At 68.1% G+C, this 112,273-nt stretch carries 103 protein-coding genes, 1 pseudogene and 1 riboswitch (1 of these 105 cut by a window edge); of the genes and pseudogenes, 59 read left to right on the forward strand and 45 right to left on the reverse strand.

The features are described 5' to 3' along the window. Positions 1-340: 340 nt before the first annotated feature. Complete coding sequence (locus tag ASD35_RS16980) at positions 341-1,471, reverse strand: hypothetical protein (RefSeq protein WP_056876151.1); 1,131 nt, start codon at positions 1,469-1,471, stop codon at positions 341-343. 90 nt (positions 1,472-1,561) lie between these two features. On the opposite strand from ASD35_RS16980, the gene ASD35_RS16985 reads away from it, so the two are divergent. After that, positions 1,562-2,035 (forward strand): LexA family transcriptional regulator, encoded by a 474-nt coding sequence (locus ASD35_RS16985; protein WP_056876152.1) that lies wholly within the window; start codon positions 1,562-1,564, stop codon positions 2,033-2,035. Here the strand turns inward: ASD35_RS16985 and ASD35_RS28600 are convergent. Beyond that, the gene (locus ASD35_RS28600) at positions 2,032-2,292 is read right to left on the reverse strand and encodes a BPSL0761 family protein (protein WP_369819223.1); all 261 of its coding nucleotides are present in this window, start codon (positions 2,290-2,292) and stop codon (positions 2,032-2,034) included. The two genes, ASD35_RS16985 and ASD35_RS28600, sit on opposite strands and share 4 nt — an antisense overlap. Positions 2,293-2,383: 91 nt before the next feature. Here ASD35_RS28600 and ASD35_RS16995 point away from each other — a divergent pair, with 91 nt between their 5' ends. From ASD35_RS16995 to ASD35_RS17020, 6 genes are all read left to right on the forward strand, one after another. Then, a complete protein-coding gene (locus ASD35_RS16995) occupies positions 2,384-2,992 on the forward strand; it encodes a LexA family transcriptional regulator (protein ID WP_082580238.1) in 609 nt (202 codons plus the stop codon). Positions 2,993-3,147: 155 nt separating this feature from the next. Next, a complete protein-coding gene (locus ASD35_RS17000; protein ID WP_056876155.1) occupies positions 3,148-3,789 on the forward strand; it encodes a hypothetical protein in 642 nt (213 codons plus the stop codon). Beyond that, entirely contained in the window at positions 3,786-4,361 is a 576-nt protein-coding gene (locus ASD35_RS27325; protein WP_157275625.1) for a hypothetical protein, read from the forward strand. The genes ASD35_RS17000 and ASD35_RS27325 overlap by 4 nt, the downstream gene beginning before the upstream one ends. Continuing rightward, on the forward strand, positions 4,270-5,910 hold the full coding sequence (locus tag ASD35_RS17010) for a hypothetical protein (protein ID WP_056876157.1): 1,641 nt from the start codon (positions 4,270-4,272) through the stop codon (positions 5,908-5,910). The genes ASD35_RS27325 and ASD35_RS17010 overlap by 92 nt, the downstream gene beginning before the upstream one ends. 8 nt (positions 5,911-5,918) lie before the next feature. Then, positions 5,919-6,953, forward strand: a complete 1,035-nt coding sequence (locus ASD35_RS17015) for an AAA family ATPase (protein ID WP_056876158.1) — start codon at positions 5,919-5,921, stop codon at positions 6,951-6,953. A 391-nt stretch (positions 6,954-7,344) separates the two neighbouring features. Next, complete coding sequence (locus ASD35_RS17020) at positions 7,345-8,103, forward strand: hypothetical protein (RefSeq protein ID WP_056876159.1); 759 nt, start codon at positions 7,345-7,347, stop codon at positions 8,101-8,103. A 513-nt stretch (positions 8,104-8,616) separates the two neighbouring features. Here ASD35_RS17020 and ASD35_RS17025 read toward each other — a convergent pair. The 10 genes from ASD35_RS17025 to ASD35_RS17070 all read right to left on the reverse strand — a co-directional run bounded on the left by ASD35_RS17025 (position 8,617) and on the right by ASD35_RS17070 (position 28,270). Next, entirely contained in the window at positions 8,617-11,373 is a 2,757-nt protein-coding gene (locus ASD35_RS17025; protein WP_056876160.1) for a TonB-dependent receptor, read from the reverse strand. A gap of 314 nt (positions 11,374-11,687) precedes the next feature. Further along, complete coding sequence (locus ASD35_RS17030; protein ID WP_056876161.1) at positions 11,688-12,656, reverse strand: LysR family transcriptional regulator; 969 nt, start codon at positions 12,654-12,656, stop codon at positions 11,688-11,690. A gap of 14 nt (positions 12,657-12,670) precedes the next feature. After that, positions 12,671-15,901 carry a glycoside hydrolase family 2 TIM barrel-domain containing protein gene (locus ASD35_RS17035; protein ID WP_235538381.1) on the reverse strand — a complete coding sequence of 1,077 codons (3,231 nt, stop codon included), beginning with the start codon at positions 15,899-15,901 and terminating at the stop codon, positions 12,671-12,673. Between the two features lie 35 nt (positions 15,902-15,936). After that, positions 15,937-17,277, reverse strand: coding sequence for an MFS transporter (locus ASD35_RS17040; RefSeq protein WP_056876163.1), 1,341 nt, complete (start codon positions 17,275-17,277; stop codon positions 15,937-15,939). 13 nt (positions 17,278-17,290) lie between these two features. Further along, positions 17,291-19,654, reverse strand: a complete 2,364-nt coding sequence (locus ASD35_RS17045; RefSeq protein ID WP_056876164.1) for a beta-galactosidase — start codon at positions 19,652-19,654, stop codon at positions 17,291-17,293. A 106-nt stretch (positions 19,655-19,760) separates the two neighbouring features. Further along, positions 19,761-21,071, reverse strand: coding sequence for a BNR repeat-containing protein (locus tag ASD35_RS17050; protein WP_056876318.1), 1,311 nt, complete (start codon positions 21,069-21,071; stop codon positions 19,761-19,763). Positions 21,072-21,132: 61 nt separating this feature from the next. After that, a complete protein-coding gene (locus ASD35_RS17055; RefSeq protein ID WP_056876165.1) occupies positions 21,133-24,000 on the reverse strand; it encodes a TonB-dependent receptor in 2,868 nt (955 codons plus the stop codon). A 645-nt stretch (positions 24,001-24,645) separates the two neighbouring features. Then, entirely contained in the window at positions 24,646-25,848 is a 1,203-nt protein-coding gene (locus tag ASD35_RS17060) for a DUF4861 family protein (protein WP_056876166.1), read from the reverse strand. After that, the gene (locus tag ASD35_RS17065; RefSeq protein ID WP_056876167.1) at positions 25,848-27,110 is read right to left on the reverse strand and encodes a DUF2264 domain-containing protein; all 1,263 of its coding nucleotides are present in this window, start codon (positions 27,108-27,110) and stop codon (positions 25,848-25,850) included. Before ASD35_RS17065 ends, ASD35_RS17060 begins: the two co-directional genes overlap by 1 nt. 20 nt (positions 27,111-27,130) lie before the next feature. Beyond that, the gene (locus tag ASD35_RS17070; protein WP_235538382.1) at positions 27,131-28,270 is read right to left on the reverse strand and encodes a glycoside hydrolase family 88 protein; all 1,140 of its coding nucleotides are present in this window, start codon (positions 28,268-28,270) and stop codon (positions 27,131-27,133) included. A gap of 205 nt (positions 28,271-28,475) precedes the next feature. Here ASD35_RS17070 and ASD35_RS17075 point away from each other — a divergent pair, with 205 nt between their 5' ends. Together ASD35_RS17075 and ASD35_RS17080 are read left to right on the forward strand one after the other, a co-directional pair. After that, positions 28,476-29,495: a LacI family DNA-binding transcriptional regulator gene (locus tag ASD35_RS17075; RefSeq protein ID WP_056876169.1), complete on the forward strand. Its 1,020-nt coding sequence runs from the start codon at positions 28,476-28,478 to the stop codon at positions 29,493-29,495. Positions 29,496-29,497: 2 nt separating this feature from the next. Then, positions 29,498-30,829, forward strand: coding sequence for an MFS transporter (locus ASD35_RS17080; protein ID WP_056876170.1), 1,332 nt, complete (start codon positions 29,498-29,500; stop codon positions 30,827-30,829). Here ASD35_RS17080 and ASD35_RS17085 read toward each other — a convergent pair. Then, entirely contained in the window at positions 30,822-31,718 is an 897-nt protein-coding gene (locus ASD35_RS17085; RefSeq protein WP_056876171.1) for a helix-turn-helix domain-containing protein, read from the reverse strand. The two genes, ASD35_RS17080 and ASD35_RS17085, sit on opposite strands and share 8 nt — an antisense overlap. Before the next feature lie 106 nt (positions 31,719-31,824). Between ASD35_RS17085 and pobA the strand changes: the two genes are divergently transcribed. Continuing rightward, positions 31,825-32,997 (forward strand): 4-hydroxybenzoate 3-monooxygenase, encoded by a 1,173-nt coding sequence (gene pobA, locus ASD35_RS17090; RefSeq protein ID WP_056876319.1) that lies wholly within the window; start codon positions 31,825-31,827, stop codon positions 32,995-32,997. On the opposite strand, the gene ASD35_RS17095 is transcribed toward pobA, so the two are convergent. Beyond that, complete coding sequence (locus ASD35_RS17095) at positions 32,976-33,881, reverse strand: LysR family transcriptional regulator (RefSeq protein ID WP_056876172.1); 906 nt, start codon at positions 33,879-33,881, stop codon at positions 32,976-32,978. The two genes, pobA and ASD35_RS17095, sit on opposite strands and share 22 nt — an antisense overlap. A 119-nt stretch (positions 33,882-34,000) precedes the next feature. On the opposite strand from ASD35_RS17095, the gene ASD35_RS17100 reads away from it, so the two are divergent. From ASD35_RS17100 to ASD35_RS17125, 6 genes and pseudogenes are all read left to right on the forward strand, one after another. Continuing rightward, a complete protein-coding gene (locus ASD35_RS17100) occupies positions 34,001-34,939 on the forward strand; it encodes an amidohydrolase family protein (RefSeq protein ID WP_056876173.1) in 939 nt (312 codons plus the stop codon). Next, positions 34,936-36,609: a tannase/feruloyl esterase family alpha/beta hydrolase gene (locus tag ASD35_RS17105; RefSeq protein ID WP_056876174.1), complete on the forward strand. Its 1,674-nt coding sequence runs from the start codon at positions 34,936-34,938 to the stop codon at positions 36,607-36,609. The genes ASD35_RS17100 and ASD35_RS17105 overlap by 4 nt, the downstream gene beginning before the upstream one ends. A gap of 23 nt (positions 36,610-36,632) precedes the next feature. Then, positions 36,633-37,073 (forward strand): protocatechuate 4,5-dioxygenase subunit alpha, encoded by a 441-nt coding sequence (gene ligA, locus ASD35_RS17110; protein WP_056876175.1) that lies wholly within the window; start codon positions 36,633-36,635, stop codon positions 37,071-37,073. 1 nt (position 37,074) lies between these two features. Continuing rightward, a complete protein-coding gene (locus tag ASD35_RS17115; protein ID WP_056876176.1) occupies positions 37,075-37,929 on the forward strand; it encodes a class III extradiol dioxygenase subunit beta in 855 nt (284 codons plus the stop codon). After that, the gene (locus ASD35_RS17120) at positions 37,926-38,879 is read left to right on the forward strand and encodes a Gfo/Idh/MocA family oxidoreductase (protein ID WP_056876177.1); all 954 of its coding nucleotides are present in this window, start codon (positions 37,926-37,928) and stop codon (positions 38,877-38,879) included. Before ASD35_RS17115 ends, ASD35_RS17120 begins: the two co-directional genes overlap by 4 nt. Further along, positions 38,876-39,034: pseudogene (locus tag ASD35_RS17125) on the forward strand (aldo/keto reductase); the annotation flags it as partial. The gene ASD35_RS17120 and the pseudogene ASD35_RS17125, both read left to right, overlap by 4 nt. Before the next feature lie 256 nt (positions 39,035-39,290). Here ASD35_RS17125 and ASD35_RS17130 read toward each other — a convergent pair. Next, positions 39,291-41,288 (reverse strand): alpha-L-arabinofuranosidase C-terminal domain-containing protein, encoded by a 1,998-nt coding sequence (locus ASD35_RS17130; RefSeq protein ID WP_056876179.1) that lies wholly within the window; start codon positions 41,286-41,288, stop codon positions 39,291-39,293. Between the two features lie 345 nt (positions 41,289-41,633). On the opposite strand from ASD35_RS17130, the gene ASD35_RS28315 reads away from it, so the two are divergent. From ASD35_RS28315 to ASD35_RS17140, 3 genes are all read left to right on the forward strand, one after another. Continuing rightward, positions 41,634-41,759: a hypothetical protein gene (locus tag ASD35_RS28315; RefSeq protein WP_255354531.1), complete on the forward strand. Its 126-nt coding sequence runs from the start codon at positions 41,634-41,636 to the stop codon at positions 41,757-41,759. A 163-nt stretch (positions 41,760-41,922) separates the two neighbouring features. After that, complete coding sequence (locus ASD35_RS27820; protein WP_200956064.1) at positions 41,923-42,423, forward strand: hypothetical protein; 501 nt, start codon at positions 41,923-41,925, stop codon at positions 42,421-42,423. A 41-nt stretch (positions 42,424-42,464) separates the two neighbouring features. Beyond that, positions 42,465-42,917 (forward strand): MarR family winged helix-turn-helix transcriptional regulator, encoded by a 453-nt coding sequence (locus ASD35_RS17140; protein ID WP_056876181.1) that lies wholly within the window; start codon positions 42,465-42,467, stop codon positions 42,915-42,917. 156 nt (positions 42,918-43,073) lie between these two features. Here ASD35_RS17140 and ASD35_RS17145 read toward each other — a convergent pair whose 3' ends face one another. From ASD35_RS17145 to ASD35_RS17180, 8 genes are all read right to left on the reverse strand, one after another. Beyond that, positions 43,074-44,423, reverse strand: coding sequence for a glycoside hydrolase family 27 protein (locus ASD35_RS17145; protein WP_056876182.1), 1,350 nt, complete (start codon positions 44,421-44,423; stop codon positions 43,074-43,076). Positions 44,424-44,543: 120 nt separating this feature from the next. After that, entirely contained in the window at positions 44,544-45,476 is a 933-nt protein-coding gene (locus tag ASD35_RS17150; RefSeq protein ID WP_056876183.1) for an alpha/beta hydrolase, read from the reverse strand. Positions 45,477-45,498: 22 nt separating this feature from the next. Next, positions 45,499-47,943 carry an RND family transporter gene (locus ASD35_RS17155; RefSeq protein ID WP_056876184.1) on the reverse strand — a complete coding sequence of 815 codons (2,445 nt, stop codon included), beginning with the start codon at positions 47,941-47,943 and terminating at the stop codon, positions 45,499-45,501. Positions 47,944-47,960: 17 nt separating this feature from the next. After that, positions 47,961-48,983 carry a YCF48-related protein gene (locus tag ASD35_RS17160; RefSeq protein WP_056876185.1) on the reverse strand — a complete coding sequence of 341 codons (1,023 nt, stop codon included), beginning with the start codon at positions 48,981-48,983 and terminating at the stop codon, positions 47,961-47,963. Beyond that, positions 48,983-50,329, reverse strand: a complete 1,347-nt coding sequence (locus ASD35_RS17165) for a DUF1329 domain-containing protein (RefSeq protein ID WP_056876186.1) — start codon at positions 50,327-50,329, stop codon at positions 48,983-48,985. Before ASD35_RS17165 ends, ASD35_RS17160 begins: the two co-directional genes overlap by 1 nt. A 17-nt stretch (positions 50,330-50,346) precedes the next feature. Further along, positions 50,347-52,086, reverse strand: a complete 1,740-nt coding sequence (locus ASD35_RS17170) for a DUF1302 domain-containing protein (protein ID WP_056876187.1) — start codon at positions 52,084-52,086, stop codon at positions 50,347-50,349. Between the two features lie 50 nt (positions 52,087-52,136). Next, the gene (locus ASD35_RS17175; protein WP_056876188.1) at positions 52,137-52,904 is read right to left on the reverse strand and encodes a coniferyl-alcohol dehydrogenase; all 768 of its coding nucleotides are present in this window, start codon (positions 52,902-52,904) and stop codon (positions 52,137-52,139) included. A gap of 29 nt (positions 52,905-52,933) precedes the next feature. After that, a complete protein-coding gene (locus tag ASD35_RS17180) occupies positions 52,934-54,400 on the reverse strand; it encodes a benzaldehyde dehydrogenase (RefSeq protein WP_056876189.1) in 1,467 nt (488 codons plus the stop codon). 283 nt (positions 54,401-54,683) lie between these two features. Here ASD35_RS17180 and ASD35_RS17185 point away from each other — a divergent pair, with 283 nt between their 5' ends. The 8 genes from ASD35_RS17185 (at position 54,684) to ASD35_RS17220 (ending at position 64,946) form a co-directional block, all read left to right on the forward strand. Beyond that, the gene (locus ASD35_RS17185; RefSeq protein WP_056876190.1) at positions 54,684-56,483 is read left to right on the forward strand and encodes a sigma-54-dependent Fis family transcriptional regulator; all 1,800 of its coding nucleotides are present in this window, start codon (positions 54,684-54,686) and stop codon (positions 56,481-56,483) included. 241 nt (positions 56,484-56,724) lie between these two features. Then, the gene (locus ASD35_RS17190) at positions 56,725-57,966 is read left to right on the forward strand and encodes a thiolase family protein (protein WP_056876191.1); all 1,242 of its coding nucleotides are present in this window, start codon (positions 56,725-56,727) and stop codon (positions 57,964-57,966) included. Further along, positions 57,963-59,531: an acyl CoA:acetate/3-ketoacid CoA transferase gene (locus ASD35_RS17195; RefSeq protein ID WP_056876192.1), complete on the forward strand. Its 1,569-nt coding sequence runs from the start codon at positions 57,963-57,965 to the stop codon at positions 59,529-59,531. Before ASD35_RS17190 ends, ASD35_RS17195 begins: the two co-directional genes overlap by 4 nt. Then, on the forward strand, positions 59,528-60,343 hold the full coding sequence (locus tag ASD35_RS17200) for a crotonase/enoyl-CoA hydratase family protein (RefSeq protein ID WP_056876193.1): 816 nt from the start codon (positions 59,528-59,530) through the stop codon (positions 60,341-60,343). Before ASD35_RS17195 ends, ASD35_RS17200 begins: the two co-directional genes overlap by 4 nt. Next, positions 60,340-62,190, forward strand: a complete 1,851-nt coding sequence (locus ASD35_RS17205) for a feruloyl-CoA synthase (protein WP_056876194.1) — start codon at positions 60,340-60,342, stop codon at positions 62,188-62,190. Before ASD35_RS17200 ends, ASD35_RS17205 begins: the two co-directional genes overlap by 4 nt. Before the next feature lie 5 nt (positions 62,191-62,195). Further along, entirely contained in the window at positions 62,196-62,969 is a 774-nt protein-coding gene (locus ASD35_RS17210) for an SDR family NAD(P)-dependent oxidoreductase (protein WP_056876195.1), read from the forward strand. A 10-nt stretch (positions 62,970-62,979) separates the two neighbouring features. Continuing rightward, the gene (locus ASD35_RS17215) at positions 62,980-64,008 is read left to right on the forward strand and encodes an aromatic ring-hydroxylating dioxygenase subunit alpha (RefSeq protein ID WP_056876196.1); all 1,029 of its coding nucleotides are present in this window, start codon (positions 62,980-62,982) and stop codon (positions 64,006-64,008) included. Continuing rightward, positions 64,005-64,946, forward strand: coding sequence for a PDR/VanB family oxidoreductase (locus ASD35_RS17220; RefSeq protein WP_056876197.1), 942 nt, complete (start codon positions 64,005-64,007; stop codon positions 64,944-64,946). The genes ASD35_RS17215 and ASD35_RS17220 overlap by 4 nt, the downstream gene beginning before the upstream one ends. Here ASD35_RS17220 and ASD35_RS17225 read toward each other — a convergent pair. Both ASD35_RS17225 and ASD35_RS17230 read right to left on the reverse strand, forming a co-directional pair. Further along, complete coding sequence (locus ASD35_RS17225; protein WP_056876198.1) at positions 64,943-66,382, reverse strand: sensor histidine kinase; 1,440 nt, start codon at positions 66,380-66,382, stop codon at positions 64,943-64,945. The genes ASD35_RS17220 and ASD35_RS17225 overlap by 4 nt on opposite strands. Next, positions 66,375-67,061, reverse strand: coding sequence for a response regulator transcription factor (locus tag ASD35_RS17230; RefSeq protein WP_056876199.1), 687 nt, complete (start codon positions 67,059-67,061; stop codon positions 66,375-66,377). The genes ASD35_RS17225 and ASD35_RS17230 overlap by 8 nt, the downstream gene beginning before the upstream one ends. A 125-nt stretch (positions 67,062-67,186) precedes the next feature. Between ASD35_RS17230 and ASD35_RS17235 the strand changes: the two genes are divergently transcribed. The 5 genes from ASD35_RS17235 (at position 67,187) to xth (ending at position 72,183) form a co-directional block, all read left to right on the forward strand. After that, entirely contained in the window at positions 67,187-68,206 is a 1,020-nt protein-coding gene (locus ASD35_RS17235; protein ID WP_056876200.1) for a porin, read from the forward strand. Positions 68,207-68,231: 25 nt separating this feature from the next. Beyond that, on the forward strand, positions 68,232-69,194 hold the full coding sequence (locus ASD35_RS17240; RefSeq protein WP_056876201.1) for a tripartite tricarboxylate transporter substrate binding protein: 963 nt from the start codon (positions 68,232-68,234) through the stop codon (positions 69,192-69,194). 168 nt (positions 69,195-69,362) lie between these two features. Then, positions 69,363-69,872: a tripartite tricarboxylate transporter TctB family protein gene (locus ASD35_RS17245; protein ID WP_056876202.1), complete on the forward strand. Its 510-nt coding sequence runs from the start codon at positions 69,363-69,365 to the stop codon at positions 69,870-69,872. Between the two features lie 16 nt (positions 69,873-69,888). Beyond that, complete coding sequence (locus ASD35_RS17250; protein WP_056876320.1) at positions 69,889-71,376, forward strand: tripartite tricarboxylate transporter permease; 1,488 nt, start codon at positions 69,889-69,891, stop codon at positions 71,374-71,376. Positions 71,377-71,412: 36 nt separating this feature from the next. Then, positions 71,413-72,183 (forward strand): exodeoxyribonuclease III, encoded by a 771-nt coding sequence (gene xth / locus ASD35_RS17255; RefSeq protein WP_056876203.1) that lies wholly within the window; start codon positions 71,413-71,415, stop codon positions 72,181-72,183. Here xth and ASD35_RS17260 read toward each other — a convergent pair. After that, complete coding sequence (locus ASD35_RS17260) at positions 72,180-72,392, reverse strand: DUF4287 domain-containing protein (RefSeq protein ID WP_056876204.1); 213 nt, start codon at positions 72,390-72,392, stop codon at positions 72,180-72,182. The genes xth and ASD35_RS17260 overlap by 4 nt on opposite strands. A 122-nt stretch (positions 72,393-72,514) precedes the next feature. Continuing rightward, entirely contained in the window at positions 72,515-74,074 is a 1,560-nt protein-coding gene (locus ASD35_RS17265) for an alpha-L-fucosidase (RefSeq protein WP_056876205.1), read from the reverse strand. Positions 74,075-74,256: 182 nt separating this feature from the next. Between ASD35_RS17265 and ASD35_RS17270 the strand changes: the two genes are divergently transcribed. Then, on the forward strand, positions 74,257-75,162 hold the full coding sequence (locus ASD35_RS17270; RefSeq protein WP_056876206.1) for an SDR family oxidoreductase: 906 nt from the start codon (positions 74,257-74,259) through the stop codon (positions 75,160-75,162). Here ASD35_RS17270 and ASD35_RS17275 read toward each other — a convergent pair. After that, positions 75,153-75,569, reverse strand: coding sequence for a GFA family protein (locus tag ASD35_RS17275; RefSeq protein ID WP_056876207.1), 417 nt, complete (start codon positions 75,567-75,569; stop codon positions 75,153-75,155). The two genes, ASD35_RS17270 and ASD35_RS17275, sit on opposite strands and share 10 nt — an antisense overlap. Before the next feature lie 15 nt (positions 75,570-75,584). Then, positions 75,585-76,232, reverse strand: coding sequence for a CatA-like O-acetyltransferase (locus ASD35_RS17280; RefSeq protein ID WP_056876208.1), 648 nt, complete (start codon positions 76,230-76,232; stop codon positions 75,585-75,587). Between the two features lie 90 nt (positions 76,233-76,322). Between ASD35_RS17280 and ASD35_RS17285 the strand changes: the two genes are divergently transcribed. Next, positions 76,323-77,924 carry a PAS domain-containing methyl-accepting chemotaxis protein gene (locus ASD35_RS17285; protein ID WP_056876321.1) on the forward strand — a complete coding sequence of 534 codons (1,602 nt, stop codon included), beginning with the start codon at positions 76,323-76,325 and terminating at the stop codon, positions 77,922-77,924. Here ASD35_RS17285 and ASD35_RS17290 read toward each other — a convergent pair. Both ASD35_RS17290 and ASD35_RS17295 read right to left on the reverse strand, forming a co-directional pair. Further along, the gene (locus ASD35_RS17290; protein ID WP_056876209.1) at positions 77,921-78,289 is read right to left on the reverse strand and encodes a hypothetical protein; all 369 of its coding nucleotides are present in this window, start codon (positions 78,287-78,289) and stop codon (positions 77,921-77,923) included. The two genes, ASD35_RS17285 and ASD35_RS17290, sit on opposite strands and share 4 nt — an antisense overlap. 193 nt (positions 78,290-78,482) lie before the next feature. After that, positions 78,483-79,211 (reverse strand): helix-turn-helix transcriptional regulator, encoded by a 729-nt coding sequence (locus tag ASD35_RS17295; RefSeq protein ID WP_056876210.1) that lies wholly within the window; start codon positions 79,209-79,211, stop codon positions 78,483-78,485. 86 nt (positions 79,212-79,297) lie between these two features. Here ASD35_RS17295 and ASD35_RS17300 point away from each other — a divergent pair, with 86 nt between their 5' ends. Next, positions 79,298-79,714 carry a DUF4902 domain-containing protein gene (locus ASD35_RS17300; protein ID WP_056876211.1) on the forward strand — a complete coding sequence of 139 codons (417 nt, stop codon included), beginning with the start codon at positions 79,298-79,300 and terminating at the stop codon, positions 79,712-79,714. A gap of 66 nt (positions 79,715-79,780) precedes the next feature. Next, on the forward strand, positions 79,781-80,317 hold the full coding sequence (locus ASD35_RS17305) for a PaaI family thioesterase (RefSeq protein WP_056876212.1): 537 nt from the start codon (positions 79,781-79,783) through the stop codon (positions 80,315-80,317). Here the strand turns inward: ASD35_RS17305 and ASD35_RS17310 are convergent. From ASD35_RS17310 to edd, 3 genes are read right to left on the reverse strand one after another with little or no spacing between them, the layout of a single operon-like run. Beyond that, entirely contained in the window at positions 80,314-80,859 is a 546-nt protein-coding gene (locus ASD35_RS17310; protein WP_056876213.1) for an MOSC domain-containing protein, read from the reverse strand. The two genes, ASD35_RS17305 and ASD35_RS17310, sit on opposite strands and share 4 nt — an antisense overlap. After that, positions 80,856-81,479, reverse strand: coding sequence for a bifunctional 4-hydroxy-2-oxoglutarate aldolase/2-dehydro-3-deoxy-phosphogluconate aldolase (eda, locus tag ASD35_RS17315; RefSeq protein WP_056876214.1), 624 nt, complete (start codon positions 81,477-81,479; stop codon positions 80,856-80,858). The genes ASD35_RS17310 and eda overlap by 4 nt, the downstream gene beginning before the upstream one ends. Before the next feature lie 37 nt (positions 81,480-81,516). Next, positions 81,517-83,346: a phosphogluconate dehydratase gene (gene edd / locus ASD35_RS17320; RefSeq protein ID WP_056876215.1), complete on the reverse strand. Its 1,830-nt coding sequence runs from the start codon at positions 83,344-83,346 to the stop codon at positions 81,517-81,519. Positions 83,347-83,460: 114 nt separating this feature from the next. Between edd and ASD35_RS17325 the strand changes: the two genes are divergently transcribed. Then, positions 83,461-84,084 (forward strand): gamma-glutamylcyclotransferase, encoded by a 624-nt coding sequence (locus ASD35_RS17325; protein WP_157275627.1) that lies wholly within the window; start codon positions 83,461-83,463, stop codon positions 84,082-84,084. Positions 84,085-84,100: 16 nt separating this feature from the next. Here ASD35_RS17325 and ASD35_RS17330 read toward each other — a convergent pair whose 3' ends face one another. After that, a complete protein-coding gene (locus ASD35_RS17330) occupies positions 84,101-84,709 on the reverse strand; it encodes an NTP transferase domain-containing protein (RefSeq protein ID WP_056876217.1) in 609 nt (202 codons plus the stop codon). A gap of 105 nt (positions 84,710-84,814) precedes the next feature. Here ASD35_RS17330 and pdxH point away from each other — a divergent pair, with 105 nt between their 5' ends. Further along, a complete protein-coding gene (gene pdxH / locus ASD35_RS17335; RefSeq protein WP_056876218.1) occupies positions 84,815-85,450 on the forward strand; it encodes a pyridoxamine 5'-phosphate oxidase in 636 nt (211 codons plus the stop codon). Here the strand turns inward: pdxH and ASD35_RS17340 are convergent. The 5 genes from ASD35_RS17340 to ASD35_RS17360 are packed head-to-tail and all read right to left on the reverse strand — an operon-like array spanning position 85,447 to position 91,827. After that, positions 85,447-85,932 carry a DUF3299 domain-containing protein gene (locus tag ASD35_RS17340; protein WP_056876219.1) on the reverse strand — a complete coding sequence of 162 codons (486 nt, stop codon included), beginning with the start codon at positions 85,930-85,932 and terminating at the stop codon, positions 85,447-85,449. The two genes, pdxH and ASD35_RS17340, sit on opposite strands and share 4 nt — an antisense overlap. 20 nt (positions 85,933-85,952) lie before the next feature. Continuing rightward, positions 85,953-87,158, reverse strand: a complete 1,206-nt coding sequence (locus ASD35_RS17345; RefSeq protein WP_056876220.1) for an ABC transporter permease — start codon at positions 87,156-87,158, stop codon at positions 85,953-85,955. Next, positions 87,155-87,796 carry an ABC transporter ATP-binding protein gene (locus ASD35_RS17350; RefSeq protein WP_056876221.1) on the reverse strand — a complete coding sequence of 214 codons (642 nt, stop codon included), beginning with the start codon at positions 87,794-87,796 and terminating at the stop codon, positions 87,155-87,157. The genes ASD35_RS17345 and ASD35_RS17350 overlap by 4 nt, the downstream gene beginning before the upstream one ends. Continuing rightward, positions 87,796-88,332, reverse strand: coding sequence for a peptide-methionine (S)-S-oxide reductase MsrA (gene msrA, locus ASD35_RS17355; RefSeq protein ID WP_056876222.1), 537 nt, complete (start codon positions 88,330-88,332; stop codon positions 87,796-87,798). The genes ASD35_RS17350 and msrA overlap by 1 nt, the downstream gene beginning before the upstream one ends. Before the next feature lie 9 nt (positions 88,333-88,341). Beyond that, entirely contained in the window at positions 88,342-91,827 is a 3,486-nt protein-coding gene (locus tag ASD35_RS17360; protein ID WP_056876223.1) for a DUF748 domain-containing protein, read from the reverse strand. Between the two features lie 40 nt (positions 91,828-91,867). On the opposite strand from ASD35_RS17360, the gene ASD35_RS17365 reads away from it, so the two are divergent. Further along, entirely contained in the window at positions 91,868-92,659 is a 792-nt protein-coding gene (locus ASD35_RS17365) for a YdcF family protein (protein ID WP_162254484.1), read from the forward strand. 170 nt (positions 92,660-92,829) lie between these two features. Here the strand turns inward: ASD35_RS17365 and ubiD are convergent, their stop codons facing one another. After that, positions 92,830-94,368 carry a 4-hydroxy-3-polyprenylbenzoate decarboxylase gene (gene ubiD / locus ASD35_RS17370; protein ID WP_056876225.1) on the reverse strand — a complete coding sequence of 513 codons (1,539 nt, stop codon included), beginning with the start codon at positions 94,366-94,368 and terminating at the stop codon, positions 92,830-92,832. A gap of 205 nt (positions 94,369-94,573) precedes the next feature. Between ubiD and ASD35_RS17375 the strand changes: the two genes are divergently transcribed. From ASD35_RS17375 to tolA, 18 genes are all read left to right on the forward strand, one after another. Then, a complete protein-coding gene (locus ASD35_RS17375; protein WP_056876226.1) occupies positions 94,574-95,425 on the forward strand; it encodes a lytic transglycosylase domain-containing protein in 852 nt (283 codons plus the stop codon). 8 nt (positions 95,426-95,433) lie between these two features. Further along, positions 95,434-95,545, forward strand: a riboswitch (ZMP/ZTP riboswitch). 56 nt (positions 95,546-95,601) lie between these two features. Continuing rightward, on the forward strand, positions 95,602-96,855 hold the full coding sequence (gene glyA / locus ASD35_RS17380) for a serine hydroxymethyltransferase (RefSeq protein WP_056876227.1): 1,254 nt from the start codon (positions 95,602-95,604) through the stop codon (positions 96,853-96,855). Between the two features lie 8 nt (positions 96,856-96,863). Continuing rightward, positions 96,864-97,307 carry a transcriptional regulator NrdR gene (gene nrdR, locus ASD35_RS17385; RefSeq protein WP_056876228.1) on the forward strand — a complete coding sequence of 148 codons (444 nt, stop codon included), beginning with the start codon at positions 96,864-96,866 and terminating at the stop codon, positions 97,305-97,307. Between the two features lie 146 nt (positions 97,308-97,453). After that, positions 97,454-98,002 carry a GspH/FimT family pseudopilin gene (locus ASD35_RS17390; RefSeq protein ID WP_056876229.1) on the forward strand — a complete coding sequence of 183 codons (549 nt, stop codon included), beginning with the start codon at positions 97,454-97,456 and terminating at the stop codon, positions 98,000-98,002. A gap of 105 nt (positions 98,003-98,107) precedes the next feature. Beyond that, positions 98,108-98,566, forward strand: coding sequence for a type IV pilin protein (locus tag ASD35_RS17395; protein WP_056876230.1), 459 nt, complete (start codon positions 98,108-98,110; stop codon positions 98,564-98,566). A gap of 1 nt (position 98,567) precedes the next feature. Beyond that, positions 98,568-99,170 (forward strand): prepilin-type N-terminal cleavage/methylation domain-containing protein, encoded by a 603-nt coding sequence (locus tag ASD35_RS17400; RefSeq protein WP_082580242.1) that lies wholly within the window; start codon positions 98,568-98,570, stop codon positions 99,168-99,170. Continuing rightward, positions 99,161-99,904: a PilW family protein gene (locus tag ASD35_RS17405; protein ID WP_056876232.1), complete on the forward strand. Its 744-nt coding sequence runs from the start codon at positions 99,161-99,163 to the stop codon at positions 99,902-99,904. Before ASD35_RS17400 ends, ASD35_RS17405 begins: the two co-directional genes overlap by 10 nt. Beyond that, positions 99,901-101,190, forward strand: coding sequence for a hypothetical protein (locus ASD35_RS17410; protein ID WP_157275629.1), 1,290 nt, complete (start codon positions 99,901-99,903; stop codon positions 101,188-101,190). Before ASD35_RS17405 ends, ASD35_RS17410 begins: the two co-directional genes overlap by 4 nt. Beyond that, complete coding sequence (locus ASD35_RS17415; RefSeq protein WP_082580243.1) at positions 101,187-102,512, forward strand: prepilin-type N-terminal cleavage/methylation domain-containing protein; 1,326 nt, start codon at positions 101,187-101,189, stop codon at positions 102,510-102,512. The genes ASD35_RS17410 and ASD35_RS17415 overlap by 4 nt, the downstream gene beginning before the upstream one ends. A 21-nt stretch (positions 102,513-102,533) precedes the next feature. Beyond that, positions 102,534-103,565 (forward strand): bifunctional diaminohydroxyphosphoribosylaminopyrimidine deaminase/5-amino-6-(5-phosphoribosylamino)uracil reductase RibD, encoded by a 1,032-nt coding sequence (gene ribD / locus ASD35_RS17420; protein WP_056876235.1) that lies wholly within the window; start codon positions 102,534-102,536, stop codon positions 103,563-103,565. A 49-nt stretch (positions 103,566-103,614) separates the two neighbouring features. Then, the gene (gene ribBA / locus ASD35_RS17425) at positions 103,615-104,712 is read left to right on the forward strand and encodes a bifunctional 3,4-dihydroxy-2-butanone-4-phosphate synthase/GTP cyclohydrolase II (protein ID WP_056876236.1); all 1,098 of its coding nucleotides are present in this window, start codon (positions 103,615-103,617) and stop codon (positions 104,710-104,712) included. A gap of 16 nt (positions 104,713-104,728) precedes the next feature. Beyond that, positions 104,729-105,202, forward strand: a complete 474-nt coding sequence (gene ribH, locus ASD35_RS17430) for a 6,7-dimethyl-8-ribityllumazine synthase (protein ID WP_056876237.1) — start codon at positions 104,729-104,731, stop codon at positions 105,200-105,202. Then, positions 105,199-105,690, forward strand: a complete 492-nt coding sequence (nusB, locus tag ASD35_RS17435) for a transcription antitermination factor NusB (RefSeq protein WP_056876238.1) — start codon at positions 105,199-105,201, stop codon at positions 105,688-105,690. The genes ribH and nusB overlap by 4 nt, the downstream gene beginning before the upstream one ends. A 10-nt stretch (positions 105,691-105,700) precedes the next feature. Further along, positions 105,701-106,879 carry a pyridoxal phosphate-dependent aminotransferase gene (locus ASD35_RS17440; protein ID WP_056876239.1) on the forward strand — a complete coding sequence of 393 codons (1,179 nt, stop codon included), beginning with the start codon at positions 105,701-105,703 and terminating at the stop codon, positions 106,877-106,879. Then, positions 106,876-107,271, forward strand: coding sequence for a tol-pal system-associated acyl-CoA thioesterase (gene ybgC, locus ASD35_RS17445; RefSeq protein ID WP_056876240.1), 396 nt, complete (start codon positions 106,876-106,878; stop codon positions 107,269-107,271). Before ASD35_RS17440 ends, ybgC begins: the two co-directional genes overlap by 4 nt. Further along, on the forward strand, positions 107,268-107,942 hold the full coding sequence (tolQ, locus tag ASD35_RS17450; protein ID WP_056876241.1) for a protein TolQ: 675 nt from the start codon (positions 107,268-107,270) through the stop codon (positions 107,940-107,942). The genes ybgC and tolQ overlap by 4 nt, the downstream gene beginning before the upstream one ends. Further along, positions 107,942-108,376: a protein TolR gene (gene tolR / locus ASD35_RS17455; RefSeq protein ID WP_056876242.1), complete on the forward strand. Its 435-nt coding sequence runs from the start codon at positions 107,942-107,944 to the stop codon at positions 108,374-108,376. The genes tolQ and tolR overlap by 1 nt, the downstream gene beginning before the upstream one ends. Continuing rightward, complete coding sequence (gene tolA / locus ASD35_RS17460) at positions 108,376-109,242, forward strand: cell envelope integrity protein TolA (RefSeq protein ID WP_056876243.1); 867 nt, start codon at positions 108,376-108,378, stop codon at positions 109,240-109,242. Before tolR ends, tolA begins: the two co-directional genes overlap by 1 nt. Here the strand turns inward: tolA and ASD35_RS17465 are convergent. From ASD35_RS17465 to ASD35_RS17480, 4 genes are read right to left on the reverse strand one after another with little or no spacing between them, the layout of a single operon-like run. Then, complete coding sequence (locus tag ASD35_RS17465) at positions 109,220-109,726, reverse strand: DoxX family protein (RefSeq protein WP_082580244.1); 507 nt, start codon at positions 109,724-109,726, stop codon at positions 109,220-109,222. The genes tolA and ASD35_RS17465 overlap by 23 nt on opposite strands. Next, positions 109,723-110,424, reverse strand: coding sequence for a DNA-binding domain-containing protein (locus ASD35_RS17470; protein WP_056876244.1), 702 nt, complete (start codon positions 110,422-110,424; stop codon positions 109,723-109,725). Before ASD35_RS17470 ends, ASD35_RS17465 begins: the two co-directional genes overlap by 4 nt. Next, positions 110,421-111,275 (reverse strand): DUF692 domain-containing protein, encoded by an 855-nt coding sequence (locus ASD35_RS17475; RefSeq protein WP_056876245.1) that lies wholly within the window; start codon positions 111,273-111,275, stop codon positions 110,421-110,423. Before ASD35_RS17475 ends, ASD35_RS17470 begins: the two co-directional genes overlap by 4 nt. A 3-nt stretch (positions 111,276-111,278) precedes the next feature. Next, on the reverse strand, positions 111,279-111,557 hold the full coding sequence (locus ASD35_RS17480) for a DUF2282 domain-containing protein (protein ID WP_056876246.1): 279 nt from the start codon (positions 111,555-111,557) through the stop codon (positions 111,279-111,281). A 99-nt stretch (positions 111,558-111,656) separates the two neighbouring features. On the opposite strand from ASD35_RS17480, the gene ASD35_RS17485 reads away from it, so the two are divergent. Both ASD35_RS17485 and ASD35_RS17490 read left to right on the forward strand, forming a co-directional pair. Further along, positions 111,657-112,232 (forward strand): sigma-70 family RNA polymerase sigma factor, encoded by a 576-nt coding sequence (locus ASD35_RS17485; RefSeq protein WP_056876247.1) that lies wholly within the window; start codon positions 111,657-111,659, stop codon positions 112,230-112,232. Then, a protein-coding gene (locus ASD35_RS17490) for a zf-HC2 domain-containing protein (RefSeq protein WP_235538383.1) crosses the window boundary here: on the forward strand, positions 112,229-112,273 show its beginning. Its footprint extends 150 nt past the window's final position; 45 of the gene's 195 nt are visible here — the first part of the coding sequence; it begins with the start codon at positions 112,229-112,231; its stop codon lies off the right edge, out of view. Before ASD35_RS17485 ends, ASD35_RS17490 begins: the two co-directional genes overlap by 4 nt.

Consider the following 112,273-nt stretch of genomic DNA (forward strand, 5'->3'; position numbering starts at 1 on the left):
CGGGGACTTTCTCATGGCTCCATTCTCTAGAGTTGGAGCCTCTGCGAAATCCGGGGCGGTTCATGGACACTCGAGCTCGAGGAACTGCTGTCGGCCCGTCCGTTCTTCGAAGTGCCTCCGGAGTCTTCAGTCGCAAAAGCACCTTCCAGCGACGGCGATATTGAAGACGCGCCCGGCCCGAGTTTGGCTCACCTAACCCGCTGGCAGCTGCGGTTTGAAGTCATCAACGACGCGCTGCTCGGCATGGCGCTGTCCCAGACTATCGAAGAGGCCGTTGACCAGCACGCTGGACCGTCAGCCGAGGATGGCACGCGGGAGCCGCTAGGCGGCTGAGAACTCGCTATTTGCTGGTCGGCCTCGCGAGCATCTGACCGAATAACTGGGCGAGCGGATTTGACGGCATGGTGTCAGGCGTTTTCGGAACGTCGACGTGCACAACACCGGCGTCCTCACGATAGTTGAGGCCCAAGTCCCGGAAGACGTCATCGGCTATGCGCATCAAGGGCTTCAGCTCATCGAAGGAGGCCCAGGTTTCTCTGCAGCCGTCAAGCCGCCTAAGCTCCGCAAAGGCATCAAGCCAGCGCTGCCACAGCCCAGCTGCTTGAAGCGCTGAAACGCTCTCTGGCGCGACCTCCTCGAGAGCTGCTTCATTGGCCGCCAACCTTCCGGCGGCATAGCCGAAGCACTGGAAGAGAAAACGCACCTTCTGTTGGCACAACGATAGCAGCACGTCCAGCTGCCTGTGGGTCCGATAGGCGCGTATTGCTTCTTTGACGTCGCTGACGACATCGGGCACCACCTCAGCCAGGTACTTTGGATGCATGTCTGGGCTCGAACATGACGAGTTGGAATACTTGTTGGCGAAGTACTCCGACCAAGTCGCATCTGCCGCAGTGAAGACGTGCATCTCGATGGGTGCGACGCGGCGCTTGAGAAACTCATGGCTGAGCAACCGGCGCTTGCGGCCGTAGTCATAGACGTGGCACAGCTCGTGAAGCGCAGTGTCAACGCAGAGGTCGTGCTTGGCCTGGTCGCTGCTGTCAGCGATGCCCAGAGCGACTCCTGCATCTAGCACTGCGATGCACTTGTCCTCCAGGTTTACGACCATGGCAATGCCCACGCCGCTCGCCTCCGAGGTCGCCTCGCAAGGCCGTCCGGTGCGTTCGCCGATTTCTTTAAGGGCCAACGCGTAGTCAGAGTGGAAGACGATTGACTCCAGGCTGTCGAACGTCAGCCAGGGATGCCTTCGGCGCAGCAGGACGGTGTAAACCTTGAGCAGCGCGATGGCCTTGTTGACCGTATCGGCATCGCCGGGTCCGCTGTACGAGATGGGGCATGTCAACGGCGAGGAGGACTCCACTTCTTCCCACAACTTCGCAGCGAATGCCTCTTCGTCCGCGACGGGTTGCTCTTCAGTTGACTGGGCAACCGCTGAGGATTGGGAGGGGTTGGGGGCGTCGTGGTCAGACATTGCGTAGTAAGGGTAGCGCAGAGGAGCGCCGTATAGAGCATGCCGCCGCGTTCACGCATCGGGGACCCAAGCAGACGCTATCCTCACTCGATGCCGGTCTCCAACGAACGCCTGCTTCAAGCCAGAAAGCTGCTCTCCCAGGTCTACGCCCGCACGGGCGGCATGCCGTCAATCGCAGCTTTCGCCAAAGAGATGGGGTACTCAGCTCCGTCCTCGGCGTTCGAGCTCACGGAGCCCTTGGTCGCAGCGGGTTTCCTGGCCAAGAGCCCCAGCGGCCGGCTGCTGCCGGGCCCGAAGTTCCAAGCGCCCAAGGCCCTGGTGCCGGATGAGATGCTTGCGTTGCTGCCGGCGGGCGTAAAGCCGACGGTCGTGCGCGTTACCGACGACTCGATGGTCGACGCTGGCATCCTCGAAGGCGATTCACTCGTCGTTATCCCCTTCGAAGACGACGCGCACGGGCTCGTCGTGCAGAAGCAGAGGGGGCGGCTTCTTGTGAGCGAGCAGCCGACCAAAGGCTGGTCCATGGTTGGCCGCCTGGTCGCGCAGTTCAGGTCCTACCGCTAGGTCCTCTTCCGGGACGTTGAACTCCTGTTTTGGGAGTCACCGCCAGAGTTGTCGTCCAAGGACGTCGACCCGAACCAGTCGGGTGCAATCAAGTGCGCCAGCTCGATGTCTCCCCGAAGCGGGAAGTGCCGTAGCAGCGCCAGCGCCTGCGCTCTCAGCTCCTTCGTAGGCAACTGCGCAGCGTCGCCGTGCGCCAGCTCACGCAGGAAATCTCGGGTCCACAAGAGGGCTCTGGTGCGTTCTCGAGGCGTCGTCATGGGGGCTACCTTTGGCTAAGGGGGCAGGGCTTGACAGTGCAGGTGAACCGAATAAATATTCGGCCCACAAACACTGTATGTCCATCCAGTAATGCAAGCAACAAATCCACAACGCGTCCTGGCCGCACTGCAGGACTACTGGACCTCGCATCGGGCGATGCCATCGTTCGGCGCCGTGGCCCAGGTCGTCGGCCTGTCCGTGTCCACCGTGGCAGATGGGGTGGGCAAGCTCAAGGCGGCCAACTTCTTGAAGGCAGGGCCCACGGGCCGGCTGCAGCCTGGTCAGCGCTTCTTCGAGCGCCAGCTGCTCGGACGGGTGCAGGCCGGCTTGCCAGCGGAAGCTGGCGACATTCAGCCGGAGGGCATGGTCATCGACGAGTACCTCGTCGACACGCCGGCGCAGACTGTGCTGCTGACCATCAAAGGCGAGTCGATGCGTGACGTCGGCCTGCTGCCGGGTGACGTCGTGGTCGTCCGTCGAGAGCTGTATCCCAACGTCGGCGACATCGTTGTGGCCATGGTCGACGGCGACGAGATGACGGTCAAGCAGCTGGCGCAGGGCCCCGATGGGACGCTGTACCTGCAGGCCCGTAACCCTGACTATCCGGACATCCGGCCGCGAGAGCAGATGCGATTCATCGGCATCGTCATCGGGCAGTTCCGCCGCTATGCGCGGACGTTCCGGCCGCTGCGCACCTGACTTTTAGCGGCTGAAAACGACGTCGTTTCGCCAGCTCCGATTTCTATTTATTCGGATTCGGAAGGTCGAGGAACGGCGGGTCGAAGACCGTTTGTTGCACCGCCGTTTTGGGCGCGGGGGCAAGCTTTATTTATCACGCCGAAAGGACCCTCGCGATGGCTCAAGCCACAAAGCGCGAGCACTACAGCATTCACTTCATTTTCAGCATCGAGCTCGGCCGCACCCTCACGCTGGACTCGACGTTGAAGACCTGGCTTGTTGCACGTGCTGACACCCACCCTAACGTTTCGACCTACGAGATGGGCGGGCCCGTCTATTCGTATGAGCCAACCAAGCCGAGCAAGACAAAGAAGACGTTGACCACGACCGTGCCCATGACGGTCTACGACCGGCAGGAGCAGCGCGGCTACTGGGATGTCTTGGATGACCGCGGCACGCGGCCTTCTCGGCAGTTCGACATCAAGCGCGAGCATGCGGCGCTGGAGGGCGTCGGCTACCACGTGTTCACCACCTCCTTCTTCGAAGAAGCCATCGTCGAACGGAAGAACACCATCACGGCGCATCGCTGGCTCTACAGCGCACACGGCGTCGACACCGCCACGGTGGAATCGGGCGTGCGGCTCAAGACGGCGCAGCGGGCGATGACATTCCAGCAATTGGCCGACGAGCTGCGGTGCAATGTCATGCAGGCGCGAGTTGCCGCCTTGCGGCTCTGGAAGCAGGGAAGGGTGCGCGTGCCTGTGACACGCCTGTTGCTCTGCCACCCCAACTTCACCGTCGACGGCGGTCACCAATGACCAAGAGCGCCGTCCTCAAGTCTTCTGCGCTCAATGCGCGTAAGGCGCTGCTGGACGGCGCGCCGGACATTGACACGTGGCCGGCGCTCCCTTTGGATTCAATCCCCGAAGAACACCAAGACGGCTACCTTGTCTTCAAGTTCGCGGTGACGCTGTGGGTCAAGCTGGTGCCCGAGCAGGTCATCCTCGACAAGCTGAAGACGCAGTACGACGTCGTCCTGCGACAGGGGCGCATCGCCAAGCTCGTGCATCGCTGCTTGCGCAAGGACCCAGTCACCGGCGGCATCTGCGGGTTCCTTGGCTGCGTGCCTGGCCAGCACCTTCCAAACGACCGCGTGCCACTCGAAGCTCCAGTTGAAGGGCAGGCCCAGATAGACCGCACGATGGCGAGGGCGAGGGAACTGGGACGGCTCTTCGCAGCGCACCCAAAAATCGAGGCGACCATGATTCGCCTGGTCAAGACGAGGCGTCTACAGAAGGATGGTCCTCAGTTTCCGGCCCCTCAATGTCGGCGTCATTGTCGAGTGCTTCTATGCGCTGTGCCAGGACGCCGGCCTCGCCGACGCGGGTGAATGGCCCTTCTCAGCGGGCTGCAAGAAGAAGGGCTACGAAGCAATCCGCCGCTGGTATCACCAGAAGAAGTTCGACAACCCGTCTCAAGCGGCCGTGAATGAGTTGGGTGACGAGGTTGGCGACATCCTGGGCAAGGACTACCGCCGCATCGGCATCCGGTCGCTCAACATCCCAATGAAGATGGCCTACGAGCGGGTGGAGATTGACGAGCACTACAGGGATGCCATGTTCTCGGCCGTCTGGCCGCGCGCGAACGGCGAGTACATAACGCTGCCGGCGTCGCGCGTGTGGGCGCTGGCGGCGATTGAGTGTGCCTGCCACGCGGTTCTCGGCACGCATGTGGCGATGGGCGACCGCTATGACCGCAACGACGTCTCGCGCCTCATCCTGAACACGCTGAGTCCGCCGCCCCGGCCGACGAAGCTGATGTTTGATGACCCTCAGTATCAGCTTGCTGATACTGCAAGGTATCCAGGCGAGATACCTGGGTTCGAGCGCAACAGCTATCAAACGCTGGCATGGGACGGTCACCGCACCCACCTGAGTGCGCGGATGGTTGCTGACGCGATGGCAGTCATGCATTGCGAAGTGGCAGCTGAGCGCGTCGGCGACTCCACGGCCCGACCAAATATCGAGGGGTGGTTCAACACCATCACGCGCTTTGACCACATGCTGCCCAGTTCGACAGGCAGTCGTCCCGATAGCCCCGAGCGACGAGACCCGGAAGGAATCGCGCAAAGCCTGCGCATCTACATGCCGTTGGCCTACGAGTCGCTCGACGTAATCGGCCGGACTCACAACATCACGCCGTTGCATTGCCTTGACGGCTCTACGCCGCTCGAACGCCTGCAGGAACTGGCCAAGCAGGGGCGGGTGTTCCATAGCCCCATCGGCGAGCTGTCTGCCAGTCAGCTGCATCTGCTGCTTCCAAGAATGGAAGCGAAGCTAACGGAATATCGCGCGGTAGGTGACCGGCACGGGGTTCTGGGCGTTTATGCCGACTATGCGCGGTACACCAGTCGTGAGCTCAACGAGTGCAAGGAGCTGCGTTTTGCGACCGACAAGGGGTGCACGCTCTTCTTCAATGAGGATGCTCGAAGTGCTTGGCTAGTAACGAAGGCGCTGCCTGGCCGCCGCTTCCTTGTGACCATCGCTGGCCGCTGGTCCGAGATGCCGCACAACTACCTTTATAGGAGGTACATCTCCCGCCTTGGCGCCGTTCGCAAGGCGGAGTGGATGGCCAGCTCGGCAAAGGTTGCCATTGGCGCAATGCGCGGGCTTGCGGCAGCAGCTACAGACGATGCAGCGGCGGCCCGAATGATGGCCGGCATCAACGCGTTTGCCGAGCGCTTTCAACGTGGGCAGGTCACGGCCGTCGATGTTTCTCAGACTGAGGTCGAAGACGCGCTTGCCTATTCACTCAGCGTTGAACCTGAGGACGATATCGGCCCGCCGATGGCTGAAGAGCCGGTGTCGCCCACCGAAGTGGCAACTGTCTCTAGGGATGCGCTCGGCGGCGTGGACGACCCCTTCGGCCTGCGGAAATAGAGGGGCTCATGAAGGACATCCATCCCATCGAGCTCGAGCGTGGCTTCATCGCGAAGACCGTGCCTCTGACGGAGTTCGTCGAGGAGCTACTCCAGTGCATCTCCGACCTGATGACCAGTCTCGTCGTTACCGGCGTGCAGCGCAACGGAAAGACCACGGCGATGGAGCACATCAAGGCGAAGATGGCGTCGAACCGGTCCTCCGCGTTCTTCAATGCGATGGCCTTGACTGTCGACCCGCGGAAGAGGGCTGGTAGAGAACTTGAGGCGGCCTTCTGGCGGACCTTCCTTATCCGCACCGTGGAGGATGCCCGAATTCACTTTGAGAGCAACTACAAAGCCTTCCTGACGGCCATCAAGGTGGCCTGCGACCGGCTGGACACGCGGCACGTGGTCATCTGCGTAGACGATGCGCAGAAGCTGACGCCGCCCATGTTCGGCTACCTCAAGCAGCTGCACGAACAACTGCTCCCGGAGGGCTATCAGCCATTCTTTCTGCTGATTGCGCAGCCCGACATGCCGCTGCGCATGCATCAGCTGCAAGTCGACTCGATGCACGAGTACATCGACCGGTTCCTGACCAACGACTTCCGGTTTCGAGGCAATCGGCGCGAAGACCTGTCGTTCTTTCTGCGTCACTACGACACTGCGACCTGGCCGGCCGGCTCGGCAGTCACGTACACCCAGCATTACGCGCCTCAACTGTGGCGCGCAGGCTGGCGGCTTGAGCATGAGGCGGGTCCGATGTGGTCTGCCTTCGAGACGCTCGCGAAACGCCTCGGGCTGAATACCGCCGAGCTGGAAATCGGCACGAAGTTCTTGGTCAGCGCCTGCAAGGCATCACTGTTGGCTTTGCAGGGCGGGAAGGTCGAACGACTGAACCACGTGACCTGGCAGGCCGCTGCTGAGCGCAGCGGCTACTACAAGACCCGGCTGGTTGTCGGCGACCCTGAGGCCGCGGCTGAGGCTGCCCTGAAGGAGGTTCTCTGGCGCGAGCAAACCGCGAGGAACAAGGCCAGCAAGGGCAGGGCCACAGGTGCTTGACCGTTTCTGGTCACCCAAGTGGGACGCGCCTGGCGCATCTCTATGGGCGCTGGCCAACAAGCTGTCCCACGTCAGCACCATGCCGCTTAACGAGGTTCTTCGCGAGCTGGTTGATGCCGACCGCACACACCGCCTTCTTGCCTTCGCGCCCTCCCGGTCGAATGCGCGCCAGGCAGCAGAACTGTTTGGGAGGCGGAGCCCCGAGAGTCTGTTCACGGGTCTCGACGTGCAGCAGCCCGTCGACCGCAGCCGGATTCGGCTGAGTCTGGCTTGGTGCCCGACTTGCGCGGAGAGCTGGTATCACGCTCCCGTTTTCCAACTGGCGGGTCTCAGCAGGTGTCCTTGGCATGGATGCGCTCTGAGGACCTGTTGCCCACATTGCTGGAGACCCGTGGACCCGCTCGGCACATCAGCCTGGACTTGCGATGGCTGCGGCAAGCACTTAGTCGATGCGCCGGCGGACGCCCTGAAGCAATTCCAAGCCGCACCGGGCCACGCCGGCATACCTCCAGACCTGCTGCCGGCGGACAGCTGGTTCACTTATCAGTTGACCCAGCAGGGCGACGGTTGGAAGTGCTACCGAGTCGAGGAGGGCGCTCCAGCGGAGGAGGGGAGTCGCGACCTTCTGACTTATTGGCACATGCTGCCGGCGCTCGAAGAAGCACTGACTCTTTGGGACACGGTGCTTCGAGACCATGCCCAATGCGCCCGCGAGGAGCCTAATCCCTACCCGGCGCCATACAGCGTCATTGAGTTCAAGTGCCCTGTCGCATCGGCCGCGCTGGTGGCATTCGCCAGCCTGGGTATCACTGCGACGCCGATGGGCGATTGGCAGGTGCTGCATCCGAAGGTGCGGCCGGTGGACATGAGGCCGCTCTACAAGCTGCCGCCTCGGGCCAGGGCCGCTTACGCCCGAGCATTGACGCGTTCCGCGCTTCACCAAGCGCTGCAGGTGTTCGGGCGCGTTGCGATGGTCGGTCGATGGCGCACGCGTTGGGACGAGCCCGATGCGAAGAACGCGGCGGACGTGCTGGCGTTCCAGACGCAAGACGCGGTCGGCGTGCTTTCCACGGTCTCTGTGCGCGCCATCAAAGCATCTGTCGCTATCGCCGCCGAGAGCTGCGTGCGATGTCACGACGCCGGTTTGTAACGGGGTGTGTCGCGCGTTACGCCGTAAAAGCGTGACGTCTGGCTTTCAGTAAAAGGTTGGCTGCAAGGTTCAGCCGGCAGGCCACACCATCGCTAGCGGCGGATACACCGTACCAGCTGTTTGTTGGAGCGGATAGCGCATCCGCAGCGCGCAAACTGCCGGGGTGTTTTGTGCGCTCTTCATCGGCGGCCGGTTCGGCTCGACGTTAAGGCGCCCCCGTCGAATTTTCAGCGTAGGGCTCCGGAGCCCGTTCCACCCCAAAACGGCTTGCGCTCGCAAGCGCCACCCAAAGATGGACTGTGTCGTTCGGCGCCACCCGATTCGGGATTGCGTCCGTTTCAGCTTCCGCAGCCGGTGGGGCCCTCACAAGGAATCAAGGACTTAGGCCGGGTTCTTCTAGGTTCGTTTTTTCTGTAGTCCCAGTTCAGGGTGGTCAAGCTACAGCACTGGCTTACGTTCAGTGGCTTGTGATTTTACATAATGCACATTGTCAGCAATGTGCATCGGCCCCGCCTAGAATGCGACCCGCACGCCAATGTTGAAACGGCGGCCCACGTCCTCCAGGGTCAGGAACCTGGACTCGTCGAGCGCGTATTCGTGCATGCGCTCGTTGTTCAGGTTGATCGCATCGGCATACAGCGACACCGAGGGCGTGACGTTGTAGCGCACGCTGGCATCGGCCTGCCCATAGGCCGCACGCGTGCGTGGCAGCGTGCTGCCACCGCCGCAGTCGACCGAGAAATGGTTTCTCCAGTTGTAGCTCAGGCGCGCCTGGAAGCGGCTGTTCTCATAGAACACGGAGCCGTTGTACGACTGCTTGGACAGGCCCGGATAGCCGCAGCTCGGTGCGCCGCCTTCGCGGGTCGCGGTGGCGTCGACATAGGTGTAGTTGGCCGCCACGCCAAAGCCCTGCAGCAGGCTGCCGCTGGCATCGAAGGCATATTGACCGGCCAGCTCCAGTCCCTTGATCTTGCCTTGCTGCCCGTTGCGGACGCGCGTGTCGTGGGCGATCTCGGGGAACTGCGGCAACTGGACGTCGACCAGCCGGGTTTCCAGGAAGTCGGTGACCTTCTTGTGGAAGACGGCGGCGCTGAGGTAGTTGGTCTTGGACAGATACCACTCGAGCGACACGTCCAGGTTGGTCGAGCGCATCGGCTTGAGATACGGGTTGCCGCCGCCGGTCTGCACGTCGCCGAAGCGGCCGCCATACCAGTTGTTGACGCCCATCTGGTTCAGCGTCGGGCGCGTCAGCGTCTTGGACGCCGCCAGGCGCAGCATCAGATCGCGGGTCAAGTCCAGCTTCAAGTTGGCCGACGGCAGCAGGTTCTTGTAGCTGTTCTCGACCGTGTTCACGGTGCTCGGGCCGTAGGTAAGGATGTAGGTGGTGTCGTTGGGGCTCTTGACCGCCGACTGCAGCACCCGGCTGATGCCGATGGACGTGGAGTCCACATGCACATAGCGCACGCCCACGTTGCCGGCCCATCCCTGCCCTTCCCATTTGCTGTCCACGAAGATGCTGGAGACCTTTTCCTTGACACCCCACATCGACGGCTTGGTGTAGTCGATCGCCATCGGCCCGTTCGGGTATTTCGTCTTGTCGCCGTACAGCGCCGGGTCATTCGATTGCGCGATCAATGCCGGCTGGTTCAGGTAAGCCATGTAGGCGTAGGGATCGAACCGCAGGAACGCCGACGGCATGGCGCCTTCGACACCGAAGATGTTCTTCAGCGGGCTGACCGTGAACAGCGACGCCGGCAACGAGACGTGATAGCCGCTGAACGCATTCCAGGAATCGCTGTTCCACTGCGTGCGGTCCACCTCGCGGCGCGAGCTGGCCAGGCCGACCTGCAGGCCCTTGAAATACCCGATCTCGTGGTCCCACGACAGATTGACGCGGCCTTCCTTGAGGTCGTCGCCGTTGTGGATCTGGCCATACGCGACCGCATGGGCGCGGACCGCAGCGGGGTCGGTGAGGCTGTCGCCGAACTTGATCGTCGGCGTGCCGTCGAAGGTCAGCACGTCGCCGTTCTTGGGCACCATGCCGGCGACGATCCACATGTCAGGCGACTTCGAGGTCGTGCGGGAGGTTGACAGGTCGCCTTCCAGCGTCCATTCCGGCGCGACGGCCCACTTGGCATTGGCGCCGAAGGCCTTGGTGGTCGACAGGCGGTCGCCGGCCTTGACGATCATGTCGTTGGAATTCGCCTCACCCAACAGCTTGCCCGGCCCGGCGATCCCCGGGTTGTTGGCGAAGAAGGTCGAGCCCGGCCGCAGGAAACTGGTGATCTGGTCGTTGGCGTTGTACTGCACGCCGAGTTGGGTCGGGTTGTTCCAGTCGCTGACCGCAATGACGTCGTTCTTCTGGTCCAGCCGCGAATACAGCCCGTCGACGGACAGCTGCAGCGCCTTGGTGGGGTTGAATTGAACCGTGCCCGCGGCGACCAGCCGCTTTCGGCGCTCGTTTTCTTCCTGGAAGCCGAAGCTCTGCGGGATGTACAGCTTCTTCACCGTCACGTCCGCCATCGTCAGTCCGGTGGAATTGAGGTTGCCGTTGATGAGGTTCACGTCCTTGTAGTTCCAGGCGTCGTTGACGGCCTTGGTCTGCTTGGAGGCACGGTCGGTGTACGACAGCGACCCGCTGACACCCAGCGTGCGGTCCTCGTTGGCGAACGAGTACATCGCACTCGCATTCGGCGTCTTCTTCTTGGAGTTCGAGTCGTAGGAGCCGGACAGGTTGACGACCGCCGAATGGCCTTTGCGGCCCGCCAACGGGCGCGCGGTCTGGATATCCACCGTGGAGCCGATGCCGCCTTCCGGCAGGAACGGTTGCGCCGTCTTGTAAACCAGCGCCTTGGAAATCAGGTCCGACGACAGCAGGTCGAATGAAAACTCGCGGCCGCCGGTATCGCTGGTCATGGTCCGGCCATTCACCAGGACGTTGTTGAACTCTGGCCCCAGGCCGCGGACGGAAATGTACCGGCCCTCCCCGTTGTTGCGCTGGATCTGGACGCCGGTGACGCGCTGCAGGGATTCGGCGATATTGGTGTCAGGGAATTTACCAGCGTCCTCGGCAGATACCGCATCGACGACGCCGTCCTGCATCCGCTTGGTCGCGACGGAGGATTCAAGTGACGCACGGATACCCGTGACGACGACCTTTTCCAAATCCTGCCTGGGCGCCGCCGCATCCTGCGCTGCGGCCGGTGCGGCCAACCAGATTTGGCCGATCAAGCCAGCCACCACAGTCTTGACGAAAATATCAGTCCGCATAAGTCATCTCCATAATGATGGACGACGCGCAGCGCATGCCGGCAACGGCGGCGCAAACGTTCGTCTTATTGCTCACGGGGGGTTACAACTGCACTGCCTGGAAATCCTTCGAGTCGCGATGGAATCACCATGTCTTGAAGGCTAGCAGCGGCTCGATTGCGTTTTGTATTCTGTTAAACGCTTGTGGTATGCAAAGTTCATATTGCTCGGCATAAAACATACGTCAGCAGGATTGACACGCGCATGGCAATCCACCCGCGGGCGATTTGCGGGTTTCGACGTAATCCCGAGCGACGTATGCGCCGCTCGCAAATTCAGGAAGGCGCTATACCGCCCGTGCCGAAGACACGGCGTCGCGCTTCGTCGCGCAGGCAGGTCAAGAGCAATTCCGCGCTGGGCGACCGCCGGTGGCCGCGGCGCATCACGATCCCGTAGGCGTCCATGCGCAGGCCCAGGTCAAAACCGAGGACCGTCAGCACCCCGGCGTCGAGATAGGGCTGCACCAACTCTTCGGGCAGCGCGGCCACCATGTCGGACTGCACCAGCAGGCTGGTCACCACCGGCAATGCCAATGTCTGGACGGCTTGCCGCGGCGGTGACAGACCCGCGCTGAGGAAGAGCGCCGTCAGCCGGTCGCGCAGGATGCTGCCGCTCGGTGGCAGCACCCACGCCTGCGCCGACAGTTCAGCCAGGCTCAGGTCATGCCGCGCGGCCAGCGGGTGGCCGGCGCGGGCGATGAGGCTGTGCGACTCACCGGTCAGGGGTTCGAACGACAGCTCGCCGGCGAGGCTTGCGTCGAGCACGCGCCCCAGCATCAAGTCGAGGTGCCCGCCGCGCAGCTGCTGGATCAGCGGCTTGCTGGTGTCCACCGTGATGTCCACGTCGACACCTGGCTGGCGAGCCTGCAACGCCGCCACCGCCGCCGGCAGCAGGGTGGTCGAGGGCGTCAGAATGGACCCGACGGCCACCCGGCCGGACAGGCCGGCCAGCAGTTCCATCACCTCCTGGTGGCCGGCGTCCAGTTCAGCGAGCGCGGCACCGGCGCGGCGGATCATCACCTCGCCGTACCACGTCGGGGTGACGCCGCGCGACTGGCGCTCGAACAGCTTCACGCCCAGCGCGTGCTCGGTATCCGCCAGCAGCCGCGAGGCGGCGGACTGCGTGAGGTTCGCGCCTTGGGCCGCTTGCAGGATCGACGAATGCTTGCCGAGCTCGACCAGCAGCACCAGCTGCCGGATCTTCAGGTGCGACCGGGTGAACCGGTCCGGGCGCGGATCGAGCATGGCGGCTGTTGCGGCTATTGCGGCATCGTCGCCTGGGCGCGCACCGCCTTCTCGGGGGTGGTGCCCTCGCCTTCGAACGGTTGCAGGCGGAAGGCGACGCGCGTGGGCTCCAGCTTGGTCCGGTACTGCATGTGCGGCTGGCCGACATGGTTCCAGGTCGTGTCGCCGCCCACGCCCCATTGCGCGCCGTCGATGAGCAGGCTGCCGTGGTCGTGCGGCACGATGTCGCTGCTCTTCCACGTACCGGGCGCGCGTCGGTAGAGGTCGGTATACGGGAACGCCAGGGCGTTCGCCATCAGCAGCGCCTTGCCTTCCACCCGCACGCCTCGGCCGCCGCCGGAGACCTCCAGCCAGCGCACGTCGACCTTGTTGCCGGTGTCCTGCGGGCGCATGTAGTCGTGGTTCTGCTCGGCGATTTCGCCGCGCCACAGGCCGACGGCGGCGCCGGTCTTGCGGTCGACGTAGCTCTCATGCGGGCCGCGGCCGTACCAGCTCACCGTCGTCAGGCTCTGCGGGATGTCGAACCACAGGCCGACGCGCACCGGCGGCGGCAGGTCACTCTTGAGCGGCGTCAGCAGACCGGACACCTCGACGGCGCCGTCGCCGCCCATCGTGTACGTCGTGACGAAGCGCGCCGCGCCGGCACCCAGCGCGTGGTCGACGACGACCTCGGCGCCACCACCGGACAGCCGGCGGCTGGCGATGGAGCGGAGCTGGCGCTCGCGGGTCATGACGCGCCATGGGGCCTGCTGCGCAACGATGCCGGTGGCCGTGTCGTTGTCGGTCTCCGCGCGGAAGAAGTTGGGCTGGCCGCGCGTCAACAGCACCACGCCCGCCTTGGCGTAGGCGCTCAACAGGCCGGTCTTGCGATCCAGCGTCAGGCTGGCGCCGCCGGCAGACAGCGTCACGGCATCGGCCGTTTCCTTCAACTCGACCGCGCCCTGGGCCAGCGGCGTCGTGGCCAGCGTGTGCGGCGCCAACGCGAACTGCTCCCAGCCGATGACATGGCCCTCGGGCACCAGCGGCACCGCGCCGGCGCGGGCCTTGGCGCGAACCATGACGATGTACTCGGCACCCGGCTTGCGCTGCAGCAGGTTCACCGGCAGATCCAGTGTCTGTGCCTCGCGCGCCGGCGTCTTCAGCGCCGGCAGCGTGCCGGTGGAGACGCTGACGCCGTTCTCCAGCAGCGCCCAGTCGAAGGCGAAGCCCGACAGGTCGCGGAAGTCGTGGCGGTTGCGAACGGTGAGCCTGCCCGTCTTCGCATCGAAGGCCTCGAACTGGATGGGCGAATAGACCTTCTGCACTTCGTAAACGTGCGGGTTGGGCGTGCGGTCGGGCTGGATGAGGCCGTCGCCGAACTCGATGTCGCCGCCCGGGTTGGGGCCGTACTCGCCGCCGTCGCCCCAGTAGCGCTTGCCGTCCTTGGTGGTGCGGACCATCGACTGGTCCACCCAGTCCCAGATGAAGCCGCCCTGCAGCTTCTCGTACTTGTAGATCGTGTCCCAGTAGTCCTTGAAGTTGCCGCCCGAGTTGCCCTGCATGTGGGCGTACTCGCACTGGATCATGGGCTGGGTGCGGGTCGGGTCGGTCGCCCAGTCCACCATCTTCTCGATGTCGTCGTACATCGGGGCGTAGACGTCGACGTAGGCGTTGGGCCGGTGCTCCCAGTCCAGCGTGCCCCAGCCCAGGTAGGAGATCAGCCGCGAGGGGTCGCGCTGGCGCGCCTGCGCGGCGGCCTTCTCGAAGTTGGGGCCGATGCCCGCCTCGTTGCCGAGCGACCAGAAGATCACCGACGGGTGGTTCTTGTCTCGCTCGACCATGTTCAGCACGCGGCTGACGTGGGCAGCCTCCCACGCCGGGTCGAAGCCGATCTGGATCTTGGCGCGTCGTTCCGGATGCCGGTTGCCCTCCTCCATGTAGGCATGGCTCTCGATGTTGGCCTCGTCCATCACGTAGAGGCCGTATTCGTCGGCCAGCGCATACCAGAGCTCGGCGTTCGGGTAGTGCGAGGTGCGCACCGCGTTGATGTTGTTGCGCTTCATCAGCTCGATGTCGCGGCGCATGGACGCTTCCGACATGACGTGGAAGGTCTCCGGGTCATGCTCGTGGCGGTTGACGCCGCGGATGACGATGGGCCGGCCGTTGACCTTCACCAGGCCGTCCTTGATCTCGACGGTGCGGAAGCCGATGCGCTGCGGCGTCGCCTGCACCACCCTGCCCTGGGCATCGAGCAGCTCGACCAGCAGCGTGTAGAGGCGGGGGGTCTCGGCCGTCCAGTGGCGCACGCCGGGCACCGGGGCGGAAAGCGTCTCGGTCCTGGCCGCGCCTGCCGCGACCTTGGCGTCCTTCGCGACGACCACCTTGTCGCCGTCCAGCAGCGTCATGCGCATCGTCAGCGGCTGGCTGCGCGCGGTCAGCGAGACGTCGGTCGACAGCACGCCGTCGCGATAGTCCTTGTCGAGGCCGGCATGCACGAACAGGTCGGTCAGCCGCGTCTTGGGCACGCCCTTCAGGTAGACCGAGCGCTCGATGCCGGAGACGCGCCAGAAGTCCTGGTCTTCCAGGTACGACCCGTCGGACCAGCGATGGATCTGGATGGCGACGACGTTTTTCTGCCCCGGCTTCAGCAGCGCGGTGACGTCGAACTCGCTCGGCAGCTTGGAGTCCTCGGAATACCCTGCCTCAGTGCCGTTGACCCACACCCGGTACGCCGAGCCGGCCGCGCCGATGTGCAGGATGACGTCCTGCCCCGCCCACGTCGCGGGCACTTCGAAGTTGCGGCGGTACGACCCGACCGGGTTGGTCGCATGCGGGATCAGCGGCCGGTTGGCCACGTGGGGATACGTGATGTTGTTGTAGCGCGCCTGGTCATAGCCCTCGGCCTGCCACATGGCCGGGACCTTGATCGTCTTCCAGCCGGAGACGTCGTAGCCGGGTTTCTCGAAACCGGCCGGGACGTCGTCGGCAGACGGCGAGAAGCTGAACGACCACAGGCCGTCCAGGGTCTGATAGCGGGCGGAACGGGTCGGGTCGCCCAGCAGCGCGGCTTCGCGGCTCTCAAACGGGAAATGCGTCGCCGCGGCGGGCAGCTTGCCGCGGGCGTAGACCGCCGGGTTCTCCCAGTCGGGCCGGGACGCGTCCACCTGCACCACCTCCGCGCGCGGCGGCTGCGCGTATGCCGCTCCGCCGGCCACCACACCCAGCAAGGCCGCCACGCGGACGCCTGCCATCAGTCTTGCTCGCACATCTGTCTCCTTCAAGCGATTCATACGTCCCTGCGTCAAAGCTCGTTGATTTCCTTGTGGCGCGGCACGAGTGCCTTCATCGCGGCCCACGCCACGAGGTATGCCAGCGCGCACACCGAGAACATGACCATGTAGCCCGTGGACAGCTGGCCGCGCGCGCCATAGGCATCGAAGATCCAGCCACCCAGCTTGGAGACCGCCACGCCACCCAGCCCGCCGGCCATGCCGCCGATGCCGACGACCGAGCCGACCGCCCGCTTGGGGAACATGTCCGACACGGTGGTGAAGAGGTTGGCCGACCAGGCTTGGTGGGCCGACGCGCCGATGCCGATCAGCAGCACGGGCATCCAGTAGCTGATGCCGCCGAGCGGCTGCGCCAGCAGCACCACCAGCGGGAAGAAGGCGATCACCAGCATGGCGCGCATCCGGCCGTCATAGGGCTTGTAGCCGCGCTGCATGAAGTAGGTTGGGAACCAGCCGCCGCCGATGCTGCCCACCATGGTCATGCTGTACAGCACGGTCAGCGGCAGCGCGAGGTCCGTCGTGGTCATGCCGTACTGGCTGGTGAGGTACTTGGGCAGCCAGAACAGGTAGAACCACCACACGCCGTCGGTCAGGAACTTCCCGATCGCGAAAGCCCAGGTCTGCCGGTGGGCAAGCAGCCGGAACCACGGCATCCTGGTGCCGTCGTCCGCCGGCGCGGGCTCGCGGTCGCTGTCGATATAGGCCAGCTCCGCAGCACCCAGGCGGCGTTGGCGGGACGGTGCGTCGTAGTAGGTCAACCACAGCGCGACCCACAGGAACCCGATGGCGCCGATGGCGATGAACGCCATCTGCCAGCCCCAGGTGACAGCGATCCAGGGCACGGTCAGCGGCGCGAGGATCGCGCCGACGTTGGCGCCCGAGTTGAAGATGCCGGTCGCGAAGGAGCGCTCCTTCTTGGGGAAGTACTCCGCCGTGGCCTTGATGGCGGCGGGGAAGTTGCCGGCCTCGCCCAGGGCCAGCACCGCGCGCGACACCATGAAGCCCGCGACCGAGACCGGCAGCCCGACGCCGAGCACCACCAGCGCGGCGCCGATCGGCACCGAGAAGGCATGCATCATGGCGCCGAGCGACCAGACGACCACGGCAATGGCGAAGGCGCGCTTGGTGCCGATGGCGTCGATGAAGCGGCCCGCGAACAGCATGGAGATCGCGTAGCCGAACTGGAACACCGCGGTGATGTTGGCGTAGTCCGAGTTCGACCAGCCGAACTCCTTGGACAGCGCCGGCGCCAGCAGGCTGAGCACCTGGCGGTCGAGGTAGTTGACGGTGGTGGCGAAGAACAGCAGCGCGCAGATCGTCCACCTGTACTTGCCGATGGTTTGATGGTTCATGGCTCAGCCCCGCTCAATCGTTCGAAACCAGCTTGTCGCCGACGAACACGCGGTAGCGGCGGATGCGACCGGTGACGCCGTCGGGCCCCTGGCGTGGCGTGTAGCGCAGCCCGGCGATGTCCATGGGTGCGCCCAGGTCGATGATCAGGCGCGCCGGGCCGGTGGGCTGCGTCCGGCCGCTGTAGGCCGTGTGCCAGTAGTCGGTGGCCTGGCCATTGATGGCGTTCAGCGCGCCGCCGTCCTCCTTGCGCGCCTCCTCGCTGCTGGCGTAGGCGATGGTCCACGCGGTCTGGCTCAGCGGCTTGCCTTGCGCGTCGAGCAATGCCAGTTCGGCGATGGCTGCATGGGGCTTGCCGTCGAAGGTGTCGAGCACCTCGATGCAGAGCTGGCGGCCGCGCGCCACGTCGTTGAAGCGCACGTCCTGCGTGGCCGAGCCGCTGGCGAACTGGCCGGCATGCACTGGCGTCAGGCCGGCCAGGCGCGGGCGCGCGGTGCTGGGCGGGCGCTTCAGGTCGCGCTCGGGGTGCAGCTGGTCGAGCACGGGCGTCGCGAGGCCTTCGATGCGGTTGGCGCGCGGGCCGGTCAGGTCCAGCACGACGACCTCGTTGCGGCCGGCGTTGATCCACGGCCCCGGCAGGTACATGGTCTGCGTGGGGCCGATGCTCCAGTAGCGGCCCAGGCAGCGGTCGTTGATCCAGACGATGCCCTGCCCCCAGGACGACATGTCGAGGAAGGTGTCGGCCGGCGTGGCCGCGTCGAAGCCGCCGCGCCAGAACGCCGGGCCGGCAGCGCGCTTGGGCTGCCACTGCAATGGTGGCAGGCCACCGTCGGCGCCGAAGTCGATGGCGCGGATCTCCCAGCCCTTGACCTCCTGGGCCTTGTCCTTGGACGTGCGCAGCATGACCGGGCCTTGCAGGCCCTTGCGATCATGCACCTCCATGCCGAAGTTCACGCGGGCGATCGTGTACAGCAGGATCTCGACGGTGGTGTCGCGCTTGCGCGCCGGGATGTCGACGCTGAAGCGACGGTGGCGCGTGTCCATCGTGCCCGCCACGCGGCCATCGACGAAGACCCACGCCAGGTCGCGCGCGTTCGCCGCTTCCAGCCTGGCCGCTGGGCCGGCGGGCAGCGTGGCGCGGTAGGCAATGAGGCCGCGGCTGATGTCGTACTGCTCGATGTTGCGCGGCGCCTCCGCCTGGATGGCGGGCGCCGGCAGGTTGGCCAGCACCGCGGCCGTCTCGGTGAGCGTGAACGCCGGGATCGTCATCACCGGCAGCTTGGGCGGCGGTGCGGGCAGCACTTCGCCGGCCTGCAGGTGCCTGGCCAGGCAGTCGCGGTAGGTGCGGAACTTCTCGCCCACCCAGCCGGCCTCGCTGATCGGCGCGTCGTAGTCGTAGCTGGTGGTGTCGGGCCGGAAGGGCCGGTCGCAGCCGCCCCACAGGCCGAAGGTGGTGCCGCCGTGGGCCATGTACAGGCTGAACGAGCCGTTCGCGTTCAGCATCGTGTCGATGTCCTGGATGGCCCGCGCGTTGTCACCACGCTTGTGCGGCGAGCCCCAGGTGTCGAACCAGCCGGAGTAGTACTCGCCGCACATCCGCGGGCCCTTCTGCAGCGCGTCCAGCGCCTTGAACCCGCCTGCCGGATCGCTGCCGAAATTGGCCACCGTGAACAGCTCCGGGATGTGAGTCTTAGCCAGCGCGGTGGTCGGGTTGCACTGGAACAGCGGCACGTCGAAGCCCCCGTCGAGCACGGCCTGGCGCATCACGCGCATGTAGTCCTTGTCGTCGCTGAGGAAGCCGTACTCGTTCTCCACCTGCACCATCAGGATGGGGCCGCCCTGCGTGACCTGCTGGCCGCCGAGCACCCGCCCGACCTCCTTCAGCCAGCGGCGGGCCGGCTGCACGAAGGCGTCGTCGCGGCTGCGCAGGAAGGCGTCGCCCGGGTGCTTCAGCAGCCACCACGGCAGGCCGCCCATCTCCCATTCGGCGCAGGCATAGGGGCCCGGGCGCAGGATGACCCACAGGCCCTCCGCCTGCGCCTGCCGGCAGAACTCGGCGGCATCACGCTGGCCTTCCCACTGGTACTGGCCTTCGCGCCATTCGTGATAGTTCCAGAACAGGTAGGCGCACACCGTGTTCATGCCCATCGCCTTGATGGCCTGCAGGCGGTGCTTCCAGTACTCGCGCGGCACGCGTGCGAAGTGCATCTCGCCACAACGGATCTGCAGCGGCTTGCCGTCCAGCAGGAAGTCGCTCTCGCCGATGGCAAAACGCGCCGCGCCCCCTCCGGCCGCGCTGGCGGACGGCGGGTTCAACAGCAGCGTGGCGCCGCTGGCGGCGGCGCCCAGGAGTCGGCGGCGAGGAAGGAGAACGGTCATGGGCGGTCCAGGTTTGCGGAAAGCGGACTTTGGCAAAAAACCCCGCCTCGGCGGCCGAGGCAGGGTGAAAGGCGCGCCATGCAGCGCGGCCCGGAGACTCTAGGGCTCATGGCCGCCATTGCAGGACGCGCACCCTGCTGGGCGGGACGTTGGCAGTGCCTTCCCCATCGACCTGCCGCACCGCCTGCAGGAACAGGTTCAGCTCGCCGCGCGTGCGCCAAAGTTCGGTGTCGAAGCTGGGCTCCCAGGCACCGACGGCCTCGGTCGTCAGGTCGTGCACGGTCCAGCGGGCGGCGTTGAAGTCGGTGATGCGGGCCACCGACACCCTGCTGCCACGCTCTTCGTCGCGGAACACCAGCAGCGCCGTCGGCTTGTCGCCTTGCGCGTCGACCATGATCTGCGGCCGGGAGATCGGCAGGGCCTTGGTGCCGCCGCCGCTCAGCGAAAACGGTGCGCGGCGGAAGTCCAGCTCCAGCGTCTTCCATGCCCCGCCGTCGCGATACACCACCTGGTATTGCGGCACCGTGCGGCCGGCGCGCCGCCAGTAGCTGGCGATGTAGGGCTGGCCGTCCTTGTCGGCGGACATGGCCGTCTGGTTGATGAGCTCGCTGTGCTGCGGGATGCGGGCCGCGTACTCGGCGCTGGCCGCCGTGATGGGCAGCTTGTAGAGGCGGCCGTCGGCGGTCTCCCAACTGCGGCCGCCGTCGCGCGAGCGTGCATAGGCCAGGTCGTGGTTGCTGGCGACGTCGGGCGATTCGCGCCACACCCAGGAGACGTGCAGGGTGCCATGGGCGTCGAGGAAGGCCTGCCAGTAGGCGTTGCGCCGCCCTTCCCCGCTGATCAGGTTGCCGTGCAGGCGCGTCCACGCTTGGGTGGACGTGTCGTAGCGGTTGATGACCAGGTTGCCCCGGCCCGAGCCACCGTCCCGATAGAAGAACAGCAGATTGCCGTCGGGCTGGCGATGGAACTCGGGATAGGACACGGAGCGCTCGTCCAGCCCCGTCATCGGCAGCGGGTTCGTCAGAGCCAGCGCGCCGGGGCTCGCGCTGCGGGCATAGCGCAGGGCGCTGTTGTGATGGTCCCAGGCGAGATGCAGATAGCCCGCACCGTCGACCATGAGGCTGATGCTGTTGTGCGCGTCCAGCGCGTTGCCCTGGTAGGGCGTGGTCTTCAGCTCCCACGCATCGGTGCCCAGCTTGCGCTTGCCGAGCACGACGTTGGCGTCCTTGTCGTAGAAGGCGATGTACTGCGTGTCGCCCTGCGTGACAAGCGAGTTCTTGCGGAACACGACGGCATTGACGGAATTGCGCGCCCAGCCGTCGGCCACGTCCACGACCCGCACGTCCGCGTGGTGCGGCGCAACGGCGCAACCGGCGAGCGCCGCGGCCAGGAGCACGGCAAATGCGATCGTCTTCATGAGGAAGGCAAAGGGGACGAGCTTCGCATCAAGTGCGTCCCACATTCGCTCAACGCCTTGCTCAGAACCTGCCGCGCAGGCCGATCTTGAAGGTGCGGCCGTCGTACTTCGCGTAGTCCATGCGGGTCCTGTCGCCCAGGCCGTACTGGCCGGTGGCGTCCTCGAAGTAGTCGTAGGCCAGCGTGTTGGACAGGTTCAGCGCTTCCAGGCGGATCTCCAGCGCGTCGTTGATCTTGTAGCTGACGTTGGCATCGAGGTAGCCGCGGCCGGCACGCCAGCGGATCAGGTCGTCGCCGTTGTTCTTCGGGGTATCGCCGTGCAGCGAACGGCCCTTGTAGTTGTACGAGGTGCGGAAGGCGAACGGCCCGTTCTCGTAGTAGAGCGTGGCGCTGTAGGCGTACTTGGGCACCTGGTTCACCTCGATGACCTTGCCCGCGTTGGTCGACCACACCTGCGTGTTGAACGGGTTGATGTGCGTGTAGCTGGCCAGCGCACCCAAGCCTTTGAACGGGTCCGGCAGGAAGGTGAAGGCCTGCTGGTACGCCAGCTCGAAGCCCTTCAACGTCTGCTTGCCGGCGTTGCTGTAGGTGCGCAGCGTCATCGGCAGGTTGGGGTCGACCTTGCCGTTGGCGTCCTGGAAGATCGCGCCGAGCGCGGTGTCCGGCAGGCCCAGCGCGCCGAAGGTGGTCTGCACGTTGTTGCCCACCGTGGCGTCGGTCAGCTCCTTCTTGAACAGAGCGGCCGACAGCATGCTGCCCTTCTGGAAGTACCACTCCAGGCTGGTGTCCAGGTTCTTGGACTTCTGCGGGCGCAGGCCGGGGTTGCCGGCCGTCGCGGTGTTGTCGAACGGGTTGGGGATGACCGTCTGCGCCGCGATGATGGACAGCGCCTGGCGGCTCAGCGTCTTACCCCAGGAGGCGCGCCAGGTCAGGCTGTCTGTCAGGTCCAGCGCGGCGCTGAAGGCCGGCAGCAGGCTGGTGTACGAGCCCTTCTCCCGGTTGGGCGCGTAGGTGAGGCTGGCACCCTGTTGCTTGTAGTTGTCGATCAGCGTTTCGGTGCGCGCGAAGCGCACGCCGGCGTTCAGGCGCAATTCCCTGTCGAACACCTGGCCCTTGAAGTCGGACTGGACGAACGCCGTGGACACGTTCTCCTGCGCCTTGAAGCTCTGCGCCGGCGTGAAGGTGGCTTCGGAGTTGAAGGCCAGCGGGTCGAAGGTCGAGTAGGTGTAGTCGCGGGTGAAGGTGCCCCAGGCGTGCGGCCAGCCGGCGCCCATGTCCAGGTTGCCGATGGGCAGCACGGAGGTCATGCCCGAACGCAGGCCCGCCGTGCCCAGCGTGTTGAGCTTGGCGGTGGCGGCGGACGTGCCGTTGCGCTTGTTGATCTCCTTGGAGGTCTCCGAGTAGGCCAGCCCGGCTTTCAGGTGACCGGTCCAGTCGCCGGCCAGGTGGTAGTCCCAGTCGGCCACGACGCGGCCCTGGTTGCTCTTATCGGTCTCGCGGGTCCAGCCGGTACCGATGCCAAAGCCCTGGAAGTTGGCCGGGTCGGTGTAGCTGACCGGCGAGGACATCGATGGGTAGACGTGGTCGCTGCCGTAGTCGATGGTGGAGTCGACGCCGAAGATCTGGCCGGACAGCGTGTCCTGGTAGCTCAGCGCCTTGCTGCGGTTGGTGCTCAGCTGGCTGCTCAGCACCAGCCGGTCGCTCACGGTCCAGCGGGCATTGGCGGCGACGTAGCCGAACTGGGTCTCGTCTTCGCTGTAAGTGACGCCGCTGCTGTATGAGGTGTTGCCGAACGTGCCGGTCAGCAGGTTGGACGCCGGGTCGATCTTCACGTTGAGCGGGATGAAGCCGTTGTTGCCGCTCTGGCCCGCCGGCTTGGTGCGGTCGGTGGTACGGCTGTTGCGGATCAACAGGCCGAAGTACATCTCGTCGCGCGAGTTCTTCAGCTTGGAGTACAGCGTGTCCAGGCTCAGGTTCAGCGTGGGCGTCTTGAATTGCAGCGAGCCCACCAGGCCGTCGCGGGTGCGGTCGTTGGAGGAGCCGTAGAAGCGGTAGATGCGCGGCAGCAGCGCGTTGTCGACCTGCTCGCGGGTGTAGCTGCCCAGACTGGCGCGCGGGCTGTCGTAGTCCAACGCGAAGGCGAAGTTGCCCTTCACGGGGTTCTGGCTGGCGCGGAAAGAGCTGTTGTAGCCGCCGGTGGCCTCGAAACCCGAGCGGTCGTTCACCGCGGCGGAATGCGACACGCCGACCAGCGCTCCCCAGTCTCCCCAGGTGTTGGAGTACAGCGCAAAGCCCATCGGGTCCGTCTTGCCGGAGGTGGTGTTGTACGACGCGGTCACGCCATAGCGGAAAGTGCGCTTGGGATTGTCGAACGGGCGCGGCGTCTGCAGGTCCACGACGCCGCCCATGCCGCCTTCGTTCAACTCGGCCAGCGGCGATTTGTAGAAGTCCACGCGGCCGAACAGTTCGGACGCGAACACGTCATAGTTGAAACCCCGCGCCGCGCTGCCGATGGTGCTGGTAGACACGGCGTTCACGAGCGCGCCGTTCAGCGTGGTGACGGTATACACATCCGGCAGGCCGCGGATGGAAATGCGCTGGCCTTCGCCAGAGCTCTCGTCACGGTTCAGGATGACACCCGGCACGCGTTGCAGCGATTCAGCGACGTTGGCCTCGGGGAACTTGCCGATGTCCTCGGCCACGATGGAGTCGCGCACGCCGATGGCCTGCTGCTTCAACGCCATCGATTTTTCGAGGCTGGCGCGAAAACCCGTGACGACCACGGTGGACAGCTGGTTGGCGTCGGGTTTGGCCGCGGCCGCTTCCGAGGCCTTTTCGGCCGGCGGGGCCGCTGCGGCCTGGGCGTTTGCCTGGCCGTACGCGGCGGCGAGCGCCATTGACACGGCCGAATAGATCAGTTTGTGTTTCATTGTCTCTGCTCCATATTGCCTCAAGGGCTTTTTGTCACGTGGGCGACGCAATCATGAGCGCCGCGACTGTGTTTTGATTTTTCTAGCCTGCTTGGCGACTACGCGCCGCATATGTCAACGTTACCAGTGCCAAATAAACCAATCGCTGCGAATGGATCCTGCCTCGACGATCTTGTATGTCAGTGGCGACGCCACTAAATGAAGATACGTGGAAATCAATCCCTAGGAAACAAGCGGGTCGCGTGCAGATGGATCGCGCGTGAGCCCCGAACGTATACCGTCCATCACATGCAAGGCGGATATGGTAACGTTGTCTCACATAATCGAAGTTGCTTTAAGGCTACATCTTCTGAATCAATAGGCTCGCGCAGCCGATACCGCACCAACGGTTACCAAAACTGATATGGTAACGTTGCCTTATCGAGGTGAAATATCGCGTTTACCCCGAGAACGCTCTCACTTCCGGTTCAAAATCCGCTACGGAGCTGCGCGCCTCTCCACTCCAAGCGCGCCCGTTGCTCAGCAGTGAGCCTACTGTCGGTCGCTAGCAAGAAGGTATGAATAAGTCGGTCGGAAATATATGAAATTGCAAGGTGCGGCCGCTTGCCGCGCTGACTGCCCGGCCATTTCGCCATCGAACCTGCACTACTCCATGCCGACGTCGACGCGGACCGGCGCAGCGATGCGCTTGCGGTAGGCCTCCACATAGGCCAACCAGGCTTGCGCGTCCGGAAATTCCCCCGACCAACTGACCGCAGCGCCCAGGTGATAGCGCAGCGGCTGGCCACTCCTGGCCCTGACGAGGATGAGTTCGTTGTCCGGATCGGCCGCGTAACCCTCGGCGCCAGGAATGATGATCGCGGTGCCGAAGTCGCCCGCGCTGCGCTGACGCACCCACTGCATCAGCGTGTCCGGCGCACGGTAGGTGGCGACGGTCGGCGTCTGCTCAGCGTAGGCGGGTTTCTTGTTGAGGCCGAGCGCGACCGGAAGCGTCTGCGGGCTGGGGGTGTTGAAGATGCTCTCGACCGTGTCGAACAGATGCCCCGCATCTACGGTGAATCGCTTCACCTCGCTGACGGGCACGCCGTCCGCATCCCATGCCTCATAGGTGAGTTCGAAGACGGTGCGGACCGGCCCGTTCGTCACGATGCGCCAAGCCGAATAGTTGCGGCTGGTGAACAGGCGCTTGCCGTTCCAGATGCCGGTGCCGCCTGCACCGCGCGTGCGGCCGACGGCGTACATGTCCAGCCCCTCGCCCTCGTCCTTGTGATAGTGGTCGTGCCCCTTGTTGTACCAACGGTCGATGACGAGGTAGGACGGGCGCTTGAACCAGATGTCGAGGCCACTCGTCACCAGCACTTCCTTGTCGCTGCCGGGCGGCGCGGGCTCGGCCAGCGCCGGGCCGTAGGTGCGGTGCCCGATCCTGTCGTTCTCCCAGGCGAAGTCGTCGAGGCGCTCGGGCACATAACGGGCAAATGCCTTGACGGGAAACGGCGGCGCCACGCCCGTGGTCTTCTCGACGGTGAAGCGTGCGCTCTGCTCATCCGCGGCGAAGTCGTGCTGGAAGATCAGCTCCCCGTAGGCAATGCCCTCGCCTTTCGGGTCTCGCGCCTGCGGGGCGACATTGGTGACCTGATAGGGCAGCACGTTGCCTTGGGCGTCGCGCACGGCGAGCTGGTGCATCAACGCGCCCGGAAGTCGCCGGGCCACTTCGGACCACGGGACCGTGATCGTCTCGGCAGGCCGCGCCGCCTTCAAGTCATGCCGGACCGTGACGAGCATGCGCTCCGCGGCGTCGGCGGTCAGCGTGGCCAGCGCCAGCCAGGCAGCGAGGAGCGCGCGCTTCATCAGTAGCTCACCGGGTAGTCCTTCGGGAACCTCTGGCTGCTGAACGCCTTCTTCTGCGTCCAGTCCTGGGCGGGCGACGTCCAGTACGAATCGGTGGCGGGCAGGCCCAGTGCCAGCAGGCCCGCCGCGGCGATGTACATGCTGCCGTTGTTGGAGTACCAGTCCCCGAGTTCCGGCTGTCGGCCGCGGAAGCCGATGGTCAGGAACCCGTCCTGGGTGAAGTTGCTCGGCCCGTCCCAGATCGCGACATGCGCGGCATGCAAGGCGGCGCGCACCTGGCCTTCGGGCAGCGACGCGGGCAATTGCTTGCGCCAGGCCAGCAGGGCCAGCGGCTGGAACACCGCGGTGCGGTAGGTGAGCGAGCGGCCGATCGGCGGATAGCTGCCTTCCGGCCCGATGAAGCGTTCCAGATGCTCGCCATAGCGCTGCGCGCGCTTCGTCGCCTGCGCCAGCAGCTCTTCGGGCTTGGCGTTCCAGAACGGCGCCTTCCTCGCCACCAGCACCTCGAGGATCTCGACGAGCATGGGGTGCATGACGTAGGCACCGTAATAGTCGAAATGGAAGTCCTGGCCGTCCTTGATCCAACCGTCGCCCACATACCACTCGTTGATCTTGCGGATCGCGCCGTTCATGCGCATCGGGTCCGATTCCTCGCCGATGGACAGCAGCCAGGCTTCGTTCATCGCCGCGAACAGCAGCCAGTTGATGTACGGCACCTCGATGCGGCGCAGGCCCTTGATCGCCGCCACGATGCGGCCTTTCGTGGTCGCGTCGAGGGGATCCCACAGCACCTTGGGCGCTCGCATCAGGGCATTGGTGAAATAGGCCGAATCCACCAGCGCCTGGCCGTGCCCCTTCCACGTCAGCAAGTCCGGGCTCTTCGGGTCCACGGCATTGGCGTAGCTCTGCAGCGCCTGCTGCTGCAGGCGCTGGCGCAGCTGGCCTTCGGGCGTGCCATCCGCCGGCAATGCAAGCCACGGTGCGATGCCCGCGATCAGGCGGCCGAAGCATTCGAGATACGCCACGGACGGGTCGCGCCCATCCCAGGTCGGACTCAGTTCCAGCGTGAATTTCTTCTTCAGTTCGCCCTTGGACATCAGGCCCAGCACGGGCTCGGCCATCTGCCGCAGCAGGTTGAGCATGTGGGCGCGCTCCTGCCCTGGCGTGCCGGCCGATGCGGCAGCGGCCGCCTGGCCGGCGGCCAACAAGCCCGACGCGGCCGGGCCCAGCGCCGCGGCGCGCATGAAATTTCGACGTTGCATGGTGGGTCCTCGAGGCGGCGTCATTGGCCGAGCAGGCGCGCCATCTCGGCGCCGGCGAGCAGGAAGGCCCCGACGCCGAAATGCGAGGTGGAGTTCTGGTCCACCACCTGGCCGGGAATCGCGCGGTCGCCGATCGGCTGGACGTAGCCCAACTTGCCGTCGGGCTGCATGGCCACGGTCGTCAGGTAGCGCCAGCCCCGCTGCGCCGCGGGCAGGTAGCGGTCGCGCGGCAGCAGGCCATTGTTGATGCCCCACAGCAGGCCGTAGGTGAAGAACGCCGTCCCGCTGGTTTCCGGGCCGGGTGCATGGGCCGGGTCGATCAGGCTGCGCGTCCAGTAACCCGCGGGCTGCTGCAGCGGCAGCAACGCGGCGGCCATGTCCTGCAGCCGGGCGACGTATTCGCCGCGGTGAGTATCGTCCTGGGGCAGGTCCGACAGCACACGGGCCAGGGCCGCGAACGCCCAGCCGTCGCCGCGCGACCAGAAATCCTTCTTCCCGTTGACGCTCTTGTGGCGCGGATAGACATAGCGCGCGTCCCGGTAGTACAGCCTTTCCTGCGGGTCGTACATGATGCTGTTGGCATGGCTGTAGTACTCGTACATCTTGTCGAGATACCGGCGATTGCCGGTGGCCTTGTACAACTTGGTCATGACCGGCATGACCATATAAAGCCCGTCCACCCACCACCAATAATCCTTGTTGGGGGTGCTCATCTGATATTCCATCACCTCGCGAGCCCGCGCGATCTTGCGCGGGTCCTTGTCGAGCTGATACAGGTCGGCATAGACCTGGAAGCAGATCTGCCAGTCACCGAAAAGGACATGATCGGCGGTTTCGCCGTAGCTGTATTTCCAGTTCGCCTTGTCCGTCGACTTCGCGCCCATCCACTGGTTGTATTCCGCCCAGGTTTCGGAATAGCGGCGATAGTTCTCATTGCCGGTAACCCGGTACGCCTCGATATTGCCGGTATGGTAGGCCGCAACATTCCAGAACGGGCTTTCCTGCGCCGGTGTGCGGGCCGTCCAATACCCATTCACCTTGTCGATCGCGGCGATCACCGCGGCCCGGCTGCTGCCCTCGTTGGAGGGCGACGTTGCACATCCACCGAGGGCAAGGCCCACCGTCATCAGCAGGCCTGTCACGCAATTCTTCAGTTTCATCATTGGAAGTCGGTTGGGTGCGGTGGCGCCAGCCCACGTCTTCCGCGACGGTGGGAGGAGTATGGTCACGTTAGCATATCGGTTAACGCTGGCGAAGCCGTTTTTCCCCGTACGGGCCAGCGGGCGGCGATCGCTCGGCCGTATGAGCGATACATATGTGTGGTATCGTCACCACATTCTTTGTATCTTGTCGCCGTCACGACCCATGCGCAAACCCAGCAAGCTCAGTGAGGTGGCGAAACTGGCCGGCGTCGCCCCCATCACGGCATCGCGCGCCATACGCGGCGAGGGCTATGTTTCCGAGGACGCCCGCGCCCGCATCATGGAGGCGGCGGCCAAGCTCAACTACTCGCCCGACATGGTGGCGCGGCGCATGCGCGGCGAAAAGAGCCGGCTCATCGGCATCTTCGTTAACAACTTCGGCTCGCTGGTGCTGCACGAGATCACCAAGGAAATCAGCCGGGAAGCCCGCGCGCGCGGCTACGACATCGTGCTGTTCAACGCCGAACGCTTCGACGGCGTGGATCGCACCGGCACGCGCGACATGCTGGCCAACCTGTGCGCCGGCCTGATATTGCCTATGCCCAACGTGGAAGACGGCTATCTCGCCGAACTGGAACGCCGTCAACTGCCGTGCGTCTTCGTGAACTTCGATGCGCGCGCCGTGGCGCTGCCCGTCGTCGCCATCGAGAACCGCAGGGGCGCACGCACGGCGGTCCAGCACCTGCTGTCCCTCGGGCACCGCCGCATCGCCTTCGTGGCCGGCTCCCACAAGACCGGCCAGAGCGCCGAGCGGCAGGCCGGCTATGTCGAGGCATTGAACGACGCCGGCATCCCGGCCGACACCGCGTTGATCGTGCCGGGCTTTTTCATCCAGACCGGCGGCCATGCGGCCACCCAGCAGTTGCTGGCCCTGCCCAGCCCGCCGACCGCCATCTTCGCGGCCAACGACGAGATGGCCTTCGGCGCCATCGATGCGATCCACAGCAAGGGCCTGCGCGTACCCGACGACATCTCAGTCGTCGGCTTCGACGACATCGCGACGTCCAGCCACGTCCACCCTCCCCTCACGACGATGCGCCAGCCGCTGGGCGAACTCAGTGCCTGCACGGTGAGGGAGCTGGTGGCGCTGATCGAGGGCAAGGGCGCCGGCGCGACCAAGACCGCCCTGCCGCTCGAACTCATCGTTCGCCAATCGACCGGCCCCGTGGCGCAGAGCCGCTGAGGATGGACCGCGCGCGGGCCAGCGCCCTGGCGGTCGCGCCGCTCAGCCTCGCGGGGGTGGGTGCGCTGCTGCTGTGGCTGCTGTGCGGCGACCTCGGCGTCACGATCCGCGAGCGCGCCGCCCTGCCGACGGCGCTGGAACTGCTGCGCCGGTACGCGGCATCCGACACCACCATTTCGCTGCTGCTGTCCACCGTACCCGCGGCGTTGAGCATGCTGCTCGTCCCCCTGGCCGGCTACCACTCCGACCGCTGCCGCAGCCGCCTGGGCCGGCGCAAGCCCTTCCTGCTGGTGGCCGCGCCCGTCGGCTGCCTGGCAATGCTGGGCCTGGCGGCATCACCCACGTGGGCCGGCGCGCTGGACACCGCGCTCGGGTCCTGGTCGCCCGGCCTGGCGCAGTGCCGCCTTGCGCTGTTCTGCCTCTTCTGGGCCGTCTTCGACTGCGCCGCCATCAGCGCGCTCTCGCTGTTCAACGGGCTGGTCAGCGACCTCGTCCCCGTTCGGCTGCTGGGGCGCTTCTTTGCCGTGTTCCGCATCGTCGGCCTGAGCGTCGGCATCGCGTACCACAACTGGATCTTCGCGCTCACCGACCACCACCTGCGCGAGGTGCTGATCGGTGCGGGGCTGTTCTTCTGCCTCCCTGTTTTCGCGATGGCCCTGGGCGTCAAGGAAACACCGCTGCCGCCGGATGCCGCCGCGCCGGTGAAGCCGCTGCGCCGGCTGCGGTTCCCGTTCGAGCATGTGCTGGAGTGCTTCAGCTACCGGCCCTATGGCTGGGCAGTCGCCGCCTTCGTGCTGGCCAGCGTCACCTTCGGGCCCTTCAACACCTTCTATCTGCACTATGCGCACGCCACCGGCATCGTGAAGTCGACGCTCGGCGCGCTGACGGCCGCAGGCTACGCGGTCTCCATCGTGTCGGCCTTCGCCATCGGTTGGCTGGCCGACCGTTACGGCCCGATGCGGGTCTCCCTGGTCATCATGGCGGTGTACTGCGCCGTCTCGGCAGTGGGCTTCGCCAGCGTGTCCGACGCCGCCAGCTTCCGGGCCTTCTATCTGGCGCATGTGGTCATCTCGGGCGCCTGGTTCACCGCAGCCGCCTCGATGCCCATGGCGCTTTTTCCCCGCGCCAGGTTCGTGCAGTTCAACTCCACCAAGGACTTGATGGTGGTGTTCGGCACCATCGTCGTCAGCGGCCTGCAGGGGCCGGTGCTGGACCTGTCCGGCCACGACTACCGCTTCACGCTGCTGGCGGGCGCGGTGTTCTCGCTGCTGTGCGTCGTGTGCCTCGTGCGGCTGCAGTCGGGCGCGCTGGCGGCACAGGTGGCCGCTAGGTAGACGGCGGTTGCGCGCGCCAGGCGCTGGGCGACTGCCCGGTCAGCCGTACGAAGAAGCGCGTGAAGTAGGCCGGGTCCGCGAAGCCCAGGCCATCGGCGATCTGCCGGACCTGCAGCGTCGTGTAGCCCAGCTCGCGCTTGGCCTCCAGCAGCAGGCGCCGGTGCAACAGGTCGAGCGCCGAACAGTGCAGGTGGCGGCGGCACAGCCGGTTCAGCTGCGTGGTGGTGATGCCCAGCGGCGCGGCCAGCGTGTCCAGGCTCGGCTGGCTGCGGAAATGGCGTTCCACCTGCTCGCGGTAGCGCGCCAGGTGCTGCAGCGCCCGGCTCGCCGGCTCGGCCGTTCCGGCGGGCGGTGCCGCCAGCGGCGGCAGCCGCGCCACCAGCGCCGCCGCCATCAGCACCGCCCCGTCCAGCACCTGCGAGCGCCAGGGCGCCCCGCCCGCATAGTCGTCGCGCAGCGCGCGTCCAATGGCCAGCAGCGCCTGGCTCTGCGATGAACCGGCCCGCAAGCTGGTGGCCCGCGACGCAGCCAATGCATTCCAGAGCCCGGGCGACGCTTCCAGCAGCCGCCGCAGCCGCGCCTGGTCCAACGTCACCACATGCCCTTGCGTCTGCGGGCTGAAGGCGAAGCCGTGCACCGCGAGCGTCGGCACCCAGACGAGGGCCGGGGCGCGCAGCGCCAACGCGCGGCCGTCGATCTGCACGCTGGCACCGCCGGCCTCGATCAACAGCAACTGCACCAACGACGCATGCCGGTGGGCGTCGATTTCCCAATTGTGCAAGCAGCTGCGGTCGGCGATGGACTCCATGTGCAGCCCGTCGAGCGCCTCGATCGGCGCCAACTCCCCATATAGCTCGTAGAGCGGCAACCCGGGCTTGTTCTTGCGCATGGGTTCGGATTGTGCAAGCGCCGGTTCCAAGCGTCCATTGCCTCGACGCCGTTGCGCGCCTAACCTCGATGGCATCGACAACAACACCGGGCGAGACATGCGAACACTGCGCACCCAGGTGCTCATCATCGGCGCGGGGCCGGCAGGCCTGCTGCTCGGCCAACTGCTGCACAAGGCCGGCGTGGCCAACCTCATCCTCGAGCGCCAGACCGGCGACTACGTGCTGGGCCGCATCCGCGCCGGCGTGCTGGAGCAGACCACCGTCGACCTGCTCGACGAGGCCGGCGTCGGCGCGCGCATGCATGCCGAGGGCCTGGTGCATCACGGCTTCGAGCTGATGTTCGACGGCCAGCGCCATCACATCGACCTGAGCCGGCTGACCGGCGGCAAGTCGGTGACGGTCTACGGCCAGACCGAAGTGACGCACGACCTGATGGATGCACGCGCCGCGGCCGGCCTGCAGACGCTGTACTCGGCGGCCGACGTCGAGCTGTTCGGCTTCGACGGCGACCGCCCCGGCGCACGCTGCACGGTGGACGACGAGCGCATCGAGGTGCAGTGCGACTACATCGCCGGCTGCGACGGCTACCACGGCGTCAGCCGGGCCAGCGTGCCGGTCGACGCGATTCGCACGCACGAGAAGGTCTACCCCTTCGGTTGGCTGGGCCTGCTCAGCGACACGCCTCCGGTCTCGCACGAGCTGATCTACGGCCGCCACGAGCGCGGCTTCACGCTGTGCAGCATGCGCTCCGCCACGCGCAGCCGCTACTACCTGCAGGTGCCGCTGACCGAGCAGGCCAGCGACTGGAGCGACGAGCGCTTCTGGGCCGAGCTGCGCCGCCGGCTGGACCCGGCGGCCGCCGCGGCCCTGGTCACCGGACCGTCGCTGGAGAAGAGCATCGCGCCGCTGCGCAGCTTCGTCGCCGAGCCGATGCGCTTCGGCCGCCTCTTCCTGGCCGGCGACGCTGCCCACATCGTGCCGCCGACGGGCGCCAAGGGGCTGAACCTCGCGGCGTCCGACGTGCGCTACCTGTCGCAGGCGCTGATCGAGCACTACCGCGAGCGCAGCGGCGCCGGCATCCAGCACTATTCGGCGCGTTGCCTGTCGCGCATCTGGAAGGCCGAGCGCTTCTCGTGGTGGTTCACCAGCCTGATGCACCCGCTGCCGCACGAGCCCGAGATCGACGCCAAGCTGCACCGCGCCGAGCTGGAGTACCTCGTCACGTCGGAAGCCGCCATGGCGGCCATGGCGGAGAACTACGTCGGCCTGCCCGTTTGAGCCTGCGGCTCCCGCACCAGCTTCATCAGCAGCGCCGCGGTGCGCTGCGTCAGCGGCGTGGAGCGCTTCAGCGCCGGCGTCACCAGGCACAGCGTGGCCTTGATGCCGGCCTCGAACGGCGTGACGGCCAGGCGCTCGGGATGCTCGAAGGCGCGCAGCGCGTCCTCGCCCAGCGCCGCGTGGCCCAGGCCGGCGGCGACGAGGTCCAGCATGGCCGGTACGCTGGACACCTCCCAGCCCACCCGCAGCTGCACGCCGGCCATGGCCGCCGCCTCCTCCATGCGCTTGCGGAACACATGGCCGCGCTGCGGCATCACGAGGGGATAGCGCGACAGCTGTTCCAGCGTCAGCGGCCCGCCGGGCGCGGCGCTGGCGGGGCTCAGCAGCACCAGCGCCTCCTCGCGCAACGGCAGGATCTCCAGCGCCGGCAGCGGCTCGGGGTTGTAGACCAGCGCGAGGTCGGCGCGGCCGGACATCAGCCACTCGGTCAGGTGCGTCGAGAAGCCCTCCACGATGACCAGGCGCGCACGCGGGCAAGCGGCGCTGAAGCCTTCGATCAACGGCAGCGTCAACAGCCGCGCCTGCGTCGGCGGCATGGCCACGACGATCTGGCCGACGGGCTCGTTGCGGTGGGCCGAGAGGTCGTCACGCGCCTGCGCCACCAAGTGCAGGATGCCCTGGCCGTGCTCCAGCAGCCGGCGGCCGGCTTCGGTGAGCTCGACGCCGCGCCCATTGCGCAGGAACAGCGTCTCGTGCAGCTCGGTCTCCAGCGCCCTCACCTGCCGGCTCAAGGCCGGCTGGGCCACGTCCAGCACCAGCGCCGCCTTGCTGAAGCTGCCGTGCTCCGCGACCTGGATGAAGTACTCGAGCTGGTTCAGCGTCATGCCGGCATCTTGGCAGAGCCCATGCCGCATTGCTATAGCTGTTAGCCCCAGCCAGACCTAGCATGATAGAGCTGCACTGCGAAGAATCGCGCCCATGCCAACAGGCCTGAAAGACCGAAGTGGAACCCATCGTTAAAACTCCCGGCTGGCTGGACTGGCACCCCGCCCCGAGCAAGCCGCGCCTGCAGCTGCCGCCCGGCGCCGTGGACGCGCATTGCCATGTGTTCGGCCCCGGCGCGCAGTTCCCGTTTGCGCCCGAGCGCAAGTACACGCCCTGCGACGCCAGCAAGGCGCAGCTGTTCGCGCTGCGCGACCACCTCGGCTTCGCGCGCAACGTCATCGTGCAGGCCACCTGCCATGGCGCCGACAACAGCGCGCTGCTGGATGCACTGCAAAGCTCGGGCGGCAAGGCGCGTGGCGTCGTCACCATCAAGCGCGGCATCAGCGACGAAGCACTGTGGCGCATGCACGAGGCCGGCGTGCGCGGCGTGCGCTTCAACTTCGTCAAGCGGCTGGTGGACTTCACACCCAAGGACGAGCTGCAGGAGATCGCCGCGCGCATCGCCAGGCTGGGCTGGCATGTCGTCATCTACTTCGAGGCGGCCGACCTGCCGGAGCTGTGGGACTTCTTCACCGCGCTGCCGACCACGGTCGTCGTCGACCACATGGGCCGGCCGGATGTGGGCAAGCCCGTCGACGGCCCGGAGTTCGCGTTGTTCCTGAAGTTCATGCGCGAGCACGGCAACGTGTGGAGCAAGGTCAGCTGCCCCGAGCGGCTGTCGCTGACCGGCCCGCGCGCGCTCGATGGCGAGCAGAACGCCTACCGCGACGTCGTGCCCTTCGCCCGCCGCGTCGTCGAGGAATTCCCCGACCGCGTGCTGTGGGGCACCGACTGGCCGCACCCCAACCTCAAGGACCACATGCCCGACGACGGCCTGCTGGTCGACTTCATCCCGCACATCGCGCCGACGCCCGAGCTGCAGCGCAAACTGCTGGTGGACAACCCGATGCGGCTGTACTGGCCCGAAGAGGCCGCGGCCGCGGCAGCACCGCAATGACACCCCTTCATCCCACCCGGCTGGTCCTGCTGGCCGCACTGTTCTCGGCCGGTTGCAGCAGCCCCCGCGCGCCGGCCCCGGACATCGGCATGCCGGTTGCCTGTGCTGAACTTTCTGTCGCGATGCCCGGCGTGCGCATCACCTCGGCCGAGGCAATGGCCGCCGGCCAGGGCCAGCCGGCGCACTGCCTGGTGCGCGGCCGCGCCGACGAACGCCAGGGGCTGGACGGCCGGCCCTATGCGATCGGCTTCGAAATGCGCCTGCCGGTGGACTGGAACCGCCGCTTCCTGCACCAGGTCAACGGCGGCAACGACGGCGCCGTGGTGCCCGCCAACGGCGGGCTGGGCATCTGGCCGACGACGCCGCTGGCCCGCGGCTTCGCGGTCATCAGCTCGGACTCCGGCCACAACGCCGACGACCCTGCCACGGCAGCGGCCGGCCTCGCCCGCGGCAACGTCTTCGGGCTGGACCCGCAGGCCCGCCGCGACTACGGCTACGCCGCCGACGGCCGCATCTACGACATCGCCCAGGCCTTGCTGCGCCGCCACTACGGCCGCGCGCCGGAGCGCAACTACATGGCCGGCTGTTCCAACGGCGGCCGCCATGCGCTGGTGGCGGCCACGCGCTACGGCGACCGCTACGACGGCATCCTGGCCGGCGCCCCCGGCTTCAACCTGCCCAAGGCTGCGGTGCAGCATGCCTGGGACGTGCAGAGCTGGCAGCGTGCCGCCACCGACATCCGCCAGGCCTTCAGCCCGGCCGACATACAGCTGGTGGCCAGCCACGTGCTGGCGCGCTGCGACGCGCTGGACGGCCTGGCCGACGGCGTCGTCGGCGACCTGGCGGCCTGCCAATCGAAGGTGGACCTGAAGGCCTTGCAGTGCAGCGGTGCCAAGAACGCGGCCTGCCTGACGGCGCCTCAGGTCGGCGCGCTGCAGCGCTCGTTCGCCGGGCCGCGCGACAGCGCCGGCCGCCAGCTCTACAGCGACTGGCCCTGGGATGCGGGCGTCGGTTCCGGCGACTGGCGTTTCTGGAAGCTGGAAAGCACGGTACCGCCGTGGGACCGGCTGCCGCTGATCGCCGTCATGGGCGCCGGCTCGCTGAGCTATCTGTTCACGACGCCGCCCACCGCCACGCCAGGCACGCCCGCCGACCTGCTGGCCTTTTTGACGCGCTTCGACTTCGACCGCGACGCGCCCAAGATTTACGCCACCAGCGGGCCGTTCAGCGAATCGGCCATGCAGTTCATGGCGCCGCCCGATGTCGACGACCCGCAGCTGACCACCTTGCGCGCCCGCGGCGGCAAGCTCATCGTCTACCACGGCCACAGCGACCCGGTGTTCTCGGTCAACGACACGCGTCGCTGGGCCGACAAGCTGCAGGCCAATGGCGGCGGCGACACGCTGCGCTACTACGGCGTGCCGGGCATGGCGCATTGCCAGGGCGGGCCGGCCACCGACCAGTTCGACGCGCTGGGCGCGCTGATGGCCTGGGTCGAACAGGGCCGCGCGCCGGCCGGGCTGACTGCGCGCATCAACCCTGCCAACCCGGAAATCCCGGCCGGCTGGCACCGCGAGCGCAGCCGGCTGCTGTGCCCGCATCCGCAGGTGGCCCGCTACATGGGCGGCCCGGCCGAAGCGGCCGAAAGCTTCCGCTGCGCCGCCCCTTGAACGCCTTCACACAAGGACCGCCGATGGCCCTCGACAAACCCTACAAAGACATCCCCGGCACCACCATCTTCGACGCCGAGCAGTCCCGCAAGGGCTACTGGCTGAACCAGTTCTGCATGTCGCTGATGAAGGCCGACAACCGCGCCCGCTTCAAGGCCGACGAGCGCGCCTACCTCGACGAGTGGCCGATGACCGAGGCACAGAAGGACGCCGTGCTGGCACGCGACCTGAACGAATGCATCCGCCTGGGCGGCAACATCTACTTCCTGGCCAAGATCGGCGCGACCGACGGCAAGAGCTTCCAGCAGATGGCCGGCAGCATGACGGGCATGACCGAAGACGAGTACCGCAACATGATGGTGGCCGGCGGCCGCTCCGTGGAAGGCAACCGGCGCATCGGCGAGGACGGCGACGCGCAGGCCCACCGGCAGCCGCAAGGCCAGGCCGGCAAGAAGGACCAATAACGTGGCCCGCATCACCGCCTCCGTCTACACCTCGCACGTGCCCGCCATCGGCGCGGCGCTGGACCTCGGCAAGACCACCGAGCCCTATTGGCAGCCGGTCTTCGCCGGCTACGACTTCTCCAAGCGCTGGTTCGACCAGCAGCGCCCGGACGTCGTCTTCCTCGTCTACAACGACCATGCGACGGCCTTCAGCCTGGACTTCATCCCCACCTTCGCCATCGGCACGGCGGCGCGCTTCGAGCCGGCCGACGAGGGCTGGGGGCCGCGCCCGGTGCCGCCCGTCATCGGCCACCCGGAGCTGGCCGCCCACATCGCGCACAGCGTCATCCAGGACGACTTTGATCTCACCATCGTCAACCGCATGGACGTGGACCACGGCCTCACCGTGCCGCTGTCGCTGATGTGCGGCCAGCCCGAGGCCTGGCCCTGCGCGGTCATCCCGTTCGCGGTCAACGTCGTGCAGTACCCGGTGCCGTCGGGCCGGCGCTGCTTCATGCTGGGCCAGGCCATACGCCGCGCGGTCGAGTCGTTCGGGCCGGAGCTGAACGTGCAGATCTGGGGCACCGGCGGCATGAGCCACCAGCTGCAAGGCCCGCGCGCCGGCCTCATCAACCGCGAGTGGGACAACCGCTTCCTGGACCGGCTCATTGCCGAGCCGGACGCGCTGTCGCGGCTGCCGCATGACGACTACGTGCGCGAAGCCGGCTCGGAAGGCATCGAGCTGGTCATGTGGCTGATCGCGCGCGGCGCGATGGCCGACATCCACGGCGGCGCAGCCCCGAAGGTCGCGCATCGCTTCTATCACGTGCCTGCGTCGAACACGGCGGTGGGCCATCTGATCCTGGAGAACTCATGACCAAGACCATCCGCGTGGCGCTGGCGGGAGCCGGCGCCTTCGGCATCAAGCACCTGGACGGCATCCAGAACATCGACGGCGTCGAGGTCGTCTCGCTGATCAGCCGCGACCTGGACAAGACCCGCGAGGTCGCCGGCAAGTACGGCATCCAGCACGTCACCACCGACTTGGCCGAAGCGCTGGCCATGCCCGAGGTCGACGCCGTCATCCTCTGCACGCCCACGCAGATGCACGCCAGCCAGACGCTCGCCTGCCTGAAGGCCGGCAAGCATGTGCAGGTGGAGATCCCGCTGTGCGACGTGCTGGCCGACGGCGAGGAGGTCGTGCAGGTGGCACAGGCCAGCGGCCTGGTCGCCATGTGCGGACACACGCGGCGCTTCAACCCCAGCCATCAGTGGGTGCACAGGAAGATCGCGGCGGGCGAGTTCAACGTCCAGCAGATGGACGTGCAGACCTACTTCTTCCGCCGCACGAACATGAACGCGCTGGGCCAGCCGCGCAGCTGGACCGACCACCTGCTGTGGCACCACGCCGCGCACACGGTGGACCTGTTCGCCCACCAGGCGCGCAGCCCCATCGTGCAGGCGAACGCATTGCAAGGCCCCATCCACCCGACGCTGGGCATCGCGATGGACATGAGCATCCAGCTCAAGGCCGCCAATGGCGCCATCTGCACGCTGAGCCTGTCCTTCAACAACGACGGGCCGCTGGGCACCTTCTTCCGCTACATCGGCGACACCGGCACCTACATCGCCCGCTACGACGACTTGTTCACCGGCAAGGACGAGAAGATCGACGTGTCGGCGGTGGACGTGTCGATGAACGGCATCGAACTGCAGGACCGCGAGTTCTTCGCCGCCATCCGCGAGGGCCGCGAGCCCAACAGCAGCGTGGCCCAGGTGCTGCCCTGCTACCGCGTGCTGCACGAGCTTGAGCAGCAATTGAAATGAAGGCGCGCCGCATCGGCCCTTTCGAAGTCTCGGCTATCGGCCTGGGCTGCATGAACTTGAGCCATGCCTATGGCACGCCACCGCCACGTGAGGTCGCGGCGGCCGTGTTGAACGGCGCGCTGGATGGCGGCATCACGCTGTTCGACACGGCTGCATATTCCAGCGAACGTGAGCAGCCAGTTCAGCACGATGAGCACGCGATCCAGCGTGCATGATCACCGGCACGCGCCAGCGCGCGGCCAAGTCCGCGCCGGCTCCCGCAAGGCCAAGCCGTGACGCCACGCTGCGGCACCCTGTCGGCGCAGCCGACACACTGGACGCCCGCGCAGGCGTTGGCACTCTTCGAGTGCCTGCAGCCCCTGAGCGAGCAGCACTGGACCGTTTACGGATCCTCGGATCCAGCCCGACGGTTCACCGGGTCTCAATCTCCAGGACGCCCACCGAGTAGGCGGGTAGCGTCAGCGTGAATTCGCGCGCAATGCCCTTGAGGGGCTGGGTCTTCGGCGCGACGCGGGTCGGCTCGTCCAGCGAGTTGGCTGCATCGGGGTTGGCCGAGCTCATCACGGTCAGCTGGGCCGTGGGTGCAAGCTTGTTCACGCCGGTCAGCTTCACGCGCACCGGCTGATCGGTGGCGGCGCGGCTGGCGAACTTGATCTGGATGCGGCCCGGCTTGCCGGCCTCGTCCTTGCGCGTCACCACCCAGTGCAGGGCCGGGAAGGTCTTGCCGTTGTCACTGGTCCAGTTCGGGATGTCGCGCCCGGAGGACTCCAGCACCACGTCGCCCAGGTGGCTGGAGAACATGGTCTGCACGTAGTACGACGGCGTGCCATAGGACTTCAGCGCGTCGTAGCCGATCAGGTTGGTGGCCCATTGCAGGGACCGGTCGCGGCTGTGTCCCGACACCCGGCTGAGATTGGCCAGCAGCGGTGCGTAGGCCGCCATCTGTACCACGTCGGCATTGCGCTCCAGGCTGGCCAGGTAGGCGGCGTCGGCAATGGCGGCCCTCATGTTCGGCATGGGCCAGCCCTGGTGGGTGGCCCACTCGCCGACGAACACCTTCGGGTCGGTACGCGGGCGCTTGTCGTAGTCGGTCAGGTGCTCGTACATCTGCGCCTCGCCCCAGGCGTAGGTGTGGTCGTCTATCATCTCGGGGCGCTGTGAAGGCGTCGCGCTGGCCGCCATCGTCGAAATGAGCGTCAGTTGCGGGTACCTGGCCTTGATCGCCTTGTGGAAGATCGAGAAGCGCTTGTCGTAGGAGCCCGACTTGTCGAAGACGTCCTCGTTGCCGATCTCGACGTGACTCATCTTGAAGGGCTCGGGGTGGCCGTCCCTGGCGCGTTGCGCGCCCCATTTGGTGTCAGCGCCGCCGATGATGTATTCGATCTGGTCCAAGGCTTCCTGCACGAAGGGCGCCAGGTCTTCTTCAGAGGACAGCCGCTCGCCATTGAGGGCGTAGCCCGCGAACACATCGAGCAGGGGCTCCATGCCGAGGTCTTCGCACCACAGCAGGAATTCCAACATGCCCATGCCGTCGGTGGACCAATAGTTCCAGGGGCTGCGGTGGCCGGGCCGCTGCGCCGGGTCGCCGATGGTCTTCTTCCACTCGAAGCGCTGCCCGAAGGTGTCGCCCTCGACGTAGTTGCCGCCAGGAAAGCGCAGGAACTTCGGCTTCAGGCCCGCCATCAGCTCCATCAGGTCCGGGCGCAGCCCGTTCGGGCGGTTCTTGTAGGTGGGACCGAACACCGACACCTGTTGCAGCCAGAGCTTGCCCGGCCGGCTGGCGGTGAGCGTGAAGACGTTGTCCTTGGACGGCACCAGCTCACTGCCGGTGCGCAGCGTGATCTGGAACTTCTTCCAGTCGCGCCCGACGCCGTCCACCTTGCCGGAGACGAGCGAGGCGCCACCAGCCTTGACGAGCGAGGCCAGCAGTGGGCCGATTTCGCCTTCAGCCTTGGCATAGAAGGACACGGTGTAGCTGGTGTCGGGTTTGAGGCCGATGCCCCAGTAGCCACCGTTGCGGATGCCCGCCGGCTGCTCGGGCGATGCGCTTTTGAGAGTCAGCGCCAGGCTCAAGTCCAGCGCGTCGTTGAGCTTGTTGTTCCTGTCCAGGGCCAGCTCGGCCGCACCGACGGCGTTCCAGTACACCGGCTCCTCAGCCTGGTAGGCGTAACCCGCTTCGCCCTTGAAGCTGCGGTTGCGGATCAGTTCACCGTAAAGGCCGCCTTCGTAGGCAAAGTTGATCTCTTCGGTCATGAGACCGTACATGCGGGGGTTGATGCGGGTCTTGACCCGGTCGGCCGTGATATGGATCTCGGGCTGCGATGCAACCCCGGTCGACTGAGCATTCGCCGGCAGTGCAAGGAACGCACTGGCCAGCGTGCACAGGGACGTCAGATTGATGTTTCTCATGGAAGTAGTCAAACAAGGAATCGGCGTTACGACAGGTGGCATGGAGGTACAAGAGGCGGACCGCGGCGGGCTAGGTCCGCAGCCCAACGACGGCTAAGCGCCCGAGCGCTTCGGCACACGCCGGCATCGTCGGATGCAGCAGCGTGCGGCCGAACCAGAAGTCTTCGCCAAGCGTTTACAGGCGCCAATGCAGGCGCAGCGTTGCATGTTGGGTGGGCAGATGAAGGAGGACACTGCTGCGGATTGACCAAATTGCGGTCTTGCCACTTTGCCACATAGCAACGTTGGTATTACCACATTGTGGTCCCGCAGCCGGTCCGACGGCACCACAACTGCGTCATCGTGATGACGGGCTACTCCGAGCAGATCCGGCTGGCCATGGCTCAAGGCTTCACGGTGCTGGCCAAGCCGACCTCCGCGGAGCGCTTGGCCAGCGTGCTGCAGGATGCGCTCTCCACAAAAAAACGCTGAGCGGCTGTAATTTCCTCCGGACGCTGCACACGGTGGACGATGGCGCCAGGCCTCAGAGGCCAGTCAAGGAGCGCCGGAGCTCGAAGGCAAAGCGGTCATAGGCGCCGGCACACCGCGGGCGACCGCTTGCCGCTGCAGCCGACGTTCAACTGACGAACTGTGAATGGCTCTCGCCAGCCTGAAGCAGCCAGCATCTCCGCACCCGGCGCTGGACCGAGTGGTCAAGTCACCGGACACGCTGCCCTGCGCGACACCTCCGGACAAGGTGCTCGTCAGGCGCCGGATTCCGTGCTCAGAAGACGCTGGACCTGGTGCTCACGTCGCGTCGAAAAATGCAACGGCGGCCCTGTACGGCTTCGGTGCCAACGAGGCGCTGCTGGGCGACGTGCTGGTGCACCACCGCGAAGAACGCATCGTGCTGACGAGCAAATGCGGCATGCACGGCGTGAACGGCCAGCGCGTCATGCTGCACAGGGGCGAGCACATCATTCCGATTCCGGGCACGTCCAAACCCGAGCACTTGCGGGAACTGATCGCTGCACCTCAACTCGAACTGGATACGCCGACGTTGAAGCGGCTCGACGCGCTGATCAACCGCCACACCGTCAGCGGCGCACGCTACGGCGCGGCCACGCAGGCCGAGATCGACACCGAGGAGTTCTGACCACCGCGGCGGACAGCAGGCCATGGTTATCCTGCGCACCCATGAGCTCGACCCGCGAGAAGTCCCCTCCCCTCGACCAGTCCCGCCTGGCCCACACGCTGGGCTATGCCATCGCGCGCGCGGCCGTCACCACCAACCAGCTGTTCAGCCAGGGCGTGGGCGAGCCGCTGGGCGTGCGGCCGGTGGAGTTCACGCTGCTGCAGCTGATCTTCTCGAACCGCAACACCACGCAGAAGCGCCTGTGCGACCTGCTGCGCGTGCCGGCGCCGCAGATGACGCTCATCCTCGACCGCCTGCAGGAGCGCGGCTGGGTCGAGCGCGAACGCGACGCCAACGACCGGCGTGCGCTGCACCTGCGGCTCACGGCCGAAGGCGAGCGCCTGGCCGAGGAAAGCCTCGTGGCGCTGCAGGTGGCCGAGCAGGCGCTGGACCGCGTGCTGTCCAGCGGCGAGCGGCTGCTGCTGCAGGAGCTGCTCGCCAAGGTCGCACGCTGAGATAGAGCTGCCCCTCGCCCAGTCCCGCACCGCTGAACGCGGGCGCGCCTGGTCGGTCCCCCGAGGGGACGGCGATGCTTGCGGCAATTGAGCCGCTCGCAAATCGCCAGTGCGGGCCGGCTTGGGAGCGGCCCGGCGCTCGGCCCGCTGACCCCGTCAGCTGAGCCGGTAGAGCCCCGCACCATGCGACGGCAGCTGCTGGGCAAAGCGGCCCGACGCCGTGTCGAGAGGCTTGCGCGCCCACAGGTCGCGCACCTGGCGAACACCGTCCAGCCCCAGGTCGCGCAGCGCGATGCCGACCTCGCGGGCCTTGTCCGTCGGGTTGAACAGCGCGACATAGCGGCCCTTGCCGTCGGCTGGCTTCGCCGACCAGATGCGCACGAAGTCCTCGACGAAATGCGGCCGGTTGTCCGAGCTCGCCTGGTCCACCGCCAGCACCTCGGGGTTGGTCAGCAGCGCCAGCGTCGGCTCGTCCAGGTGGCGCAGGTCGCCGCCCATGATCAGCGGCGAGCGCGTGATGGCCCACAGCGTCATCAGCGTGCGCTGCTCGTCGGGGGTGAAGCGGGTGTTGCGCTCACCCAGCGCCAGGCGGCCCAGCGGCAGCATGTCCGGGTCCGGCCAGGCGCCCGGCTTGCGCCAGGGGTTCCAGTTCTCCAGCCGCGTGAACTGGGCGTCCAGCATGGGCCATTCGTCCCAGAAGTCGTCGGAGATGCGCCACATCTGCGCGAACTGGCGCACATGCTCGGCGCGGCTGACGGGCGTCTCGCCCGGCGACAGGCTGAGCGCCATCGGCCGCTTGGTGCGCTGGATGGCGCGGTGGGCGGCCTCGATCTCCGGCGCGTGGGCGTCGTAGGGCCGGCTCATGTCGTCCATCTTGATGAAATCGACGCCCCAGGAGGCGTAAAGCGCGAACACGCTGTCGTAGTAGGCCTGCGCGCCGGGCTTGCGCATGTCAACGCCGTACATGTCGGGGTTCCAAGTGCAGACGCTGGTGGTGTCGGCAATGTCGGCGGCGCGATAGGGCGTGCCCAGGATGGGCAGATTGCGCTTCACAGCCAGGCGCGGGATGCCGCGCATCAGGTGGATGCCGAACTTCAGGCCCATCGCATGCACGTCGGCTGCCAACGGCGCGAAGCCCTTGCCGCCGGCGCTGGACGGGAAACGGTTCTCGGCCGGGATCAGCCGGCCGTAGCCGTCCATTGCCGGCTCGGGGTTGGCGGCGTAGGTGTAGCTCGACGCCCCGGGCTCGTACCACTGGATGTCGATGGTGAAGATGTTGTAGCCGGCCGGCAGCAGCTTGTCGGCCATGATGCGTGCCGTCTCGCGCGCCTGGGCCTCGTTGATGGTGGTGGCGAAGCTGTTCCAGCTGTTCCAGCCCATCGGCGGCGTGGGGGCCAACAGGCCCTTGGCGGGCGCTGTGGCGACGGTAGTCGCCTGGGCAGGCAGCGTGGACGCGGCGATGCCGGTGAGGCCGGCGCCGATCAGGCCCCTTCGATTCAATGCCATGGATGCTCTCTGGTCTCGTTTGTCGTGGCGCGGGGTGTACGGCATTCCACGAGAACAATCCAATGGCGATTTCCTCTCAAGTCATACCGGTTTCGACATGGCTTGGGCGGCGCCAGCCGGTCACGGCTGCAAAACCTGCTGCAATGCGCTCGCCATTTGCCCCAGCGCCAGCCGCGCTGCCGGCACGGCGCCCGCCATGCTGATGAAGCCGTGCGCCAGGCCGTGGTACTCGACGACGGTGACGGCGTTGCCGGCCGCGGCCAGCGCCTCGCCGTAGGCCATGCCCTCGTCGCGGAGCGCGTCGTGGGCCGCCAGCACCAGCAGCGTGGGCGGCAGGCCGGCGAGGCTGGGCGCCAGCAGCGGTGCGCCGCGCCAGTCGGGCGCCTTACCCGCCGGGCCGTAGTAATGACGGTTGAAGTAGTCCATGGTCCGCAGTGTTAGCGTCGGGCCGGCGGCGTGCCGCTGGCGGGACGGGTAGTCGCCGTCATGGCCACCGGCGGCCGCCGGGTAGACGAGGAGCTGGAAGGCGATGGCCGGCCCACCCGCATCACGCGCCAGCAAGGCAGTGGTGGTGGCCAGCGTGGCGCCGGCGCTGTCCCCGGCCACAGCCAGGCGGTTCGGGTCGCCGCCGAAGCTGCGGATGCTCTCGGCCACCCAGCCCAGTGCGGCGTGGCAATCGTCGATGGCCGCCGGATAGGGATGCTCGGGCGCCAGGCGATAGGCGGCGCTGACGATCATCACGCCGCTGTCGGCGCAGAGCTGGCGGCAGACGGCGTCGTAGCCTTCGAGGTCGCCGAGCACGAAGCCGCCACCGTGGAAATACAGCGTCACGGGTAGAGCCGCAGTCGCGCCGTGGGGTTTGTAGATGCGCACGTTCACGGCCTGGCCGGCGAAGCTGGTTTCGTGCGGCGTCACGCTGACATCGGCGGGCGGCGCGGTCGCGGCCGTGCAGATCATGTGGTACAGGCCACGGCAGGCCTCGGGCGGCAGGTCGCTGAGGTCGGGGGCGCCAGCCGCTTGGGCAAGTACGTGCTTCAGGTGCAGGTCGAGCATGGGAGTCTCCTCGGGAACGGGGTCAAAGGGAGGCCGGCTGCGCGGCGGTGTCGTGGGCGTGCCGCTGCTGCGGCAGCTCGGCCGCGCGGGCGGGCTTCAGCAGCCAATGCGCCAGCGCCGGCACCAGCACCAAGGCGCCCACCATGTTCCACACGAACATGAAGGCCAGCAGGATGCCCATGTCGGCCTGGAACTTGATCGGCGACAGCGCCCAGGTGCCCACGGCGAGTGCCAGCGTGACGCCGGTCAGCATCACCACGCGGCCGGTGAACTGCAGCGCATGCAGATAGGCCGCCGACAGGCTCTCGCCCGCGCGCAGCCTGGCCAGCATGACGCTGAGCACGTAGAGCGCGTAGTCGACGCCGATGCCCACGCCCAGCGCGATGACGGGCAGCGTGGCCACCTTGACGCCCATGCCCAGGCCCACCATCAGCGCTTCGCACAGGATGGAGGTCAGCACCAGCGGCAGCACGGCGACGACGACGGCGCGCCAGGAGCGGAAGGTCACCCAGCACAGCACGACGACGGCGCCATAGACCCACCACAGCATCTCGTTCATGGCCTGCTTGACGACGATGTTGGTCGCCGCGGCGATGCCGGCCGAACCGGCGGCGAGCATGAAGCGCTCGTCCTTCGTCGAGTTCTTCGCGATGAAGTCCTCCACCGTCGCGACGACCGTGCCCAGCGTCTCGGCCTTGTGGTCCTTCAGGTAGACGTAGAGCGACAGGAAGGAGCAGCCCTGGTTGAACAGCTCGCGCGGTGCGCGGGTCTGCACACCGCCCAGCGCGCTGTCGTTGGGGATCAGCTCATACCACTTCAGCTGGCCCTCGTTGTAGCCCACCATCGCGAGCTTGGAGAGGGCCGCCATGGAGTTGGTGGACTCGACGCCGGGCAGTTGCTCCAGCCGCCAGGCGAGCTGGTCGACCTTGGCCAGCGTGCCGTAGCGCGTGCACTGGTCTTCCGGCGTGGAGACCATGACGACGAGGATGTCGCTGGACGCGGCGTAGTGCTGGGTGACGTAGTCGTTGTCGCGGTTGTAGCGCGAGTCGGCGCGCAGCTCGGGGGCGCCCGGGTCGAGGTCGCCGACGTGCAGCCGCGTGCTGACCGCGTAGCCAGCGATGGCCAGCACGGCCGACACGCCCAGGGCCAGCAGCGCCGGGCCGCGCTGCGTGAAGCGGTCGAGCAATCGCCACATCCGCGAGCTGCCGGCGGCGGGGTTGAACTCGGGATCGTCACGCAGGCTGCGCCTGGCCGCCGCCGGGCTCACGCCGACATAGGACAGCAGGATGGGCAGCAGCACGAGGTTGGTGAAGATCAGCACGGCCACGCCGATGCTGGCCACCAGCGCCAGGTCCTGGATGGCCTGGATCTTGATCAGCGCCAGCACCGCGAAGCCGACGGCGTCGCACAGCAGCGCCGTCAGGCCGGCGACGAAGAGCCGGCGGAAGGTGTAGCGCGCCGCGACGACGCGATGCGTGCCGCGGCCCACGTCCTGCATGATGCCGTTCATCTTCTGCGCGCCATGGCTCATGCCGATGGCGAAGACGAGGAAGGGCACCAGCACGGAGTACGGGTCCAGCGCATAGCCGAGCAGCGCCAGCAGGCCGAACTGCCAGACGACGGCGATCAGCGAGCAGGCCACGACGAGGGCGGTGCTGCGCGCGCAGCGCGTGTAGGCCCACAGCACGCCGGCGCAGATGACCAGCGCCACGCCGAAGAACACCAGCACCTGGCGCAGGCCCTCGATGAGGTCGCCAATGACCTTGGCGAAGCCGGTCACGTGCAGCGCGATGGCGTCGCTGTCGTACTTGGCGCGCAGCGCCTCGACCTGGCGGCCGAGCTCGCCGTAGTCCAGCGCCTGGCCGGTCTTGGGGTTCACGTCGAGCAGCGGCACGAAGACGATGCTGGACTTGGCGTCACCGGCGACGATCTGGCCGATCTCGCCGGAGCGCTCGACATTGGCGCGCACCTCGGCCAGCGCGGCGGGCGAGCCGTCGTAGCTGTCGCCCATGACGGTGTTGCCGTCCAGCCCGTCCTCGGTCACGGCGACCCAGCGGGTGTTGGCCGTCCACAGCGACTTCATGAAGGGCCGGTCCACGCCGGGCATCAGGTAGATCTCGTCGCTGATCTTCTGCAGCGTGTCGAGGTAGTGCTTGTCGTAGATCGTGCCCTTCCTGGCCTCGACGACGATGCGCAGCGCATTGCCCTGGCCGCCGAGGTCGCCCTTGTGCGCCAGGTAGTTGGCGATGTAGGGGTGGGACGTCGGGATGGTCTTCTCGAAGCTGGCGTTGAGCGTCAGCTTGAAGGCCTGCTGGCCCAGCCACAGCGTGGCCAGCAGGCACAGCAGCATGACCCAGGGCCGGTGGTTGAAGAGCAGCCGCTCGGCCCAGGAGCCGGAGCGAGTGTCGAAGTCGTCGAGCTGGGTGATGACCGGTGGGGCGCCCAGCGTGTCGGTGGCGGCGTGCATCGTCGTGTCGGAAAAGTTCAGGGCTGGGCGCGGCGGGTGCCGCGCAGGCTGGCGATGACCCAGGCGCCATCGGGTGCAGCGGCCAGGCCGGCAGCGGGCAAGGGCCCGCCGGGCGAAGGCTGCCGCATGAACGTGCGGCCGTCATCGCTGCTGGTGAAGGCGTCGCCGTTCTGGGCCAGCAGCGTCAGCTCGCCGCGCCGCTCGATGCCGGCCTGCAAGGTCAGCGGCGTACCGAGTTCGACCTTGTCCCAGTTCGCGCCGGCATCGCCCGAGCGGAAGACGCTGCCGCGCAGGCCGTAGGCCAGCAGCGCGCCGGTGTGCGAGGCCAGCAGGCCGAAGAAGCTGCCCTTGTAGGGCGAGGCCAACGGCGTGAACGTGACGCCGCCGTCGCTGGAGCGCAGCAGCAGGCCTTGCTCACCGGCGATGAACCACTGGCCGGCGACGACGCGAACGCCGTACAGGTGCAGGCCACGCGGGTTGGCGGCGCGCGTCGGCAGCGGCTGCCAGCTGGCGCCGCCATCGCGCGTGGCCATGGCCAGACCGTAGGCCCCGACGGCGACGGCCTGGCGGGCGTCGATCACGTCCAGGTCGAACCAGGGCTTGTCGGCGCCCTCGTCCACGAAGCGCTGGGCGACGCGTCGGCCGGCATCGTCGGTGGCGGCGGCCAGCATCGCCCGGGCAGCCTGCAGGCCGTCGAGCTGCTTGGTCCATGTCTTGCCGCCGTCGCTGGTCTTCAGGATGACGCCGAGATGGCCGGCGGCCCAGCCGTTCTGCGCATCGACGAAGCGCAGCGTCGTGAGTCCGGCGCGCACCGGCACGGCGGCCTGCTGCCAGGCCTTGCCGCTGTCGTCGGACCACAGCACCGTGCCGCGTTCTCCCGCCGCCACCAGGCGGTCACCGGCGCGGGCCACGGCCAGCGTGGCCGCGCCCAGCGCCTTGGGGCTGACCAGTGCCGGCTCGGCCAGCGCGGCCGGCGCCGGTGCGGCGGCCTGGGCCGCCACAGCAGCGCAGGCCAGCGCAAGGAGCGCCAGCCTTTTCATCAACGTGCTCCCTCGTTGGCCAGCTCTTCAGGACTGAAGAAGCTGCGTGGCAGCGGTGCGACGACCTTGTACTGGCTGGCCAGCTCGTTGCTCGCCATGTTCAGGTAGTAGGCGCCGGTCTGCAGGTCGTAGCCGCCCCACAGCATGTTGCCGACGACGGCCGGGATGTCGGGCGCCGTCAGCGTCAGCGTGTAGTTGGTGCGCCAGAGGTCGCCCTTGGCGTCCCAGCCGTCGAACAGCATGATCTGCCAGCTGTCCTCGTCGATGTAGTACTTGCGCTTCGGGACCACATGGCGCTTGCCCTCGGCCAGCGTCGCCTCGACCTCCCAGACGCGGTGCAGCTCCCAGCGCACGACGCCGGGGTTCAGCGTGTTGGGCGTGACGAGGTCGGCCACCTTGGTCGCCGCCGCCTTGTTGTTGTTGTAGGGGATGTAGAGCTCGCGCTTGCCGACCAGCTTGAGGTTGTGCTTGTCGATGGGGCCGAACAACATGAAGGCTTCGTCGAACAGGCCGATGCCCGAGGTCACCGAGTCCGGCGTGTCGTAGGCCACCGACGGCGCCTTGCGCACGCGGCGCTGGCCCACCAGGTATTGCCACAGCCCGCGCGGGTTGCTGGCGTTGAGGTTGTCATGCGCCAGGATGGCCTCACCCGCCTTGGAGCCCGGCTCGCTGACGACGAACTTGCCCAGGCCCGCATAGCCGTCGAACTTCTCGAGGCTGCCCTCGGGGTCGTAGTACTGCTTGCGAAAGCTCTGCGTGCCGCCCGAGGCCATGGCGCGCTTGCCGTCGGCCGTCACGACCCAGACGCGCACCGGCGCCTGCACATAGGTGCCGACCCAGGCGAGGCGGTGGTTCTGGAACACCTCATAGCCGTCCTTCGGAATCGGGAACGGCGTGCCGCCATAGGCGCCTTCGGTGCCCTGGCCGTTGTCGACGAGCTTGGCGCGCGTGGCGTTCTTGAAGGTGTTGTCGTAGACCCATTGCGGCGCGGCGGCCGTGCGGTGGGTCGGGTAGACGTCGATGCGGAAGTCGGCGTGCTTCTTCATCAGCGCCTTCACGCCGTCGCTCAACTTGGCGTCGTACTGCGCCATGTTCTTGGCGTTGATGGAGTACAGCGGCTTCTCGGCGGCGAAGGGGTCGGGCCGTGCGTCACCGGCCTTGAAGCCGGCGGGCGCCTTGGTGAGGCCGCCGTCCCAGGCCGGGATGCTGCCGTCCTTGTTGGCGGCGCGCTCGGCGCCCAGCGGGGTCAGCGTGGTCTTGAGCTTGGCAGCTTCCTCGGCCGACACGGCGGCGAGGGCTTGCACGGCGAGGGCCAGCAGGCTGGCGGTCAAAAGCAGTTTCTTCATGCGAGTCTCCGGAGTTCTTAGAAGGTGCGCGAGACGGTGAAGCTCAGGTTGGCGCGGTCGCGCAGCGACTGGCCGAAGGTGAGCTGGCGCGGCGAGCCGCTGCCGGGCACGAGGGTCTCGGTGAAGGTCTTGGCGGTGCCGAAGAAGTCGCTGTAGGTCAGCGCGAAGTTCCAGGCGTTCTGGTACTTGCCCTTCAGGCCGATGCTGAAGTCGCCCGCGCTGGACGCGCCGCCGGCGAAGTTGGCGATGGCCGACGAGCGGCCGCCAAAGTTGTAGCCCAGGCCGATGGGCACGGAGAGGTCCAGCCCCGCCAGCACCTGGAAGTACTGCGGCTCGAACAGCATGCGGAAGGCGAAGGCGCCCTTGGTGGTGTGCGGGTCCAGGCCGCCGATGCCGACGCTCGTTCCGCCCGGCCCGATCGCAAAGATGTCCTTGGTGATGCTGAGCCGGCGGTTGTAGGCCAGCTCGGCCACCACGGCGCCGCCCTGCCACAGCGCATTGGGCTGCAGCACGTAGATGCCCGAGGCCTGCAGATGGGCCGTGCGGCCGACGGCGAAACAGGGGTTGGTGCTGCCACCGCAGCTCAGCACGGGGCCCAGGCCCAGCACGGCGGGGTCGCTGTTCAGCGGTGCGTTCCAGCGCACCGAGCCCTCGACGGCCCAGTTGAGTTGACCCACAGACGACGTGACGCTGGCGCCGACCGTCTTGATGTCGTCGGCATAGGCCAGATGGACATTGCCGTTGACGAAGTCGAACACCGGCACGGCCGGCGTCTTGTCGTGGTACTGCGCCGCGTAGAGGCCGAACTCGTAGTCGCCGCCCGTCGGGCTCAGGCGCAGCTGCAGGCCGCCCTGCCCCGAGTTGCGCGGCCGCAGGTCCTTGCTCTTGTCGTAGCTCAGCAGGATGGGCGCGCCCTGCGGCGTCACGCCGAAGTTGACGGTGCCGGTGCCGACGTAGTCCTGGTTGGAGAAGAAGCTGCCGACGCCGGGGATCTTGCTCGGCCGCCACTTGAGCTGGTAGTAAGCCCCCAGCGAGATGCCTTCGGCGATCTGCAGCGAGGCCGACACCTGCTCCACCGGCAGCAGCACTTCCTTGAACTGCCAGCCGGGCACGGAGACGATCTTGGCGACGTCGACCGGCCCCTGCGCATTGGCGATACCGTTCTGGCCGAAGAACAGGCTCTCGCCCCACTGCAGCGTGTGGCGGCCGATGCGCACGGTGCTCTTCATGCCGCCGAGGTCGCCCTTGAAATAGACGAAGGCGTCCAGGAACTCGCCGCTCTGGCCGTGCTGGCGGCGCGTGTCGGGCAGGAAGTCGTTGGGGGCCTGGCCGGCGTAGGTGTTGGACGTCGGGATGACGGGGCCGAGGGCATTGCCGCCGGCATACAGCGGCGTGCCGGCGTAGCTGTTCTTGCGCAGATAGACCGAGTCGCGCCAGGCGTTGCCGCTCAGGCGCGCGCCCCAGCCGGGGCCGGCCAGGTCGATCTCGGCCAGCAGGTCGAAGCGGTTGGAGATCTGGCCGCGCTTGAAATTGTGGTCGCCATCGTCCTCGTTGACGGTGCCAGGGTCCTTGGCCACGTCCAGCCGCGTCAGCGCGTCGGACGGACTCTTGGTCCGCACGGCGGTGCTGTACTTGGGCGTCAGGTCCAGGCGCAGCTTGTAGTCGCTGCCGGGCAGCTCGATGTCGAAGGCGTGTGCAGCGGCCGGCAGGGCGAGCGCTGCCGCCACCGCCAGCGCATGGCGGGTATGTCTTGTCATGTCGTCTCCTCGGTTGTGAAAGTTGCGGGCTCAGCGGCCCGCTTGGGGGTTCAGTAGTAGGTCGAGGCCAAGCCGCCATCCACGGGCAGGTTGACGCCGCTGATCCAGCGCGACTCGTCGGCGCACAGGAAGGCGACGACCGGCGCGACCTCGTCGGCCAGCGCGGGGCGCTTGATGCGGTGCGAGTCCTTCTGCACGCGCTCCTCGCCGAGCATCTGCACGAAGTCGCCCAGGATGGGCGTCAGCACCGGGCCGGGCGCCACGCAGTTCATGCGCACGCCGTTGCCCAGGAACCACTTCTGCGACTGCGTCAGGGTCCAGACGATCAGCGCCTCCTTGAAGTACTGGTAGCAGGTCTCCTGCGGCACCGGCTTCTTCGCGAGGAAGGCCAGGCCGGCCTCGAAGTTGGGCGTTTCGGCCAGGGCCTTGTGGACATCCAGCCGCGCCGGCCATTCGGCGCCCAGGATGGAGGCGATGTTGACGATGGCGCCGCCTTGCGGAAGCCGCTCGATGGCGCGCGTGCAGAGGTGGCGCAGGCCCAGGTAGTTGACGCGGGCCACCAGGTCGACCGGCGCCGTGCCGGGCACGCCGGCGATGTTGCACAGCGCGTCGAAGCGCTCGGGCAGCCGCTTGAAGGCCGCGTCGACGGCCGACTGCTCGGACAGGTCGGCCTTGACGAAGCCGTCCAGCGTCAGCAGCGGATCGTTGCGGTCCACGCCGATGACGCGCGCGCCCTTGAGGCGCAGGAAGCGCGCGGTCTCGGCGCCGATGCCGGAGCTGGCGCCGGTGATGACGATGGTCTTGCCTTGGAAGTTCATGGCTTGTCTCCTGATGGTTTGTTGTCGGTTCAGAAGGGGAACTGGGGCGGCGTGTCTTTCACCGTCAGCCACTGCCACGTGCTGAACTGCTCCCAGTCGCCGGGGCCGCCGTGGGAGTTGCCGTTGCCGGCGATGCCGGGGCCGCCGAAGGGGTTGACCGCGTCGTCGTTGACGGTCTGGTCGTTGATGTGGACCATGCCGGCGCGCAGCTGGTTGCCCACCGCCAGCGCACGGCCCACCGAGCGGGAGATGACGCCGGCCGACAGGCCGCCATGGCTGTCGTTGGCCAGGGCGACGGCCTCGGCGTCGGTCTTGAAGGTGACGAGGTTGACGACCGGGCCGAAGGTCTCGTCGTCGAAGGTCGGCATGCCGGGCTTGACGCCGGCCAGCACGGTGGGCTTGTAGAACAGGCGGTCGTAAGTGCCGCCGGCCAGCAGTTGCGCACCGGCCTTGACGCTGGCCTGCACGGCGGCATGCACGCGGTCGCGCTGGCGCTCGTCGATCAGCGGCCCCAAGGCCACCTGGCCGGTGGCGCCGTCGCCCACCGGCAGGTGCTGGGCCTTGGCGACGAGGCGCTCTGTGATGGCCGGGGCGATGTCTTCATGCACGAGCACGCGGTTGCTGGCCATGCAGATCTGGCCCTGGTGCAGCCAGGCGCCCCAGGCGATGTTGCTGGCGGCGAGGTCCAGGTCGGCGTCGTCCAGCACGACGAGGGCGTTGCTGCCGCCGAGTTCCAGAGACACCTTCTTCAGGTGCCGGCCCGCCAGCTCGCCGATGTGGCGGCCCACGCCGGCCGAGCCGGTGAAGGAGATCATCGCGACGGCCGGGTCGCTGACGAGTGCCTGGCCCACGTCCGCGCCGCCCGGCAGCACGTGCAGCAGGCCGGCGGGCAGGCCGGCCGCCTCGAAGACCTGGGCGATCATGAAACCGCCGCTGACCGGCGTGCGCGGGTCGGGCTTGATGATGACGGCGTTGCCCGCGGCCAGCGCCGGGGCGACGACGCGCAGCGTCAGGATCAGCGGGAAGTTGAAGGGCGAGATGACGCCCACGACGCCGAGCGGCACGCGCCGGGCGATGGACATGCGGCCCGGCGTGCTGGGCAAGACCTGGCCCTGCGCCTGCAGCGGCATCGCTGCGGCGATCTGGCAGAAGGCGACGGCCTCGCGCAGCTCGTGCTGGCCCTTGGGCAGGATGCCGCCGGTCTCGCGGGTCACGAACAGCGCCAGCTCATCGAAATGCTGCTGGAACAACTGAGCCGCGCGCAGGAACACGGCGGCGCGCTCGCGCGGCGGCATGGCGGCCCAGGCGGCCTGGGCGGCAGTGGCGGCTTGGGTGGCGGGCGCCACGTCGGCAGCCACTGCGCGGCCGGTGCACGCCAGCACGGTGCCCGTCGCCGGCTCGATCACGTCGGCGGCCTGCGACGCGGCGCGCCAGCCGCTGCTGTACAGGTGTTCGCGCCACAGCGCGGGGTCGAGTAGGGGCTGAGGAGTCGTCATGGCGGGGCTGCTGGGGTGGGTTGCGGAAAGCGCGAACTCGGTGCTCGCTCGCCCAGTTCCAGTGCAACCCCCATGCCTCGCCGTGCCAGCCCGGTGCGCGGGCGTGGTTGGGGAGTGCGTCGCGAACGATCGTTTTCAGAGTGAAAACATCGATCGACCCTGGGACTTTCCCTGGCTCTCGTAAAGAGCCCTGGAACACGGGTTAGCCCTCAATCCAGATATTTATCAAATGAAAACAATTCGCCGACGCGACCCGTCGCCAACCTTCTGAATTCATCAACCCATGACCAAGCCGCCCCGCATCTCCCTGGCCGAAGTGGCCCGCCAGACCGGCGCCATGCTGCGGCGCGGCGACAGTAAGCACTTCGTCGAGGGCCAGGCGCCGACGATGGGCGACCTGACCGAATCGCTGTTCTTCTCGCCCGGTGACGGCCGCATCTGGCTGAACGACCAGCGCATGCTTTTGCTGCACAGCTCGGCCGTCGGCCATATGCGCCGCGAGCTGATCGACACGCTGGGCATGGAGCGCGCACGCGGGCTGCTGACGCGGGCCGGCTATGTCTCCGGCGCGCGCGACGCGCAGCTGGTGCGCGAGCGCTGGCCCAACGCCGACGCGGCCAACGTCTTCATGGCCGGCACGCGGCTGCATGCGCTGGAGGGCGTGGTCAAGGTGACGCCGCTGGCCTTCGACTTCGACATCGACCGCGGCACCTACGAAGGCGAGTTCCTGTGGGAGCACTCCAGCGAGGACGACGAGCACATCAGCGCCTACGGCATCGGCACGGAGGCGGCCTGCTGGTCGCAGGTGGGCTATGCGACGGGCTATGTGACCAGCCTGTTCGGCCAGCTCGTCATCTTCCGCGAGGTGGAGTGCCGGGCCATGGGCGCCAGCGTCTGCCGCGTCATCGGCCGCCACGCCGCCGGCTGGGGCGACATCAGCGAGGACCTGCGCTACCTGGAGGCCAAGGACTTCCGCCGCCTGAGCGCCCCGGCGTCTGAGCCTGGCGAAGCGCCGGCCACGGCCGCCGCTGCCGACGACGACAAGCCGGCTACCGAACGCCACGACATCGTCGGCGCGTCATCCGCCTTCAACTCCGCCTGCCACCAGCTGGCCCGCGTGGCGGGTACGCGCGCCACCGTGCTGTTCACTGGCGAGTCGGGCGTCGGCAAGGAGGCCTTCGCGCGCCGGCTGCACCGCATCAGCCCGCGCGCGGGCGAGCCCTTCGTGGCCGTCAACTGCGCGGCCATCCCGGAGACCCTGATCGAGAGCGAGCTGTTCGGCGTCGAGCGCGGCGCCTTCACCGGCGCCAGCCAGTCGCGCCCCGGGCGCTTCGAGCGGGCCGACGGCGGCACGCTGTTCCTGGACGAGATTGGCACGCTCAGCCTCGTCAGCCAGGGCAAGCTGCTGCGGGCGCTGCAGGAGGGCGAGGTCGAGCGCGTGGGCGGCACGCGCGTGCTGGAGGTCGACGTGCGCGTCGTCGCGGCCACCAACGTGGACCTGCAGGCCGAGGTACGCGCCGGGCGCTTCCGCGAGGACCTGTTCTACCGCCTCAACGTCTACCCCATCCACCTGCCGCCGCTGCGCGAGCGGCGCGACGACATCCCGCTGCTGATGGCGCACTTCCTGCGCCGCGAGGCGCGGCGCCACGGCCGCCACCCGACGGGCTTCACACCGCGCGCCGTGCGGGCGATGCTGCACTACGCCTTCCCCGGCAACATCCGCGAGTTGCAGAACCTGGTGGAGCGCGGCGTCATCTCGGCCGAGGACGGCCAGGCCATAGACGTGGCCCACATGTTCCGCCGCGAGCAGCTCAGCGACGAAGCCCTGCTGGCCATCGGCGCCCACGGCACGCTGCAGAAAAGCGCCGCGCCGCCGCCGCGGCTGCTTGACCTGCTGGGCGAGGCGCTGCAGACCGGCGGCGCCGGCCATGTCGAGCTGGACGCCATCGAGCGCCAGCTGCTGCAGGAAGCCACCGAGGCCGAGCACGGCAACCTCGCCGCCGCCGCGCGCCGGCTGGGCATCACGCGGGCGCAGCTCGCCTATCGGCTGCAGCGCGCGGCGCAGCCCCCCTCGCCAGCCTGAGCCCAGGCGAGCGCGAGGCGTGCCAAACAGTTGTTTCTGCAAAACGATTCCGCCAAGCGGCCGAGCTCGCGACCCGCAGTGAACGCGCCGTCACCACGGCGGGACACCTCTTGCAGATTTCAAGGATTCCCGCCATTTCAAGAACACATGGATTCGCGCAAACCCTAGATGACGAGCCGATGATTTAGTTAATACTGTTAATCATAAAAGCCATGAAGCTGGCCCGCCGCCAGCCGGATCCATGCCCGATTTCTCTGCCCGATTCGACGACCACTGGCTGCTCGGTGGCGCGCGCACACCCTGGGTCGACTATTGCGGCGCCCTCGCCGACGTGTCGCCCATCGACCTGGGCATCAAGGCGGCCCGCGCCGCGCTGGCGCGCACCGATGTGCCAGGCAGCGCGGTTGACTCCGTCGTCACCGCCTCCATGGCCCAGGCCTCGTTCGACGCCTACATGCTGCCCCGCCACATCGGCCTGTATGCCGGCGTGCCCGTCGAGGTGCCGGCCATCGGGGTGCAGCGCATCTGCGGCAGCGGCTTCGAGATCATTCGCCAGGCGGCCGACCAGATCACGCTGGGCTATGCGAGCCTCGCGCTCGTCGTCGGCGCCGAGTCGATGTCGCGCAACCCCATCTGCGCCTACACGCACCGGGGCGGCTTCAAGCTGGGTGCACCGGTCGAGTTCAAGGATTTCCTCTGGGAAGCTCTCGACGACCCCGCGGCCAAGGTCTCGATGATCCAGACTGCCGAGAACCTGGCGAAGAAATACGGCATCACCCGCGCCGAGGTGGACACCTATGCCGCCGCCTCCTTCGAGCGCGCGTTGCGCGCCCAGGCCGAGGGCTTCTTCGAGGCCGAGATCGTGCCGGTGACCAGCGAGCGCTTCGACCTCGAAGGCTACGAGCCGCGCGGCATCAAGCTGCCGCGCAAGGTGGCCGCGGCCGACCGCGACACCCATCCACGCCCCTCTTCGTTCGAGGCGCTGTCCTCACTGCGCACCGTCTATGAAGGCGGCGTGCAGACGGCCGGCAACTCCTCGGCGCTGGTCGACGGCGCGGCGGCCGTCGTCGTCGCCTCGGGCGCCCAGGTGCGCGACCGCGGGTTGAAGCCCCTCGCCCGGCTGCGCGGCGCGGCGGCCGCCGGCGTGCCGCCCGAGATCATGGGCATAGGCTCGGCGCCAGCCATTCGCGCGCTGCTCAAGCGCTGCGAGCTCAAGCTGTCCGACATCGACCTCTTGGAGATCAACGAGGCCCAGGGCGCCCAGACCCTGGCCTGCGTGAAGGAGCTTGGCCTGGACCCGGCCAGGCTCAACGTCAACGGCGGCTCCATCGCCCTCGGCCACCCGCTCGCCGCCACCGGCGTGCGCCTCACCCTCACCGCTGCGCGCGAACTGCAGCGCCGCGGCGGCCGTTACGCCGTCGTCGCCGCCTGCATCGGCGGCGGCCAGGGCATGGCCCTGCTCATCGAGAACACCCAAGCATGAAGATCATCACCGCCGACCAGGTCGGCCCCCTCGTCAAGGACGGCGCCACCCTCTTCCTCGGCGGCCTGGCCATGATGGGCCTGGCCGAGGAGGCCCTGCAGGGGCTGGAGCGCCACTTCCTCGCCACCGGCCATCCACGCCAGCTCACCACCTGGGCCTGCGGCGCCATCGGCAACGCCGGCAGCGGCGGCATGGCGCACTTCGCCCACGCGGGCATGGTCAAGCGCGTCGTCGCCGGGCACTTCGGCCAGACCGGCAAGGCCATGATGGCCATGGTGCACGCTGGCGAGGTCGAGGCCTACAACTTCCCGCAGGGGTCCCTCTCCAGCCTCACGCGCCACATCGCCAGCCGCTCGCCGGGCCTGCTGACCAAGGTGGGCCTGGGCACCTTCGTGGACCCACGGCTGGAAGGCGGCAAGCTCAACGCCGCAGCCAAGGAAGACCTGGTGCGCCTGGTCGAGTTCGAGGGCGAGGAATGGCTCTTCCACCCTTCGCCGCGCATCGACGTCGCCTTCATCCGCGCCACCTATGCCGACGAGCGCGGCAACCTCAGCCTGGACAAGGAAGGCATCCTGCTGGAGCAGCTGTCCATCGCCCAGGCCGCGCGCGCCTGCGGCGGCATCGTCATCGCCCAGGTCGAAGCCGTCGTCGCCGCCGGCAGCCTGCATCCCAAGAGCGTCAAGGTGCCCGGCCTGGTGGTGGACTACGTCGTCGTCGCCAAGCCCGAGAACCACCTGCAGACCATCACGACCGCCTTCAACCCCGCCTTCAGCGGCGACGTGCGCGTGCCGCTGGGCAGCATGCCCGCCATGCCGCTGGACGAGCGAAAGGTCATCGCCCGCCGCGCGGCGCTGGAGCTGCGCCCCGGCGCCGTCACCAACCTAGGCATCGGCATCCCGGCGGGCGTGCCGTCCGTCGCCGCCGAGGAAGGCGTGGCCGACCTGCTCAGCCTCAGCGTCGAGTGCGGCGTCAACGGCGGCGTGCCGGCCCAGGGCGGCGACTTCGGCATGGCCTGGAACCCCGAGTCCATCATCGAGCAGTCCTCGCAGTTCGACTTCTACGACGGCGGCGGCCTGGACTGCAGCTTCCTGGGCCTGGCCCAGGCCGATCGCCACGGCAACGTCAACGTCAGCAAGTTCAACGGCCGGCCCGTGGGCTGCGGTGGCTTCATCAACATCACCGCGTCCACGCCGCGCCTCGTGTTCTGCGGCAGCTTCACGGCCGGCGGCGTGGGCCTGGCCGTTGCCGACGGCCGGCTGCACATCCGCCAGGAAGGCCGCTCGCGCAAGTTCGTCGAGCAGGTCGAGCAGATCACCTTCAACGGCCGCGACGCCGCCAAGCGCGGCCAGGAGGTGCTGTTCGTCACCGAACGCGCTGTGTTCGCGCTGCGGCCCGACGGCCTGGAGCTGACCGAGATCGCGCCCGGCGTCGACCTCGAACGCGACGTGCTGGCCCACATGGAGTTCCGCCCGCTGATGCGCAACGTGAAGACCATGGATGCCGGCCTCTTCCGCGATCACTGGGGCGGCCTGGCCGCCGCTCTCTCGAAACTGGACAACGCATGAACGCCGCCACCGACTTCCTCCCCGCTGGCGGCCTGCTGGCCCAGCTGGACCTGCTGCGGATCGAGCATGCCGCCGCCGTCACCCACCTGTGCCTGAACCGCCCGGCCAAGCGCAATGCCATCAACGAGGAGTTGATGCGCCAGCTGCACACCGCCCTGCTCAACCTGCCGGCGTCGACCAAGGCGCTGGTCATCAGCGGCGAGGGGGAGCACTTCTGCGCCGGCCTGGACCTGTCGGACCTCAGCGAGCGCAGCGTCGCCGAGGGCGTGCTGCACTCGCGCGGCTGGCATGTGGTCATGGACGCCATCCAGTTCTGCCGCGTGCCGGTCGTCGCTGCGCTGCACGGCGCCGTCGTGGGCGGCGGCCTGGAGCTGGCTGCCGCCGCGCACATCCGCGTGGCCGACGACACCACCTACTTCGCCCTGCCCGAGGGCCAGCGCGGCATCTTCGTCGGCGGCGGCGGCTCGGCGCGCATCCCGCGCCTGGCCGGCGTGGCCTGCATGACCGACATGATGCTGACCGGCCGCGTGCTTGATGCCGCCGAGGGCGAGCGCCGCGGCCTGGCCCAGTACGTCGTACCAGCCGGCCAGGCCGTCGCCAAGGCCGTCGAGCTGGCCGGGCGCATCGCGCAGAACGCGCCGCTGTCCAACTTCGCCGTCACGCAGGCGCTGCCGCGCATCGCCGACCTGCCGCAGGCCGACGGCCTTTTCGTGGAGTCGCTGATGGCGGCCATCGCCCAGGGCGACGAGGCGGCCAAGGAGCGGCTGCAGGACTTCCTGCAGAAGCGCACGCCCAAGGTCGTCAAGTCATGAAGCCGCGCTACCGCCCGGTCGCCATCGGCGGCTGCCTGGACAACGTCAGCGTCGAGCCCCTTGCCGACGGCGGCTTCGTGCTGCGCTCGACCGAGCCGCTAGGCGCCTACCCGGCGCACATGGGCGAGCGCCTGCGGCACTGGGCACAGGTGGCGCCGGACCGGCTGCTGGCCGCGCAGCGCGGGGCGGATGGCGGCTGGCGGCGCGTCAGCTATGGCGGCATGGTCGAGCGGGCGCGCTCCCTTGGCCAGGCGCTGCTGGACAGGGGTTTGAGCGTCGAGCGGCCGCTGGTCGTCCTGTCGGACAACGACCTGGAGCACCTCAGCCTGATGCTGGGCGCCATGTGGGCGGGCATCCCCTGCGTCAGCGTCTCGCCGGCCTATTCGCTGGTCTCGACCGACCACGGCCGCCTGCGCCACATCCTTGCCAAGGCGACGCCGGGCGCGGTCTATGCGGCGGACCTGAGCTATGTCAGGGCGATCGCAGCCGCCGTCCCGGCGGACGCCTTCGTTATCCTCGGCCAGGGGCAACTCGACGGCCGCACCACCGAGCGCTTCGCCGACCTGCTCGACACGCCGCCCGGCCCCGCGCTGGATGCCGCCCACGCCCGGGTCGGCCCCGACACCATCGCCAAGCTGATGTTCACGTCCGGCTCCACCAAGGCGCCCAAGGGTGTGGTCATGACGCAGCGCATGTGGTGCGCCAACCAGCAGATGACGCTGCAGGCCATGCCTTTCCTCGCCGAGCAGCCGCCGGTGGTGCTGGACTGGCTGCCCTGGAACCACACCTTCGGCGGCAACCACAACCTCGGCATCGTGCTTTACAACGGCGGCAGCCTGCACATCGACGAGGGCCGGCCCTTGCCCGGGCGCTTCGACGCCACGCTGCGCAATCTGCGCGAGGTGGCGCCGACGATCTTCTTCAACGTGCCCAAGGGCCTTGACGAACTCATCTCGGCGCTGCAGGCCGACAAGGCGCTGCGCGACCACTTCTTCAGCCGGCTGCAGCTGGTGGAGTGCGGCGGCGCCGGGCTGCCGCAGAAAGCGCTGGACGCCTTCAACGAGCTGGCCGAGGCCGCCATCGGCGAGCGCGTTCGCCTCGCGGCCGGGCTGGGCATGACCGAGACCGCACCCACCTGCACCTTCGCCATCCCCGAAGAGGCCCGCGCCGGCTTCATCGGTTTGCCCGTACCCGGCGTGGACGTCAAGCTGGTACCCATGGGTGACAAGGCCGAGGTGCGCTTTCGCGGTGCCAATGTCATGCCCGGCTACTGGCGCGAGCCCGAGCTGACGCAGGACGCCTTCGACGACGAGGGCTACTACCGCACCGGCGATGCCGCCCGGCCTTGCAACCCCACCGACCCCACGCAGGGCCTGATGTTCGACGGCCGCATCGCCGAGGACTTCAAGCTCTCCACCGGCACCTTCGTCAGCGTCGGCCCGCTGCGCGCCCGCGTCATCGCCTTGGGCTTCCCGTGCGTGCACGACGCCGTCGTCACGGGCCTGGGGCGCGACGAGATCGGCCTGCTGATCGTGCCGCGCATCAACGAAGCGCGACGCCTGGCCGGGCTGCCCGACAGCGCCGCCACCGCCGACGTGCTGAACCACGCGGCCGTGCGCGGCTTCTTCCAGGCGCTGGCCAACCAGCTGTGGGTCGAGGGCACGGGCAGCGCCACCCGCCCGGCCCGCCTGCTGCTGCTGGCCGAGCCGCCGTCCATCGACGGCTGCGAGATCACCGACAAGGGCTCGATCAACCAGCGCGCCGTGCTGAGCCGCCGCGCCGCCCTCGTCGAGCTGCTGCACGAGGCCCCCGCGGGCCACCCTGACGTCATCACCCCGAACCGCTGAACACCATGAACATCTCTGGACAAGCTGCCCTCGTCACCGGTGCCGGCTCCGGCCTCGGCGAAGCCGTGGCCCGCGCCCTCGCCGCCCAGAGCGCCCGCGTCGCCCTGCTCGACATCAACGAAGCCGGCGCCCAGCGCGTGGCCGCCGACATAGGCGCCGACCGTGCGCTGGCGCTGCGCTGCGACATCACCGACGCGGCGTCAGTCACCGCCGCGCTGGACGCCGCCGAGGCCGCCTTCGGCCCGGCCCGCATCCTGATGAACATTGCCGGCATCGGCACCGCCAAGCGCATCGTGCAGCGCGACGGCTTGCCCGCACCGCTGGAGGACTTCGAGCGCGTCGTGCGCATCAACCTCATCGGCACGTACAACGTCACGCGCCTGGCGGCCGCCCGCATCGTGGCGTTGGAGCCCCTGGCCGACGGCGAGCGCGGCGTCATCGTCAACACCGCCTCGGTCGCGGCCTTCGACGGCCAGGTCGGCCAGGAGGCCTACTCGGCGTCCAAGGGCGGCATCGTCGGCATGACGCTGCCACTGGCCCGCGACCTCGCGCAGTTCGGCGTGCGCGTCTGCACCATTGCGCCGGGCCTGTTCGCCACGCCGCTGATGAAGGAACTGCCGGAGGAGGTGCAGCAAAACCTCGCCGCGTCCATCCCCTTTCCCAAGCGCCTGGGCCAGCCCGAGGAGTTCGCCGCGCTGGCTCTGCACATCGCCAGCAACGGCCACTTGAACGGCGAAGTCATCCGGCTCGACGGTGCGCTGCGCATGGCCCCGCGCTGAAGGAGACCTCATGTTCATCACCAACACCTGGTACGTGGCCGCCCGAAGCGACGAGGTCGGCACCGGCAAGCCGCTGGGCCGCAACGTCTGCAACCATGCGATGGCCTTCTTCCGCAACAGCGCCGGACAGGTCAACGCCGTGGAGGACTTCTGCCCCCACCGCGGCGCGCCGCTTTCGCTGGGCAGCGTGCACGGCGACACCCTCGTCTGCGGCTACCACGGCTTGGCCATGGGCGGCGACGGCAAGGTCGTTTCCATGCCCTGCCAGCGCGTGCGGGGCTTTCCGGCCATCCGCAGTTTTCCCGTGCATGAGGCGCATGGCTTCATCTGGGTCTGGCCGGGCGACGCCGCCCAGGCCGACGCGGCATTGCTGCCGGCCTTCGAGTGGCTAGGCAACCCGGCCTTCGGCTATGGCGGCGGGCTGTACCGCATTGCCTGCGACTACCGGCTGATGATCGACAACCTGATGGACCTGACGCACGAGACCTATGTGCACGCCACCAGCATCGGCCAGAAGGAGATCGACGAGATCCCCTGCACGACGCGCGTCGAGGGCGACCACGTTGTCACCGAGCGCCACATGCAGGGCATCGAGGCGCCGCCGTTCTGGAAGATGGCGCTGCGCATGAATGGCCTGCCCGACGACCAGCCGGTGGACCGCTGGCAGATCTGCCACTTCACGCCGCCCAGCCACATCATGATCGAGGTGGGCGTGGCGCTGGCCGGCCAGGGCGGCTACAACGCCCCGGACGAAGTGAAGGCCGCGAGCTGGGTGGTGGACTTCATCACCCCCGAGACCGACACGTCCATCCACTACTTCTGGGGCATGGCGCGCAAGTTCAAGCCGCAGGACGAGACGCTCACCGCGCAGATCCGCGAGGGCCAGGGCAAGATCTTCGCGGAGGACCAGGAGATGCTGGAGCGCCAGCAGCTCAACCTGCTGGCCTGGCCGCAGCGCCAGCTGCTGATGCTCAACATCGACGGCGGCGGCGTGCAATCGCGCAAGGTCATCGAGCGGCTGCTGGCGGCACAGTCATGATCACCGTCCGCATCGAGGCCAAGACTGCGGTCGCGCAGGACGTCTGCGCCCTCACTCTCGTGCCCGCCGACGGCGGCGCCCTGCCCGCCTTCACGGCCGGTGCGCATGTCGATGTCCACCTGCCCGGCGGCATCGTCCGCCAGTACTCGATCAGCAACGACCCGGCGGAGACCCACCGCTACGTGCTGGGCGTGCTGCGCGAAGCCGGGTCACGCGGCGGATCAAAGGCGGTGCATGAGCAACTCGCAGCCGGCCAAACGCTGCAAGTGAGCGCACCCCGGAACCACTTCCCCTTGGCGCCGCGTGCCCGCCGCAGCCTGCTGATCGCCGGTGGCATCGGCATCACGCCCATCCTCGCGATGGCCCGCCAGCTCGCCAGAGATGACGCCGACTTCGAACTCCACTACGCCGCGAGCAGCGCGGAGCGCATGGCCTTTCGCGCGGAGATCGAGGCCAGCCCTTGGGCGGCGGTCGCTCGTTTGCACGTCGGCCGGCCGCGGCTGGACGTCGAACGGCTGCTGGCCGCACAGGCCGCGGATGTGCATGTCTACGTCTGCGGTCCCAAGCGCCTGATCGACGCGGTGACCGCCGCGTCCCAGCGCCTGGGCTGGCCCGGCGAGCGGGTCCACCACGAGTTCTTCGCCGGCGCAGAACCGCCCGCACCGGGTGGGAACGACGCCTTCGACATCGAGCTGCGCTCGGGCCGCGTCATCCGCGTCGCCGCCGAACAGACCGCCGCCCAGGCCCTCATTGCCGCTGGCGTGCCACTGCTCACGTCCTGCGAGCAAGGCGTTTGCGGCACCTGCCTGACGCGCGTGCTGGCCGGCGAACCCGAGCATCGCGACCTCTACCTGACACCGCAAGAGCAGGCCGCGAACGACCAGTTCACACCTTGCTGCTCGCGCTCGCGAGGCCAGCGGCTGGTGCTGGATCTCTAGACCGTCGCCGACGCCGCCCGGGACAGCGGCAACCGCACCCGCGCATCCAGCCCGGCCACGCGGGCGCCGTCCATGCGGTTGCCCAGTTCGATCTGCCCGCCCAGCGACAGCACCAGCGCCTGGCAGATCGCCAGGCCCAGGCCGGAACCCTTGCTGGACTCGCCCACGGCGAAGGGCAGGAACAGCCGCGCCTGCTGCTGCGGCGTCAAGCCTGGGCCGCCGTCGGCAATCAGCAGGTGGGCCATGTCGCCGTCCACCGAGAGCTCGATGGCCAGACGTCCGCCCGCGGGCGTGTGCAGGATGGCGTTGTGCAGCAGGTTGCGCGTCAACTCGCGCAACGCCCATTCGTGGCTTTCAATGGCGGCGGGTTGGGTGTGGATGTCGAAGTCCAGCCCTTGCTTGGCGATCAGCGGCGCCAGGTCCAGCGCGACCGCGCGCGTGATGTCGGCCCAGTCCTGCACGGGCATCGCCTCGCCCTGCTGGCGCATCTGCTCGGCGCGGGCCAGCGCCAGCATCTGGTTGGCCAGCTGGGTGGCGCGCGCCACGGTGGTGTCGATCTCGGCGAGTGCCTGCATCGGCTCCACGTCGCCCTGGCGTGCCGACTGCACCTGCACCTTCAGCACCGCCAGCGGCGTGCGCAGCTGGTGGGAGGCGTCGCGCACGAAGCGCTTCTGGTGCTCCAGCAAACGGGCCTGGCGGGCCAGCGCGTCGTTGGTGGCGACGATCAACGGCGCCAGTTCGGCCGGCATCTCGGGCGCCTGCAAGGGACTGAGGTCGTCGGCATCGCGCGCCTGCAGCGCGGCGCTGAGCTCGCGCACCGGCCGGGTGGCGCGCTGCACCACGGCCCAGACGACGATGGCGATGACCGCCAGCAGCGCGGCCTGACGCCACAGCGTGTGCAGCAAGACCTGGCGCGCCAGGCTGCGGCGCAGGTCCAGCGTCTCGGCCACCTGGATGGTGGCCTGACCCATGCCGGTCTGGCCCGAGACCGGTTGCAGCAGCACGGCCATGCGCACCGGCTCGCCGCGAAACACGTCGTCGTAGAAGTCCACCAGCGCCGGGTAGGCGCCCTGGTCGGGCAGCTTGCCCTGCCAGTTGGGCAGGTCGTCGTAGCCCGAAACCATCTCGCCCTTGAAGCCCAGCACCTTGAAGTAGAGCCGGCTGCGGCTGTCGGTCTCGAAGGCCTCCAGCGCAGCGTAGGGCACCGCCGCCACCAGCCGGGCGCTCTCGCCGCTGCCGTCCACGCCGAGCAGCTCGCCGATGGCCTTGGCCGACGCCAGCAGCGTGCGGTCGTAGGCGGTGTCGACGGCGCGCAGCGTCTCGCGGTAGAGGCTGACGGTGTTGATGGCCACCAGCAGGCCCACCGGCAGCAGGATCCCCCACAAAAGGCGGGCCCGCATGGACAGCCCCGCCAGGCGCTTTGCAAGCTCAGTCATCAGCCTGCAACAGATAGCCCAGGCCGCGCAGCGTCACGAGCTTGGCGCCGGTTGATGCGAGCCGCTTGCGCAGGCGGTAGGCGACGACCTCGATGGCGTCCGGCTGGGCATCCGCCGCGTCGGCGAAGACGAGGCTGAACAACTTGTCCTTGGCCGCCGCCTGGCCGGGGCGCACGAGCAGCGCGCGCAGCAGCGCGGCCTCGCGCGGCGGCAGGTCCAGCGGCTGGCCATGGTGGTAGACGGCGCCGCTCTCGGCGTCGACACGCAGCCCGCAGAAGCTCGGCGCGTCGGCCGCGGCGCGCAGGCTGTCACTGGCCTGGCCCTGGCGGCGCACCAGCGCCCTGATGCGGGCCTCCAGCTCATCGAGGTCGAAGGGCTTGGGCAGGTAGTCGTCGGCGCCGGTGTTCAGGCCCAGGATCTTGTCGCCCAGCGTGCCGCGCGCCGTGATGATGATGACCGGCGTGGCCAGGCCTTCCGCACGCGCGAGGCTCAGCACGTCCAGGCCGTCGAGACCCGGCATGGAGAGGTCGAGCAGCACGACGTCCGGCACGCTGGCGCGCCAGCGGCTCAAGGCCTTGGCGCCGTCGTCGCAGATGCTGACCCGGAAGCCGCGCCGCTCGAACGAGCGCTGCAGCGTGGTCTGCATGGCGGCGTTGTCTTCGATGACGAGCAGCTTCATGGGCCGGCAGGCTAGCACCGGCCCACCCGTGCGCAGGGGCTGAGGTTTACCCCGAGGCGATGGACAGCCGATTGACAGCCTCGCTGCTCAGCATGAAGGACCTTATAAAAGAACGGAGACAACGAATGAACTTCCAAGTGAAGCTGCTTGCCATGGCCGCCTTGGCCGGCGCCTCGGCGCTGGCCTCGGCCCAGCAGTCCAGCGTGACCATCTTCGGCGTGCTCGACGTGGGCGTGCAGCGCCTGAAGAACGGCGACAAGACCCTGAACCTGGAAAGCATCGACGGCATGCAGACCAGCCGCATCGGCTTTCGCGGCCAGGAGAACCTGGGTGGCGGGCTGAGTGCCGGCTTCCACCTCGAAGGCGCCATCGGCCCCGACGTCGGCGCCGGTGGCGACTGGCGTCGCCGCGCGACGGTCAGCCTCTCTTCGAAGGACGCGGGGGAACTGCGCCTGGGCCGCGACTACACACCGACCTTCTGGAACATCAGCAAGTTCAACGCCTTCGGCACCAACGGCGTCGGCGCGGCCAGCAACCTGGTTTACGGCTTCGACGGCGTGTCGGGCACGGCCAAGACGGTGATCCGTTCGGACAACTCGGTCGGCTATTTCCTGCCCGACGGTCTGGGCGGCGTCTACGGCCAGGCCATGGTGGCAGCCGGCGAAGGCACGACGGGCCGCTACGTCGGCGCCCGCATCGGCTACGCCGGTAACGGGCTTGATGTCGCCTTCGCGATCTCGGACACGACCAACACCGCGGCCGGCGACAAGTTCAAGGTCACCAACCTGGGCGGCAGCTACACGCTCGGGCCCGTCAAGCTGCTGGGCCTGTACCACGTCAGCAAGCAGACGACGCGGGAACAGAAGAACTACGTCGTCGGCGCACACTATGCGATCGGCTCGGGCGTCATCCGCGCCAGCTACGTCAACGCCCATTCGCGCAACAGCGCCAACGGCCAGGACTACACCGGCAAATTGTTCGCCGTCGGCTACGTGCACAACCTGTCCAAGCGCACTTCGCTCTATACGACACTCTCGCAGGTCAACAATAGCAACACGGGCCGCTTCCTGATCCCTGGTGGATCGGCCATCACGCCCGGGCAGGATTCGAGCGGCTTCGAAGCCGGCATCTACCACTCGTTCTGATTCTCGAAACTCAACGGAGACAAGCATGCGTCGCGACACGTTCCTGAAGTCCCTTGCGGCTCTGGCCGCCACCGGCGCATGGCCGCTGGCAGCGCAGGCGGCAGGTGCCAACATCAAGATGATGATTCCCGCCAACCCCGGGGGCGGCTGGGACACGACCGGCCGCGCCTTCGGCAAGGCGCTGCAGGACGCGGGCCTCGCGTCCTCGGTGCAATACGAGAACAAGGGCGGCGCGGCCGGCGCGCTGGGCCTGGCCCAGTTCGTCAACGCCAGCAAGGGCGACCCCAATGCGCTGCTGGTCATGGGCGCCGTCATGCTGGGCGGCATCATCAGCGGCAAGCCGCCCGTCTCGCTGTCCCAGGCCACGCCCATCGCGCGGCTGATCAGCGAGTACAACGTCTTCGTCGTGCACGGCGCTTCGCCGCTGAAGACGATGACCGACGTCATCGAGCAGCTCAAGAAGGACCCCGGCAGCGTCAAGTGGGGCGGCGGCTCGCGCGGCGCCACCGAGCACATCGCCGCGGCCATGATCGCCCGCGACGTGGGCGTGGACGCAGCCAAGATCAACTACGTGCCCTTCCGCGGCGGCGGCGAGGCGACGGCGGCCATCCTGGGCGGCAACGTCACCATCGGCGGCAGCGGCTTCAGCGAGTTCCAGCCTTACCTGGAGAGCGGCAAGATGCGCGCCATAGCCGTCACGTCGCCGCAGCGCATCAAGGGCCTGAACGCGCCGACGCTGAAGGAACTGGGCATCAACGTCGAGATTGGCAACTGGCGTGGCCTTTACGCGCCGCCCGGCATCACCGCCGATCAGCGCAAGGCGCTGACCGCGATGGTGGTGCAGGCCACCAAGAGCAAGAGCTGGGCGGAGTCCATCGAGAAGAACGGCTGGACGCCGGCGCTGCTGGCGGGCCCCGAGTTCGACGCCTTCGTCGACCGTGAGTTCGCGACGCTGCGGGCGATCATGGTCAAGTCCGGGATGATTTGAGGCCCCTCGCCCAGTCTTGCACCGGCTGAACGCCGGCAAGCCTGGTCGGTCCCCCGAGGGGACGGCGATGTCCGCGGCATTGAGCCGCGTACACATCGCTCGCGGGCCGGCTTGGGGCGATCCGGCGCTCGGCCCGCGCGGAGTCACAACTGAACTGAGGCAGCCTTCATGAGCGAAAACTCCTCTTTGACCGGCCAGACGCTGGCGGGCATTGGCGCTGTGCTGGTCGGCGCGGTGATGGCGTACGGCGCGACCTTCATCCCGTCGGATGCCGGCTATGCCGGCGTCGGCCCGAATGCCCTGCCCTGGCTGGTCTCGGTGGTGCTGATGGTCTGCGGCGCCTGGCTGGTCTGGGAGGCGCGCACCGGCGGCTATCGCGAGCTGGATGCGCCCTCTGGCGCCGAACGCGGCGACTGGCCGGCCGTCGCCTGGGTGATCGCAGGCATCGTCGCCAACGCCAGCCTGATCACCACCATCGGCTTCATCCTGTCCTGCGGCCTGTGCTTTGCGCTGGCGGTGCGCGGCCTTCGCATCGCCGAGGGCAAAGCCGCCGGCGGGGTGCGTCGCAGCGCGATCGACCTGGTCACCGGCGTCGCCATCTCGGCACCGGTGTTCTGGATGTTCACCAAACTGCTCGCCATCAACCTGCCCGGCCTGACCGCCAGCGGCTGGCTGTAAAGGACTGTTCGCCATGATGGATCTCTGGAACCAACTGATGGGTGGCTTCGCCACGGCGGGCACCCCCATCAACCTGCTCTGGGCCTTCCTCGGCTGCGTCATCGGCACCGGCATCGGCGTGCTGCCGGGCCTCGGCCCGGCCGTGACGGTGGCGATGCTGCTGCCCATCACGTCGCAGGTCGAACCGACGGCGTCGATGATCTTCTTCGCCGGCATCTACTACGGCGCGATGTACGGCGGCTCGACGACGTCCATCCTGCTCAACACCCCCGGCGAGACCGGCACGATGGTGACGGCGCTGGAGGGCTTCAAGATGGCCAAGAGCGGCCGCGCCGGCGCCGCGCTGGCCACGGCGGCCATCGGCTCCTTCGTGGCCGGCACCATCGCGACGGTGCTGGTCACGCTGTTCGCGCCGGTGGTGGCGGACTTCGCCGTGACGCTGGGCCCACCGGAATACTTCCTGCTGATGCTGCTGGCCTTCACGACCGTCAGCGCCGTGCTGGGCAAGAGCACGCTGCGCGGCATGACGTCGCTGTTCATCGGCCTGGCGCTGGGCCTGATCGGGCTGGACCAGATCACCGGCCAGGTGCGCTACACGATGGGCGTGCCCGAGTTCATGGACGGCATCGAGACGGTACTGGTCGCGGTGGGCCTGTTCGCGGTGGGCGAGACCCTCTACACGGCGCTGTACGAAGGCCGCAGCACGCAGGAGATCAACAAGCTCAGCAGCGTCCACATGACGAAGAAGGAGTGGAAGCGCTCCATCCCCGCGTGGCTGCGCGGCACCTTCATCGGCTTCCCCTTCGGCACCATCCCGGCGGGCGGCTCGGAGATCCCGACCTTCCTCAGCTATGCCGTCGAGCGCAAGCTCAGCAAGCACAAGGAAGAGTTCGGCACCACCGGTGCCATCGAGGGCGTGGCCGGCCCGGAGGCCGCCAACAACGCCGCCGTGACGGCCACCCTCGTGCCCCTGCTGACGCTCGGCATCCCGACCTCCGTGACGGCCGCCATCCTGCTCAGCGCGCTGCAGAACTATGGCATCCAGGCCGGCCCGCAGCTGTTCACCACCTCGTCGACGCTGGTGTGGGCGCTGATCGCGTCGCTGTACATCGGCAACGTGATGCTGCTGGTGCTCAACCTGCCGCTGGTGGGCCTGTGGGTCAAGCTGCTGAAGATCCCCAAGCCGCAGCTGTATGCGGGCATCCTGATCTTCGCCACCGTCGGCGTCTACGGCATGCGCCAGAGCGCCTTCGACCTCTACGTCATGCTGGCGCTGGGTCTGATGGGCGTGGCCATGCGGCGCTTCGACTTCCCGACCGCGCCGGTCGTCGTCGGCATGATCCTGGGACCCTTGGCCGAGGCGCAGATGCGCAACGCGCTGTCCATCGGCAGCGGGCATTGGGGCGTGTTCGTCGAGCGACCGCTGTCGATGGGCTTGCTGGTGCTGCTGGCCGCCGTGCTGCTGCTGCCGCGGGTGTGGCGCGTGATGGCCAGGCGCAGGTAAGAGCCTGCGCGGCAGACACCTGGGTAGGATGGCGCGATGAAGAAATTCGCCACCTGGAACGTCAACTCCCTCGCCGTCCGCCTGCCGCAGGTGCTGGACTGGCTGGCCGCCCACCCCGTCGATGCGTTGGTGCTGCAGGAGACCAAGCTCACCGACGACAAGTTCCCCACCGCCGAATTCGGCGCCGCCGGCTGGCAGGTGCAGTGGTTCGGCCAGAAGACCTACAACGGCGTCGCGCTCGTCAGCCGCGAGCGGGCCACGGACGTCGTGCGCAACATCACCGGCTTCGCCGACGAGCAGGCCCGCGTCATCGCCGGCACGGTGGACGGCATCCGCGTCGTCGGCGGCTACTTCCCGAACGGCCAGTCGCCCGAGAGCGAGAAGTTCACCTACAAGATGAACTGGCTGACCGGCCTGCGCGGCTGGCTGGTCGAGGAGCTCAAGCAGCACGAGAACCTCGTGCTGATGGGCGACTTCAACATCGCCCCGGAGGACCGCGACGTCTACGACCCGGTCGCCTGGGCCGGGCAGATCCACTGCACGCCCGAGGAGCGCGAGCATTTCCGCCAGCTCATCGCACTCGGGCTGACCGACGCCTTCCGCCTCTTCGAGCAGCCGCCCAAGAGCTGGAGCTGGTGGGACTACCGCAACCTGGCCTTCCGCAAGAACCAGGGCCTGCGCATCGACCACATCCTGGTCAGCGAGGCGCTGAAGCCTCGTGTGACCGCTTGCGAGATCGACAAGCTGCCGCGCAAGAACGAGCGCCCCAGCGATCACGCGCCGGTCATCGTCACGATCGACGGCTAGGGCTTTTTCGCCAGGTACCAGGCCACCAGCGCATTGGCGTGGCCATGGCCCATCTCATGCGCCGTCTTGAGATGGTTGACCAGCTCCATGTGCTTGAGCGGGCCGGCCAGCGCCAGCACCTGCTCCCAGTGCGCGATCGGCTGGCCGTACTTCTTCTCGATGGAAGGGAAGTAGGAGGCGGGGCCCTTGACCTTGTCTTGCGTTGCCATCTGACGTCCTGCGTAGGTTGAGGGGATGCCGACCGAAGGCCGGCATGTCCCTACGACGATCGCACGCCGCCTGATTCGACAAACCCCGCGGGGAAAGTCAGTGCCCGAGGGCCACGGCGCCGTCAGCCGCGGGTGATGCGCAGCGCGCCGACGTGGCGGCTGGGCAGACGTTCGGGCACGTCGACCTCCAGCGCCTGGGCGGTCTGCCGGAACGGCAGCGGCCCTGCCCCCACCAGCTCGACCTTGCGCACCGCACGCGGCTCGTGGGCGTTGCCGCGGCGCAGCGCGGCGATCTTCACAGTGCCCTTGGGCTCGCCCAGGGTCAGCGCATACAGCGCGTCCCCGCGGGTCGTGAAGCGGATGTCCTGCGGCGTGTAGGCCGTGTCTTCCTTGAACGCCCCGCTGGCGGCCTCGGTCGGGCCTTCGCCGTAGATCTTCCACGGCCGCGTGCCGTGGATCGACTCGCCGTTGACCTTCATCCACGCGGCCATCTCGGTCAGCAGCCGGTCCGATTCGGGCGCGAGCGAGCCGTCGGCGCGCTGCACGACGTTGAGCAGCATGTTGCCGTTCTTGCTGACGATGTCGCACAGCATGGTCAGCACCTGGACCGGCGTCTTGTAGCGGTCGCGCTCGGAGAAGAACCAGTCGCCGTTGGAAGTGTCGGTCTGCCACGGCAGCGGGTTGATGCCGTCGAGCACGCCGCGTTCGACGTCCTGCACACCGACCTCGCGGATGAACTCGCCCGACCCCAGCGCCTTGTGGTTGTACACCGCCTGCATGTCGCCGTTGCGGCGGACCGAGGTGTTGAACAGATGCGCGATGGCGGCGCGGCCCACCTCGCCGAACGGAATGCCGCCGTCCGAGTACAGCAGGTCCGGCTGGTGGCTGTCGATCAGGTCGACGACGCGGCGGTACCAGATCTCGTGGAACTTCGGGTTGTTGGTGTACCAGTCGCCGCCGCGGTTCAGGTAAGGCGTGTCGTGCGGCTCGTGGTAGAGGTCGAAGTTCTCAGGCTTGGCGCCGTCGTAGGCCACGCCCAGCTTGGGCCAGAACTGGTCGCACTGGTGGCTGGTCCACCACCAGTTGTGGCTGGCGCCCAGGTGCTCCGACACGCCGAAGCGCAGCCCGCGCTTGCGCGCCGCGCGCGCCCAGTCGCCGACGATGTCGCGCATGGGGCCGAGCTTGGTGGCGTTCCAACGGTGATGCTTGGAGTTCCAGAGGTCGAAGTTGTCGTGGTGTACGCCCATCGACACGAAGTACTTGGCACCCGCGGCCACGTAGCGGTCCATCAGCGCCTCGGGTTCGAAGCGCTCGGCCTTCCACTGCTTGATGATGTCCTTGTAGCCCACTTCCGATGGGTGGCCGTAGGTCTTCACATGATGGTCGTAGTGCGGGTGGCCGGGCACGTACATGAAGCGGGCGTACCAGTCGCCCTGGCCGGGCACGGCCTGGGGTCCCCAGTGCGACCAGATGCCAAGCTTGGCATCGCGGAACCACGCAGGGACAGCCGCCGCCCGCAGCGAATCGGCGGCGGCGTTGAACGGGCCGCTGGACGTCGGCGGCTTGTACGCCGCTGGCGCCGTGCGGTCGCAGCCCTGCGCTTGCGCGGCACGGGCAGCCCCCAGGCCCACGGCGGCCAGCAGCGGAGTCGTCAGGAAGGTGCGTTTACTCAGATGGGGCATGCGGTTCGAATGCTGTTGTCGGACAAAGGCACGCACATTGGCACGGCCAACATGGCCTGACCAATTTGAACAAATATCGCAGCTGGTCTTACCAGAAGAAACCCTCAACCTTGCCTGTACTGGGGAGAAGGCAGCGCGTCTTCCCCAGGGATGCCAGCATTGAACCGAAGGAGCACGACACCATGAACGAAACGTTGAGAGGCAAGGTCGCGCTGGTTGCCGGCGCGACGCGCGGCGCGGGGCGCGGCATCGCAGTCGCCCTGGGTGAAGCCGGCGCGACGGTCTATTGCACCGGGCGCAGCACGCAGGCGGGGCGCTCGGAGATGGATCGGCCCGAGACCCTCGAGGAGACCGCAGCCCTCGTCGACGCCGCTGGCGGCAAGGGCATCGCCGTGCGCGTCGATCACCTCGTGCGCGACGAGGTGCGCGAGCTGGTCGCGCGCATCGAGCGCGAGCAAGGCGCGCTGCACCTCCTCGTCAACGACATCTTCGGCGCGACGAAGATCGAATGGAACAAGACGGTCTGGGAGTCGGACCTCGACTTCGGCCTGCGCAGCCTGCGCCTGGCCATCGACACGCATGCCATCACCAGCCATTTCGCCATCCCGTTGCTGCTGAAGGCGCCGGGCGGGCTGGTCATCGAGATCAACGACGGCACCGAGGCCTACAACGGCACGCGCTACCGCAACTCCTTCTTCTACGATCTGGCCAAGGCGGCCGTGTTGCGCATGGGCTTCGCACTGGGCCACGAGCTGAAGTCGCATGGCGCGACCGGCCTGTCGCTGTCACCGGGCTGGATGCGCTCGGAGGCCATGCTGGAGGCGTTCGACGTGCGCGAGGACAACTGGCGCGACGCCATCGCCCATGTGCCCGGCTTCGCGATCGCCGAAAGCCCCACCTTCGTCGGCCGCGCCGTCGTCGCGCTCGCCGCGGACCCGGACGTGGCGCGCTGGAACGGCCAGTCGCTGTCCAGCGGCCAACTGGCCCGCGTGTACGGCTTCACCGACGTCGACGGCAGCCAGCCCGATGCCTGGCGCTACATGCTGGACGCCGAGGCCGGCGACGTGGACGCGAACGCCTACCGCTGACCGCCCTTCATCACGGCGCCTTCAGCGCGGCTGGTGGCGTCGCGGTCATGCGCGTAGTGCCGCGTCAGCGGGAACGGCGGCAACCACGACTCGCGGCGCACGATCCAGCTTTCATAGGTCGGCACGAACTGGTCGGGCGCATCCAGCGCGCCGAGGTTCACCTCGATCTCATCCGCGCTGCGCCCGAACACCGGCGAGCCGCAGCGGGGGCAGAAGAACCGCCCGGCGTAGCTGCGCGTCTCGCCGTCGATCTGCACAGCCTCCTGCGGGAAGATCGCCGACGCGTGGAACAGCGCGCCGTGGTGCTTGCGGCAGTCCAGGCAGTGGCACAGGCCCACGCGGTACGGCAGCCCCGAGGCCACGAGCTTCACGTTGCCGCACAGGCAGCCGCCGGTGAATCGGTCCATGGGTCTGCCCTCCAGTCAGATCGCGTCGAGGTTCGCCTGCAGCCGCTCGAAGAAGCGGCCCACGTGCACGCCATCGCACAGCGCGTGGTGCACGTCGACGGCCACGGGCATCAGCAGCCGGCCGCCCTCTTCCTTGAAGCGGCCGAAGGCGATCTTGGGCCGGTCGTCGCCCTGCCCGCGCGCGTGGGTGAAGGCGGTGAAGGCCAGCCACGGCAGCGCCGTCATGTGCACCAACGTTTCTTCGCGCACGTCGCCCGGCTCGTCGGCGGCGAACAGGTCGCCGCTGGCGCGGCGCACGCGCTCCACGTGCGGCTTGGCCCGCGCGGCGAAGGCAGCCAGCGAGGGCTCGCGCGGCAGCGTCACGAAACCGAAGCTGCCATCGTCGCGCAGCACCGTGGTGCTGGCGTGGACGGCCGCGAACTCGCGCACGCCGCTGCCGTCGGCCTTCAGCGTCTGGCGCATCGCATCGATCCCGTTGGCCGCTTCCAGCGCCGCATGGTGGTAGGCCAGCCAGGGCGTTGCACCCAGGCGCGTGGCGCGTTCCCGCAGGCCGGTCACGTCCACCGGCGCGGTGACGCTGAAGGCCGGCTGGGCCATGCGGCTGAAGTGCGCCAGCGCGGCACGGCGCGGCCAGAGGTCGAGGGGGATGTCACGGTCGGTCATGTCGGGTTCGGCGCGGGGGGCGGCGGCTTGCGCCAGATCAAGGGTGAGGTCCAGCAGGACTCACATGCTCGCACGCCAGAGGAACTGAACATGCGACTGCAAGCCGTCACCCAACGCGAGCACCCCTTCCCGGACGGCCGGCGACTGGTCTCGACGACCGACCTGAAGGGCCGCATCCTGCATGCCAACGCCGTCTTCGTCGAGATGAGCGGCTACGCGCTGAACGAGCTGCTGGGCCAGCCGCACAACATCCTGCGCCATCCGGACGTGCCGGAAGAGGCCTTCCGCGACATGTGGGCCACCATCCAGGCCGGACGGCCCTGGTCGGGTGTCGTCAAGAACCGCCGCAAGAACGGCGATCACTACTGGGTCGTGGCGCATGTGACCCCGCTGCTGGAGGGCGGTCGCCCGGCGGGCTATCTGTCGGTGCGTTCGCAGCCGACGCGCGCGCAGATCGACGCGGCCGAAGGCCTCTTCGCGTTGATGCGCCAGGAGAAGGCCAGCGGCCGGCTGCGCCATCGGCTGGACGGCGGTGAGTTGATACGCCCCGGCGTGGCCGCGGGGCTGCTGCGCCTGTGCCGCCACCAACCCTGGCTCAAGGGCATGGCGGCGCCGTTGTCGTCCGCCGCGCTGGCTGCGGCAGCCGTCACGCTGGCCGGCCCGTGGGCAGCGGCGGGCGTGGCCCTCGTCGTTGCGGCGGGCCTGGCCAAGCTGCAACATGCCCGCCTGCGTGCGACCTTGGGCGCCGTCGAGGGCTTTGCCAATGCGCTGGCTGCCGGTGACCTGTCGGTCCGGCTGCAGCCCGGCGGCAGCGCATTGACGCGCGACCTGGCGTCGGCGCTGTCGCAGGTGGCCATCAACCTCGGCGCCATGGTGGTCGACACGCGCCACGAACTGGAACGCATCCGCGGCGTCAGCCACGACATCGCGGCGGGCAACCGCGACCTGGCCCAGCGCACCGAAACGCAGGCCACCCAGCTGCAGCAGACGGCGGGCAGCATGGCCCAGATCGCCGCAACCGTGCACGGCACCAGCGCCGATGCGCAGGCGGCCAGCAGCGTGGCCGGTGAGCTGTACGGGGTGTCGCGTCGCAGCGCAGATGTCGTGCATTCGGTGACCGACACCATGGCCGGCATTGCCCGGTCGTCCGGTCGCATCGGCGAGATCGTGCAGCTCATCGACAGCATCGCCTTCCAGACCAACTTGCTGGCCTTGAACGCGGCGGTGGAAGCCGCCCGCGCGGGCGAGCACGGCAAGGGTTTTGCGGTCGTGGCCGGCGAGGTGCGGGCGCTGGCACGGCGCAGCTCGGTGGCGGCGCGTGAGATCAAGTCGCTGATCGACGACTCGACGCAGCGCGTGCAGGCTGGCGAGGCGCAAACGCGGGCTGCGCGCGAGAGCATCGACGCGACGCTCGCGCAGGTCGACGCTTTCACCACGCTGATCGCCGGCATCGACCAGGGCGCGCATGCACAGTTGCACGGCGTGGCCGGCGTGCATGGCGCAATCCGTCAACTCGACGGCATCACGCAGCAGAACGCCAGCATGGTGGAACAGCTGGCTCGCGCGGCCGCCCAGATGCTGGACGACACCGAGCAGGTGACCGCGGCGCTGCGGATCTTCCGCCTCACGGCGAACGGGTTGCGGTCACTGCCCGACGCAGTCGAACTGCGCCGCGCGGCAAAGCGGGTTTAAAGCGGCTCCGGCGCGCCGGGTTGGCGCATGCCGAAATCGTGCAGCGCGCGCTGGAGTTCTTCCGCGCGCTCGGCACCGAGGTCGACCAACAGCCGGTGGGCCGGCGTGTTGCGGATCTGCCCGATCTGGTTGTAGCCCAGCGTCCTGGCACTCTCGAGCGTTCGGGCGCTCAGCGGCAGGCAGTCGAGCGGCGCCTGGTCGGCCAGGCTCAGCAGCAGCGCATAGGTTTCGGCGGAGATGGACACCATGGCTCCGCTCAGGGAACAAAGGGGCTGCGCCGGCGGCTCGCGCAGCAGCGCCCAGACGGGGACGCCGCGGGCCGCGCTCGGGCGGCGGTCGGCATCTCTGTCCTTGGCTGTGCGCATGTCGGGTCCGATGCGTCCCAGATCAACGTTCAGCCGCCGAGCTTGGGCAGGCCGAGGAGTTCGCAGACGAAGTCGATGAGTTTCATGGTGGGCTCCTGGGGGCTGGGGAAGAAATTCGCTAGCCCGAACTGTCCCTTTTTTCATCCCCCTAGAAACCTAGCAAGTCTTCTAGGTTGTGCGTCACACCAACGCCTCACAGCAGGCCGGCAGCCACGCACTTCAGCACCGCCTGGTGCTTGGAACTCACGCCCAGCTTGCGCATCGCATTGCCGAGATGGAAGTTCACCGTCTTCTCGCTCATGCCCAGGATGACGCTGACCTCCCAGGCCGTCTTGCCCTGGGACGTCCAGCTCAGCACGTCCAGCTCGCGCCGGGTGAGCTTGGGCAGGTCCTTCTTATCGATCTTCGGGCTCAGCAGGTTGTCGGCGGCCGTCAGCGCGTGCGCCGCGAGCAGTTGCAGACCGCCGATCATCTGCATCAGCCCCGCGCCCGACTCGGGCAAGGCCTCCTCGCGGTCCACGCCGAGCAGGAAATGCTTGTTGCCCGGCAGGTGCAGCTTGACCGCGATGCCTGTCTTGTAGCCATACGGCGCCTGCGCTTCCCACACCTCACCCGCTCCCGCGGCGGCGTAAGTCCGCTGGTCGTAGACCACCGGCACTGGCTGCGTCATCAGCTTGGCCATGACGGGGTCGCGGCGGGCCTCGCCGAGGTCCTTTGCCACCGCCAAGTAACCCTCTGGCGTGTTGCCCAGCGACGTGATCTTGACGTCCGGGTCCTGCAGCAGCCCCCGCATCAGCACGCCAGAAATGATGGGAAAGCCCAGCGCATCGGCCGTGGCGACCAGGCGGCGCTCGAAACTGGCGAAGTCCTCGCTCAAGCCGACGTCGATCAGCTGTTGATAGTTCATTTCGGGCTTGCCCATACCTGTCAAGTCTGCCAGCTTGTCCGGGGCCTGCCAGGGTCGGAGACTGCCTTCCCGTTGGAATCACACGACCGTGAGGTTTGTCCATGTCGACCTTGATCCGGCTGCCCGAAGGCAGCGTCTGCTGGCCCGTGGCCGCACTGTCCAGCGCAGCCCAGGATGTCCGCCACGCCCAGACCAGCGTGAATCGCGCCCGCACCGGCGGCCAGACCGTCCGCGGCCTGACCCGCTGGGAGCGGCGCTATGCCGATGTCAGCGCCTGGGTGGAATGGGACTGGGTCGAGGTGGCTGAGGGCACCGTGGCGCAGGCCGACCCGCTCAACGTGCGCTCCAACGTGCTGCTGCTGGACGACCATGGTCGCCCCCTGCTGTCGTCGCGACGCCGAGCGACGCTGGCCACGTTGGTGTACCTGCTGCCGTGGCAGGGGCCGGTGCTGGACAAGCTGCGGCTGACGGCGCCGCGGCGGCACGCCCTCCAGCCCCAGGAACGCCTGGCCGCCTGAACCCGTGCGACAGCGCCGGCCGGCGCGCTTGCGCAGAATGCGCGGCTCTACACCGGAGCCGCCGACATGACTTCCTCCCCCGACGCCCTTCTCGCCCAATGGCAAGCCGACGAGGCGGCCGTGCGGGCGCGCCAGCAGCAGGACACCGGCCTGGCGTCCCGCGCCATGCTGGCCGGCAAGACCGGGCTGCAGCAGATGCAGGCCATGCTGGACGGCCTGGCGCCGCGCCCGCCGATCAGCGAGACGCTGGACTTCGTGCTGATCTCGGTCGCGGATGGCGAGGCGGTCTTCCAGGGCCGGCCGCAGTTCAAGCACTACAACCCGCTGGGCAGCGTGCACGGCGGCTGGTTCGCGACGCTGCTGGACTCGGCGCTGGGTTGCTCGGTGCACACCACGCTGCCGGTCGGCCGTGGCTACACGACGCTGGAGTTCAAGGTCAACCTCGTGCGCTCGCTCAGCGAGCAGGTGCCCCTGGTGCGCGCCATCGGCCGCGTGGTTCACCGCGGCCGGCAGGTGATGACGTCGGAGGCGGAACTCGTCGGCCATGACGGCAAGCTGTACGCGCATGCCAGCACGACCTGCCTGCTGTTCGACCTGCCCTAGACGCGCTCCAGCCTGACGTGCGGCACCGGCGGCAGCCGCACGTCGATCGCGTCGCCTGGCTTGACGACGCCACCGGCCAGCACGACGCTCATCACGCCGGCCTTTCGCACGACCTCGCCGTTCACGTCCTTGTCGACGACCGCCTTCAACAGCCCTGTCTCGAAGTTCTCGATCTGAGGGCAGGGGTTGCGCAGGCCGGTCACGCGCAGCACGACCGCGGCGCCGATGCGCAGTTCGGTGTCGCGCGGCAGCGCCAGCAGGTCGATGCCACGGGTGGTGATGTTCTCGCCGAGCTGGCCGGGCTGCACGCCGAAGCCTTGTGCGGCCAGCTCGTCGAAAAGCTCGCCCTGGATCAGGTGCACCTGACGCAGGTTGGGCTGCGTCGGATCGCGCGCGACGCGCGAACGGTGCTTGACCGTCACGCCGCAATGGGCATCGCCCGCGACGCCCTGCCCTTCAACGAGCTGCAGTTCGCCATGCGCGAACTTGGAGAAGCTGTGTGTCGCGCTCGACCAGACCGCAGCGACGACAGCCGCGGTCATGCGCGCAGCGCGGCGGCCTCTGCGGCCAGTTGGGTGATGCGCTTCCAGTCCTTGGCGTCGATGGCGTCCTGGGGCGTCAGCCAGGAGCCGCCGCACACCTTGACGTTGGGCAGCTTCAGGAACTGCGGTGCGGTCTCCAGCGAGATGCCGCCGGTCGGGCAGAAAGCCACGTCCGGGAAGGGGCCGGACAGCGCCTTCAGCAGGTTGACACCGCCGACCGCGACGGCCGGGAACAGCTTCAGGAACCCGAAGCCCGCGGCGTTGGCCTGCATGACTTCGGACGCCGTGGACACGCCGGGCAGCAGCGGCAGGCCCTCGGACTTGCAGGCCGAGGCGAGCGCATCCGTGTAGCCGGGGCTGACGCCGAACTGGCAGCCGGCGTTCCTGGCGGCGGTCACGTCCGCGGGGCTGCGCAGCGTGCCGGCGCCGACGATGGCGCCCGGCACCTTGGCCATCGCTTCCATGGCCTGCAGCGCGACGGGGGTACGCAGCGTCACCTCCAGCACGCGCACGCCACCGGCGACCAGCGCCTCGGCCAGCGGCACGGCGTCTTCCAGGCGCTGGATGACGATGACGGGAATGACGGGGCCGTGGCTGGCCAAGCTCAGGGTTTCAAGCATCTCTTTTCCTCGACGGGCGCTCTCGCACCCCGTTTTTTCAAAGCCAGGTGACGGCGCCTTCCTCGGCGCTCAGGACGTTGCGGCGCATGCCGGCGAAAAGCTCGCGGCCAAGACCATGTGCGTTGACGTCTGCCTCGGCCGGGTCGAGCTTGGCGACCTCGCGCGCGGCCCACTCGGCGTCATCGACCAGCGCCGACAACGCGCCGGTCAGTGCGCACACGCGCACCACGTCGCCGTCGCGCAGGCGGGCCAGCGGGCCGCCGGCCAGCGCCTCGGGGCTGACGTGGATGGCGGCGGGCACCTTGCCGGAGGCGCCGCTCATGCGGCCGTCGGTGACGAGGGCGACCTTGAAGCCCTTGCCCTGCACCACGGCCAGCGGCGGCGTCAGCTTGTGCAGTTCGGGCATGCCGTTGGCGTGCGGGCCCTGGAAGCGCACGACGACGACGACGTCGCGCTCCAGCTCGCCGTTCTTGAACGCCGCCAGCATGGCTTCCTGCGTCGTGAAGACGCGGCAGGGTGCCTCGATGGTGTGGCGATCCTCCGGCACGGCCGAGACCTTGATGACGGCGCGGCCGAGGTTGCCCGCCAGCAGCTTCAGGCCACCCGTCGCGCTGAAGGGCGCTGCGGCCGTGCGCACGACGCCGTCGTCGCCGCTCTCGGCTGCCAAGGGCTCGCGCCGCACCTCGCCGCCCTGCCCCACCGCGCGCGGGACAAAGGCGTAGGGGCGCAGGCTGTCGCCGGCCACACTGACGACGTCCTCGTGCATGAGGCCGGCGTCCAGCAGCTCGCGGATGACGAAGCCCGGGCCGCCGGCGGCCTGGAACTGGTTCACGTCGGCGCTGCCGTTCGGGTAGACGCGGGCCAGCAGCGGCACGACGGCCGAGAGGTCGGAGAAGTCCGTCCAGTTGATCAGGATGCCGGCCGAGCGCGCGACCGCAACCCAGTGAATCAGGTGGTTGGTCGAGCCGCCGGTGGCCAGCAACGCCGCCATTGCGTTGACGATGCAGCGCTCGTCGACCAATTGGCCGATGGGCTTGGCGGCATGGCCAGGCACGCGGCCGCTGATGTTCAGCGCCGTGGCGACGGCCTCGCGGGTCAGCGCGCCGCGCAGGTCGTCGTGCGGGTGCACGAAGGCGCTGCCGGGCACGTGCAGGCCCATGGCTTCCAGCAGCATCTGGTTGCTGTTGGCCGTGCCATAGAAGGTGCAAGTGCCGGCACCGTGGTACGCGGCGGATTCGCTGGCCAGCAGCTCGTCGCGGCCCACCTTGCCCTGGGCGTAGAGCTCGCGCACCTTGGCCTTCTCGCTGTTGGAGATGCCCGAACTCATCGGGCCGGCCGGCACGAAGACGCAGGGCAGATGGCCAAAATGCAGCGCCCCGATCAGCAGGCCCGGCACGATCTTGTCGCAGATGCCCAGCAGCAGCGCGGCATCGAAGACGTCGTGGGTCAATGCGATTGCGGTGCTCATCGCGATGGTGTCGCGCGAGAACAGGCTCAGCTCCATACCGGGCAGCCCTTGCGTGACGCCGTCGCACATCGCCGGCACGCCACCGGCCACCTGCACGGTTGCGCCCAGGCGGTGCGCCTCGGCGCGGATCTGGGCTGGGTAGCCCTCGTAGGGCTGGTGGGCCGACAGCATGTCGTTGTAGGCCGTGACGATGCCCAGATGGGGGCCCTTCTCGGCCACGATGCGCAGCTTGTCGTTGGACGGCAGGGCCGCGACAGCGTGGGCGACGTTGGCGCAGCCCATGCGCTCGAAGCCGCGCTGGCGGTTGTTGAGCTGCGCGATGCGCGCCAGGTAATCACCGCGCAACTTGGCGCTGCGCTCGCGGATGCGCTCGGTGACTTCGATCAGTGTGGAATTCATATCAGTCTCCTGGAGCCTCATGTAACCAGGCCTTGGGAATTTAGGTAACCATATTACTTGCCCATAAGGCCCAGCGGGTTACGGGCTGGGTACCGACATGACAAGATGGCGGCGATGGCGTCACAGGCAATCAACATTCCCCACGGCCCCGCGCGCAGCGAACACCTGCTGCTGCGCACCACGGCCGAATGGCGGGCCAGCGGCGATGACCTGCTGCTGTTCGCCTACGGTTCGCTGATCTGGCGGCCGGAGTTCGAGTATGCCGAGGCCCTGCCCGCGCGGGTGCTGGGCTTTCACCGCGTGCTGCGCATGCGCTCGCGCGTGAACCGCGGCTCGCCGCAGCAGCCGGGGCTGGTGCTGGCGTTGATCTCCGGCGGCAGCTGCCGCGGCCTGGTCTATCGCATCCCGCGCGACATCGGCGACGGGGTGCTGCCGCGGCTGTGGGCGCGTGAGATGCCCAATGGCGTCTACGAACCGCGCTGGCTGAACTGCGACACGGCCTCCGGTCGCTTGAAGGCACTGGCCTTCACGCTGTCACGCCAGAGCCCGAACTGGACCGGCGCGCTTCACGAGCCGGAGCTGCTGCACATCTTCCAGCACGCCAGCGGCCGCTACGGCACCACGCTGGACTACCTGCTGCGCACCGTTCAGGGTTTGCGCGAGCATGGGATCCGCGACATGGAGCTGGAGCGCCAGGTGCACCTGGCCGCACAGCACGGGCTGTGCGCGCCGCTCTGACGCCGGCGCGAGAAACCTAACCACGCAGTCGTGCGAGGTCTTCGGCGGTGTCGACGTCGATGTGCACGCCGGGGTCGTCGACCGTGATCGGTTGGGCCGCGTAGCGGGCGACGATGCGCCGCGCACCTTCGTCGCCCTGCAGGGCCATCAGCTCCGAGTAGAGCTCGGTGCCGAAGCCCACCGGATGACCCTGGATGCCTCGGTACTGGGCGTAGCAGACGGGATAGCGCTCCAGCCCCTGGGCGACGGCCATGATGGTGGCCGGCTGCACCAGCGGCATGTCGGCCGGCAGGATGAGCCAGCCGTCGGCATCGCCCGTGGCGCTGACGCCGGCGACGATGGAGTGCCCCATGCCGATGGGCTGCGGGCGCCCCTCGGCATCGCACTCGGGCAGGGTCACGACATCGCGCGCGGCCACCAGCTTGTGCACGGCCGGCGCCAGCGCCGGTGTCGTCACGACGACCACCGGCAATTGCGTGGCGATGGCATGGCGCAGCGTGCGGGCCAGCAGCGTGTCTGCACCGGCAGCGCCGTCGAGCTGCTGCTCCAGCTTGTGGCCCGGGCCGCGGAAACGCGTGCCGCGTCCTGCGGCGAGGACGACGACGGCGGGGCGTCGTTTGATCATCACGGGGGCCTGTTCAACATCTGCTGCACTGCCGCAAGCATGCCGAGTGACCTCGCGCTTGAAACTGGGGCGTTCACTTAAGGGAAGGTCTGCATACTTCGGGGGATGAGCAAACTGAGCGACTTCCGAAAGAGCTATGAACTGGGGGAGCTGGACGAGGCCGAGGCCGCCGACGGCCCCCTCGTGCTGTTCAACCGCTGGATGGACGAGGCCATTGGCCACGACGTCTCCGAGCCGACGGCCATGACAGTGGCCACGGTCGGCGCCAACGGCCGGCCCTCCACGCGCGTGGTGCTTCTCAAGGGCTGCGACGCCCGCGGCATGGTCTGGTTCACGAACTACGAAAGCCGCAAAGGTGAGGAGTTAGCAACCAACCCCTTCGCCGCGCTGCAGTTCCACTGGGTGGAGATGGAACGCGTCGTGCGCATCGAGGGCCGCGTCGAGAAGACGTCGGCAGCGGAGTCGGACGAGTACTTCAAGAGCCGCCCGCTGGACTCGAGGTTAGGGGCCTGGGCCTCGCCGCAGAGCCAGGTGATCAGCTCGCGTGCCGTGCTGGTCGCCAACGCGGCCAAGGCAGCCATGCAGCATGGGCTCAACCCGGCCCGGCCGCCGCACTGGGGCGGCTACCGGCTGGTGCCCGACCGCTACGAGTTCTGGCAGGGCCGCCGCTCGCGCCTGCATGACCGGCTGGTGTTCCGGCTGGAAGCCGGCGGCTGGGTGCGCGAACGCTTGGCGCCCTAGTTGACGGCGTTGCCGTCCTCGACGCGGTAGTAGAGGCCGTACGGGTCGTCGCTGAGCACGGCCAGCACGCCTTCGACGACGACCGGCTCCAGCGTGTAGCGCACCGGCTTCTTCGTGCGCACCTCGACCAGGCCTTCCGGGCCGGCGGGCACGCAGAACGAGCAGCTCGTCGGCACCGAGGACAGCAGGAAGTGCTGCTGCTTGTCACCGGCCTCCAGCGGCATCATGAAGCCCTGCACCTTGACCGTCTTGCGGTCCAGCGCCTGCACGGCGGCCGGGAAGGTCGGCACCAGCTTCTTCTTCTCCGCCTTGGCGGTCACCTGCGACAGCAGCTTCCACGACAGGATGTCGGCGCGCTCTTCCAGCGGCTTGAAGGGGCTGCGCGGGTCGTGGTAGCCGGGGCCCTGGCCCAGGCTGGGCGGCGTCTGGGCGAAGGCGGCCGCGGCGGCCAGGCAGAGGGCTAAAACGGGCTTGAACTTCATGGTGGCGGGATTGTCGGCGCTCAGCGCGGCGCCTGCAGCAGTGTGGTGACATCCAGCCGATAGGCCCGCCAGGCGGGCCAGGCGGCGGCCAGCAGCGCCAGCCCGCCGGCCAGCAGCGGCACCAGCCATTCGGCTTCGCTCCAGCCCAGCAGCCCCAGCCGCAGGGACTGCCGTTCGGCCAGCAGCCGCTCCAGCACCGCCACCAGGCCATGGCCCGCCGCCAGGCCCAGCACGGTGGCCAGGCCGGCCAGCAACAGCGCCTCCAGCGCGATCAGCAGGGCGATGCGGCGGGCCGGCGCGCCCAACATGCGCAGCATCGCGAGGTCGCCCTGGCGTGCGCGCACCGCGTGCAGCAGCGCGACCCAGACGGACAAACCCGCCGCAGCCAGCAGCACGACGCCGAAGCCGCGCAGCACCTCGGTGCCGGCGCCCACCAGGCGCATCAGCCGGGCGGTTTCCAGCGCCGGCGCGGCCGCTTGCAGGCCGTCCTGGGCGTTGACCCAGCGCGGCAGCATGGCGGCCGCGAGCGGGCTGCGGTAGCGCACCAGGGCCAGCGTGATCTCGCGCTGCTCGCCGTGCTCGTCATGGGCGTCTGCTTCGGTGTTTGCGGCTTGGTGCGCCTCGTGGACCTCCCACACTGAAGCCAGGTCGGTCAGCACCAGCCGGTCCAGCACGCTGCCCGAGTCGGCCAGCACGCCGACGACCTCGAAAGGGTGGTCGCCATGCGCGCCGCCGCCCTCGGCCAGGCCATGGCTGCCGGTGAAACGGTCGCCGGGCTTGAGCCCCGTCGTGCGCGCGACCTCCGCGCCGAGCACGGCCTGCATGGGCCGGGTCCACAAGGCGCCCTGCCCCAGCTTGGCACCGTAGAGGTCGATGTAGTCCGGCGTCGTGCCGACGATGCGGTAGCCGCGGAAGGCGTCGCCCAGCGACAACGGCACGGCCTGCGCGACCAGCGGCTGCTGCTTCAGCCGCTCCAGCGTCGCCAGCGGGATGTTGCCGGTCGGCGCATCGAGGTGGAAGACGCCGGCCAGCATGATCTGCATCGGGCTGCCCTTGGCGCCGACGACGAGGTCGATGCCGGCGAGGTCGCGCTTCAGCCCGGCCTCGACCTGGGCGCTGGCGCGCAGCACGAAGGTCACCGCGGCGAGGCCCAGCGTCAGCAGCAGCAGGTTGAGCGCCGTCGTCAGCGGGCTGGACCAGAGGTAGCGCCAGGCCAGACGGATCACAACACCACCTCCGACACGTCCTCACGACCACTCAGCGCCTCGACGACGCGCGCATCGTGGCTGGCGATCACCAGCGTGCAGCCCTCGCGCTCGGCCGCGTCGAGCAGCAGGGCCAGCATGGTCAGCGTGTGGTCGTCGTCGAGATTGGCGCTGGGCTCGTCCGCCAGCAGCAGCCGGGGGCGTCGCATCAGCGCGCGGGCCAGGGCGACACGCTGGGCCTGCCCGACGCTGAGCTGGTGCGGCTTGCGGCCGGCCAGCTCGGCGATGTCCAGCGCCGCCAGCAGCTCGGCGGTCCGCGCCGGCTCGGCGCCCTGCCCTGCGGCCAGCGCGGGCAGCGCGAGGTTCTCGGCCACCGTCAGTGCTTCGCTGAGATGAAGGCGCTGCGGCACGACGCCCAACGTCGCGCCGCGCCAGGCGTCCAGCGCGCGCGGGCTCAGGGTTTGAAGCGCCGCGCCGGCCGCGTGCAGCTCGCCCTGCTGCACGCGCAGCAGCCCGGCGAGCAGGGCCAGCAGCGTCGACTTGCCCGAGCCCGAGGCGCCACGCAGCAGCAGATGCTGCCCCGCCGGCAGCGCGAAGTCGGCATAGGCGATGGTGGCACCGGCGGCATAGCGGTGGCGCAGCCCGCTCCAGGCCAGCATCACTTCACGAGGCGTTTGAAGCTCGCCAGGAACTTGTCCACCTTGCCCGCGACGACGAAAGCGCAATAGCCCTGGTCGGGGTTGCGGGCGTAGTAATGCTGGTGGTAGGCCTCGGCCGGGTGGTAGTTGGTCTCGGGCTCCAGCTCGGTGACGACGCGGCCGCCATGCGCCGCGTCGGCCTCGGCGATGACTTCGGCGGCCAGGCGGCGCTGGTCCTCGGTGTGCCAATAGATGGCCGAGCGGTACTGGGTGCCGACGTCAGCCCCCTGGCGGTTCAGCGTCGTCGGGTTGTGGATGGTGAAGAACACCTCCAGCAGCTCGCGCAGCGACACCTGGGCGGGGTCGAAATCCAGCCGCACGACCTCGGCGTGGCCGGTGCTGCCGCTGCAGACCTGCTCATAGTTCGGCTGGGCCGCATGGCCATTGCTGTAGCCACTCTCGACGCGGTGCACGCCGCGCACGCGCTCGTAGACGGCCTCCAGGCACCAGAAGCAGCCGCCGGCGAGGGTGATGCGTTCGAGAGTCGGTGTGGACATGGCGTGCTTTCAGTGGACCGAGAGGGACAGTTCGACATGGGGGCGCCAGCCGCCGGTGCAAGCGTCGTCGCACAGCTTGGGCGCCGCGACGAAGAGGCGCGCGTTCGGGGCGCCGCGCGCCAGCAGCGCGTCGCGCACGGCCACGGCGCGGGCGATGGCGAGCTGGGTCAGCACCTCGTCCTCGACCGCATAGCTGGCCAGCAGCAGGCCGCGCATCTGCTCGGGCGGCAAGTCCTTGGCCAGGCCGAGGACGTTCTTGGGTTTGTTGGGCAGCTTGCTGGCGTCATACAGGCGCTTGAGCGCGGCGGCCGGCGTCGGGGCATTCTCGGCGCTCAGCGCCTGCGCCAGGCGCTGCTCGCGGATGGCCTGGCGCTCGGCCACCGGGTCGGCCCAGCCGGTCAGCGTGAGCTGCACGCCGGGCTTGTCCACCAGCAGGCGGGCGATGCGGTCGAGCTGCTCGCCGCCGGCCAGTTCGGCACTGCCGGGCGCAAAGGCGATCTCGGCCTGCCCGGGCGCATCGCTGCCGCTGAACAGCGAGAACGGCGAGGTGATGGCCTTGCCGATGAGGTTCAGCAGCAGCTTCCAGACCAGCCCGCCGACGCTGAACTCCGGGTCGTTCAGCGAGCCGCTGACCGGCAGATTCACGTTGATGACGCCGTCGCTGTCCTTGAGCAGCGCGACGGCGAACCGCACTGGCAGCGTCGTCGCGGCCGCACTCTCGACGCGCTCGCCGAACGTCAGCTGGTTCAGGATGATCTGGTTGCTGGCGACGAGCTGGCCGCCCGGCTCGACCTTGTAGCGCGTCTTCGTGGAGAGCTTGCCGCGCTCTATCGCATAGCCGACGTACTTGCCGGCATAGGGCGACAGCGGCACGAGTTCGATGTCGGTCGCGTTGGCGGCGATGTCCAGCGCCAGCGGTGCGCCCGGCTTGAGCTGGCCGTCGATCTCCAGCAGGCCGGTGCCGGCGACCTTGCCGCGCAACGTCAGTGGCGCCATCTGCGGGCTGGTCGACGCGAAGGCGCCGAGGGAACCTTGCAGCTCGGACAGCCGCGCGCTGTAGTGGGGCCGCACGAAGCGGTCGTTGAAGTCCACCATGCCGCGGTTGACGCGGATGCGCTCGACGGCGAACTCCGGTTGCGGCGCCGATGCGGCCGAGGCCGCGGATGCCGCCGAAGCTGCCGACGCCGCTGAGGCGGCCGCGGCAGCCGCTTCGGCCGGACCGATGTCGCGCAGGTTGAGGCGGCCCTGCTCGTTGACGATGAGGCGGGCGTAGGCATCGTCCAGCAACGCCTCCCGCACGGCCACGCGCGGCGGCGCGCCCGGCGCGAGCGCGAGCTTGAGGCCGTCGAGCTGCAGCACCTGCCAGCTCAGCAAGTCCTCGCCGACGACGCGCTCGCCGTCGACGATGCGGGTCTGCAGCAATGCCAGCGGACCGATGCGCGCTTCGCCACCGGCGGTGGCGGCCCAGGCGCCACCCGCCTGCTGATCCACGGTCACGTCGGCCTTGAGGCCCAATTCGGCGCGCTGCAGGTGCAGGCCCCAGGCGGGGCTGAGATAAGCATCGAGCAGTTGCAGCGGCAGCGCCTGGGTTTGCAGGCTGCCGCTGGCGGACAGCGGCGCCAGGCCGATGCGGCCACTCCATTGCAGGCCGCCGCCGGCGGCAGCGGGTTGGTCGTTGGGGCCGAGTGCCGCCAACTGCGCGCTGAGCTGGGCCTGAACCGGCGCGACGGCCGGCCAGGCGAGCGCACCGAGCTGCAGTCGCAGCGGCTCCACCGCCAGAGCGACGGGCGGAACGCCGGCGGGCACTGCGGCGTCGCGCCAGCGCAGCGCGCCGCGCTCGACGGCCAAGGCGGCGAGCTGCAGCTTCCAGCTGGGACCGGCGGCGGAAGCGGTCTCGGCCGGCGGCAGCAGCGGTGCGATGCTGAGGCGGCCCTCGCGCTCGCGCGCGAGCTGCACGCGCGGCGCGTCGAGCTTCAGCGTGCCCAGGCGCACGGCGCGCCCCGCAGGGTCGATGTCGGCCTGGTCGAGCTGGGCGGCGGCCAGCGTCAGCAGTGGCTTGCCGGCCAGCGTCAGGCGGGCATCGCTGACGTTCAGCTCTCGCAGCGTGAGCTGGGCGCGGTCGACAGCGCCGTCGGCCAGCGGGTCCTTGACGCTCAGCCGCGCCCGGGTCGACAGGCCCGCCGCCAGCCGGGCACCGCCAGGCAGCGGCAGCCACGCGGCCAAGCGCTCGACGGACAGGCCGTTCAGCGCGGCGTCGGCCACAAGCATCTCGGGCGCCAGCCTGGCCTGCGCTGTCAGCGTCGCCCGGTCCAGCCGCAGGCTCGCGTCCAGCTGGGCCGGCGCCTTCAGCGGCCAGGCGGCGGCGTCGAGCTTGAGCTGGATGGCGTCAAGCACAAGGTCGCGGGTGGTGAAGCGCCCATCCTGGACCGCCAGTCCGGCGACGCTGAACTGCCAGGGCGGCGTGGCCGGCGCAGTGGCGGCGACGGCGGCCGGCTTGGCGGCCGGCAGCGGCCGCAGCCAGGCGTTTGGAGACTCGAGCACGATGTGCCCGAAGCCGAGTTGACGGCGCAGCGGCTGCACATCGGCCAGCGGCAGCTGCAGGCGCTTGAAATCCAGCAGCGGCTTGCCGTCTGGCTGCGTCAGGGACAGGTCAAGCAGCTGCACCATGCCACTGAGCTTGACGCCGGGCGAGCCTTTGGAGCGCTCGGCAAAGTCCACCGCCAGATCGGCATCCAGCCGCCCCGTCGCCAGCCGCAGCGGCAGGCTGGCGGGTAGATAAGCCGCCAGCGGCGCGAGGTCGAGGCCGGCCAGCTTGAAGGACAGCCGGGCGCTGACGTCGTCGGCAAAGGGCAGCGCCTCGGCCAGGCTGTCGAACGCCACGCCGTCGAGCTTGCCGCTCAGGTGCGGCACCACCTTGACCTTGACGTCGGATTCCAGCGTCGACACGAACGGCAGCGCCAGGCGCAGGGCCGAGAGTTCGTGCTTGCGCTGCACCGGGCGGTCGTCGAAGAACACGCGGCCGTCGGTCAGTTCGATGTTGTAGACGGCGAACTCGGTGCCCTCCTCATCAGGGGCACCAGGCTTGTCGGCAAAGCGCTGGATGAGATCGTCGATGTCGTAGCGGCCCTCGGCGACGCGGGCGACACGCAGCACGGGCTGGGTCAGCGCCAGCGATTCGATGACGGCGCTGCCGCGCAGCAGCGAGCGCAGCGACAGGGCGGCGTCGAGCCGGGCCAGCGTGAACAGCGGCGGCTGGCCGGCGGAGGGGCCGTCGATGCGCAGGCCATCGATGACGACTGCCAGCCGCCAGGGCTGGAAATGCGCCTGCTCGATGGTCACGGGCCGGCCCAGTGCCTCCGTCGCCAAGGCCACGCCGCGCCCCGCGACCCAGCCGGGCAGCGCCAGCGTCACGATGAGCAGCAGCAGGGAAACCAGGGCCGAGAGGGCGACGAGGGCCCAGAGGGCGAGGCGGAGGGGGGAACGGGAGGCGGTCATCACAGCGGACGCATTATTGATGTCGGCGATGATGCCGACCGTGAGCCTCGCCCTCGACTATTCCGGCTTCAAGATCGTGCTGCTCGCAGCCGCCCTGCCCCCCGCACCGATGCTGCTGCTGGCGGGCTGGGGTGGCTGGCGGCTCAAGCGCGGCCGGCGCGGCGGCGGCTGGCTGCTGGCGGTGGCGCTGCTGGCGCTGTGGTTCTCGTCCACCGAGGCGGTGGCCGAGCTGCTGAGCCGGGTGATCGGCCAACCTGCAGCGTTGACCCCGGCACAAGTCGGCGCGCTGCGCGGGCAGCACGATGGCGCCGTGCTGGTGCTCGGCGGCGGCGTGCGCCGGCACGTGCCGGAGTTCGGTGCCGGCGTGCCGAACGACATCACGGCCGAGCGCCTGGCCTACGGCGTGTGGGTGGCGCGGCGCACTGGCTGGCCGCTGGGCTTCACGGGCGGCGTCGGGTGGGCCGCCACGGAGCTGCGCGAGCCCGAGGCGCGCATCGTCGCCCGCGTTGCCGCGCAGGAGTACGGCCTGCCGCTGCGCTGGGCCGAAGCCAATTCACGGGACACGCGCCAGAACGCGGCGTACACGCTGCCCGCGCTGGCGGCGGCCGGTGTCAAGCAGGTGGTGCTGGTCACGCACGAGGCCCACATGCGCCGCGCGCTGCGCGCCTTCGAGCCGGAAGCGGCGCGCCGGGGCATCCGCATCCTGCCGGCGCCGGTCGGCCTGCGTACCGATGCCTTGACGAGCTTTGCCGACTGGTGCCCGTCGACCGAAGGTTTCGAACACATGCGGTATCTCACCTACGAGACGCTAGCCTGGTGGGCCGGCCGCTAGCGGCGACGCAACAGCACAAATAGAAACCCCGCCGGGCTTGAAGGCCGGGCGGGGTGGGGTGGCGAGGCCACCTTGGGGCTCCACGGCGATTTGCCGAAGGGCTCCTGGCGCGCAAGGGATTGCGCCAGAGGTTGTGCCTGAAAAGGCCTAACAACAGTAGGCGAGTCGTCTCAAGCCTTCAAGAAGAGTTGCCCGAATAGCGCCTCGGCCCGCGCCGTGACCTCGGGCGGCAGGCTGATGCCGCGGCCCCACTCGCGGCTGGTCTCGCCGGGCCATTTGTTGGTCGCGTCCAGCCCCATCTTGCCGCCCAGGCCGCTGACGGGCGAAGCGAAGTCGAGGTAGTCGATGGGCGTGTTGTCGACCAGCGTCGTGTCGCGCACCGGGTCCATGCGCGTGGTGATCGCCCAGATCACCTCCTGCCAGTTGCGCGTGTCGATGTCGTCATCCACGACCACGATGAACTTCGTGTACATGAACTGGCGCAGGAAGCTCCAGATGCCAAACATCAGCCGCTTGGCGTGGCCGGGGTAGGACTTCTTGATGGAGACCACGGCCATGCGGTAGCTGCAGCCCTCGGGCGGCAGGTAGAAGTCGACGATCTCCGGGAACTGCTTTTGCAGGATGGGCACGAAGACCTCGTTGAGCGCGACGCCGAGGATGGCCGGCTCGTCCGGCGGCTTGCCGGTGTAGGTGGAGTGGTAGATCGGGTTCTTGCGCTGGGTCTGACGGGTGATCTCGAAGACGGGGAACCAGTCCTGCTCGTTGTAGTAGCCGGTGTGGTCGCCGAAAGGGCCTTCCAGCGCGTGCAGGTAGCCACCCTTCTCTTTCAGCGGCACGCCGCGTTCGCTGACGCCGGTGTAGCCAGGCGCGGCCGGCGGGATGTGACCTTCCAGCACGATCTCCGCCGATGCCGGCGCCTGCAGTGGCTGACCGGTGCCGACGCCGGTGTTGACCAGTTCGGTGCGCGAGCCGCGCAGCAGGCCGGCGAACTGGTACTCGGACAGGCTGTCCGGCACCGGCGTGACGGCGCCGAGGATGGTGGCCGGGTCGGCGCCCAGCGCGACGGCGATGGGAAACGGCTCGCCGGGGTGGGCCAGCGCGTGGTCACGGAAGTCCAGCGCGCCGCCGCGGTGAGCCAGCCAGCGCATGATGACCTGCCGCGGCCCGATCAGTTGCTGGCGGTAGATGCCCAGGTTCTGCCGGGTGCGCGCCGGGCCCCGCGTGATGACGAGGCCCCACGTGATCAGGGGGGCGGCATCGTCCGGCCAGCAATGCTGGATCGGCAGCCGGCCGAGGTCGATGTCGCCGGCCTCGAAGACCTCCTCCTGGCAGACCGCGCGGCGCTGCACGCTGGGCTTCATGTCCCACAGCGCCTTGGCCATTTGCAGCAGCTTGCCGGCGTCCTTCAAGCCTTTGGGCGGGTCGGGCTCCTTGAGGCTGGCAAGCACCCGGCCGACATCCCGCAAATCGGCCAGGGAGTCAGCCCCCATGCCGAGTGCGACCCGACGCGTTGTCCCGAAAAGATTGGTCAAGGCGGGGGTGGAAAACCCGGTCGGCGCCTCGAACAGCAGCGCCGGCCCACCGGCCCTGAGCACACGGTCGCTGAGGGCGGTCATCTCCAGCACCGGCGAGACTTTTTCGCGCACCCGCTTCAGTTCGCCAAGCCCTTCCAGCCCGGCCATGAAGTCCCGCAAGTCGCTGTATTTCATAACTGAAAGTAATTTTGATTGGCCCAAACAGCCTTGACGGGTTATCTTCAACCCATAGAATCCGGCGCTTCGGGTTTTCACTGAAGCCCCACCGGCCGCCAAACGCCTCAAGGACTTGAGGAGCAGCACCGGGAAATTATCACCGTCGCCCGTCCAGACCGCCGCTTGTCGGCAGCTTGAGGCGGGCTGCGGCACAAGGAGTCGCATGACGACACGTCAAGACCTCATCAGCCTGGCTGCCCTCGTGCGGAACTCGGCGTCGCTGTTCGTGAAGGACATCGGCAACGGGCTGCTCGTGGTCAGCCACAACACGCTGGCCCTGGTTGGGCTGGCCGTGGTGGCCGTGATGCTGGTGTTCACGAGCCAGGCAGGCCTGCGGCAGAACCTCGAGTCGGCCACGCTGGGCTGGCTGAACGCCCGCCACGAGGCGCGCGCCGAGGCCGAAGGCAACACGCTGTTGGCCGCCGCGGAGCCGGACGCCATCAGCCGCGCGACCGCCACCGACCCGCGCGAGTTGAGCCGCCAGCAGGCCGCCGTCGCCCACTGGCTGGCGCGCCGCTACAGCGTGGCGCCCGAGCCCATCAGCCGCCTGGTGCAGGAGGCCTGGGCCGTCGGCAACCGCGCCAAGGTCGAGCCGACGCTGATCCTGGCGATCATGGCCATCGAGTCGCGCTTCAACCCGTTCGCGCAGAGCGCCGTGGGTGCGCAAGGCCTGATGCAGGTGATGACCCGCGTCCACGACGACAAATACGAAGCCTTCGGCGGCACGCTCGCGGCCTTCGACCCGGTGACAAACCTGCGGGTGGGCGTGCAGGTGCTGAAGGAATGCATTCAGCGCGCCGGCAGCCTGGAAGACGGCCTGCGCTTTTACGTGGGCGGCGCCAACCTGGCCGAGGACACCGGCTACACCGCCCGCGTGCTGGCCGAGCACGACCTGCTCCGCGCCGTCGCCGGCGGCCGCAGCGTGCCGGCGAACACCGCCGCGCCGCGCCCGCTGCGCGAAGCGGCATCCGCCCCGACCGGCGGCGATTCTGCCCAGGTCGCGCTGCTGCGCTGACTTACACTCGCCGCTCACGCGACTGGCGATCAGGGGCACAAGCTGCCCCGAGGTGGGCCACCACCGGGGAGCGTGAGGCGGTTGCCAAACCGCCATCAGCCGTTCGCCTGGGCAGCCCTGACCTCACGCCAGCTCGTCGAGCGCAGGGATTCACCGCCTGACCTTCGGAATCAACCATGTTTGACCGCAACACCTCCACCCTCGCCCTGGTCGATCCTGAACTCTGGACGACGATCCAGAACGAGAACCGCCGCCAGGAAGACCACATCGAACTGATCGCCAGCGAGAACTACACCTCGCCGGCCGTCATGCAGGCCCAGGGCAGCCAGCTCACGAACAAGTACGCCGAGGGCTACCCGGGCAAGCGCTACTACGGCGGCTGCGAGTACGTCGACGTTGCCGAGCAACTGGCCATCGACCGCGTGAAACAGTTGTTCGGTGCCGAGTTCGCCAACGTGCAGCCCAACTCCGGCTCCCAGGCCAACCAGGGCGTGTTCTTCGCGCTGCTGCAACCGGGCGACACCATCATGGGCATGAGCCTGGCCGAAGGCGGCCACCTGACCCACGGCATGGCACTGAACATGAGCGGCAAGTGGTTCAACGTCATCAGCTACGGCCTGGACGCGAACGAAGCCATCGACTACGACGCGATGGAAGCCCTGGCCCGCGAGAAGAAGCCCAAGCTCATCATTGCCGGCGCCTCGGCTTACTCGCTGCGCATCGACTTCGAGCGCTTCGGCAAGATCGCCAAGGAGATCGGCGCCTACTTCATGGTCGACATGGCCCACTACGCCGGCCTGATCGCCGCGGGCGTCTATCCGAACCCCCTGCCCCACGCCGATGTCGTCACGTCGACCACGCACAAGAGCCTGCGCGGCCCGCGCGGCGGCATCATCCTGACGAACAAGGAAGACATCGCCAAGAAGATCAACTCGGCGATCTTCCCTGGCATCCAGGGCGGCCCGCTGATGCACGTCATCGCCGGCAAGGCCGTGGCCTTCAGGGAAGCGCTGACGCCCGAGTTCAAGGCTTATCAGGAACAGGTCGTCAAGAACGCCAAGGTCCTGGCCGAGACGCTGATCGAGCGCGGCTTGCGCATCGTTTCCGGCGGCACGGAGAGCCACGTCATGCTGGTGGACCTGCGGCCGAAGAACCTGACCGGCAAGGAAGCCGAGGCCATCCTGGGCGCCGCACACATGACCTGCAACAAGAACGGCATCCCCAACGATCCGCAGAAGCCCATGGTCACCAGCGGCATCCGCCTGGGCACGCCGGCCATGACCACGCGCGGCTTCAAGGAGGAGCAGGTGCGTGCCACCGCCCACCTGATCGCCGACGTGCTGGACAAGCCGCACGACGAGGCCAACCTGGCGGCCGTGCGCGAGAAGGTCGCCGCGCTGACGGCCGCCTTCCCCGTCTACCGCGGCTAAGACGACAAGTGCGTTGCCCGTTCTGCTCTCACACCGAAACCCAGGTTGCCGAAACCCGGGAATCGGACGAGGGCGACGTCGTTCGGCGCCGGCGCCGCTGCCTGTCCTGCGACAAGCGCTTCACGACCTATGAGCGGGCCGACATCGCCTTGCCCTCGGTCGTCAAGAAGGATGGGCGGCGCGCCGACTTCGACGCCGCCAAGCTGCGCGCTTCCATGCAGCTGGCGCTGCGCAAGCGGCCGGTCAGCGTCGAGCAGATCGACGCGGCCATCAACCGCATCGAGGAAAAGCTGCTCGCGAGCGGCGCGCGTGAGATCGCGTCGACCCGGCTGGGCGAACTGGTCATGCGCGAGCTGAAGCGCATCGACAAGGTCGCCTACGTGCGCTTCGCGTCGGTCTATCGCAGCTTCGAAGACGTCGACGAGTTCCGCCAGCTGATCCGCGAGATCTGACGCGGGGTTTCCCTATCCCTCTTAAGGGGGAGCCAGGGGGGGATGCGTCCCCATCCCTCCCCCTTCATTCCGCCTTTGGAGGGAAAGACGCGGTGAAGCCCGCTTCCTAAAGTTCGTTCCATCAACAACGAACCGAGGGAAGCACCATGAACCGCACCGCCCGCACCCGCCGCAACAGCCGTGGTTTCACCCTCGTGGAGCTGTGCGCCGGTATCGGCATCTGCGCCACACTGCTCAGCCAGGCGGTGCCGGCGATGAGCAAGCTGCAGCAGCAGCAAAAGCTCCGCGCTCAATCCGAAGCGCTGGCAGGCGACCTGCGCTTTGCGCGCAGCGAGGCGGTCCGGACAGGCGAGTCGGTCTACTTCCGTGTCAGCGGCAAGGGCGCAAACGCCTGCTACGTGCTGCACACGGGCGCGAAAGACGACTGTGACTGCGCCGGCGGCCAAGCCGTCTGCAAGACGGCCAGCAGCGCGGTCATCAAGGCTGAATGGCTGCCGAGCAACCAGCCGATCACGCTGCGCAGCAATGCGGAGACGCTGGCGTTCCAGCACGGCCAGGGGCTGGTGACACAAACCGGCAGCATCGAGCTGAGCCTCAGCAGCGGCACCAGCATCCGCCAGGTGATCGCGATCACCGGTCGCATCCGCAGCTGCGCCTCCGGCACCAAGCTGGCCGGCATGCCGAATTGCGCTTGAGCGCTCATCCCTCATTCGTGGTGGACGCCGACCAGCGGCAGGTGCTGCGGGATGAACGGCAGGAGCGCAAATCAGCCCGGAGGAGGCGCTGCCGAGAATCAGCCCATGCAGACGTCTGTCCACTCGCAACGCCACGGCTTCACGTTGATCGAGTTGATGGTCACCGTCGTCATCGCCGGCATCCTGGCCGCGGTGGCCTATCCCAACTACACCTCCTATGTGCAGCGCAGCCGCCGCGCGGATGCGGCGGCGGTGCTGACGTCCGTCGTGCAGGCCCAGGAGCGGTATCGCGGCAACCGCAGCACGTTCTCGTCCTCTCTGGAGGAGTTGAAAGTCGACCCCGCCGCGATCACCAAGCACTACGACGTCAACATCGTCAATCTTTCTGGCGCGGAGACGCTTGTCAGTGGCTACGTGGTCACAGCGACGCCGAAGGATGGAAGCCCACAGCGCAACGACAAGGACTGCGTCAAGATGAGCATCCAGGTGGATGGGGCGTCGGTGAAGTATCTGGCCACCGGTCAGGGCGACAGGGTGACGTCCAACACCTGCTGGCCTCGTTGAAATGAAGACAGCCAGCAACCCCAGATGGACGCGACTTCTGCCGCGAGGGTTGAGTTTGGTCGAACTCATGGTCGCGCTGGCGGTCCTGGGCGTGTTGGTGGCCGCCGCGGTTCCGTCGCTGTCAGATCTGATGGAGCGTCGTCGCGTGGTGGCGGTTGCTCAGGAGCTTGCGGGGATATTGAACTACGCCCGCTCCGAAACGAATGTGAATGGCGATATGGTCAACGTTCACCTCGAGAAGGATCCCGACGGAAAGCTCAGTTGTGCCATGGTGAACGTTCACAATGGTACGCAACACCTCTGCAAGTGCTATCGCGCACAGGAGAACATGTGTGGCGGCTGGCCGGTGCAAATATTGCGGGTATTCCAGATCGAGAATTCCAACGGCGTCAGCTTCGAAGCTGCGGCGGACGATTGGGGACCTCTTAGGAGGCCGATATTGAACTTCGAACGCGGAAAATATTTTCCCGAAGTATCCGGCGTCAAGATTACCGTCAGCGGCAAACGCACTGGTGCGCAATTGCGTGTGGAGATCAACGAGGTCAACCGGGTACGCGTCTGCACACCCGACAGCAGCATCAGCGGGTACGCAGCATGCGGTTGACGTCCCGACATCGCGATTTTGTTCAGCGGGGCCTCGGCCTTGTGGAGTTGATGGTGGGCATCACCATCGGCTTGATCGTGGCCGCGGGCGCATCCCTCATCGCCGTCAACCAGATCACGGAGCATCGCCGGTTGATGCTGGAGACCCAGGTTCAGCAGGACTTGCGGGCGGCCGCCGACTTGTTGCAACAGGATATGCGGCGAGCTGGTTTTCGAGGAGAGGCCCGGCTCGCCGTGTGGGTACCGGCGAGCGGCGTGGGCACACCGCTGGAAGAGCCAGCGCAGGCTGCGACCCCAAACTTGTATGCGCCGCTCAAGAGAACGGATGACGATCGCATCCGAGCCTTGGAATACACGTACGCCCGGAGCACCCTCGGTGAGTCCATTGGCAGCGCGGAGTTGTCGAGCAACGAGTATTTCGGCATCAAATGGGACAAAACGAAGAAGACGCTTTATTTGCAACTCGGAAAAAAGGACGACCAACCCAACTGGCAGCCCATCACCGACCCCGATACAGTCGAGATCGTCGACTTCGACATTCAAGTCTTCAACCAGCAAATACCGCTGGGTGAATTTTGCGATAGCCCTTGCACAGCAGCGGGATGCCCCCAGCAAGAGGTGCGCCGGGTGGAGTTCAAGATTCGCGGACGTGCCAAGCACGATGGCGCGGTGACGCGCACGCTTACTGGCGCCGAGCGCATTCGCGCCGACGCCATGACCGGAGCTTGCCCATGAAAACGGCCTCCCGGCATCTCTGTGCAAAAGAGCATGGCGCGGCGACGCTGGTGGTCGTCATGATGCTGTTTCTGATCATGGCCTTGCTTGCGGCCTACGCCAATCGCAGTCTGCTGTTCGAGCAGCGCGTGTCCAATGGCTATTACCGCGCTGGCATGTCCCAGGACATGGCCGAAGCGGCCATCGAATGGACCGTCGCGATGCTGAACAGCACGGCGACCGACAATCAATGCAAGCCAGTGGCCACTGACGGAGTCCGCTTCGCGGACCGATACCTGCGCATCACGCCCGAGGACCGTGGCATCAAGCAAAACGTCGCAGATGAAAAGAGCGATTCTGCCGCCATCGTCGCCGACTGCACGCGCGCGCCCGAAGGCTGGGTCTGTCGCTGTCCGACATTCGGCAAACGCGTAGCCCCTGTGGAGCTCAGCAGCAGCGATTTGGTGCCCAGTTTTGGTATCACCATCCAACCGGTCCCGGACCGTGCTGGCACTGTACAGATCAATGCCTATGGCTGCACCAACAGCGTGGTCGACACCTGTGGGGGCGCTGCGGAGAACAGCAAGAACTATCAAGGCCTGAGCCTGCAACACGCCTTGCTCGCGTTGGTCAGTGCGGTGCGCTCGCCGCCAGCAGCACCCTTGGTGGTCAAAGGCGACGTCATCTCCACGGGCGTCGGGCTGGGCTTGCACAACACCGACCCCAGGTCGGCGGGTTTGCTCGTGACGGCCGGTGGCAAGTTGAACGGCCTGGTCGAAAGCCGACTCGAAAGCGTGCCCGGCACGCTGCCCAGCCTCGCGCAAATTGCCGAAGATCGCACGCTCAGCGATCCCAACGCCGATATCTTCAGGATGTTCCTCGGGGCTGCCCAAGAACGCTACAAGCAACATCCCTCGCTCCGTGAAGTCACATGCCGCGCGGATTGCGGACCCGCGCTGGATCAGGCTTACAAAGCCGGCAAACGCATTCTGTGGATCCACGGGCCGCTGGACGTCAGCAGCAATGTGAGCCTCGGGACTGCCACTGATCCCGTCGTCATCATCGCGACCGGCGATGTGACGCTTACCGGCCCGCTCCAGCTGACCGGCCTCCTGGCCACGCAGCGCAATCTGATCTGGGGACCCACGGGTGGACCGTCGCTGATCACCGGCGCCGTGGTGGTGCAAGGTGACGTTCATACGGATGGGGCCGTGGACATCTTCTATCAGCCCTCGGTCATCGACCAATTGCGCAACCGCGTCGGCAGTTATGTCCGAGTACCCGGCAGCTGGACGGACGCCAGATGAGAACCCTCGCCAGACGTCCTCACAAACCGCGCCGCCAGCGTGGCGTGACCCTGATCGAGGCGCTTGTCGCCCTGATGGTGATGAGCTTCGGCATGGTGGCGCTCGTCGGCCTGATGAGCAACCTGCGCCGCAGCGGCGACCTGGGCAAGCAGCGCAGTGAAGGCATGCGCATGGCGCAGGCGGAACTCGCCAGGTTGCGTTCCTTCTCGGTACTCAAAGAGCCCGAAGACGCAGATCCGACCGTCCTGGACTACGAAACCGACATCATCACCCTCCAGGGAAGGCGCGAGACGCCAGACGACTCCAATACCACTTACCAGATCAGGCGTTGGGCGGGATCTTTCATCGACGAGTCTTCGGAACCGCAAGCCAAGGCCGTGCGCGTCGTCGTCGACTGGAAGGATCGCGCCACTCAGAGCGCGCAGCAGGAAGCGCAAGAGGTCGTGCTGAACACCGTCATCGCGCGCGTCGACCCGGCCTTCGCCGGTTCGGTGTCCTTCACGCCACCACCCGGCGGCATCCGCCAACCCGCCGACCGGCATCCGGCCATCCCGCCGGCCGCCAAGGACCTGCGCGACAAGACCAGCGTCTACCGGCCCAGCAGCTTGAGCAGCACGGTCTGGGTGTTCAACAACGTGACCGGCGTCATCACCGGTGTCTGCTCGATCCCGGCGGCGACGCCGGTGTCCGCGTTGACGGCCAGCGACGTCGAGGCTTGCCACAACAACACCGTGGGCTATCTGTTGAGTGGCACGATCCGGTTCTCGAACGCCGACCCGGCCAACCCGACCACGCCCGAGGCCGCCGCGATCCCGCTGGATGTCGCCATCGTCGCCAGCAGCTATCTCACGCAGCGGCTCGACGCCGACGGCCGACCGGTCAAGGACAGCGCCGGCAACGTCATCATGGACACGGTGATGGCCACCCCGCCCACCTACCAGTGCTTCAACAACTCGCTCAGCGGGTCGCCCGGCACCCAGTCCTTCGTCAACTACGACTGCCTCGTCTACCCCGACAGCGGCACACGCCGCAGTTGGTCCGGCAAGGTCATCCTGACCGGCTTCGACACGGGAACCACCGCAGCCGACCACCGCGTCTGCCGCTACAGCGCCGACTACAACGGCAACGGCAGCGCCTACGTCACGAACACCACCTTCCTGGACAACTACGAGCATCCGGCGGTCTATGTGAAGGTGACCGGTTCGCTGGCACGCCAAAACTTCCTCGTCGTCCGCGGTGACCGTGCCTGCCCCACCGCGCCGGCGGTCAATCCGACGAGCGGCATCTTCGTCGACTACTCCACGGCACAGATCCAGCCCTGAGCGCTTGGCTAGACTGGCTGGATGCTTCCTGAACGAATCCGCGAGTCGCTCGGCCTTGCGCTGAGCCTCGCCGAACAGGCCATCGGCCTGAGCGACCCCAACCCCCGCGTCGGCTGTGTGCTGTTGTCGGCCGACGGCCGGCAGTTGGGCGCCGGGCACACCCAGGCGGCCGGTCAGCCGCATGCCGAAGTCATGGCGCTTCGCGACGCCGCGGCCCGTGGTGCCGATGTACGCGGCGGCATCGCGGTCGTCACGCTGGAGCCCTGTTCGCATCACGGCCGCACACCGCCTTGCTGCGATGCCCTGATCGCCGCGGGCATCGCTCGCGTCGTGGTCGCCGTCGAGGATCCCAATCCGCTCGTCGCCGGTCAAGGCCTCGCGCGCCTGGCAGCCGCCGGCCTCGTCGTCGAGCTTGCCGACGTGGCGACAGCCGATGCGGCCCGCGAGTTGAACATCGGTTTCTTCTCCCGCATGCAACGCGGCCGGCCGTTCGTGCGGCTGAAGTCCGCCATCTCGCTGGACGGCCGCACCGCCCTGCCCGATGGCCGCAGCCAGTGGATCACCGGCGAAGCCGCGCGCGCGGACGGGCATGCCTGGCGCCGTCGTGCCGGCGCCGTGCTGACAGGCATCGGCACCGTGCTGGCCGACGACCCGCGGCTCGACGTGCGGCTGGTGCCGACGGCCCGCCAGCCGCTGCGCATCGTGCTGGACCCGCAGGGCCGCATGCCCGCCGCCGCACGCATCCTGCAGCCGCCCGGCGAAGCCCGCATCATCGGCCCAGGCCGGGCGGACCTGCCTGCGCTGCTCGCCGACCTCGGCTCGCAAGGCGTCAACGAGCTCCATGTGGAAGCCGGCCCGGTGCTGTCCGGCGCCTTCCTCGATGCCGGCCTCGTCGACGAGCTGCTGATCTACCAGGCGCCAGTGCTGATGGGCGAGGGGCGTCCTCTGGCCTCCCTGCCCCAACTGGCCGACCTCGGCGCCGCCCGCCGCTGGACGCTGATCGAAGCCTCCCCTGTCGGCGCGGACCTGCGCCTTCGCCTGCGGCCCGTGTAGAAGCCGACGCGGCGCCAGCCACTAGGGTCGCCACCTACAATCGCCGGCTATGCCCATCTCCCCCATTCCCGAGCTGGTGGCCGAGCTGGCCGCGGGCCGCATGGTCATCCTCGTCGACGAGGAGGACCGCGAAAACGAGGGCGATCTCGTCCTGGCGGCCGACCTCGTCACGCCCGAGGCCATCAACTTCATGGCCAAGCACGGCCGCGGGCTGATCTGCCTGACGCTGCCGCGCGAGCATTGCGAGCGCCTGCAACTGCCGCCGATGACGCGCCGCAACGGCACGCAGCACGGCACGGCCTTCACCGTCTCCATCGAGGCCGCCACTGGCGTCACCACCGGCATCTCGGCCGCCGACCGCGCCCGCACCGTGCAGGCAGCCGTCGCGCCCGATGCCAAGGCCAGCGATCTCGTCCAGCCCGGTCACGTGTTCCCGCTGCAGGCCCAGGACGGCGGCGTGCTGATGCGCGCCGGCCATACCGAAGCGGGCTGCGACCTGGCCCGCATGGCCGGCCTGTCGGCCACGTCGGTGATCTGCGAAATCATGAAGGACGACGGCAGCATGGCCCGGTTGCCCGACCTGGAGATCTTCGCCGCCGAGCATGGCCTGAAGATCGGCACCATCGCCGACCTCATCGAGTACCGCAGCCGCCACGAAAGCCTGATCCAACGCGTCGCCGAGCGCCGCCTGAACACGGCTCAAGGCGAGTTCGACTGCCAGGTCTTCACCGACCGCACCGGCGGCACCCACCTGGCGCTCAGCCACGGCCAGTGGACACCGGACGACGAGGTGCTGGTGCGCGTGCATGAGCCGCTCTCGGTCATGGACCTGCTGGAAGCGGGCCCCTGCGGCCACTCCTGGGGCCTGCCCGCCGCGCTGTCTGCGGTCCGGGCCAGCACTGCAGGCGTCGCCGTCCTGTTGAACTGCGGGGAGGACGCCGCTGGGGTGCTGGCCCGCGTGCAAGCCTGCGAGCCGACGGCGGCCACCAAGGGCGCGATGGACCTGCGCACCTATGGCGTCGGGGCCCAGATCCTGAAGGCGCTGGGCGTGCACCGCATGCGGCTGCTCGGCAGCCCGCGCCGCATGCCCAGCATGACCGGCTACGGCCTCGAAGTGACCGGTTTCACCGCTCCTCCCCACTGCTGATTCAGAAAGGCCCGCGATGCAAGATTCCGAACCCGGACTGCCCAGCTTCGAGGGCGCCCTCGACGGCAGCGAGTTGACCGTCGCCATCGTCCAGGCGCGCTTCAACGACTCCATCACGTCGGCGCTCGCCAGCGCCTGCCTGGCCGAGCTGTCCATCCTGGGCGTGCCGGCCGAGGCCATCCGCCATGTCACCGTGCCGGGCGCGCTGGAGGTGCCACTGGCCCTGCAAGCGCTGGCCGAAAGCAACGACTACGACGCCCTCATCGCACTGGGCTGCATCATCCGCGGCGAAACCTACCACTTCGAGCTCGTCGCCAACGAGAGCGGCGCGGCGGTGACCCGCGTCGGCCTGGATCACGGCATTCCGATTGCCAACGCCATCCTGACCGTCGAGAACGAAGCCCAGGCCTGGGCCCGCGCCGAACCCAAGGGCCGCGATGCCGCCCGCGTCGCCGTCGAGATGGCCAACCTGCTGAAAGAGATCGAGTGAACGCACCCCAGAAGACCGCACCCAAGGCGGCCACCAAACCTGCCGGCAGGAAGCCCGCCGCCAAGTCGGCCCGCCGCCGCTCGCGCGAGGCCGCGTTGCAAGGCCTCTACCAGTGGCTGCTGACCGGCGAGGACATCGGCGCCATCGTCGCGCTGGGCCGCGAGCAGGAGGGCTATGCCAAGCTGGACCTCAAGCACTACGACGCGCTGCTGACCGGTTGCGTCAACGAGGCCGCCGACCTCGACGCCATCCTGTCCCGCCACGTCGACCGCAAGACCACCGAGCTGTCGCCCATCGAGCACGCCATCCTGATGATCGGCGCCTACGAGCTCAAGCACTGCATCGACATCCCCTACCGCGTCGCCATCAATGAGGCCGTGGAGCTGGCCAAGTCCTTCGGCGGCACCGACGGCCACAAGTACGTCAACGGCGTGCTGGACCGCGCGGCCGGGGACCTGCGCCCCACCGAGGTGGCGGCCAAGCGCTGATGACGAGCTGATGAAGCTGGCCGCCCGGCTCGACCGCATCGAGCCTTTCTACGTGATGGAGCTGGCCAAGGCGGCAGCGCGGGTCGCCGCAGGGCCGCTGTGCGACGCGGCGCAGGGCGGGCGCCGCATGATCCGCCTCAACGTCGGCGAGCCCGACTTCGGCGCCGCACCCGCTGTGCGCGAGGCGGTGGCGCGCGTGGCGCAAGGCCCCACGCCGTACACCGACGCCCTCGGCCTGCCCGCCTTGCGTGAAGCGATCTCGCGCTGGTATGCACAGCGCTTCGGGTTGGCCGTCTCGCCCGATCGCATCGCCATGACGGCCGGCGCCTCGGCCGGCCTGCAGCTCGCCTGCCTCGCCCTCTTCGAGCGCGGCGACGAGGTGCTGATGCCAGACCCCTGCTACCCCTGCAACCGCCATTTCGTGACGGCCGCCGACGCCATGCCGCGCTTGCTGCCCACCGGCGCTGCCGAGCGCTTTCAGCTGGGTGCGCAACAGGTTCGCGACGCATGGACCCCGGCCACGCGCGGCGTGCTGCTGGCCTCGCCCAGCAACCCGACCGGCACGTCCATCGCGCCCCAGGTGCTGGCCGACATCGCCCGCTTCGTGCGCGGGCGCGGCGGCGTCACGGTCATCGACGAGATCTACCTGCCGCTGAGCTACGACGAGCACTTCGGCCACAGCGCCTTGGCCCTGGGCGACGACATCGTCTCGGTCAACAGCTTCTCCAAGTACTTCGGCATGACCGGTTGGCGGCTGGGCTGGCTGGTGCTGCCGCCGGCTCTCGTGCCGGCCATCGAACGGCTGGCGCAGAACCTCTACATCTGCCCGTCCACGCTGGCACAGATGGCGGCGCTGGCCGGCTTCGAGCCGGCGTCCATCGCCGAGTTCGAACGCCGCCGCAACACGCTGCGTGAGCGCCGCGACTACGTCGTGCCGGCCCTCAACGACCTCGGCCTGACCGTGCCCGTCGCGCCCGATGGCGCCTTCTACGCGTGGATGGACGTCAGCCGCCATCACGCCGACAGCTGGGCCTTCGCGCACGAGCTGCTGCAGAGCGCCCAGGTCGCGCTGACGCCGGGCCGCGACTTCGGCCTGGCCGACCCGCAGCGCTGGATGCGCCTGTCTTTCGCGTCGTCGATGGAAGACCTGGAAGAAGCCATGCGCCGCCTGCGCGAGGTGATCGCATGAACTTCCAGTTCCAGGTTCGCGTGTACTGGGAAGACACCGATGCCGGCGGCATCGTCTTCTATGCCAACTACCTGAAGTTCTTCGAGCGTGCCCGCACCGAATGGCTGCGCGCCGCGGGTGTCGAGCAGCACCAGCTGCGCGAGGACACCGGCATCATCTTCGTCGTCGCGGCCACCAGCCTGCGCTACGCCGCCCCGGCGCGGCTGGACGACCTGCTGACCATCACCGTCGAACCCCAGCCTGCCGGCCGTGCCAGCCTCGTCGTGCGTCAACGCGCACTGCGGGGCGACACGTTGTTGGCCGAAGGCGAGATCCGCATCGGCTGCGTGCGCGCCGACGACCTGAAACCGCAACGCCTGCCCGACCGCGTCGTCGCGGCGATCACCGCATGAACCAAGACCTCTCCATCGTCTCCCTGATCCTGCACGCCAGCTTCGCGGTGCAGCTCGTCATCGCGGGCCTGCTGCTGGTGTCACTGGCCAGCTGGAGCGTCATCTTCGGCAAGCTCATCGGCCTGGGCCAGATCAAGCGCCGCAACGACGCCTTCGAGGCCGAGTTCTGGAGCGGCAAGAACCTGAACGACCTGTATCAGGCCGTCGGCAACCGCACTGACGGCGCGCCGCTGGAGCGCATCTTCGCGTCCGGCATGCGGGAGTTCATGAAGCTGCGCGAGAAGCGCGTCACCGACGCCGGCGCCCTGCTTGACGCGGCCCGCCGCGCCATGCGCGCCAGCTTTCACCGCGAACTCGATGCGATGGAGAGCAACCTCTCCTTCCTGGCCTCGGTGGGCTCCGTGTCACCCTACGTGGGCCTGTTCGGCACCATTTGGGGGATCATGCACGCCTTCGTCGGCCTGTCCAACCTGACGCAGGTCACGCTGGCCACCGTCGCGCCGGGCATCGCCGAGGCGCTCGTCGCCACGGCCATCGGCCTGTTTGCGGCCATTCCGGCCGTGCTGGCCTACAACCGCTTCGCCCGCCAGATCGACCGCAGCGCGATCACGCTGGAGACCTTCATCGAAGAGTTCTCCAACATCCTGCAACGCAACTCGACGCAGCACTGATGGCCTCCGTCTCCGCCCGCGGCGGCCGCCGGCGCCGCACGATGAACGAGATCAACATGGTCCCGTTCATCGACGTGATGCTGGTGCTGCTCATCATCTTCATGGTCAGCGCACCGCTGATCACGACCGGCCTTGTCGACCTGCCCAGCGTGGGCAAGAGCCGCCAGCAGCCCGAGCACGTCATCCAGGTCATCGTCGGTACCGACGAGAAGCTCAAAATCAAGGTCGACCAGTTGGAGCCTGAATCCATCCCGGCCAACCGCCTGGCCGAGCGCGTCAAGAAGGCCCAGGGCAAGGACGCGACCAACCCGGTCGTCATCTCCGCCGACAAGAACGTCAAGTACGAGGCCGTGGTGCAGGTCATGGACACGCTGCAGCGCGCCGGCATCCAGCGCGTGGGCCTGGCCGTGAAGAGCGGTGCATCGTCCAACTGATGTCGACCACGGCCCTGCGTCCTCCTGAAGCCGCCGGCATCGGCCGCGGCCTGGCGCTTGCGCTGCTGGCGCACGCACTGCTGATCATCGCGCTGACCTATGGCCTGAACTGGCACAGCGACTCGTCGCCCGCCTTCGAGGCCGAGCTGTGGTCCTCTGTGCCGCAGGTCGCTGCGCCGCGCGAGGAAGCGCCGCCCGAGCCCGAACCCGAGGCCCCCAAGCCACCGCCTGAACCCGACCGCCGCGCCCAGCAGCGCGCCGCCGACGAAGCCGCCGCCGAGCAGCGCGAAGCCGAGATCGCGATCGCCAAGGCCAAGAAGGCCAAGGAAGAAAAGGCCCGCGAGGAAGCTGCCAAGCTCGAACGCGACAAGGCCGCCAAGGACAAGGCAGCCAAGGACAAGGCCGCGAAAGAGAAGGCGGACCAGGAAGAGCAGGATCGCAAGAAGGCGAAGGAAGCCAAGGCGGCCAAGGAAGCGAAGGAGGCCAAGGACGCCGACGCCCGCCGCGAGGCGCAGCGCCAGGAAAACCTGCGCCGCATCCAGGGCATGGCCGGTGGCACGCCGGGCTCCACCGGCGCGGCCGCTCAGAACGCAGCGCCGTCGGCGGGCTGGAAGGGTCGCGTTGTTGGACGCATCAAGCCGTTGATCATCTACTCCGGCAATCGCGACGCCAACCCGACGGTGTTGGTGCGACTGACTCTGGGGCCGGATGGACGCATCCTTGGCACCCGGGTGCTCACCGCCAGTAGTGACGCCGAATGGGATCGCGCGGTCCTGCGCGCCATCGAGAAGGCCGAAATGCTGCCGCGCGATACAGATGGCCGTGTGCCGCCAGTCGTCGACCTCAACCTCTTCCCGCTCGAATAGACAGCACGCGGTCGACGGACCAGCGCCCAGCGCCCCACAGTGCGATCGCGAGCGCCAGCACCCCCCACAGCGTGTGCTGCGCCTGGGCGGCCGGTGTCAGGTCATCGGCCATCAGCGACAGCACCGCCATCAGGTTGACGACGAAGAGGCCCGCGCCGGCAAAGCGCGTCGCCAGGCCCAGCACCAGCAGCACGGGCAGCACCAGCTCGCCGGTGGTGCCCAGGTAGGCCGCCAGCGCCGGCGGCAGCAGCGGTACTTGGTAGATGTCGTTGAAGAGGGCCAGCGTCGACGACCAGTCGCGCAACTTGGTCAGGCCCGACATGAAAAAGACCTGCGCCACGTAGAGCCGCGCCGCCAGCAGCGCGAGCGACTGGAGATGGCTGACGACACCGTCGAGCGGTACCGGCAGACGCGTCGGCCGGGGCGGCGAGATCTCGCCGGGGTCGGTGAAGGCGCGCAGCGCGGCGGAGGCAAAAGCGTTCATGGCGTGGAAGTCCGGTGGGTGGATGGCGTCGACCTGACTCCCAGCAGCCAGGCGTTCTGCAGCGCGGCTTGCAGCCAGGCGCTGAAGTCGAAGTCGGCCCCGGCGCCAGAACCTTTCACTTCGGCCTGCGCCAGCGCATCCGCGAGGCTCGCGTCGGTCAGCAGCGCGCGCAAGAAACACGCCTCGGCGGCCGATAGCGCCCGCGATTCGCCCCGCCAACGCTGGCGCCACACCAGCACCGGGCCCGTGCGCTGATCCAGCAGGGCAACGCCCGGCCGCAGTTGCAGCCACAGCTGCTCGGGTGGCAGGTGGCCGAGCAGCGCCAGCGATTCGGCGTCCAGCCCGGCATCCGCCACGCGTTCGGCCTCGTGCAGCGCCCAGTCCAGCCGGGCCAGATCGGGCAGGCCGGAGTTCTCCCCGGCACGCGCGACGAGGAATGCGGGCAGCGCGCCACCCCACTGCGCCAGGTCGCCGCGCTCGGGCGGGTGGGTGCGCCAGAACGTCCAGGCCAAGGCGGCGAAATCGTCCTCGCCCAGCGCCTCGCGCAAACGGATGAACGGCACCGCCAGCGCCTGGGCCGACAGCGCGCGCAGGTTGTTGCGATAAGCGGCCAGGCCGCGCTCGCTGCGGGTCAGGGTGGCCGGCGCATCGCCGCGCCCGAGCAGCGCATGGACCAGGGCCTCCTGCTCGGCCTTCATGTCTGCAAAGCCCTCGCGCGCTCGCACTCGCCCAGCAGCACGTCCAGTTCGGGCACGGCGGCGTCCCATTCGATCAGCGTGGGCACAGGGCCCAGGCGCTCGATGGCGTGCGCATAGACGCGCCAGACTTCATCCCGCACCCGGCTGCCGTGATCGTCGATGACCAGGCCGTCCGCCAGCTCGCAGTGCCCGGCCAGGTGGATCTCGCCGACGCTGCCCGGCCGGATCGCATCGACCCAGCGCATCGCCTCACGGGCCGCCTCGTCCGGCGCCAGGCCGGCATTGCGCGCATTGACGAACAGGTTGTTGACGTCCAGCAGCAGCCCGCAGCCGCTGCGCTGCGTCAACAGATTGAAGAACTCGGGTTCGGCCAGGGTGTCGCCGTCCCAGCCGACATAGGCGCTGATGTTCTCGACCAGCATGCGCCGGCCCAGCCGCTGCTGGACCGTGCCGACATGCTTGGCCATCAAGGCCAGCGATTCGTCGTTGAAGGGAATGGGCAGCAGGTCCGCCGCATGCAGGCCCGAGCCCACGCGGGCGAAACAGGCATGGTCGGACACCCACTGCGGCTGCACGCGCTCGACGAGGCGGGCGAGCCGGTCCAGATGCCAGGGGTCAAGGCCGGTCGCCGAGCCCAGCCCGAGGCCGACGCCATGCAGGCTGACGGCATAGGCCTCGCGGCCGGCCTCCAGCACGGCCAGCGTCGCGCCGCCGTCGGCGAAGAAATTTTCCGAATGGACCTCGATGAAGCCGAGGGCCGGGCGGCGCGCCAGCAGCGCTTCGTAATGCGGCTGGCGCCAGCCGATCCCAACGGGAGCGGCCGGCGCCAGCAGGGCCGATGCAGCCGGCAAGGCTTACTTCTTCTGCTTGGCCTTAGCCTCGTCGGCCGTCATGCCGCCGGCGCTCTTGCAGCTGCCCTTGGCGACGTATTTCCATTCCTCGGCGGCGTTGTCCGTCTTGGCCTGGCCGGCGCAGGAATGGCTGCCGCTCATGTTGGCGCAGTCGTTCTGGCCCGCCTTGGCGATGCCGTAGCACTTCTCCTTGGCGGCCTTGTCCTCGGCCTGGGCGTGGGCGACGAGACCGAGGGACAGGGCGGCAGCCAGGGCCGAGGACACGAGGGCTTGGTTCTTCATGGGATCTCCGAAATGTTGGGGGTAGCGGAAAGGCGGCCGATGATGCGGCGGCAGGAACGAAGTCGCAAGACGCCCCGCACTCCTTACACTCCGCGCCGCATGACCGCTTCACCCGACCCTTTCAGCCAGATCGAAGCCCTGCGCCCGGTGCTGCTGAAGTACGCGCGGCTGCAGCTGCGCAACGCGGCCTGGGCCGAGGACGCCGTCTCGGAGACGCTGCTCGCCGCGCTCGAGAAGCCCCAGTCCTTCGCGGGCCAGAGCCAGCTCAAAACCTGGCTGATCGGCATCCTCAAGCACAAGCTGGTCGACCAGATCCGCAAGAACAGCCGCGAGCTGTCGACGACCTGCACGGCCGACGACGGCGAGGATCTCGACGACCTGCTGTTCGCCAGTGACGGCCACTGGCGCGAGACCCAGCACGATTGGGGCAACCCCGAGGACATGCTGCGCCAGCTGGATTTCATGAAAGTGCTGGAAGCCTGCGTCGAGAAGCTGCCGGGCCAGCAGGGCCGGCTGTTCATGATGCGCGAATGGCTGGAGCTGGAATCCGACGAGATCTGTAAGGAGCTCGCCATCACGCCGACCAACCTGTGGGTCATGCTGCACCGGGCCCGGCTCAGGCTCAGGGATTGCCTGCAGGCCGGTTGGTTCGGTGCCGCCGGAGGAGCGACTTGATCAAGCCGAAGATCACCTGCCGCGAGGCGACGGAAATCCTG

This window comes from Pelomonas sp. Root1444, assembly GCF_001426885.1.
In the GTDB taxonomy this organism is placed as follows: domain Bacteria; phylum Pseudomonadota; class Gammaproteobacteria; order Burkholderiales; family Burkholderiaceae_C; genus Pelomonas.

Bases quoted from the DNA above. Each gene is read 5' to 3' on its own strand.
- ASD35_RS16980 (WP_056876151.1), bottom strand. From the start codon at position 1,471: ATGTCTGACCACGACGCCCCCAACCCCTCCCAATCCTCAGCGGTTGCC.
- ASD35_RS16985 (WP_056876152.1), top strand. From the start codon at position 1,562: ATGCCGGTCTCCAACGAACGCCTGCTTCAAGCCAGAAAGCTGCTCTCC.
- ASD35_RS28600 (WP_369819223.1), bottom strand. From the start codon at position 2,292: ATGACGACGCCTCGAGAACGCACCAGAGCCCTCTTGTGGACCCGAGAT.
- ASD35_RS16995 (WP_082580238.1), top strand. From the start codon at position 2,384: ATGCAAGCAACAAATCCACAACGCGTCCTGGCCGCACTGCAGGACTAC.
- ASD35_RS17000 (WP_056876155.1), top strand. From the start codon at position 3,148: ATGGCTCAAGCCACAAAGCGCGAGCACTACAGCATTCACTTCATTTTC.
- ASD35_RS27325 (WP_157275625.1), top strand. From the start codon at position 3,786: ATGACCAAGAGCGCCGTCCTCAAGTCTTCTGCGCTCAATGCGCGTAAG.
- ASD35_RS17010 (WP_056876157.1), top strand. From the start codon at position 4,270: ATGGTCCTCAGTTTCCGGCCCCTCAATGTCGGCGTCATTGTCGAGTGC.
- ASD35_RS17015 (WP_056876158.1), top strand. From the start codon at position 5,919: ATGAAGGACATCCATCCCATCGAGCTCGAGCGTGGCTTCATCGCGAAG.
- ASD35_RS17025 (WP_056876160.1), bottom strand. From the start codon at position 11,373: ATGCGGACTGATATTTTCGTCAAGACTGTGGTGGCTGGCTTGATCGGC.
- ASD35_RS17030 (WP_056876161.1), bottom strand. From the start codon at position 12,656: ATGCTCGATCCGCGCCCGGACCGGTTCACCCGGTCGCACCTGAAGATC.
- ASD35_RS17040 (WP_056876163.1), bottom strand. From the start codon at position 17,277: ATGAACCATCAAACCATCGGCAAGTACAGGTGGACGATCTGCGCGCTG.
- ASD35_RS17045 (WP_056876164.1), bottom strand. From the start codon at position 19,654: ATGACCGTTCTCCTTCCTCGCCGCCGACTCCTGGGCGCCGCCGCCAGC.
- ASD35_RS17050 (WP_056876318.1), bottom strand. From the start codon at position 21,071: ATGAAGACGATCGCATTTGCCGTGCTCCTGGCCGCGGCGCTCGCCGGT.
- ASD35_RS17055 (WP_056876165.1), bottom strand. From the start codon at position 24,000: ATGAAACACAAACTGATCTATTCGGCCGTGTCAATGGCGCTCGCCGCC.
- ASD35_RS17060 (WP_056876166.1), bottom strand. From the start codon at position 25,848: ATGAAGCGCGCGCTCCTCGCTGCCTGGCTGGCGCTGGCCACGCTGACC.
- ASD35_RS17065 (WP_056876167.1), bottom strand. From the start codon at position 27,110: ATGCAACGTCGAAATTTCATGCGCGCCGCGGCGCTGGGCCCGGCCGCG.
- ASD35_RS17070 (WP_235538382.1), bottom strand. From the start codon at position 28,270: ATGAAACTGAAGAATTGCGTGACAGGCCTGCTGATGACGGTGGGCCTT.
- ASD35_RS17075 (WP_056876169.1), top strand. From the start codon at position 28,476: ATGCGCAAACCCAGCAAGCTCAGTGAGGTGGCGAAACTGGCCGGCGTC.
- ASD35_RS17080 (WP_056876170.1), top strand. From the start codon at position 29,498: ATGGACCGCGCGCGGGCCAGCGCCCTGGCGGTCGCGCCGCTCAGCCTC.
- ASD35_RS17085 (WP_056876171.1), bottom strand. From the start codon at position 31,718: ATGCGCAAGAACAAGCCCGGGTTGCCGCTCTACGAGCTATATGGGGAG.
- ASD35_RS17095 (WP_056876172.1), bottom strand. From the start codon at position 33,881: ATGACGCTGAACCAGCTCGAGTACTTCATCCAGGTCGCGGAGCACGGC.
- ASD35_RS17105 (WP_056876174.1), top strand. From the start codon at position 34,936: ATGACACCCCTTCATCCCACCCGGCTGGTCCTGCTGGCCGCACTGTTC.
- ligA (WP_056876175.1), top strand. From the start codon at position 36,633: ATGGCCCTCGACAAACCCTACAAAGACATCCCCGGCACCACCATCTTC.
- ASD35_RS17120 (WP_056876177.1), top strand. From the start codon at position 37,926: ATGACCAAGACCATCCGCGTGGCGCTGGCGGGAGCCGGCGCCTTCGGC.
- ASD35_RS17130 (WP_056876179.1), bottom strand. From the start codon at position 41,288: ATGAGAAACATCAATCTGACGTCCCTGTGCACGCTGGCCAGTGCGTTC.
- ASD35_RS28315 (WP_255354531.1), top strand. From the start codon at position 41,634: ATGACGGGCTACTCCGAGCAGATCCGGCTGGCCATGGCTCAAGGCTTC.
- ASD35_RS27820 (WP_200956064.1), top strand. From the start codon at position 41,923: ATGGCTCTCGCCAGCCTGAAGCAGCCAGCATCTCCGCACCCGGCGCTG.
- ASD35_RS17140 (WP_056876181.1), top strand. From the start codon at position 42,465: ATGAGCTCGACCCGCGAGAAGTCCCCTCCCCTCGACCAGTCCCGCCTG.
- ASD35_RS17145 (WP_056876182.1), bottom strand. From the start codon at position 44,423: ATGGCATTGAATCGAAGGGGCCTGATCGGCGCCGGCCTCACCGGCATC.
- ASD35_RS17150 (WP_056876183.1), bottom strand. From the start codon at position 45,476: ATGCTCGACCTGCACCTGAAGCACGTACTTGCCCAAGCGGCTGGCGCC.
- ASD35_RS17155 (WP_056876184.1), bottom strand. From the start codon at position 47,943: ATGCACGCCGCCACCGACACGCTGGGCGCCCCACCGGTCATCACCCAG.
- ASD35_RS17160 (WP_056876185.1), bottom strand. From the start codon at position 48,983: ATGAAAAGGCTGGCGCTCCTTGCGCTGGCCTGCGCTGCTGTGGCGGCC.
- ASD35_RS17165 (WP_056876186.1), bottom strand. From the start codon at position 50,329: ATGAAGAAACTGCTTTTGACCGCCAGCCTGCTGGCCCTCGCCGTGCAA.
- ASD35_RS17170 (WP_056876187.1), bottom strand. From the start codon at position 52,086: ATGACAAGACATACCCGCCATGCGCTGGCGGTGGCGGCAGCGCTCGCC.
- ASD35_RS17175 (WP_056876188.1), bottom strand. From the start codon at position 52,904: ATGAACTTCCAAGGCAAGACCATCGTCATCACCGGCGCCAGCTCCGGC.
- ASD35_RS17180 (WP_056876189.1), bottom strand. From the start codon at position 54,400: ATGACGACTCCTCAGCCCCTACTCGACCCCGCGCTGTGGCGCGAACAC.
- ASD35_RS17185 (WP_056876190.1), top strand. From the start codon at position 54,684: ATGACCAAGCCGCCCCGCATCTCCCTGGCCGAAGTGGCCCGCCAGACC.
- ASD35_RS17190 (WP_056876191.1), top strand. From the start codon at position 56,725: ATGCCCGATTTCTCTGCCCGATTCGACGACCACTGGCTGCTCGGTGGC.
- ASD35_RS17195 (WP_056876192.1), top strand. From the start codon at position 57,963: ATGAAGATCATCACCGCCGACCAGGTCGGCCCCCTCGTCAAGGACGGC.
- ASD35_RS17200 (WP_056876193.1), top strand. From the start codon at position 59,528: ATGAACGCCGCCACCGACTTCCTCCCCGCTGGCGGCCTGCTGGCCCAG.
- ASD35_RS17205 (WP_056876194.1), top strand. From the start codon at position 60,340: ATGAAGCCGCGCTACCGCCCGGTCGCCATCGGCGGCTGCCTGGACAAC.
- ASD35_RS17210 (WP_056876195.1), top strand. From the start codon at position 62,196: ATGAACATCTCTGGACAAGCTGCCCTCGTCACCGGTGCCGGCTCCGGC.
- ASD35_RS17215 (WP_056876196.1), top strand. From the start codon at position 62,980: ATGTTCATCACCAACACCTGGTACGTGGCCGCCCGAAGCGACGAGGTC.
- ASD35_RS17220 (WP_056876197.1), top strand. From the start codon at position 64,005: ATGATCACCGTCCGCATCGAGGCCAAGACTGCGGTCGCGCAGGACGTC.
- ASD35_RS17225 (WP_056876198.1), bottom strand. From the start codon at position 66,382: ATGACTGAGCTTGCAAAGCGCCTGGCGGGGCTGTCCATGCGGGCCCGC.
- ASD35_RS17230 (WP_056876199.1), bottom strand. From the start codon at position 67,061: ATGAAGCTGCTCGTCATCGAAGACAACGCCGCCATGCAGACCACGCTG.
- ASD35_RS17235 (WP_056876200.1), top strand. From the start codon at position 67,187: ATGAACTTCCAAGTGAAGCTGCTTGCCATGGCCGCCTTGGCCGGCGCC.
- ASD35_RS17240 (WP_056876201.1), top strand. From the start codon at position 68,232: ATGCGTCGCGACACGTTCCTGAAGTCCCTTGCGGCTCTGGCCGCCACC.
- ASD35_RS17245 (WP_056876202.1), top strand. From the start codon at position 69,363: ATGAGCGAAAACTCCTCTTTGACCGGCCAGACGCTGGCGGGCATTGGC.
- ASD35_RS17250 (WP_056876320.1), top strand. From the start codon at position 69,889: ATGGATCTCTGGAACCAACTGATGGGTGGCTTCGCCACGGCGGGCACC.
- xth (WP_056876203.1), top strand. From the start codon at position 71,413: ATGAAGAAATTCGCCACCTGGAACGTCAACTCCCTCGCCGTCCGCCTG.
- ASD35_RS17260 (WP_056876204.1), bottom strand. From the start codon at position 72,392: ATGGCAACGCAAGACAAGGTCAAGGGCCCCGCCTCCTACTTCCCTTCC.
- ASD35_RS17265 (WP_056876205.1), bottom strand. From the start codon at position 74,074: ATGCCCCATCTGAGTAAACGCACCTTCCTGACGACTCCGCTGCTGGCC.
- ASD35_RS17270 (WP_056876206.1), top strand. From the start codon at position 74,257: ATGAACGAAACGTTGAGAGGCAAGGTCGCGCTGGTTGCCGGCGCGACG.
- ASD35_RS17275 (WP_056876207.1), bottom strand. From the start codon at position 75,569: ATGGACCGATTCACCGGCGGCTGCCTGTGCGGCAACGTGAAGCTCGTG.
- ASD35_RS17280 (WP_056876208.1), bottom strand. From the start codon at position 76,232: ATGACCGACCGTGACATCCCCCTCGACCTCTGGCCGCGCCGTGCCGCG.
- ASD35_RS17285 (WP_056876321.1), top strand. From the start codon at position 76,323: ATGCGACTGCAAGCCGTCACCCAACGCGAGCACCCCTTCCCGGACGGC.
- ASD35_RS17290 (WP_056876209.1), bottom strand. From the start codon at position 78,289: ATGCGCACAGCCAAGGACAGAGATGCCGACCGCCGCCCGAGCGCGGCC.
- ASD35_RS17295 (WP_056876210.1), bottom strand. From the start codon at position 79,211: ATGGGCAAGCCCGAAATGAACTATCAACAGCTGATCGACGTCGGCTTG.
- ASD35_RS17300 (WP_056876211.1), top strand. From the start codon at position 79,298: ATGTCGACCTTGATCCGGCTGCCCGAAGGCAGCGTCTGCTGGCCCGTG.
- ASD35_RS17305 (WP_056876212.1), top strand. From the start codon at position 79,781: ATGACTTCCTCCCCCGACGCCCTTCTCGCCCAATGGCAAGCCGACGAG.
- ASD35_RS17310 (WP_056876213.1), bottom strand. From the start codon at position 80,859: ATGACCGCGGCTGTCGTCGCTGCGGTCTGGTCGAGCGCGACACACAGC.
- eda (WP_056876214.1), bottom strand. From the start codon at position 81,479: ATGCTTGAAACCCTGAGCTTGGCCAGCCACGGCCCCGTCATTCCCGTC.
- edd (WP_056876215.1), bottom strand. From the start codon at position 83,346: ATGAATTCCACACTGATCGAAGTCACCGAGCGCATCCGCGAGCGCAGC.
- ASD35_RS17325 (WP_157275627.1), top strand. From the start codon at position 83,461: ATGGCGTCACAGGCAATCAACATTCCCCACGGCCCCGCGCGCAGCGAA.
- ASD35_RS17330 (WP_056876217.1), bottom strand. From the start codon at position 84,709: ATGATCAAACGACGCCCCGCCGTCGTCGTCCTCGCCGCAGGACGCGGC.
- pdxH (WP_056876218.1), top strand. From the start codon at position 84,815: ATGAGCAAACTGAGCGACTTCCGAAAGAGCTATGAACTGGGGGAGCTG.
- ASD35_RS17340 (WP_056876219.1), bottom strand. From the start codon at position 85,932: ATGAAGTTCAAGCCCGTTTTAGCCCTCTGCCTGGCCGCCGCGGCCGCC.
- ASD35_RS17350 (WP_056876221.1), bottom strand. From the start codon at position 87,796: ATGCTGGCCTGGAGCGGGCTGCGCCACCGCTATGCCGCCGGTGCCACC.
- msrA (WP_056876222.1), bottom strand. From the start codon at position 88,332: ATGTCCACACCGACTCTCGAACGCATCACCCTCGCCGGCGGCTGCTTC.
- ASD35_RS17360 (WP_056876223.1), bottom strand. From the start codon at position 91,827: ATGACCGCCTCCCGTTCCCCCCTCCGCCTCGCCCTCTGGGCCCTCGTC.
- ubiD (WP_056876225.1), bottom strand. From the start codon at position 94,368: ATGAAATACAGCGACTTGCGGGACTTCATGGCCGGGCTGGAAGGGCTT.
- ASD35_RS17375 (WP_056876226.1), top strand. From the start codon at position 94,574: ATGACGACACGTCAAGACCTCATCAGCCTGGCTGCCCTCGTGCGGAAC.
- glyA (WP_056876227.1), top strand. From the start codon at position 95,602: ATGTTTGACCGCAACACCTCCACCCTCGCCCTGGTCGATCCTGAACTC.
- ASD35_RS17390 (WP_056876229.1), top strand. From the start codon at position 97,454: ATGAACCGCACCGCCCGCACCCGCCGCAACAGCCGTGGTTTCACCCTC.
- ASD35_RS17395 (WP_056876230.1), top strand. From the start codon at position 98,108: ATGCAGACGTCTGTCCACTCGCAACGCCACGGCTTCACGTTGATCGAG.
- ASD35_RS17400 (WP_082580242.1), top strand. From the start codon at position 98,568: ATGAAGACAGCCAGCAACCCCAGATGGACGCGACTTCTGCCGCGAGGG.
- ASD35_RS17405 (WP_056876232.1), top strand. From the start codon at position 99,161: ATGCGGTTGACGTCCCGACATCGCGATTTTGTTCAGCGGGGCCTCGGC.
- ASD35_RS17410 (WP_157275629.1), top strand. From the start codon at position 99,901: ATGAAAACGGCCTCCCGGCATCTCTGTGCAAAAGAGCATGGCGCGGCG.
- ASD35_RS17415 (WP_082580243.1), top strand. From the start codon at position 101,187: ATGAGAACCCTCGCCAGACGTCCTCACAAACCGCGCCGCCAGCGTGGC.
- ribD (WP_056876235.1), top strand. From the start codon at position 102,534: ATGCTTCCTGAACGAATCCGCGAGTCGCTCGGCCTTGCGCTGAGCCTC.
- ribBA (WP_056876236.1), top strand. From the start codon at position 103,615: ATGCCCATCTCCCCCATTCCCGAGCTGGTGGCCGAGCTGGCCGCGGGC.
- ribH (WP_056876237.1), top strand. From the start codon at position 104,729: ATGCAAGATTCCGAACCCGGACTGCCCAGCTTCGAGGGCGCCCTCGAC.
- ASD35_RS17440 (WP_056876239.1), top strand. From the start codon at position 105,701: ATGAAGCTGGCCGCCCGGCTCGACCGCATCGAGCCTTTCTACGTGATG.
- ybgC (WP_056876240.1), top strand. From the start codon at position 106,876: ATGAACTTCCAGTTCCAGGTTCGCGTGTACTGGGAAGACACCGATGCC.
- tolQ (WP_056876241.1), top strand. From the start codon at position 107,268: ATGAACCAAGACCTCTCCATCGTCTCCCTGATCCTGCACGCCAGCTTC.
- tolR (WP_056876242.1), top strand. From the start codon at position 107,942: ATGGCCTCCGTCTCCGCCCGCGGCGGCCGCCGGCGCCGCACGATGAAC.
- tolA (WP_056876243.1), top strand. From the start codon at position 108,376: ATGTCGACCACGGCCCTGCGTCCTCCTGAAGCCGCCGGCATCGGCCGC.
- ASD35_RS17465 (WP_082580244.1), bottom strand. From the start codon at position 109,726: ATGAACGCTTTTGCCTCCGCCGCGCTGCGCGCCTTCACCGACCCCGGC.
- ASD35_RS17470 (WP_056876244.1), bottom strand. From the start codon at position 110,424: ATGAAGGCCGAGCAGGAGGCCCTGGTCCATGCGCTGCTCGGGCGCGGC.
- ASD35_RS17480 (WP_056876246.1), bottom strand. From the start codon at position 111,557: ATGAAGAACCAAGCCCTCGTGTCCTCGGCCCTGGCTGCCGCCCTGTCC.
- ASD35_RS17485 (WP_056876247.1), top strand. From the start codon at position 111,657: ATGACCGCTTCACCCGACCCTTTCAGCCAGATCGAAGCCCTGCGCCCG.